Consider the following 115343-nt stretch of genomic DNA (forward strand, 5'->3'; position numbering starts at 1 on the left):
GATTGCTGGCCTCATCCCCGAGCTTTTTACGCGCCTGATAGAACTGCTCCTGCACCTGTGACGGCGGCGTTTTGTCCTGCAACGACAGCATGGTGTAGGCCATACCAGGACGGGTATAGGTTTCACTGCGGTCATACCATTTCAGCTCCTGCAGCCGCTTCTCCAGCGGTTCCGCCACCTGATCCTGCATCTCCTGCGCAGTGGCGCCCGGCCAGGCGGTGATAATCGTCATCTGTTTCACGGTAAACGGCGGATCTTCCGCCCGACCGAGTTCAAAAAACGACAGCACCCCAGCAACGGTAATCAGGATGATCAGAAACAGCGTGATGGCGCGCTCACGTACCGCCAGCGCCGAGAGGTTAAACCGTCCGTGACTCATGGCTGGCTCCCGGCGGCGTCAGCCTGGCTGAGACGGACACGTTCGCCTTCATGCAGCAGGTGCGCGCCCAGCGCTACAATCGGCTCTCCCGGCTGGAGTTCACCGCTGACGGTAGCCGACTCATCACCGAGACTGATGACTTTTACCGGCCGCCAGGCGACGGTGGCGGGCGGCCCGGCAATCTGCCAGACGCCGGGGCCTTTGCCCGCATCGTAGAGCGCGGCCAGCGGCACCTGCAGCAAAGGCTGCGTGGCCTTGTTGGGGATCGCGAGGTTGACGGTAGCGCCAAGGGGCGCAGCGGCCAGCGCCCCTTCCAGCACATATCGGGCTTCAAAGGTGCGGGTCAGCGGGTCCGCTGCATCCGCCAGCTGCCGCAACCGGGCCGGCACCGCCGCACTATTGCGGCCATAGAGGGTTGCCATCGCTACGCTACCCAGCGCCGGACGCAGCGTTTCCGGCAGCTCGACCCGCGCCTCACGCTGACCGGCGCGGGCCAGCCGGATCACCGGTTCGCCCGCGCTCACGACCTGGCCCGGTTCGGCGAGCGTGGCCATCACCACCCCATCGGCGTCCGCCAGCAGCAGCGCATAACCACTGGCGTTTCGCGCCACATCCGCCTGCGCTTCTGCCGCCCGCAGTTCAGCTTTCGCCGTCTCTGCTGCGGCGCGGATTTGATCGTAAGCCGATGCGGAAACCGCCCCGCTGCTCAGCAGGCTGCGGTAACGCGCCTGATCGGCCGCGGTCTGTCTGAGGCGGGCCTGTGCCGCGGCAACGGCCTGCTGCCGGGCCTGGACCTGCAACTGCAGATCGACCGGGTCGAGACGCATCAGCGGCTGACCGCGTCTGACGCTCTGGCCGTTATCCACCAGACGTTCAAGAATTTTGCCCGATACCCGAAAGCCAAGATCGCTCTGGACCCGGGCAACCACCACTCCACTGAAGGCGCGTGCGGCGTCAGTGGCGCTGACCACCTTTGCGACCCGGACCTGAGGCGGCTGGTTGCGCGGATCGTCATCACGGGCAGTGTCATGGCAGGCAGCCAGTGCCAGCGGCAGCAGGCATAGAGCAACGGTGGCAGGATTAAACCTGAACATAAGTGACCTTTATCAGTGAATGGGGAGTTAGCGCCATTCTCTTATCAAGTGACTAATTTTGTCAATGGTCACAAAATAGCGATTGAGGATCACTTTTGGTTCTGCACCTGCGGATTGTCATGCCCGCAAAGTTATCGGCGCAGTGCGCGGTCACAGGCGGGCGGATAAGCAAAAGAAGAGGTAACGAATAAAACAGTGACTACTGATAATTTACGTCACAGGATGCGGACAGCGAAACGAGCCGGCGCGGGCCGTCCGTCAGGTGGCGACGCTGAGGAGTGTGTTATTGCGTTAAGCGACTGACGCGGGAAGGGTTGCTGAAGAGGAAATCAGCGCCTTATTACTAAGGCGCTGTGTTGGGGAAGGGATTAACGCCAGCCGAGTTCCGGCGCGACATATTTCAGTATCGCCTCAATCACATGCGCGTTATACGCCACGCCCAGCTGATTCGGCACGGTCAGCAGCAGCGTATCGGCTTCAGCAATCGCTTCATCCTGAGCCAGTTGCTTAATTAACTGCTCCGGCTCAGCGGCATAGCTGCGGCCAAAGATGGCGCGGGTTTTTTCGTCGAGGAAACCCACCGAATCCTGGTCACTGCCGCTGCGGCCAAAGTAGGCGCGGTCCATGTCATTCACCAGCGCAAAGATGCTGCGGCTGACTGAAACCCGTGGCTCGCGCTGATGACCAGCGGCCTTCCACGCTTCACGGTAGGCGCGGATCTGCTTCGCCTGCTGAATATGGAAGGGCTCGCCAGTTTCATCATCTTTCAGGGTCGAACTTTGCAGGTTCATACCCATTTTTGCCGCCCACTCTGCGGTGGCATTGGAGCCAGAGCCCCACCAGATGCGATCACGCAGCCCTTCTGACAGCGGTTCGAGGCGCAGCAGACCCGGCGGATTCGGGAACATCGGCTGCGGATTAGGTTTAGCAAAACCTTCACCGCGTAGCACCTCCAGGAACTCTTCGGTATGACGACGTCCCATATCCGCGTCGGTCTCCCCCGCTTTTGGCTCAAAGCCAAAATAGCGCCAGCCATCCACCACCTGCTCCGGCGAACCACGGCTCAGGCCGAGCTGCAAACGACCGTTGGAAATCAGGTCGGCTGAACCGGCATCTTCCACCATATAGAGCGGATTTTCATAGCGCATGTCGATCACGCCGGTGCCGATCTCAATTTTTTTGGTGCGGGCACCCACCGCCGCCAGCAGCGGGAACGGGGAACTCAGCTGGCGGGCAAAATGGTGCACGCGGAAGTAGGCACCATCTGCGCCCAGCTCTTCGGCCGCCACCGCCAGGTCGATCGATTGCAGTAACACATCCTGCGCCGATCGGGTGGCTGACTGTGAAGAGGGTGTCCAGTGACCGAAGGATAAAAAGCCAATCTTTTTCATCTGTTACTTCTCCTGGCGGGCAACGCTGACCCGCACATGCTGAGGCGATTTTCGATAAGCAAAGGTTACGCCGTCGTCGTCGCCACTGATAGTCAATATCTTTCAGCGCCATATTCAGGATTTTCGACATAGCTAAGAAAAATAACGTCTTTGTCTTTGCGCCGTGTTTATTTCACTGTGGCTGCCTGTTCCTCTTCTGCCAGGTTGATCATGCAAAAAAGCCGTGCCGGTTACCTTCATCCGCAGCAGCGCGCCCTGCTGCAACAGCTGTCGCGCAGTGCGTTGTGGCGCACCGAACTGCCGACCTGGCTGCTGATCATCGCTATCTATGGCGGCTGGTTCGGTACGCTGCTCAACGGGCAGATGCTCGGACGGCTGCCCGCTACGCTGCTGCTGACTGGCTTTACCGCCTGGTACATGTCGCTGCAGCATGAGCTGATCCACGGGCATCCGACGCGCTGGCCGCGGGTCAATCAGCTGTTTGGTACCCTGCCGCTGGCGGTGTGGTTTCCGTTTGGCCTCTACCGCGATTCCCATCTGGCCCATCACCGTAATCACACCCTGACCGAACCGGATGACGATCCGGAAAGTTACTACCTCTCCGCCGCACGCTGGGCGCAGCTGTCGCCGTGGCAGCAGCAGCTGATCCATCTGCGGAACACTTTTTTTGGCCGGTTGCTGCTGGGTCCGCTGCTGGATATCGTCGGTACCTTCAGAGCGATGTGGCGGGCGATACGCGGCGGCGACCGGGCCGCGATTGGGATGTGGCTGCTGCACGGCACCCTGCTGGCGGTGCTGTTGTGGTGGATGGCCCAGCGCGGTTTTTCCCCGCTGTGGTATCTGCTGGCGGTCAGCTACCCGGCGCTGGCGCTGACCAAAGTACGCTCCTTCTACGAGCATCGCGCGGCTGACGATCCGCTGGCGCGTTCGGTCAACAATGAAGCGGCGCTGCCCTGGCGCATCCTGTTTCTGAATCTGAACTACCATTCAGTGCATCACGATCTGCCCGGCGTGCCCTGGTATGGCCTGCGCCGCCTCTATCTGCATGACCGCGAGCGCTACTATCAGCGTAATCACGGTTTTCGCGTGGCGGGCTACCGGGTCTGGCTGCGTCAGTTCTGGGCGCGACCGGTCGGAGTCAATGCCCATCCGGGGCGTTCAGAAGAGGCACGCCATGACTGACCTGCTGGCATTACCGATGTATGACATTGATCGCCTAACCACCGTGGCGCTCAGCCAGGCCATCGTGACCCTGCTGGCGCAGCACGGCACAGCGGCACAGCCGATCTGGCCCGACGATCTGCTGGCCCACTGGCAGGACGATCGGCTGCTGCTGAGCCAGACCTGTGGCTATCCGCTGGTGACGCGGCTACCCGCGGTGCAGCTGGTCGGCACGTTTCACTACAGCGCGCCAGGCTGCAGCGGTCCCGATTATCGTAGCTGGCTGGTGGCACGAGATCAGGGCGCGACGCTGAGCGACTTTCATGCGCGTCGGGCGGTGGCTAACAGCGTGGATTCGCACTCTGGCTATAACGCGCTGCGCCTGGTGGCGGCACAGCAGGGCGTGATGTTTTCACGACTGGTGCTGAGCGGCGGGCATCGTCAGTCACTGGCGGCGGTGCGTCAGCATCAGGCCGATATCGCGGCGATTGATTGTGTCAGCTGGGCACTGATCGCCCGATATGCGCCGGAGGAGCTACAGGGACTGCACATTATTGGCGAAACCCCGCCTGCGCCCGGGCTGCCGCTGATCACCTCTGCCGCGACCTGCGCGCAACAGCGCGAGACGCTGCAGGCGGTGCTGGGCGAACTGGTGACCGATCCGGCGTGGCGGGAAGTCTGTGCAGCCAGCCTGATTAGCGGCTTCAGCCCGCTGCAGCGCGAGGATTATCAGACGATTATCCGCATTGAACAGCAGGCAGCCGCGCTTGGGGTGACCCGACTTTGAGCAGCAGAGGCGCTCAGGCCTCCACTTTTGTGCCCTTTAACAGCACGCACTGAAGCCACAGAGCAGGCTGTGGCCGATCAGGGGCAGGCAATCCGCAGCGCTGAACATTAGCCAGGAGAGCCCGCAGGACGCGGGCGAAAGGCGGGGCGGCACAGGATGTGCCATCCCCGGCGGTCCGTCAGGCAGAGGAATGAAGTGAAGGTACCGCGCAGCGGCGCGAGGACCGCCAGCCCCTGAGCGGCACCAGACCGCGTTAACACCTGTCGCTTTACTGACGGGCACCAGGCTTCCCGGCCGCACTGTTCTATTTACGGGCGGCGATGATCGCATCAGCCACGTTGCGCGGCGCCTGCGCGTAGTGGCTGAACTCCATGCTGTAGGTGGCGCGCCCCTGGGTCAGCGAGCGCAGGCTGGTGGAGTAGCCGAACATCTCCGACAGCGGCACTTCAGCGCGAATAATCCGGCCGCCAAAATGCTCATCCATGCCCTGCACCGCCCCGCGACGTGACGACAGATCGCCCATGATGCCGCCGGCGTACTCTTCCGGCGTCTCCACTTCCACCTTCATCACCGGCTCCAGAATCGCCGGATCGGCCTGTTTGGCCGCGGCGCGAAAGCCGAGAATGGCCGCCATGCGGAAGGCCATCTCCGAGGAGTCGACCTCATGATAAGAGCCAAACGTCAGGGTCGCTTTGATATCAACAATCGGATAGCCCGCCAGCACGCCACTGTTCAGCGCCTCGCGCACGCCTTTCTCTACTGACGGGATATATTCACGCGGCACCACGCCGCCTTTGGTGGCATCTTCAAAGACAAAGCCGCTGCCCGCCTCACCCGGTTGCAGGCTCAGTACCACATGGCCGTACTGCCCTTTGCCGCCCGACTGGCGCACAAACTTACCTTCCACATCCTGTACCGCTTTGCGCAGCGTTTCGCGGTAGGTCACCTGCGGTCGCCCGATATTCGCCTCGACGCCAAATTCACGCTTCAGGCGGTCGACGATAATCTCCAGATGCAGTTCGCCCATGCCCGAGATGATCGACTGGCCCGACTCCTCATCGGTGTGCAGCCGGAACGAGGGATCTTCTGCCGCCAGCCGCTGTAACGCCAGCCCCATCTTCTCCTGGTCCGCTTTGGTTTTCGGCTCAATCGACAGCGAAATCACCGGTTCAGGAAACTCCATCCGCTCCAGGGTAATGATGGCGTGCGGATCGCACAGGGTTTCGCCGGTGGTGACCTCTTTCAGCCCGACGCAGGCGGCGATATCTCCGGCGCGTATTTCGTCGATCTCATGACGGGCGTTGGCGTGCATCTGCACGATACGGCCAATGCGCTCTTTTTTGCCTTTAACCGCGTTATAGACGCTGTCACCCTTGCGTAACACGCCCGAGTAAACCCGCACAAAGGTCAGCTGGCCGACAAAGGGATCGCTCATCAGCTTAAACGCCAGCGCCGAGAACGGTTCGTCATCATCCGGATGGCGTTCAGCGGGATTGCCAGCCTCATCAATGCCGCTAATCGCCGGCACATCAGCCGGTGACGGCATCAGTTCGATCACCGCATCCAGCATCCGCTGCACTCCTTTGTTCTTAAACGCGCTGCCGCACAGCATCGGCTGAATCTGGTTTTGCAGCGTGCGCTGGCGTAAACCGGCAATCACCTGCTGCTCACTGAGATCGCCCTGCTCCAGCCAGGCTTCGGTCAGGGTTTCATTGGCTTCCGCCGCCGCCGCGACCATTTTTTCACGCCAGCGCTGCGCTTCGGCCAGCTGGTCAGCCGGGATCTCGCCATAGCTGAAGGTCATTCCCTGGCTCTCTTCATCCCAGTAGATCGCCTGCATACGGATCAGATCGATCACCCCGACGAACTGCTCTTCACGCCCGATCGGGATCACAATCGGTACCGGATTGGCTTTCAGCCGTGACTGCATCATGGTGACGACGCGGAAAAAATCGGCGCCCTGGCGGTCCATTTTGTTGACGAACGCCAGCCGCGGTACATGATATTTATTCGCCTGACGCCATACCGTCTCCGACTGCGGCTGTACACCGCCCACGGCGTCATACACCATCACCGCCCCATCCAGCACCCGCATTGAGCGCTCGACCTCGATGGTGAAATCGACGTGGCCTGGGGTGTCGATAATATTGATGCGGTGCGGCTCAAAGCGCTTATCCATGCCCGGCCAGAAGCAACTGACGGCGGCAGAGGTGATGGTAATGCCGCGCTCCTGCTCCTGCGCCATCCAGTCGGTTGTTGCCGCGCCATCGTGCACTTCCCCCAGCTTGTGACTCATTCCGGTGTAAAACAGAATGCGCTCGGTGGTGGTGGTTTTACCGGCATCGATATGCGCGGAGATGCCGATATTACGGTAACGTTCGATCGGTAGGGGTCGGGGCATGATGTATCCTTAGTCAGATTGACGGGAACGTGATGCGCAATTTTTGCGCAGCTGTGTCAGCAAGCGTAGCCCAATGGTACGACTCTATACGAACAGTTTGAGCTATTATTAACCAGCTCACTCTAAACAACAGGAAGGTTATGCTGAGTCATCATCCGGAAACCGGAAAGTTACGGCTGGAAAATGTGTTGTTCGCGCTGGGCAATCCGCTGCGGCTGGCGATCGTGGATACCCTGGCGCGTGAAGGTGAACAGCCCTGCGGCCTGTTGCGCGGTGAAGTGGCGAAATCGACCATGACGCATCACTGGCGGGTGCTGCGTGACAGTGGCGTGATCTGGCAACGACCGCTGGGGCGGGAAAATCTGATTTCGCTGCGGCGTGAGGATCTCGAACAACGCTTCCCCGGCTTACTGACCAGCGTGCTGACCGCCATCCACCAGGATGCCGCACCGCACGCACGGGCTGGCAAGCCCGGCGACGACGTTTTAAGGTAACGGTATTTAATTAAAGGGAAACTCTATGCGGATTCTGATAGCAGGTGCCGGCGCGACCGGCGGCTATTTTGGCGCGCGACTGGCTCAGGCGGGCCAGGACGTCACGTTTCTGGTGCGCGAACGGCGCTACCGTCAGTTGCAGGAAAAGGGGCTGGTGTTGCAGACGCCCGGCGGCAGCGAAACGCTGCGGCCGCAACTGGTGCAGGCGGCGTCACTGCACGGCCACTACGACCTGATTATTCTGACGGTAAAAAGTTTTGCCCTTGAACAGGTGATGGAAGACATTGCGCCTGCCGTCGGTCCGCAGACGCTGATCATGCCGATTCTGAACGGTATGCGGCACATTGAAACGCTGCAGCAGCGCTTTGGCCGCGAGGCGGTGATCGGCGGAATGTGTAAAATCAACGCCACGCTGGGCGACAACGGTGAAGTGATCCAGATGACCGCGCTGCATCAGCTCTATTACGGCGCGCTCGACGGTAATAACGATGCGCGCCTGCAGCGGGTTGACGCAGCGCTGCGCGACGCTCAGGTCGATACCCGCTTCAGCGACAACATGATGGATGAACTGTGGGAGAAGTGGCTGCTGCTCAGCACGCTCGGCGCGGTCTGCTGTCTGGCGCGCGGTGATACCCAGCAGGTGCTGCGCTCAAAAGGCGGCGAAGCGCTGCTTCAGGGAATTTTCACCGAGATCCTGACGGTGATCGGTGCTGCGGGTTATCAGCCACGCCCGGCGGTAACCGCCAGAATCTTCGAGCTGCTGAACGATCCTGCCACACCGATGACCTCCTCAATGTACCGCGATTTATGCCAGGGATTCGATATTGAAGCCGACCAGATCATCGGCGATCTGTTGCTGCGTGCCGGTCAGTACGGTCTGAACACGCCCCTGCTGAATGCGGTATTTGTCAATCTGCAGGTCTATCTGCAAAATCGCTAAACGCCAGCGGGCCGCATCGCGCCGGCCCGCCGCCTTTCAGCTCCCCTGAATCCGCTGCTGTACGCCAGCGAGACGCATCAGCCGCTGCCACGCCGCCTCAACCTCATCAGGCAACGTCACTTCGGCAAAGAACCCTTTGCCGCGCGGCCCATAGCCCTGTTCGTCGTTACGCAGCCGCTGGACCTCGCCCATCAGCAGCGACATAAAGCGCTCCAGCGACCACAGACCCTGCGGCGCGGCGCCGGTAATCCGCAACTGGCCCGCCTCAGCGGTTAACTGCGGCACAAAAACCGGCCAGCTGATAAAGCGGGGAGCCGCCGCCCGATCGCGCCACTGCCAGCGGAAGGTGGCGTCGGTGCGCCGCTGCAGCAACGGGTCCTGAATCAGAATCACCTGCTGCGGCCGGATGCCACGGCTCTCCAGCAGCCGCTGACTCAAGGCCGCATTTTCGCCGCAGTTGCGCGATTCGCCCTCCAGCAGCAGCCGATCGTCCGGCAGATCGGCAAAGGTCCGCGCAATAGCGGCCAGCATCTGCGCCTCGCTTTTTCCCTGCGTATCAATCTGGCGATACAACGGATGGGCGGCCATCGCCCCGGCGAGCAGCGGCGTGGCATGGCCGATGCCACCGCTGATCAACAGCGGTAAGCCAGAACTTTTTGCCAGCGCCACCGCGCCTTCAATGTTAGGCAGCACAGCATGGCCCGCCAGTATCAGCAAATCGGCGTGGATCTCATCCTGTCCGGAGAGCTGATCCAGCGCCAGCCAGTCGGCAATCAGGTTGACGTCATTCCTGTCACGTTCAGTAAGCTGCATCTTTTTCTCCTTGTCGCTGCGCAGTGTAACGCGCCACAGCAGCGCTGCAGTGGGAAAATTTGCTACAATCGCCACTTCATCTACTGGAGAGATCAATGACTTCCCGCTCTGTGACCCTTGATGATGTCGCTCAACTGGCTGGCGTCTCTTATCAAACCGTTTCACGCGTGCTTAATCGTTCTGAACAGGTTTCTGTCCGCACCCGGGAGCGGGTAGAAGCGGCGATGCAGCAGCTCAATTATGTGCCGAATCGGGTGGCGCAACAGCTGGCCGGTAAAGCGACCCGTACCCTGGGACTTGCCACCAGCGATCTGGCGCTGATGGCACCGGCTCAGATTGCCTCGGCAATTCAGCGACGCGCGGCGGCGGCGGGCTACCATCTGGTGATCGCGATGGAGAGCGGCAATGACGCCGCGGCGACGGTCAACGAGCTGCTGGCTCAGCGGGTGGATGGCTTACTGATTAACCTGCCGCTGCAGGCGGAGGAGGCGCAGCAGATCCAGGCGTTGTGCGGCGCAAAACCGGCGCTGTTTCTGGATGTCGAGCCGCAGGCGGCCGTGGCGCAGTGTCAGTATCCTAATCATCCCGGGGCGCGAGCGGCGGTCGAACATCTGGTGGCGCTGGGACACCGGCAGATCGGCTTGCTGAACGGCCCGGAGCGATCGGTGTCGGCACGTCAGCGGGAAGCTGCCTGGCGTCAGGCGCTGGCAGATCATCAGCTGACACCGCATTGCTCGCTGCGCGGCGACTGGAGTGCGCAGTCAGGCTATCAGGTGTTACTGGCGCAGTTGCCCGATGCCTTACCTCAGGCCCTGCTGGTGGCCAATGACCAGATGGCGCTGGGTGCGATGCGCGCCCTCCATCAGCACGGCGTGGCGATTCCGGGACAGATTTCGGTCATTGGCTATGACGATACCGCCGAGAGTGCGTGGTATCAGCCGCCGCTCACCACGGTGCGTCAGGATTTACAGCAGCTTGGCGTGCTCAGCGTCGAGCGATTGCTGGCGCAGCTACAGGGCGAAACCCTCAGTGATGCAGCGCTGGAAACCACGCTGGTGATCCGGGAAACCACCGCCCCACCCGCCGACTCCGGCGTCGATTTAACCGCGCTGGCGCAGCAGCTACAGGCCATTGCCCGCCAGCTGACAGCAAAGTAGTGCAGCCACTCCGCCAGGCAGAGGCTGACCGCCACGTCGCAATCCATCGCCCATAAAAAAACCCGCCCCCGGAAACGGGAGCGGGTCTCAGTTAACAGAGCGCAGCGGACCGGCTCCGTTATCGGCCTCAGGCTTTCGGGTGTTCGCCGACGCCCATGGCTTTGATCTTTTTCGACAGCTCACGACGCTCTTTCGACAGATCGGCGTTTTTGATGATGTACTCATCGACGCGATCTTCATAATCCACACGCATGCTGGCGATAATTTCCTGAATCGCCTCCACGCTCATGCCGGGTTTAATGTACTCGCTCAGGTTGTCTAACAGCAGGACGCGCTTCTGGTTGTCGCGAATTTTCTTCTCGTTATCGACAATTTCACGCTGCAGTTTGTTTTTGCGGCGGAACATACGCACGAACTCCAGGACGTCCTGAAATGATTGCTTGGCATTTTCCATGATGGCACCTTTCTTTGAGCCTGCTGACGCAGGGAGAGAGACAAAACGATCAGCTTAGCGGCTAGCCAGCCTTATACGCAATTTTCACAGCTAATTTCGGACTGGCCCTTATCTTAGCGCAAAGAAACCCGGTTTCACATTAAGTCATTGTCTGAGGTGATTATTTGCGCAGCGCCATCCGCATCAGATCGGTCATCCGCTCCAGCTGTTTTGCCAGCTCAAGGCTTAACCAGACGTAACCGTAGATCGGCGTTTCCTCCAGCCTTTCACTGCCGGCTTCCGCTATCAGCCGCCGCAGTTCGTCGCTGATTTCGGTCAGTTCGTGGCTGTTGGCCAGCACTTCGTCGGTCTCGCCTTCAATCGCCATCACCGACAGCGCACGCAGGGTGCTTTCGGTCATCTGCTGGGTACGACGTAATGCCGGAGCATTGAGCAGAATCAGATGGCTCTCGCGCGAAGCCCACCAGGCATTAATCTGCATCTCAATGGTGTACACCATATTACGGTTTATGGTCTGAATCGCTTCAAGCACCGATTTCGGAATGCGCGTCTCTTTGCTCGACGGCTCCAGCAGCGCCCGCATCCTGATTACGCTGGTCAGCAACTTACCCAGCGGCTTGTTCAGGCGCGGCTTATCCACCAGGTTGGGCGAGAAGCCGGCGTGATAGATTTTCGCCATCTCCGCCAGCGTGTCCGAGAGCTGAATACGCCAGTGAATGTAGGCGCGCTGCGCCCAGATGGCGGTAAACAGCAGCGCCATCAGCGAACCGAGGATCACATCGCCGCCGCGCCACAGCGCCATGGTGAAATCGCCGGTCGGTGCGCCAACCACCACGCTGAGGGTAATGCCGATCAGCAGCGCCATATAGGGATGCTTGCCCAGCGTCAGGTAGCCGCTGATAAACATCGCCACGCCACACCATGCCAGCATCATCGGCATGGAGATCAGCTCCAGCTTCAGGGCAATCAATCCCGAGATCGATCCCGCCACCGTGCCGCTGATGCGCTGCAGGGCGCGCGGAAAGACATTTCCCCAGGTTGAGATCGGCCCCATCACCACCACCAGGGTAATCAGCGGCCAGGTGCCTTCCGGAATACCGGTAGCCCGGACAAAAATAAAGCAGAGTAAAAAAGCGATAGCGATGCGCACGCCATGAACACTGCGGTAGTGACGATAGAACCAAAACTCAAGTTTTGATATGGGCTTATCAGATCGCAAAGTGGTTTTCCGGTTGGTGGATCAATTCGTGCGCTATCTTAACCCCTGATGTTGCTAAGGCTTAGTGCGCCATCTACATTTCAAAACAGTTTTGACGTTCCCTTACAATTATCAACATCGCCTTTACATACGGCCCCGAACTCAAAAAACAAATTGCCAACAGTTTTTAACCTTTCGCTTTTGTTAGTAACACTTGAGAAGGAAGCACGATGAGAAAGAGAGCAAAAACCCTGCCGGGCGTCACGCGGCGGCAGGTTCTGACATGGTCGACGCTGGGCGTTGCGGCGACGGTCAGCCAGGTCGCCGATGCCGTTTCTCTGAAAGGCAGTCCAGGCTGGACGCCATTCTCCGATAATCCTCCAGAAACCTATCCCCAGCAAGGCTGGCTGTTTTTTACTGATGCTGAAGCAAAGACCATCGAAGCGATGGTTGACCGGCTGATCCCGGCCGATGACCTCAGCGTGGGCGGCAAAGAGGCGGGCTGCGCGGTCTTTATCGATCGTCAGCTGCACGGCTCCTACGGCACTTTTGAGCGCCTCTATATGCAGGGCCCGTTTCAGCAAGGCACCACTGAACAGGGCGATCAATCCCCGCTGGTGCCGCGCCAGCGCTACCGCAAGGGCATCGCCGCGCTTAACCGCTACGTTCAGCAGACCTCGAACAAAAACTTCACTGACCTGACGCCGCCACAGCAGGACGAACTGCTGCACGCGATGGAAGCCGGTAAGGTTCACTTCAGCGATTTCGATGCACAATCTTTCTTTCTCGAAGTGCTCAATAACACCATGGAAGGCTTCTTTGCCGATCCGGTGTATGGCGGCAACCGGGAGATGGTGTCATGGAAAATGCTCGGTTTTCCGGGCGCGCGCTATGACTACCGCGATTACATCGAGCGGCATAACGAAGATCTGCACTTCGAACCGATCAGTATTGCGCAATGGAAAGCAAAGGACGAATCATGAAAAAACTTCCCAAAACCGATGTCGTGGTGATTGGCCTCGGCTGGGCCGGATCGATTATCGCCAATGAACTGGCCGATGAAGGCCTGGAAGTGGTCGGTATTGAACGGGGTCCGTGGCGCGATACCGCTCGCGACTTCAATATCGGTACCGTCACCGATGAGCTGCGTTATGTGATGCGTGAAGAACTGATGCTGCGCACTCGCCAGAACACCTGCACCATGCGCAACAACCCGTCGCAGACCGCGTTACCGATGCGCACCTGGGGATCGTTTCACCCCGGCAACGGCACCGGCGGCGCAGGCAACCACTGGGCTGGCATCACCTTTCGCTTCCAGCCCGAAGAGTTCCGCCTGAAGAGCCATCTGACCGAGCGTTACGGTGCCAGCGCCATACCTGATGAGCTGGTGCTGCAGGACTGGGGCACAACCTGGGAGGAGATGGAGCCGCACTATATGCAGTTTGAGCGGGTGGCGGGCACCTCGGGCCGCGCCGGTAACCTTAACGGTGAAAAACGGCCGGGCGGCAATCCGTTTGAGGGCGCGCGCTCCGGCGACTATCCGACGCCGCCGCTGCGTCAGCCTTATGCGCCAACGCTGTTTGCCGATGCGGCAAAAAATCTCGGCTATCAGCCGTTCCCGGTGCCCTCCTCGCTGGTCTCGGAGGCCTATACCAATCCGTACGGCGTGACGATGGGGCCCTGCACCTTCTGCGGCTTTTGCACTAACTACGGCTGTGCCAACTACTCCAAAGCCAGCGCCATCACCACCGTGCTGCCGGCGCTGATGCGTAAGCCTAACTTCACCGCCTATACCAACAGTGAAGTATTGCAGGTGCTGACGGACTCAACCGGCAAAAAAGCCACCGGCGTCACCTACATCGACTCGTCAGGCGACGAGTGGGAACAGCCCGCCGATCTGGTGATCGTCGCCGCCTTCACCTTTGAAAATGTGCGCCTGATGCTGCTCTCCGGGATTGGCGAGGCCTACGATCCGGTGACCAACAGCGGTACCACCGGGCGCAACTACGCCTACCAGACCGCCAACAACGTCACGCTGTTTTTCGATAACAAAAACTTCAATCCGTTTATCGGCGCAGGCGCGGTCGGGATGGGGATCGACGAATTTAATAACGATAACTTTGACCACAGTGGCCTCGGCTTTTTCGGCGGCGGCAGCATCCGCGTAACGCCGATTGGCGCAGCGCCGATTGGTTATCGACCGTTGCCACCCAACACGCCGAAGTGGGGGGCGAAATGGAAACAGACGCTGAAAGATAACTATCTCAGCACCATGTCGATTGGCTGTGAAGCCAGCAGCTATACCACCCGCACCAACTACCTGTCGCTTGACCCCAACTACAAAGATCCGCACGGCCGCCCGCTGTTACGTATCACCTTCGACTTCGCGCAGAACGACCTGAAGATGGCGCAGTACTGCACCAACAAGGTGGCTGAGATTGCTAAGGTGATGAACCCGCGCGAGATGATCGTTAAGCCGATGACCGGCCACTGGAGCAGCGTGCCCTATCAGTCTTCTCACGTCGTCGGCGGCTTTATCATGGGAGCCGATCCGCGCACCAGCTCGGTGAATAAGCATCTGCAGGTGTGGGATGTGCCGAATCTGTTTGTGGTCGGCGCTTCCGCCTTCCCGCAGAATCCCGGCTATAACCCGACCGGTACGGTGGGCGCGCTGGCCTTTAAAGCGGCGCATGATATCCGTCGCTACTACCTGAAACGTCCGGGGGAGATGATCAGCGCATGAAAACTTTACCGCTTCTCTCTGCCACCGCGTTGCTGCTGGCCACATCATTCAGCAGTCAGGCGCAGCCGGAATATGATCAGATCGCCCGCGGCAGCTATATCGCCACGCTGGGCGACTGTACCGCCTGTCACACCACCGATGAGAAACAGCCGTTCGCCGGTGGCGTTAAGCTGCAAACGCCGTTTGGTACCCTGGTTGGGGCGAATATCACCCCTGATCGTGAAACCGGGATTGGTGACTGGAGTTACGATGATTTCCGCCGCGCCATGAATACCGGCGTCGGTCATAACGGCAAACGGTTATATGGCGCGATGCCGTTTACCGCCTACACCAAAATGTCGGAAAAAGATCTGCAGGACCTGTGGGCCTGGATGCAGACGCTGCAACCGATCCATCATCCGGTTGAAACCAACCAGCTCCCCTTCCCGTTCAACATCCGTACCAGCCTGATAGTGTGGAACTGGATCAACTTTGATAAAGGCGAATTTAAACCGAATCCGGACAAGTCGGCGGAATGGAACCGTGGCGCCTATCTGGTTGAAGGACTCGGCCACTGCGGCACCTGCCACTCCCCGAAAAATCTGCTGGGCGGCGACAAAAATGGCCGCTTCCTCGGCGGCAGCGAGGTTGAGGATTGGTATGCGCCGAACCTGGACGCCAGCGACCATACCGGGCTGGGTAAATGGACGCAGCAGGATATCGTCACCTACCTGCGGACCGGCGTGAACCGCTATGCCATCGCGTCCGGCCCGATGGCCGATGCGGTGCGCCATTCAACCCAGCACTGGCGCGAGGACGATCTTAATGCGGTGGCGGTTTATCTCAAGGAGGGCGATAAAAAAGCCGATGAGAAGCCCAAACCGCTGGATGCCGGTGATGACAGAATGAAGCTCGGGGCGACGATCTATGAAGCCAAATGCTCGGCCTGCCACAGTCCGGGTGGCCGCGGTGAAAAGAACATCTTCCCGCAGCTGGCGGATAATCCGCTGATCAATCAGCCGAATGCGACATCACTGATGCATGTGGTGCTGGCGGGCAGTCGCGGCGTGGATACCGACGCACGGCCAACGGCACCGGCGATGCCAGCCTTTGCCGGTACGCTGAGTGATGACCATATTGCGGCAGTGCTCACCTACATTCGCAACAGCTGGGGCAATGCCGCCGCGCCGGTTGAGGCCAGTGAGGTGAAGAAGATGAAGGAAGAGTTACGCTAAACCTCCGTGGGGCAGCCAGAAGGCTGCCCCCGTTTACGGTGCCAGCGATGCCGATCAGAATTTCTGCCTGAGATAATCGGTGATGCGGGTAATCACGCCAGCAGGCTCTACGGCGCTCAGCGCCACCAGCGGATAGTGGGCAATCTGCTGATCTTTATCCATCACCTGAATTTCACCAATGACTTCATTGGCTTTCAGCGGCGCTTCCAGATCGCTGCGGTTAATGATGTATTTCGCTTTGACGTTCTGCACTTCACTGCGCGGCAGCGACAGATAGACATCATTCGCGGTACCCACTTCAACCTGATGCGGATTGCCATACCAGACATTCTCGCTGCCTATTTTCTTACCGGCATGGAACAGCTGCACGGTATCAAAGGTATTCTGACCCCATACCAGCAGTTTGCGCGCCTGCTCTTCCCGCCCTTTGGGACTCTTACCACCCATCACCACCGCGATCAGACGATGTTTGCCCACCACGTTAGAGGCGATGATGTTAAAGCCCGCGGTTTCGGTGTGGCCGGTTTTCAGCCCATCGACATGCAGGTTGTTATCCCACAGTAAGCCGTTACGGTTGTTCTGAGTGATGCCGTTCCAGGTCAGGGTTTTCTCACTGTACATGGCATAGAAGTCAGGCTCACCGTCGATAATCGCCCGCGACAGTTTCGCCATATCCAGCGCACTGGAGAACTGGCCTGGTGCGTCCAGACCATGCACCGTTTCGAAGTGGGTATTTTGCAGGCCGAGTTTATCAACATAGTGATTCATCATTTTGACGAAGTTATCTTCGCTGCCCGCCACATAATCTGCCAGCGCCACGCAGGCGTCATTACCGGAATCGATGATTACTCCCCGGCTTAAATCACGCACGCTCAGCTTATCGCCGGGCTTGAGGAACATCAGCGATGACCCTTTGAACACCGGATTACCGGCAGCCCAGGCATCTTTGCCGACGGTGACCATATCGTCGCGGCTGATTTTCTTTTGATCGATAGCGCGATCGACCACATAACCGGTCATCAGCTTGGTCAGGCTGGCAGGATTGCGGCGCGCATCCGGATTACCAGCGGTCAGCACCTGGCCGGTAGTGGCATCCATCAATACCCAGGAGGCCGCATCAATCGCCGGTGGCGTCACGGGAAACGGCATGTCGTCAGCCTGTGCCAGCGAAGCCCAAAAAACAGTAGCGGTAACGGTAATCAACAGACGCCTTTTCAACACTTCATCCTTACCTGCACGGGAGAAAAAATTTATTTATGAAACGAAACGGAAACAGCCGCACCTTTTACGGCAAAAGCGTTGTGAAGGTTTGAATAAATTGAAAAAAAGTATGAACTGCGGCGGCTGAGACGCTGGCTGACTGTTCGATGGATCACGGCGTGCGGTGAAAGCTGTTTACTTAATGAACATTTGCCCGTACCTTTTGTGAGGTTATAAAAGGAACATCGGCCTGAGGGATAAGGTTATCTATTACGGTGAGGAGATTATCGATTTTCTGCAAACCAACAGGATAGTGGCGCTGAAACTTGGTCGCGCCTTAACAGGTTTGAATAACGTGGTCTCTGCTCAGAGGGTACTTATTGGAAAAGGTGCAAAATGCGCTTTGTACTACACATTACTAAATGATTATTTCCATTAAGTTTAAAGGGTGGCAGGACACAGACTAACCATAAGGAAACGGTTATGTACTATAATAAAAACGTTATCAGTTACTTGAAGTCAAATAATATCCTCGCGTTAAAACTTGACCGCACATTTACCGGCATTGGAAAAGCGGTATCTGATCAAATTGATATAATAGGCGCAGGCGCAAAGCGTGCACTGTTTTACACATCGTGCTTTACTGAGGAATATCAGGATGTTTGTCAGAAACAAAAAAATGAAGACCTAAGATTCATCGGAGGCATTTATAAGCTAGTGGAGCATAGCGATATTATACTTGATATGCTCAAAATATATTTTGAAGAAATATTCAGGCATAGAACCAGTAGTCAATTAGGAAAGATAAAAGAATCTCTGATGGCAGTAAATATTCACATTGCAGCAAGTCAATTTACAAAATACGGATTTATTTTGGCCGTGTCTGCTGCAGTAGCTACTGGCATGAAGCTCAGCCTCGATATGAGTGTACTGGCTGGCCGAAGAGCTGGCGTTGCCATTGCCATAGCTGGGATGTATGGAGTTGTTCAGAAAGCAGCTGATAGCGCAAACCGCCTGCGTTATGCCTTACCTGAATATTATTCAGCATTGTATGCCAATGAACTGGAAATGATGTTTTTCTTGATTGAACCTCTATTCGAAAGATCTGACGCGCTTCTTAGTGCGTGGGCATCTGATGACGGAGTTTCCCGAATTATTACTAATATGATTCGGTAATAAAATTATGAAAAATTTAATGACGAGGTTTTTTAAAAGAATATTTAAATCTTTATTTTTTGTCTATGCACCGGTCATTCTCGTTCTTGCATTTGCATTATTTTATCTAACATTATTTCCTGATGGACCTTTGTGGCCTATACCAGCCTTTGTAGTACTGGTAATAATTTACTTCCCCCTGATTGTTAAATGGTAATATTCCATTTAACGAAAGCCTAATTACCTTTAAGGATAAAATAACATGTCTGCTCCCGCACATTTATGGCTTAACGATGAAAATGGATCTCCAATCGTCGGTAGTTGTCAGATGCCACTGCGTTCAGGCTCTATTGAACTCAAATCATTCTCCCACGGCGTTACTATTCCGGTCGATCCTAACTGGGGAAAACTTACAGGCACACGCATTCACCAGCCTATAACGATAGTGAAGGAGTTTGATCAAACAACTCCACTTCTGTACAGAGCTGTCTGCGAAGGCCGAATCATGAAGAAGGCGACAATCAGGATGTACCGGATAATTGATGCAGGAATTGAGACTGAATATTTTAATATCATCCTGGAAAACGTGAAGGTCACCACGGTATCGCCCTATCTTGCACCCAACGGCATCAGCAGCACGCATCTGGAAACGCTGGAATTACGCTATGAAGCGATAACCTGGAAATATACCGAAGGGAATATTATCTATCGAGACACCTGGAATGAGCGAGCTACAGCCTGAGAGATAAAAAGTCCGGTTTAATCCTGCCGCCTTACCTCTCAGCCAGATGCAACCCCTGCCCCCGCTACCATCCGAAACTTCAGGCCGGTCGGATTATGGTTTACCATGTAGGTTGTGAAGCCTGATGCTGCCTGCGTGACCGTGCTCTGCACAGGCACAGCTCTCGCACCAGCAGCCAGGTGCCGATGAAGTAAGGCATCAAGCGAGCGGGAAGCCTGATGACTTTCTGTTCATCAGTTTAGTGAACGACATTGAGCGGATATGAAATTTGAATAACGATCGCGTACAGCCCACCTTCCTCTTCCACGATTACGAGACCTTCGGGACCAGTCCTTCACGCGATCGGCCGGCGCAGTTTGCCGGGCTGCGCACCGACAGCGATTTTAATCCGATCGGCGAGCCGCAGGTCTTTTACTGCCGTCCGCCGGATGACTATCTGCCGCAGCCGGAAGCGGTAATGATTACCGGGATTACGCCGCAGGTGGCGATGGCGCGCGGCGTCACTGAAGCAGACTTTGCTGAACGCATTCACGCCCTGTTTACCGTCGAACAGACCTGTGTGGTGGGCTACAACAACGTCCGGTTTGATGATGAAGTGACGCGCAATATTTTCTACCGCAACTTTTACGATCCCTATGGCTGGAGCTGGCAGAACGGTAACTCGCGCTGGGACCTGCTCGACGTGATGCGGGCCTGCTATGCGTTACGCCCGGAAGGCATTCACTGGCCGGAGAACGAAGAGGGTTTTCCCAGCTTCCGGCTGGAACATCTGACCAAAGCCAACGGCGTGGCGCATGAAAATGCGCATGATGCGATGTCAGATGTCTATGCCACGCTGGCGATGGCAAAGCTGGTAAAAGAGAAGCAGCCAAAACTGTTTGAGTTTTTGTTTACCCACCGTAACAAAAACAAGCTGATGAACCTGATTGATATCCCGCAGATGAAACCGCTGGTGCATGTCTCCGGCATGTTCGGCGCGGCGCGCGGCAATACCAGCTGGGTGGTTCCACTGGCCTGGCATCCCGATAACCGCAATGCGCTGATTGTGGTCGATCTGGCCGGTGATATCTCACCGCTGCTGCAACTCGATGCCGATACCCTGCGCGAGCGACTTTATACGCCGAAAAACGATCTCGGCGATCGGCCAGCGGTGCCGGTAAAGCTGGTTCACATCAACAAGTGTCCGGTGCTGGCCCCGGCCAATACTTTGCGTCCGGAAGATGCCGCCCGGCTGGGTATCGATCGACAGCACTGTCTGGCGAATCTGGCGTTGCTGCGTCAGCAGCCTGAGGTGCGGGAGAAGCTGGTCACGCTGTTTGCTGAAGCGGAGCCGTTTACCCCGTCGGACGATGTCGATACTCAGCTGTACGATGGCTTTTTCAGCGATGCCGATCGCGCGGGCATGAATATTATTCGTCAGACCGCCCCCGCCAATCTGCCGGCGCTGGATTTAACCTTCGACAGCGCGCGCGTGGCGAAACTGCTGTTTCGTTATCGGGCGCGTAATTTCCCCGGTACGCTGGATGATGCTGAGCAGCAGCGCTGGTTACAGCATCGGCGTGAAGTGCTGAATGCTGATCGGGTGCAGGCGTTTATGCAGGAACTGGAAGGTCTGGCGAATCTTCATGAAGCCGATCCAGAGAAGCTGGGACAGTTAAAAGCGCTCTATCTCTACGCGCAGGAACTGGTTTCTTAACGCGCGCTCTGCCCGGCCTTCCCTGCTACCTTAATGCCGGGTCCCGCTGCCGTCAGCGGTCCCGGCATCTGCGATTTTAGATCATCACCCAGACCAGCCAGGTCAGCGCAAAACCGCATAATCCCATCAGAGTCGTCAGTACCGTCCAGCTGCGTAACCCATCGGCGACCGACAGGCCGAGATAACGGGTGACCACCCAGAAGCCCGAATCATTAACGTGTGACAAGCCCAGCGCGCCGAAACAGGCGGACAGCGCCACCAGCACCAGCTGCATCTCGCCAAGACCCGCAACGGCGGTACTCAGCAATCCACAGGTTGTGACGATCGCCACCGTTGCTGAGCCCTGTGAGGCGCGCAGCGCCAGTGAAAGAATAAACGCAGCCGGGATTAACGGCAGATGGATCGTCTGCAGCGAAGTGGCCAGCGCTTTGCCTACGCCAGACTCCACCAGCACTTTACCAAACGCGCCTCCGGCACCTGAAACCAGAATCACGCCAGCAGCGGTGGATATCGCGTTGTTTGACAGCGTTTCCAGCTTCTCTGCGGTCCAGCCACGACGCAGCCCCAGTAACCATCCGGCAAGCGCCAGCGTAATCAGTAACGCCACCGCCGGTGATGCGACCAGCGTCAGGATCTTCAGCGGCAGGCTGCCAGGCGTAAGATGCGGCGGCAGCAACGTGCCCAGCATAATCAGCAGGATCGGCAGCACGATTAAGCCTGAAATCAGCAACGCGCCCGGTGCATCGTGGTGACGGGCGGATTGCCCCCCGGCGTTCGGCTCCGTCAGCTGTAGCTGCTCCAGTACCTGAACTGAGAGATGATATTTTCGAAGATTAAGCGCTTTGGCGACGAAATAGCCAGCGATGCCGGTCGGTATCGACAGGGCAATTCCGGTCATCATTAACCAGCCAGGATCGACATTCAGCAATCCGGCGGCAGCGGCAGGTCCCGGATGGGTGGGCACCGTAACATGCACCATCAGCATCATGCCCGCCATGGGCAGACCAAACTTCAGCGGCGAGACGCGCATCACTTTGGTAAAGCCATAGATCAGCGGGACCACGATAATAAACCCGACGTCAAAAAATACCGGTAACCCCAGAATAAAGGCCACGGTGGTAAGTGCCGCTACCATGCGCTGCGGTCCGCATAGCTGCGCGAAGCGGTTTGCCAGCCGATCGGCCCCGCCGGACGTTTCAATAATCGCGCCGAGAATCGCACCCAGCACAATGATGGCGGCAATGCTGCCGAGCAGGCTCCCCATGCCGCCGAGGATCACTTTCATGATGTTTTCGGCCGGGATACCGGTGGTGATAGCGACAAACAGGCTGGCAACCAGCAGCGCAATAAACGGATGGACTTTGGCTTTGATTACCAGCAGCAACAGCAGAATCACGCTGACCAGCGCGATGGATAACAGCAGCGTAGTGGACATCGGCAGACCTCTGATTAATTATAATTTTCAGTAAGTTATATTTTTATTGATTCAACACTGGTGTGATTAAGCTGCAGCAGGACTCACACCGTTTGTCTGGCAAGCGGTGTGATTCAGCATGCAGGTGATTAGCGGCGCGTACGCCAGGGCGCAAACCAGCCGAGGCCGGCCGTGGTGCTGCCTCGCGGGAAATATTCGCAGCCGACCCAGCCGCGATAACCGACCTCATCCAGCAGGTCAAACAGCCACGGGTAGTTGATCTCCCCTCCATCCGGTTCATGGCGATCCGGTGCCGAGGCAATCTGTACGTGGCGATAGCGCCCGGCATAGTGGCGAATCAGATGGCTGAGGTTGCCATCCACTAACTGCGCATGGAACAGATCGAGCTGGGTAAACACATTGGGCCGATCGATCTGATCCACCATCTCCAGCGTCTGATACTGGCTGGAGTAGAGATAGCCTGGCTTGGTGGTCGGATTGAGCGCCTCAATCAGCAGGGTGATACCGTGCGGGGCAAAGCGCTCAGCGGCATAGCGCATGTTGCCGATGAAGGTCTCAACATAGCGCTGGCGATCACCACCCGGCGGCACGGTTGCCGCCATGATGTGCACCTGCGGGCAGTTGAGCGCCCGCGCATAGTCCAGCGCACGATCGATATCCGCTTTCGCTTCCGCTTCACGTCCGGGAATGGCGGAAACGCCCCACTCACCCGCCGCGACGTTGCCGGGCGCAGTATTGAACAGCACCAGCTGCAGCTGATTCTCATCCAGCCACTGCTTCAGCTGTTCCGCCGGATAGTCATAAGGAAACAGAAACTCCACCGCCTCAAAACCGGCGGCCGCGGCGGCGGCGAAGCGTTCCGCAAACGGCAGTTCGGTAAACTGGGTCGACAGGTTGGCAGCAAACTTTGGCATTATCGGCTCCTTAACTCGGCCACTTCGGCATCGTTGAGATAACGGATGGCGCGGTCGCCGAGAGTGAAGATCAGCCGGGCCGTCTCCTCCAGCTCCTCGGTGTTATCTGCCGCCTCACGTAATGATTTCCCCACCACCACCGGCCCGTGATTGGCCAGCAAAAAGGCGCGATAGCGCGGTGCCAGCTGCGCCAGGTCTTCCGCCAGCCGCTGATCGCCGGGCTTGTAGTACGGCACCACCGGCACATCGCCAACCCGCATCACCACATAGGGCGTAAACGGGCGGATGCAGTTTTCCGGGTCCAGTCCCTGTAAACAGGAGAGCGCCGTCAGGTAGTGGCTGTGCAGATGTACCACCGCTTTGCAGTCGGGATTGTTCAGGTAGAGCGCACGGTGAAACGCGATCTCCTTGGAGGGTTTATCGCCAGAGAGCCACTCACCATCAGGGGTGACTTTCGCCAGCCGATCACCCTGTAATTCACCGAGGCAGGAACCGGTTGGCGTCGCCAGCAGATTGCCATCTTCCAGCCGTACGGAGAGGTTACCGGCCGAGCCGGTGGCGTAGCCGCGCTGGAAAAAGGAGGCACCGAGCCGGACCATTTCGTCACGCGCCTGCTGCTCGGCTAAAGAGAACGATTCAGACATGGGAAAACTCCGTTTGCGCGCGGCGGAAAAAGTGTTCATCGCCAAAGTTACCGGACTTCAGCGCCAGCGACAGCGGCTGGTGGATGTCGCGCACCCACGGCACGCCAGGCGAGATGGTCGGGCCGATATGAAACGCGGTGACGCCCAGGCTCTGGGCCACCACGCCGGAAGTTTCGCCGCCCGCCACGATAAAGCGTTGCCAGCCGCGCCGCTTCAGCTCCCGGGTCACTGCGGCAAACAGCTGCTCCACCGCCTCGCTGCTGCGCCGGGCGCCGTGTTGCTGCTGAATCGCCTGCAGCTGTTGCGCGTCAGCGGTGGCAAACAGCAGCGGTGCCAGCGCCTGATGGCTGTTGGCTTCCACCCAGTCACACAGCTGTTGGGCATAACCGTCTGCATCCTGCAGACAGCGTTCGATCTGCACTTCCTGTGCCGGTGCCAGCTGGCGATACGCGGCAACCTGAAGGTTGGTCATCTGCGAGCAGGAGCCGGAGATCACCACCGCACGATCGCCCTGCGGCCGTCCCGCCTGCTCCGCCGCTGCCGCATCCGCCCCGGCCGTTGCCCACTGACGCGCCAGCCCGATCGCCAGCCCGGAACCGCCGGTGACCAGCCGCCGATCGCACAGCGCCTCGCCCTGGGTCAGCAGATGTTGTTCATTCAGGGTATCGATGACCACATAGTTCACGCCCTGCTCCGCCAGCTGGTCCAGCGCCTGACGCACGGACTCCGCACCCTGATCGACCTGCGCGGCGCTAATCAGCCCGGCTTTGCCTGTGGCCTGCGCCGTCATCAGACGCAGCAGGTTGCTGTCGCGCATCGGCGTCACCGGATGATGGCGCATACCGGAGTCCGACAGCAGCTGATCGCCGACAAACAGATGGCCCTGATAGACCGTGCGGCCATTCACCGGCAGCGCCGGACAGATCACCGTCTGAGTTTCACCCAGCGCAGCCAGCAACGCATCGGTCACCGGGCCGATATTGCCCTGCGCGGTGCTGTCGAAGGTGGAGCAGTATTTGAAGTAGAAGCGCTCACAGCCCTGTTGCTGTAACCACCCCAGCGCCGCCAGCGACTGTGCAACCGCCTGATCGGCCGGACAGGATCGGCTCTTCAGGCTAATCACAATCGCCTGCGCCTCTGCGGCCTGCTCGCTATCGGGGATGCCGTTGAACTGAATCGTGCTCAGGCCGTTCTGTGTCAGAAAACTGGCAATGTCGGTAGCGCCGGTAAAATCGTCGGCTATCACTCCAAGACGCATCAGCTCTTCTCCTTGCCCTGTGGCAGGGTAATGCCGCTGAAGATTTTAATCACCGCGCTGTCATCTTCCCGGCCATAACCGGCATTGCTGGCTTCGGTAAACATATTGAGCGCGGTCGAGGCCAGCGGCAGCGGGAAGTGCAGCGATTTGGCGGTATCCGTCACCAGATTGAGATCTTTGACGAAGATATCGACCGCCGATTTCGGGCTGTAGTCACCGTCGACCACGTGGCGCATACGGTTTTCGAACATCCACGAGTTACCGGCGGCGTTAGTGACAACTTCATACATGGTTTCCAGTGGGATACCGGCGCGCGCGGCCAGCGCCATCGCTTCTGCACCAACGGCGATATGCACGCCAGCCAGCAGCTGATGAATAATTTTGACCGTGGAGCCGAGGCCAATCTCACTGCCCACCCGATAGACTTTCGCTGCGACAGCATCCAGAACCGGTTGCAGCTGGGTGAAAACCGCTTCACTGCCCGATGCCATCACCGTCATCTCACCGCTGGCGGCTTTAGCGGCACCACCGGAGACCGGCGCATCCAGCATCAGCAGCTGATGCTGCGCCAGCCGCTGTTCAATTTGCTGCGCATCCTGCGCCGAGAGCGTCGATGAAACCATCACCGCCGTGCCGGGCCGCAGCTTCGCCGCCAGACCGTCATCCCCGAACAGGATGGCGTTGACCTGTTGCGCATTCACCACCAGCAGCAGCACCGCGTCGAGCTGGTCAGCAAAGTGGGCGGCGGAGGGTTGCGCGTCACGCGCGCCCGCCTGGCGCAGGGTCTCCAGCGCGGCGGGATTGAGATCGACACCCCAGGTGTTAAGACCGGCGCGGATACAGGATTGCGCGGCACCCATACCCATAGAACCTAACCCGATAACACAGATATTTTCGACTGGCACTGTCGGCCTCCACTGTTAAATTAAGTGATTATTTGTTTGTTACTGTTAATCCTGCCAGCTTTAAGCCGGTAAAAATGTGCCATGTCTCACAAAAAAACATCTGTGATGTGAGCGGGAACAATTATTAACATTGCGCACCGACACCGGCTCATCGGGCCTGACGGCGATGATGACGGCAGAGCGAACCCTTATGGGCTGTTAATTCCTGTTCTGGTTAACAGGCGGATGCTTTACAATGTGAAAAAATGATAAATCTCAGGGAGGGAATATGATTCCGGTTGAACGTCATCAACAGATTCTGGCGCTGGTCGCGGATCGGGGAGTGGTGAGCATTGCTGAACTGACCGAGCGGCTGGGCGTATCACACATGACTATCCGTCGTGATGTGCAAAAGCTGGAGGAGCAAGGTGCGGTGCTGTCGGTATCGGGCGGCGTGCGATCGGCGGATCGGCTGGCGGCGGAACCGTCACACCTGACCAAAAGTGGCCTGTATAACGATGAGAAGCGCGCCATTGGCCGCTATGCCGCTCAGCACATTCCGCGCAATAGCTGCATCTATCTCGATGCCGGTACCACCACGCTGGCGCTGGCGCGGGAAGTGGTGGATCGGGATGATTTGCTGGTGGTGACCAACGATTTCATGGTGGCAAATCTGCTGATGGAAGCCAGCCACTGTCGGGTGATCCACACTGGCGGCACGGTATGCCGTGAGAACCGCTCCTGCGTCGGCGAGTCGGCGGCGCGCAGCCTGCGTCATCTGGCGATCGATATCGCCTTTATTTCCGCCTCCTGCTGGGGGCCGCGCGGCTTATTTACCCCGGATGAAGACAAGGTGACGGTAAAGCAGGCGGTCAGCGAGGTGAGCAGTAAACGGGTGCTAGTGAGCGACAGCTCAAAATATAACAAGATTGCGACCTTTCTGGCCTTGCCGCTGGAGAAGTTTGATCTGGTGGTGACCGACAGTCAGTTGAGTGAGGCGGGACGAGTTGCGTTAAGCGCGGGCAGTTGCGAACTGGTGCTGGCTGACTAAGGCTTTCGCCGCCTTCCCGAATAACAGCGGAAGGCGGCGAAGTGTCGCGGGATTAAACCTCTTCGCTGAACTGCGGCACCGGATTACGGAAGCTGCGGGTCACGAACGCCAGGTAGATAATGCCGATGGCAGCCCAGATCAGGCCCAGCACCATCGAACTCTCTTCCAGGTTCACCCACAGCGCACCGACCGTCAGCGCACCCAGCAGCGGCAGCAGCAGATACTGGACGTGATCTTTCAGCGTGCGGTTACGCTTCTCACGGATCCAGAACTGGGCAATCACCGACAGGTTAACGAAGGTGAAGGCCACCAGCGCACCGAAGTTGATCAGCGCCGTCGCGGTCACCAGATCAAAGTTAATCGCCATCAGCGCAATCGCACCGACCAGCAGCACGTTGAGCGACGGGGTCCGCCACTTAGGATGGACGTAACCGAAGAAACGCTCCGGGAATACGCCATCACGGCCCATCACATACATCAGACGCGATACGCCAGCGTGCGCCGCCATACCGGATGCCAGCACCGTGACCACCGAGAAGATCAGGATGCCGACCTGCAGCGCTTTACCGGCAACAAACAGCATGATTTCAGGCTGTGAGGAGTCCGGGTCCTGGAAGCGCGTGATGTCCGGGAAGTAGAGCTGCAGGAAGTAAGAGGCGATGATAAAGATCACGCCGCCAATCAGCGCCGTCAGGAAAATCGCACGCGGAATGGTACGTTCTGCATCTTTGGTCTCTTCCGACAGTGAGCTGATGCCATCAAAGCCGAGGAACGAGAAGCAGAGTATCGTCGCCCCGGTGATCATCGGCACGACGTGCGCATTCTCAGACCAGAACGGCTTGCTGCTCGCCAGCGTACCTGCACCGACGCCGTTCGCCACGCCGTAGATCACCATTGCCGTAATGCCGACCATGACAATCACCTGCAGCACCACAATCACGCTGTTAAAATTGGCGACGGTTTTGATGCCCTTGAGGTTAGAGAGCGTCATAAAACCAACCAGCAGCACCACGAAAATCCACGACGGGATACCGGGCACCAGCGATTCGAAATAGTTTTTTGCCAGCAGGATGTTGATCATCGGCATGAACAGGTAGTCCAGCAGGGATGACCAGCCGACCATAAAGCCGACGTGCGGACTGATCGCCTTCTGAGCGTAGGTATAAGCGGAGCCCGCAGAGGGGAAGCGGCGTACCAGCTTACCGTAACTCACGGCGGTAAACAGAATCGCAATCAGCGCGAAAGCGTAAGCGGTGGCGACGTGACCGTCGGTCAGCCCGGAAACGATGCCAAAGGTATCGAACAGGGTCATAGGCTGCATGTAGGCTAAGCCCATCATGACGACCGGAAGTAACGTAAGCGTTTTTTTCAGCTGTGTACGCTGTGGTGCAGCGGAGGTATTAAGCGACATGCTTCAGTCCCCCATGCGCAACAACCTGACTGGGTTGGGTCACAGGGCAACTGCGCATTAAGCGACAGGGAGTAAGGTTGGTGATCAACGCGGCGCCGTAGTCATCACGAAAGCGCGCGCCAGCCTGAGCTGGCAGTGTGGAAAACATCCCCATCTTTGTATCCTCAATCTCACGCTTACGCGTGTTTTCAGTGTTTATCTATCCGGGTGCGTGCCCGGCCTCGGTTAAGTCAGCGAAAAACTATTTGTTAAAACAGGATGCAAAAAAAATAACCGGCGCGGTGAGCGTCGGTTATGGTCTGATTTTGCAGGCCGCGTATTCTGCCCCATAGCAGGGCAGGAATACAAGCCACCGGGGCACCGGATGCAAAAAAAAAAGATGATCAGGCGTTCTTCAGCATCCAGTCTATCTCCGTGGCGGTGATCAGCCGCTCAAACTGCATCAGTTCATAATTCTTGCAGCTATACCAGACCCGGGCAAAGCGTTCGCCGAGCAACTTTTGCAGCGGATAGCTGTTGTCGAACTCATACAGGGCGTCGCTCTGCCGGATCGGCAGCGCCAGTCCTTCAGCATGATGGCCGTTGCCGGTCACCGGTTGGGGTAACGGCAGCGGAGTATCCAGCCCGTGCAGCATCCCGGCCAGCATCGCCGACACCACCAGATAAGGATTAGCATCCGCGCCCGCGACCCGGTACTCAATGCGATGATTATCGATATCGCCGCACGGCACCCGCAGCGCTACGGTGCGATTGTTATGGCCCCACGACGCCTGCAGCGGCACGTAAGCCTCCGGCACAAAGCGGCGATAGGCGTTAACGTTAGGGGCCAGCAGCGCCATTGAGGCGGGCATCAGATCGATCATGCCGGCCAGCGCCCGTTTCATCAGTGGCGAGTCGCTGCCGTCATCACAGGCAAATGCGTTGTGATCGGCCGCATCCAGCATACTGATATGCACATGCATACCGCTGCCCGCGTACTCTTCATACGGTTTCGCCATAAAAGTAGCGGTCATGCCGTGATTTTCCGCGACCTGACGGATCAGTCGTTTCAGCTGCACCGCATGATCGCAGGCGCGCAGCACATCGCCGGTGTGATGCAGATTGATTTCAAACTGGCCAGGCGACGCCTCGGCCAGCGCGCCATCGGCCGGAATGCCCTGCTGACGCGCCAGATCGTCAATGTCGCGCAAGACATCGGCGAAGTGATCGAGATTATCGACCGAATAGACCTGGCTCTGCATATTGCGTTCATCACTGCCCGGCGCGCACGGCGGCTGGATGAAGCCTTCGGCATCGCGCTTCTTGTCGACCAGATAGAACTCCAGCTCTACCGCTACCACCGGAAACAGACCTCGGTTACGCAGCTGTTGCCATAGCCGGTTAAGGACATTTCGGGGTTCAACGTCAAAGGGAGTGCCATCTTGGTTGCACATGGTGAGCAGCAGTTGCGCAATGTGCTGAGGATCGGAAGCGGAGGGAACTAAGGTGCCCAACACGGGCAGACAGAGGTTGTCAGGTTCGCCGAGGGACTGTCCGAGCCCGGCTTCTTCCACCGTGTTGCCGAGGATATCCATGGCAAATACCGAGGCGGGGAAATAACAGCCCTTTTCCAGCTTTGGCAGCGCCGAGATGGGAATACGCTTACCGCGAAAAACACCGTTTAAATCATTTAACAGGATGTCGACATACTGCGTTTCAGGATGGCGCTCCAGCCAGGCTTTCACCTCAAGCTGGAACGCGCTGGTTCGTTTCTCTTCACTGTGAAGCGTGAAGTCTTCCACTTCTACCAGGTTAGTCATGATCTCACCCGCCCCTATTCGGTTTGCGCAATGCTCAAAATAACAGCCACTCCTCTAACATAGCGCCAACATAAAAAGTGTGCAAATGTAACAAATCTGTTTGAAGAACAAACAGCAGATTGCTAGATTGACAAAATATTGCACACTTAACCGCCAGACGTGCCCTTTCGGTAGATATTTCGAACAGCGATGCGAGGATGTGAGATGGGCATTATTTTTGACAAACCTTTGATTGGCGTAGTGATGTGTCAAAGCCATATCGGTGGTCATCCGACGCAGACCGTGCACAACAAATACCTTGATGCGGTGATCCTCGCGGGCGGAGTGCCGCTTGCCCTGCCCCACAGCCTGCTCAATGCACCTCATCTATCAGAAAACGCTATGACGGTGCTGGATGGCCTGCTGCTGACCGGCAGCCCGAGCAATATCGAACCCTGGCATTATGGTGAAGCCGGTGACGAACCGCACGCCGATCCGGGCCGCGATCGTCTTGCCTTTCAGTTGATTACGTACGCCACCAGCCGAAAAATGCCGATGTTCGGTATCTGCCGCGGGATGCAGGAACTGGTGGTGGCAAATGGCGGCGCGCTGTGGCGCGACCTCAGTCAGCTGTCGCCGTTTCAGCGTCATCATGAAGATGAGACCCAGCCGCTGGATCAACAGTATGCCCCGGCGCATCCGGTGACGATTGAAGCGGATGGGCTGCTCGCGACGCTGCTCGACAGCACCCAGCCGCTGCAGGTTAACTCTCTGCATCATCAGGGCATCCGTGAACCCGGCCCGCAGTTACGCGTAGAGGCCCGCGCGCCGGATGGACTGATTGAAGCGGTCAGCCTGCGCCACCATCCTTTCGCGCTGGCGGTACAGTGGCACCCGGAATGGCAGGCGGATCGCGCTAGCGGATCGCGCCAGCTGTTTGAGGGTTTTATTCAGGCTGCGCTGCGTTTTCACAAGGAAAAAGACCATGAATGACGTCACGCTGGCACCCGGACGCCGGCTGTCTGAGATCCGTCAGGCGCTGGGTTTGTCACAGCGCCGCGTCGCCGAGCTGGCGGGCCTGACTCACAGCGCTATCAGCACTATTGAGCAGGATAAGGTCAGCCCGGCGGTCAGTACCCTGCAGAAGCTATTAAAAGTGTACGGGCTCTCTCTGTCGGAGTTTTTTTCGGAACCGAAAGCCGACGCCACGCCTAAAACCATTGTCCGTCCCGAGGATTTGCTGGAGATGGGCAGCCAGGGCGTCTCGCTGAAGCTGGTTGAAAACGGCAATCCGCAGCGCTCGCTGGGGATGCTGCTGGAGACCTATCAACCCGGAGCCAGCACTGGCGAAAAACTGCGACATCCCGGTGAAGAGACCGGCACGCTGCTGGAGGGTGAGATTACCCTGGTGATTAATGGTCAGAGTTTTCATCTGTACGCCGGTGAAAGTTACGTGATTGATACCGGTCTGCCGCACAGTTTTACCAATACGTCTGACGTACCCTGCCGCATTGTCAGTGCCCATACGCCTGCCAATTTCTGAGCGCTTCAAGGAGGTAGTGATGAATTACGTGGAGAGTTATTACGCAGCGACCGCCAATCCGCATGAACCCTGGCCGATGCTGCAGGAGAGCATTCAGTGTGACGTCTGTATCATTGGCGGCGGTTTTACCGGCCTGTCAGCGGCGCTGCATCTGACTGAAGCGGGTTACGAGGTGGTAGTACTGGAAGCGGCGCGTATCGGCTTTGGTGCCAGCGGACGCAACGGCGGCCAGGTGGTCAACTCCTACAGCCGCGATGTCGACGTTATTGAACAGCGTTACGGTAAAGAGAGCGCTCGTATGCTGGGCAGCATGATGTTCGAGGGCGCAGCGATCATCCGCGATCGTATAGATCGTTACGCTATTGCCTGCGACTACCGGCCTGGCGGTATCTTTGCGGCACTGAATGCCCGCCAGATGGCGCACCTGCGTAAACAGAAAGCGTTATGGCAACAGTATGGCAATCATGATCTGGAGTTGCTGGATGAGCGCGGCATTCGCCGTGAGGTGGCGACCGAACGCTACGTCGGTGGGCTGCTGGATCGCCGTGGCGGTCATCTGCATCCGCTCAATCTGGCGCTGGGTGAAGCGGAAGCGATCCGGCGACACGGCGGGCGCATCTATGAACAGTCTGCTGCGCTGAAGGTGGCCTATGGTTCACCGAATCGGGTAAAAACCGCGCACGGCGAGGTGAGCGCAAAATTTGTGATTTTCGCCGGTAACGCCTATCTGGCCAGTGAGGTTGAACCCCGTCTGAGCGGTAAAAGTATGCCGTGCGGCTCGCAGATTGTGGCCACCGAACCGCTGTCCCCCGATCAGGCGCTGTCGCTGTTGCCGAATAATTATTGCGTGGAAGATTGTAATTATCTGCTCGACTATTTCCGTCTGACCGCCGATAACCGGCTGCTTTATGGCGGCGGCGTGGTCTATGGCGCGCGCGAGCCTGCCGATATCGAGGCGCTGATTCGGCCAAAACTGCGCCGCACCTTTCCTCAGTTGCAGAATGTGAAGCTGGATTTCAGCTGGAGCGGTAATTTTCTGCTGACCCTGTCGCGTATGCCACAGTTTGGCCGGCTGGAGAACAATGTCTATTTCATGCAGGGCGACAGCGGCCACGGCGTGACCAGCACTCATCTGTCCGGCAAGCTGATCAGCGAAGTGTTGCGCGGCGATGCTGAGCGTTTTGACGCCTTCGCCCGGCTGCCTCACCTGCCGTTCCCAGGCGGACGTCGCTTTAAGGTGCCGCTGACGGCGATGGGCGCGGTGTGGTACGCGATTCGCGATCGGTTAGGGGTGTGATGAGGTAGCAGCATCCCCTGCCTGTCGTACTTCGCTGAAACGTGTTGCCGGGACAGGCTCTGGCCGTTTCTTCAAGCTCTTAGTATGTTGTAACTATGTGCGCCCGATTTCTGTCTGCTTTGATTCCTGTTCCGGTGGCGCGCCACCGGAACAGCAGCACCCGCTTTACTCCAGCGGCATCTTCACCGGATCGTCGTAGCGATACTCAAAGCCCAGCTCGGTGCAGATGCGTGAGCCGTCAATCAGCTTGCCACTTTCGTTGCCGGTATCCGGCGCGAAGTGTGGCGGCTGCAGACCCAGCTGTCGCGAGACCGCCGGATAAAAGGTGTCGCGCGACGGATGTTTTGCGGCGCACAGGTTATAGACCCGTCCTCCTTTTGGCGTCTGCAGCAGCAGCGTTATCGCTTCTACTACATCATCCAGGTGTACCAGGTTAACACCCTGCGAGCCGTTCGCTACATCCTGCTTACCGGCCAGAAACCGACCCGGATGGCGCTTCGGCCCCACCAGCCCGGCGAGACGAACAATGTCGACGCTGGTGCCCGGCAGATCGTGCAGCCAGTTTTCCAGTTTTACCAGCGTTTTGCCGGCGACGGTTTCGGGTATCAGCGGGCTGGTTTCGCGTTTGATGCCGGAGTCGCTGCCATAGACCGAAGTCGAGCTGGTAAAGATGATGCGCGGCACGTTATAGACCAGCGCGCTATCCACCACGTTCTGCACCGCCTGCAGATAGGCTTCGCCCCCTTCTGCGGTACGGCTGGCGGGTAAGGTGACCACCAGCGCATCGACGTTGAACAGCGGCTCGACGTCGGCGGCATCACACACCAGATCCGGCGTCAGCGCCAGTTGAAAGGCTTCGATGCCGCAGCGGCGCGCCGCATCCACCCCATCCGGTGTGGTTTTGCTGCCGGTGACCTGCCAGCCTCGTGCGGTTAACGCTGTAGCCAGCGGCATACCTAACCAACCCAGTCCCACAATTGCGACCTTCTTCATTTTGACTCCTGGCGTGAAACATCAACCCTGACTTCAACCTAGTTTGCTCCCGGAATGCAAACCAGAACAACCGGTTTCAGCGCTTTCCGAACCGACTGGTTAAAAAAGGGTTGCCAATCGCAGCCATCTTCGCTAGGTTAAACCTCACAAATGAATACTCATTCATCGACGAGATTATTATGACACGCGTTCAGTTCAACCATCACCACCACCATCATCCTGACTAGTCTTTCAGGCGATGTGTGCTGGAAGACTTTCAAGATCTTCCAGTGGTGCGAACGCAAGAGAACCCCCGGAAGATCGTCTTCCGGGGGTTTTTTTATGGGCTGACGCAAACCCAGCAATCAGGACAGGAACAGTAGCCTATCCCATCAGGCTATTTTATTTGCCACTCTGGCCCTGGGCAGTGCTCACAATCCTTACGTACTGCGGGTACGTTCCGGTTGTTGCGCGCTGTCCGTGACCAGACTGACTGCAACAATATACGCCTACTGGAATAGGCTTAAAGAGGACAGGAACCATGTTAGATAACACCCGTTTACGCATAGCTATGCAGAAATCCGGCCGTTTAAGCGATGATTCACGCGAACTGCTGGCGCGCTGTGGCGTTAAAATCAATCTTCAGCAACAGCGCCTGATTGCGTTTGCGGAGAACATGCCGATCGACATCCTGCGGGTGCGTGATGACGATATTCCTGGCCTGGTAATGGATGGTGTGGTCGATTTAGGCATCATCGGTGAGAACGTTCTGGAAGAAGAGCTGCTCTCACGCCGTGCCCAGGGTGAAGACCCGCGTTATTTCACGCTGCGCCGCCTGGATTTCGGCGGTTGCCGCCTGTCGCTGGCGATGGCGACAGATGCCGAGTACACCGGCCCGGAATGCCTCGATAAATCCCGTATTGCCACCTCCTATCCGCACCTGCTCAAACAATACCTCGACAAAAAAGGCGTCAGCTTCAAAACCTGTTTACTGAACGGGTCCGTTGAAGTCGCCACCCGTGCCGGCCTGGCAGATGCCATCTGCGATCTGGTGTCGACCGGTGCCACGCTGGAAGCCAATGGCCTGCGCGAAGTTGAAGTGATTTATCGTTCAAAAGCGGTGCTGATCCAGCGTGACGGCGAGATGCCTGCCGCGAAGCAGGAGCTGATCGACAAGATGATGACCCGTATTCAGGGCGTGATTAAAGCGCGTGAATCGAAGTACATCATGCTGCACGCACCGAGTGAACGCCTGGAAGAAGTGATCAGCCTGCTTCCTGGCGCAGAGCGCCCGACGGTGCTGCCGCTGGCCGGTGATGTCAGCCGCGTGGCGATGCACATGGTGAGCAGTGAAACCCTGTTCTGGGAAACGATGGAAAAACTGAAAGCGCTGGGTGCCAGTTCGATTCTGGTGCTGCCGATTGAGAAGATGATGGAGTAAGCCATGGCCTTTTCTACCCCGATTGACTGGCAGCAATGCAGCGCAGAACAGCAGCAGGCGCTGTTGTTACGTCCGGCTATTGCCGCCTCAGAGAATGTGACCCAGACGGTACGTGAAGTGCTGGAGCAGGTGAAGGCCCGTGGTGACGCGGCGCTACGCGACTTTAGCGCCCGCTTCGATAAGGCGCAGGTTGAGAATCTGCGCGTGACGCCGCAGCAGATCAGCGACGCCAGTGACCGGCTCAGCGATACGCTGAAACAGGCGATGGCGGTAGCGGTGGCCAATATCGAAACCTTCCACAATGCGCAGATCCTGCCGCCGGTGGATGTTGAAACCCAGCCCGGCGTACGCTGCCAGCAGATCACCCGCCCGGTGAAATCGGTCGGACTCTATATTCCTGGCGGTTCTGCGCCGCTGTTCTCTACCGTGCTGATGCTGGCAACCCCGGCGCGCATCGCCGGTTGTGGTCGCGTGGTGCTCTGCTCACCGCCGCCGATTGCTGATGAGATTCTTTATGCCGCTCAACTGTGTGGCGTCGAAGAGGTGTTTCAGGTTGGCGGTGCGCAGGCGATTGCCGCCCTCGCCTTCGGCACCGAAACCGTGCCGCGCGTCGATAAAATTTTTGGTCCGGGCAACGCCTGGGTGACCGAAGCGAAACGTCAGGTCAGTCAGCGCCTGGATGGGGCGGCGATTGATATGCCTGCTGGTCCGTCAGAAGTGCTGGTGATTGCCGATGAGGGCGCGACGCCCGCTTTCGTGGCGTCGGATCTTTTGTCGCAGGCCGAGCACGGTCCCGATTCCCAGGTGATTCTGCTGACGCCATCACGCACGCTGGCCGACGCGGTGGCTGAGGCGGTTGAGCAGCAGCTGGCGCAGTTGCCGCGAGCCGCCACGGCCCGTCAGGCGCTGGAGAGCAGCCGTCTGATTGTGGCGCGCGATCAGCAACAGTGTGTGGAAATTTCGAATCTGTACGGTCCGGAGCACCTGATCCTGCAGACCCGTCAGCCGCGCGAACTGGTGGAGTCGATCACCAGCGCCGGTTCAGTATTCCTCGGTGACTGGTCACCGGAGTCCGCGGGCGACTATGCGTCTGGCACCAATCACGTATTGCCGACCTACGGTTATACCTCGACCTGCTCCAGCCTCGGCCTGGCGGATTTCCAGAAGCGTATGACGGTACAGGAGCTGACGCCGCAGGGCTTCCTCAACCTGGCCGCGACGATTGAAACGCTGGCAGCCGCCGAGCAGCTGGATGCCCACAAAAATGCCGTCACCCTGCGCGTTGCCGCACTGAAGGAGCAAGCATGAGCCAGAATATTGAACAACTGGCGCGCGCCAACGTTCGCGCCCTGACGCCTTACCAGTCGGCGCGCCGGCTGGGTGGCAACGGTGATGTCTGGCTCAATGCCAACGAGTTCCCGCTGCCGGTGTCGTTTGAGCTGTCACAGCAGACGCTGAACCGTTATCCGGAGTGTCAGCCTAAACTGGTGATTGAGCGCTACGCTGCTTACGCGGGCTTAACGCCGGAGCAGGTGCTGGTGAGCCGTGGCGCAGATGAAGCCATCGAACTGATCATGCGCGCCTTCTGTGAGCCGGGTCAGGATGCGATTCTGTTCTGCCCGCCGACCTATGGCATGTACAGCGTCAGCGCCGAAACCATCGGCATTGAATACCGCACCGTCCCGGCGCTGACCGACTGGCAGCTTAATCTGCCCGCCATTGCTGAGCAGCTGGAAGGCGTCAAGGTGGTGTACCTTTGCAGCCCGAACAATCCCACCGGTAACCTGATCAATCAGGATGATATCCGTCAGCTGCTGGCGATGACCGCCGGCAAAGCGCTGGTGGTGGCGGATGAAGCCTATATTGAATTCTGTCCGCAGGCGACGCTGACCGGCTGGCTGAAAGATTATCCCAACCTGGTGATCCTGCGCACCCTGTCGAAAGCCTTTGCGCTGGCTGGCCTGCGCTGTGGTTTCGCGCTGGCGAATCAGCCGGTCATCGACCTGCTGATGAAGGTAATTGCGCCCTATCCGCTGGCGACACCGGTGGCGGATGTCGCCGGTCAGGCGTTGAGCGAGCAAGGCATCTCGCTGATGCGTGAGCATGTGGCGCAGCTCAACGACAACCGCAGCTGGTTACTGGCGGAGCTGGCAAAGCTGGGCTGCGTAGAACAGGTTTTCGCCAGTGAAACCAACTATGTGCTGGCGCGGTTTACCGACTCACCAAAAGTCTTCAAAACCTTGTGGGATCAGGGCATTATCCTGCGTGACCAGAACAAAAATCCGGGCCTGTCGGGATGTCTGCGCATCTCCATCGGCACGCGTGAAGAGTGCGGACGTGTGATCGCCGCGCTGCAAGCCCTCTCTGTGGAGCAAGCATGAGCCAGAAGACCCTTTTTATTGACCGCGACGGTACCCTTATCTCTGAGCCGCCTGAAGATTTTCAGGTGGATCGTATGGACAAACTGGCGTTTGAGCCTGACGTCATCCCGGCACTGCTGGCGCTGCAGGCCGCCGGTTACCGTCTGGTGATGATCACCAATCAGGATGGACTCGGCACCCAGAGCTTCCCGCAGGCGGACTTTGATGGCCCGCATAATCTGATGATGCAGGTGCTGAACTCACAGGGCATCACCTTTGACGACGTGCTGATTTGCCCGCACCTGCCCGAAGATCACTGTGACTGCCGTAAGCCAAAAACCAAAATGGTGGAAGCCTGGCTGGCTGAAGGCGCGCTGGATACCGCTAACAGCTATGTGATTGGCGATCGCCTGACTGACGTGCAGCTGGCGGAGAACATGGGCATTCAGCCAATCCGTTATGGCGCGGACGGCGAGAACTGGCAGACCATTCAGCAGCGTCTGACCCAGCGCGACCGCTATGCGCTGGTGCAGCGTAATACCAAAGAGACTCAGGTGCGGGTCGAGCTGTGGCTGGATCGCGAAGGCGGCAGCAAAATTAACACCGGCGTCGGTTTTTTTGACCACATGCTGGACCAGATTGCGGTGCACGGCGGTTTCCGCATGAACATCGAAGTGAAAGGCGATCTCTACATCGACGATCACCACACGGTGGAAGATACCGGCCTGGCGCTGGGTGAAGCGTTACTTAAAGCGCTGGGTGATAAGCGTGGCATTGGCCGTTTTGGCTTTGTGCTGCCGATGGATGAGTGTCTGGCACGCTGTGCGCTGGATATCTCCGGCCGTCCGCACATCGAATTTAAAGCGGAATTTAACTATCAGCGCGTCGGTGACCTGAGCACCGAGATGGTTGAGCACTTCTTCAGTTCGCTCTCCTACGCCATGATGAGCACCCTGCATCTGAAAACCAAAGGTAAGAACGATCATCATCGCGTCGAAAGCCTGTTTAAAGCCTTTGGCCGTACCTTGCGCCAGGCGATCCGCGTTGAAGGTAATACGCTGCCGAGCTCGAAAGGAGTGCTGTGATGAACGTGGTAATCATGGATACCGGCTGCGCCAACCTCTCGTCGGTGAAATGGGCGATTGAACGTCTGGGTTACACCCCGGAAGTCAGCCGCGATCCCGATGTGGTGCTGCGCGCCGACAAACTGTTTCTGCCGGGCGTGGGCACCGCGCAAGCGGCGATGAATCAGCTGGAAGAGCGTGACCTGATCGATCTGGTCAAAGCCTGTACCCAGCCGGTGCTGGGCATCTGTCTCGGGATGCAGCTGCTGGGACGCGGCAGTGATGAAAACGGCGGCGTGCCGACGCTGGGGATTATCGACCAGCCGGTCTCGCTGATGGACACCCACGGTCTGCCGTTGCCGCACATGGGCTGGAACCAGATTACCGCCCAGGCGGGCAACCACCTGTTCCGTGGCATTGAGGAAGGCTGCTACTTCTACTTTGTTCACAGCTACGCCATGCCGGTGAATGCCAGCACTATCGCCCAGTGTCACTACGGTGAAGCCTTCACCGCGGCGGTGCAGAAAGATAACTTCTTCGGCGTCCAGTTCCATCCGGAACGCTCGGGCAAAGCGGGCGCGCAGTTGCTGAAAAACTTCCTGGAGATGTGATGATTATCCCCGCGTTAGATTTAATCGACGGCAAAGTCGTCCGTCTGCATCAGGGCGATTATGGCCAGCAGCGCGACTACGGCAGCGATCCGCTGCCTCGTCTGCAGCAGTATGCGCAGGAAGGCGCCACGGTGCTGCATCTGGTGGACCTGACCGGCGCGAAAGATCCGGCAAAGCGGCAGATTACGCTGCTGAAAACCCTGCTCGACGGCGTCGACGTGATTGTGCAGGTCGGTGGCGGCATTCGTCATCGTGACGATGTGAAAGCACTGCTGGACGCCGGTGCCAGCCGCGTGGTGGTGGGTTCAACCGCGGTGAAGCAGCCTGACGAGGTAAAACGCTGGTTTGCCGAGTTTGGCGCAGAGGCGATTGTGCTGGCGCTGGATGTGCGCATTGATGCTGATAACCGCAAAGAAGTGGCGATCAGCGGCTGGCAGGAAGCGGCGGGCGTTACGCTGGAACAGGTGATTGCCGATTTCCAGCCGGCTGGCCTGAAGCATGTACTCTGCACCGATATTTCACGCGACGGCACCCTGAGCGGCTCCAACGTCGCGCTTTACCAGGAAGTGACCGCTCGCTTCCCGGACATCGCCTTCCAGTCTTCGGGTGGCATTGGTGAACTTAATGATATCGCCGCCCTGCGCGGCAGCGGCGTTCAGGGCGTGATTGTCGGACGTGCGCTGCTGGAAGATAAATTCACAGTTTCGGAGGCTATCTCATGCTGGCAAAACGGATAATTCCCTGTCTTGATGTACGTGATGGCCAGGTGGTGAAAGGCGTGCAGTTCCGTAATCACGAGATCATTGGCGATATCGTCCCGCTGGCGCAGCGCTATGCGGCTGAAGGCGCTGATGAGCTGGTGTTTTATGACATCACCGCGTCATCTGATGGCCGGGTCGTCGATAAGAGCTGGGTTTCGCGGGTCGCGGAAGTAATCGATATCCCGTTCTGTGTGGCAGGCGGGATCAAAACGCCGGAAGACGCGGCGCGCATTCTGGAATTTGGTGCGGACAAGATTTCGATTAACTCTCCTGCGCTGGCCGACCCCACGCTGATTACCCGCCTCGCGGACCGCTTTGGCGTACAGTGCATTGTGGTCGGCATTGATACCTGGTTCGATGAAGCCAGCGGTAAGTATCAGGTCAATCAGTACACTGGCGACGAAGCGCGGACCCGGGTGACGCAGTGGGAAACGCTGGAGTGGGTGCAGGAGGTCCAGAAACTGGGCGCTGGCGAAATCGTGCTGAACATGATGAATCAGGATGGCGTGCGTAACGGTTATGACCTGGTGCAGCTGAAGAAAGTGCGTGAAGTCTGCAAAGTGCCCCTGATCGCTTCTGGCGGCGCAGGCACTATGCAGCACTTCCTCGACGCCTTTACCGAGGCCAACGTCGATGGTGCGTTAGCCGCCTCGGTGTTCCATAAGCAGATTATCAATATTGGCGAGCTGAAAAGCTTCCTGATCGACAACGGAGTGGAGATTCGCGCGTGTTAACCGAACAACAACTGACCCAGCTTGACTGGGACAAAACCCAGGGCATGATGCCGGTGATCGTGCAGCATAACGTCTCTGGCGAAGTGCTGATGCACGGTTACATGACTCAGCCGGCGCTGGAAAAAACCCTGGCCGAAGGCAACGTGACCTTTTTCTCCCGCACCAAAAACCGGTTGTGGACCAAAGGCGAGACCTCCGGCCACTTTCTGCAGGTGGTGAGCATCACGCCAGACTGCGATAACGATACGCTGCTGATACTGGCGAACCCGATCGGTCCGACCTGCCATCTGGGCACCACCAGCTGCTTCTCGCCGGCCGTGCCAGAGTGGACCTTCCTCTATCAGTTGGAAGAGCTGCTGGCGTCCCGCAAAACAGCCGACCCTGAAAGCTCTTACACCGCACGACTCTACGCCAGCGGCACCAAGCGCATCGCGCAGAAAGTGGGTGAAGAAGGCGTTGAAACTGCGCTGGCCGCTACGGTCAACGATCGGGATGAACTGACTAATGAAGCGTCAGATCTGGTCTATCACCTGATGGTGCTGTTACAGGATCAGGATCTCGACTTCAGCGCGGTGATCAACAACCTGCGCGCCCGCCATAAGTAAAATGTGCAATAAGCTGCTCAAAATCAGGCTGAGGCGATGATTTTGAGCAGTGTCCTTCTCAAAAATAACCCTTAGCGCTATTTTTGAGCAAAATATTGCTCAACAGGCACGATGATGTTAACTCTCCAGTGGTGTATTAACGGTGTCCGGCGGGATGCTGCTTTAATCAAAATCCAGCAGTCCAGACATTGAGACCACACCACCTTAACTACGCTGAATCGTGCCTTTAAACCGTTCGGTCTCAGGGCAGGTCTATTACCGCGTCAGCCGCTTATGCTGCAAACCCTGATCCAGCAACTCACTGCGTCTGGAGAGAACCATGACCACCCATGAAAAATTGATCGCCCTGCTCGACCAGCACCAGGCACGCTATCGACTGATGGAACATCAGGCGACCGGTAAGTGCGAAGCGGTGGCGGCGATCCGCGGCACTGCCGTCGGTCAGGGCGCCAAAGCGCTGGTCTGCCATGTTAAAGGGAATGGCATTAAGCAGCATGTACTGGCGGTGTTGCCCGCCGATCAGCAGGCTGACCTGAGCAAAGTGGCCGCCGCAGTCGGCGGACGCCGTGCCTCACTCGCCAGTCCGGCAGAAACCGACGCCCTGACCGGTTGCGTGTTTGGTGCGATTCCACCATTTAGCTTTCATCCCGATTTAAGCCTGGTTGTTGATCCGCTGTTGTTTGACCGCTACCCGGAGATCGCTTTTAACGCCGGTCTGCTGGATCGCTCAGTTATCCTCAACACGGAAGATTATCGGGCGCTGTGCCGGGCTAACGTGGTGAATATCATCCAGTAATTGCCATCACTAGCGGTCAACGTTACTCTGCGTGAACCCTCATCACGACTAAAGAAGACCATTACATGGCAATGAACCGCTTTACTACCCGTCTGCGTCAGACGTTGATCATGGCTGTCGTCGCCGGCAGTGCCTTTGGTGCGCAGGCAAAAATCGACCAGGTCCGCTTCGCTGTTGATCCCACCTACCCACCGTTTGAATCGAAAACGCCGCAGGGCAAACTGGTTGGTTTCGATATCGATCTGGGCAATGCGCTGTGTACCCAGATGCAGGCGAAATGCGTCTGGGTTGAAAGCCAGTTTGACGGCATGATCCCGGCACTGAAAGCACGCAAGTTCGATGCCATCCTCTCTGATATGGGCATTACGGAAGAGCGGCTGAAGCAGATCGATTTCACCGTGCCGCTCTACGACACTCACACCCAGCTGATTGCCCGCAAAGGCGCTGGCGTGCTGCCGACCGCGGAATCACTGAAAGGCAAAACGGTAGGCGTTCAGCAGGGCACGGTTCAGGAGCGTTATGCACTGGCAAAATGGCAACCGCATGGCGTGAACGTGGTGCCGTATAGTGACCAGGCGCAGGTCGAAAGTGATTTAGTTGCCGGTCGTCTCGATGTGGTGTTCACCGATGCCGCACAGGCGGCGATTGGCTTCCTGAAGCAGCCGCAGGGAAAAGATTTTGAGCTGGCAGGCCCGATCGTTCAGGACCCGATTATCGGTCCTGGCACCGCCATCGGCCTGCGTAAAGGTGACACGGAACTGAAGACGGCACTGGATAATGCCTTTGCTGAGATCAAAAAGAATGGCACCTTTGATCAGATTCAGAAGCGTTATTTCGCCACCGATATCTCTGTTCAGCAGTAGCATCGCAGGCAGGCTTTTCCGTCATTTAATGCGATCCGGCACTATACTCTAACCTTTTCAGGACGGCGCGCTGCCGTCCTTCGCCGACCACAGGACATTAACACGGTATGCATCAACAACATCATCCTCTGTTAAGCGCCTCTTTAGGCACCCAACGTGAAATTATCAGTTTCCATTTTGCTGAAAACCACTCGCGTCAGGTTTATATCCAGGCTGCGCTACATGGCGACGAGTTGCCGGGCATGGCGGTGGCATGGTTTTTAAAGCAACGGCTACAGACGCTGGAGTCAGCTGGCCAGTTAAGAGCCGCTTTCACCCTGGTGCCGGTCGCCAATCCGCTGGCGCTGGGCCAGCACTGGCACGGAACGCATCTGGGTCGTTTTCATACCTTATCGGGACAGGATTTTAATCGCCGCTTCCCCTCGCTGGGCGAGACGCTGGCAGCCGGACTGGCTGACAGTCTTACCCAGAGCGAAGCGCAGAATAAAACCCTGATCCGTGAGGCGATCGATCGTCACTACCGCGATACGGTGCCCAGAACCGAACTGGATGCGCAGCGTTATACCCTGATGCGCATGGCCAGTCAGGCCGATCTGATGATTGATCTGCATTGTGACTGGGAAGCCGTGCCGCATCTCTATACTACGCCGCACGCCTGGCCGGATATCGAGCCGCTGGCGCGCTGGTTAGGCAGTGAGGTACAGCTGCTGGCGCAGATTTCAGGCGGCGAACCGTTTGATGAAGCCTGCTGTGAACCCTGGCTGACGCTGGCAGAACGTTTTGGCAAAGACTTCCCGATGCCGCGCGGCTTGCTGCCGGTTACCCTTGAACTGCGTGGCGTACGCGACGTCTCTCCTGAGCAGGCTGAAAAGGATGCGGATGCGATTATTTCCGCGTTACAGGAAAGCGGCTACATCGGTTACAGCGAGCCGGCGGTTTCGGTTGAAGTGGCGGCACCGGTGATTGGTGGCGATGAGCTGGTGTCGGTGACCACCGGAGGCGAAGACGTGGTGGCGATTGGCGAAAGCGGTACCGGACTGAGCGCGCCCGACGTGGTCGAAGCGGCGGATGAACAGAGTATGATTAAAGAGCGCTACAGCGAAGGTTCTGCCGCGACCTCCCCTGCCCTGAAGCATCCACCGACGCCATTGGCCGCCTGCGAATATATTCACTCTCCGGTCTCCGGTCTGATTCTGCATCGCAAACCACTGGGTGCCAGGATTCGTGCTGGCGAAGTGGTAGCGGAGATTGTTGATCCGGTCACCGATCAGATCACGCCATTAATGGCTGAACACGGCGGTATTCTCTATGCGAGACACTGGGTACGGTTTGCAACGGCGGGTATGCTGGTCGTGCGGCTGGCGGGCGAGAGTGAGATTCGGAGCGGGGATTTGCTGGTGGGATAAAAAAAGGCTGCCAGCTAAGTGAGCTGGCAGCCTTTTTTATTAAGCGATGACTCAATTTTTATACAATGCACTGTATAAAATAGGAAAAATGCAGGTACTATTAAGATAAATTATTAATGCTGGTTAAAAATAGCCCGAGAACCCGTTCATCACGACTGCCAAAAATAGATGGCGAAACAGCATCAATAACTTCTAATGTAACAAATGCATCTTCTATATTATCGACAGTTAAATCAACATGATCGTTTCCACCCACCGAAACAATGCTTTTCTCATAAGATTTATTAGATAACTTCACTCTGAAAATAACTTTCCTGGGGTGAGATTCCGAAGCATCAAAGACATTAAAATTCAATCTTAAAGTCGCACTCTTAACTTTTCCTTTTACAGACGGCAAAAAAAGATCTGCACGAGCCGATGACCATATACCGTTTTCTTCTGGATCATACCATCCCTTACCGAGCACTCTATATTTAGCTAATGAATCAGCAGAGAATAACAGTGGATAATTAATAGCATTTTTCTTCAAACGGATGACTGTGAATAATTCATTTTGAATAACATCTAAATATCCCTCTTGCTTTAATACGTTCACTAGCGGCAAAAATTGCATCCTTTTGGCGTCAGGACAGGTAAAGTCAGGATAAATCATTTGCGCTTCAACTGGTGTGTCTGGCATCTTACAAGGCCAGACATGGGCTGACCAGAGCATGTCAAAGTTAGGTATAATAACTGCATTTACATTTTCGAAGCTTAACAGCCTTATAATATATTTCAGGCTGGAGCCTGTTAACTCACCCCGCAGCTTAAGGAAATCCTGAGGCCAATACACCATAGATTGCTGGACATTTTTATCCCCACCTAAGTTGAAGCTCTTAACATTCAGGGCGGAAGACAGGTAATTAGCCAAAAAATCATTACCCCAAGGGACATAAGCAACCAAATCACCAGAATTGATTAACGGCTTAAGATTTCTCACCACTTCATTATCAACACGTTCAAATGCTTCATTATAATACCTGCCTGCTGATAAATGATTCTCAAGAGGCGGAATATAAAATAAAATAGCAAAGCTCACTAAAAGCGCTGAGAAAAAATTATTTTTACGGGACGATAACAGCAGAACAACTAAGCACCATATAGCGAAAAAGGATAATGCTATCCAACGATACGATGCTCTCATAACGTCAAAACCGGGTATGTGTTCTGAAATCCAACCGGTGCCAGTGGGTAATAAAGGATAATTATCAGGTATTATGGGTGAGAGATCAGGCTGGCCTGTAGGTTTCAATAGCATAAACTTGAAGGAAGGTCCCAACGAGAAATACAATGAAAATATAAAGACAGATAAGAATAAAATTACAATACTTTTATTATTTCTAATTTTTGACTTAGAGAAATGGCAAAGAGATAAGATCAACATGGGCAATAAAAATGTCGTTCGCCATACGGAACTATCTCCATAATACTGCCCCTCGGTGCGAAACACGGACCAATGCAGATTATCCAGAAGCCATGAAATACCTGACGATGGGGCAGCAAGAAAAGAAATATCAACACCCCAGGAACGGAAAAAAGAGAGTTGCTGGGGTTCATAGCCTGACCTACCTATAAACGCAGCATAAAGAATATAAGAAAATATACAAGCGAAAGCGTGCACCGAAACTACTTTAACAATTACCTTCAGCGTTCGATTATTATCTTTGGAGAGAAAGTACATTAAATAAAATGAATTCAAAACCGCCTGCATAATGAATGTGTATCCATCCATAAAAATGGAAATGACGGATGAAACAGTACAAATAAACAACGAAAAAGTATAAAATTTAAGGCGCTGATTGCCATCACAAAAAGTCATTGCCTTCATAAAACTAAAAAAATAAAAAGGAAGCAATGCTATACCCAGGGTTAACATGGAATAATTAGCATGCTGAACGACTACAGGCGTAATGACCCATAACAGTGACAATAAAACTGATGTATACTGGTTAACCTTAAAATGCCTACTTATTTTGTAAGCAGACACAAAAGAAATTAATATGAATAAAGTGAAAATAATAATATAACTATTAGCAGGAGAAAACCCTAATCGTAAAAGAATACTCATAGGATATACAGCAGACAAGCCGAATGAAATATTGCCGCCGTAAGGGAATCCAAAATTTGAAGCGTGAGCAGTAAACACAGAGCTATTTGCTATAGACTGTGCGAAGCCCACAGCCCAAAAAGCCTGCCCAAGCGTAGGAAGCGAAAAATATGGTATAAGATTATTAGTGATAAGTGAAAATAAACCAGCAATAAATGCAAAAAACAGGAACGGGATTCTTTTAAATTCTTTTTGTTTGTCGCTCACTATCAATAAACCTTTGAACCGTTGAAGAGAAAATGAAAAAAATCAAGTCACCAATAACTGTCACTAAACGTGTTAGAATGGCGGCATTAAAAACCAATGACTGATCTCTAAAAACCGGAAAAAGAAGAAGAATTAGTATACTTTCCCTTACTCCTAATCCAGCTGGAGAGCCAGGCATAATAAACCCGATCAGCCATGCCGCAACAAAGCTACATAAAACAAATGCATCTAAAGATAAAGTAGAATTTACTTTTATTGTCGAAGTAACTATCAAGAAGAACATCAGTCCCGAGACAAACATAAATATCATATAGCTTGAAAAGGTTCTGAAAAAATTAGTGCTAATTCTGTTGATAATAAATGATGCGCCCAAAAAAAACAAAAAAGAAGTAAAAATAGAGAGCGCAACTCCCATTTCGAGAAAGTAATACACCCCTACGTAAACACTGAAGGGTAAAGAGGATAACAACAAGAGTATGATTTCTAAAAATTGCGACTTAGCCACTTTAGCAGAATTGAGGTTATGTCTGACTGCAAGCACTTGCTTCCCTGCGAACTGAAATATATTACCGGGAATATACTTAGCAATTTGAGAAACCCCAAAAATCGCCACTGATAACTTTATAGTTATCTTTTCGTCAAGTCCGGCTAATATTAAACGCCAACCAGCCGCAAGGAGATAATTATTAAGAGCATACACCAGACACGCAACAGTAAAAACCAGAGCATGATCTTTAAAAAAACCTGTAAGATTAACCAGACCTTGTAAGGTATAAAATTTATAGCCAATAAAAATTACGCTGAGGAAAACCAATAAATAAGAAACGTAATTCACTGTTTTTTTTAAAAGCATCAATCTTTTTTGACTTGACACAGTAACATTGTCCAGGGAGTTGGTGAACTTACTGATAGAACATCGAAATATTCAGAAATCAGGGCTACAAACTTATTTCGAGACCAATGATTCAAATGACCAGGCGTATTACCCAATTGAGAAATATATTTTAACCTTACAAGGTTTAAAACTCTCCATAATGGTTCTGATGGAACGCTCAAAATCACATAATTACGAGCAACTTCTTTTATTTTTTCGAGACCCGCTTGAGGATTTTCAAGATGCTCCAAAACCTCACAACATACGATCAGTTGAGAGGAGTCTGCGGCAGCGTTTAAATCATAAATGCTTTTAACGGTAAATAGATCCTCTGACACATCTCGTTCTGTAGCATTACTCTTCGCTATCGAGATAACTTCCGAGGAGAAATCACTTCCACGAGTATTAAATCCTTTTTCTAAATATTTTAAAACCCAGTAACCTTCACCACAGCCTATTTCATGAAACTCATTGACGCCAGTTTGGCTTATGTAGCGCTCAAGAGATTGGTCAAAACCACGCATCATATGTTTGACAATAGGATTATTTGAACCATATTTATCATAAGCATTGCCAAATACGATACCGTTTTCTTTTTTGCCTGATGAAAAAGCCATCTTATTTACTACCTTTCTCTATTGTTAATTTTGCGACTTTTTCCCGGACATCTTCAATTAGCTTTCTGTTAGCAGAAAGAAGATCTGCCAAAAAAGCCACCAGGATAGTTTGAAATCCCATCATCATTAATACGGCTGAGAGAATCAGAGACTGTATGTGCCCATCACCGTCGCCGTTCAAAAATAGAAACAAAAATCTGCCGGCAATAATTAATCCTATCAACATAATCAGAGACCCGATACTCATGAAAAATCTGAACGGGCGATATATCACATAAATTCGTATTATAGTAAAAATGCTTCTCTGAATATAGGATGGGATACTTTTCACTAAACGAGAAGGACGGAGATCATCATTAACCCTGACAGGGACAGATGTAATTGAAATATTTTTTTGTCCAGCCTGGATAATAGTCTCAAGAGTATAGGTATATTCACTGAAAACCATTAACTTTTGAGCTGCATTGCGGCTGATTGCACGAAAACCACTTGGTGCATCGGGTATTGTTGTTTTGCTGGCGCTTCTTACTACGTAACTTCCGATTTTCTGAAGTATTTTTTTGGCTAATGAGAAATGTTCAATAGCCTGTATGGGTCTGGCACCAATAACTATCTCAGCCTGATTGCTCAAGACAGGCGCTACAAGCGCAGGAATGTCATCTGCGTTATACTGGTTATCTGCATCAGTATTTACTATTACATCAGCCCCGAGCAAAATGCATGCCTCAATGCCAGTAATAAAAGCTTTTGCAAGTCCTTTATTACCCGTATGTTTTATTATATGGTCAACACCACAGGCCTGCGCTACTTCACATGTCGCGTCAGTACTCCCATCATCAATGATCAACCACTCAACTTTACTGAAACCTTCAAGATGCCTTGGCAAAGCTGTCAGTGCAATCGATAAAGTTTCAGCCTCGTTATAACAGGGTATTTGAATAATTAGCTTCACACTTAAAACGCCTTATGACATTTATGACAAACAATAAATGTATAAGCCCTGTTCACATGGCAGATAATTATCGGAAACCAGCTACAGGGCTAAAACATCACATCGTTTATCAAAAAGTTAATCTACTAAAAATCAACATTATTTAATCACTGAATTTAATAGATCCTGTGCAGACTCACCCCATGTTTTCCATTTAAGATTAGCAGACACAGGTTGAGTATTACTTTGCTTTAGTGAAAGCCATTGTAAAACGGTCTCACTAAGCGACGCAGCATCGTCACTTTTAAAATATAGTGCATGTTCCTGTGCGACTTCTTTGAACACCTTGATATCACTCGCTATAATATCAAGATTATTTTGTGAAGCTTCAATAAGGGGTAAACCGAAGCCCTCTGCAGTACTGGCAGCGATAAGGCACTGGGATTCCTGGTACAGCCGTTGCAAAAATTCATCTGAGACATTATTTAGCCAGAAAAGTTTTTTATTATTTTCAGGGTGAGCTTTAATGCGTTGCATCAATTCATCAACACCCCAACCTTCTTTTCCGACAATAACTAAAACAGCATCACTACCTTCTCGCCATAGCTTATCAAAAGCTTCTAATGCTAAGGAGTGATTTTTACGGGGTTCCAATGTACCGACCATCAGAAATGCTGGCGCATCATTGACAATGCTAAGGATCCGTTCATCTTCGCCTGTGATACCAGCACTGGGTTTCGAATTAGTAATGTCAGCACCCAGATGAAACCATTTAACTTCTGGTTTAGCTTTACCCTGGAAATCCGTTCTTAACCACTCTTCTACTTCATCAGCGACGGCTTTTGAAATGCAAATAAGTGATTCACTGTTTGCTGCCACGGAGAGCCAGCGCGCATGGTCTTTTGCTGCATCTTCGGGACTGACAAAAAAGTGAGAATGAAGAAGAGGAATTAAATCATAAACAACGAAATTAATCTTGACACCTAAAGCGCGCATTTTGCTTAGTGTTTTTTCTTGTCTTACCGTAATGTGTGGTTGCAGGTCAAGGCCAACAAAAACATCACCATTTACATAATCAACAGGTTCATCCTGAAGATGTACATTTTCAATACCGAGGAACCTGGCCGTAAATGAACGAGCAAAATGGTAACCGTCCCTATCATTAGTGGCATAAACAGGTTCAACACGAAAACCTTCTGGTGGGTTTTCCAGCCATTGCATCAGAATGCTTCTGACAACACGCTGAATACCAGACTTTGCGTCACGCTGAACCAGTTCAGAAATATCAACGAGCAATTTAGGATAGGTAATAGCCGCGCCTTTATTGTAAGCAGTTGCCGTAGCCAATGCATCTAAATCTTGCTCAGAATAAGATCCTTCAACCTGAAAAAGTGAATCAAGCGTCTCACTAACAAAATTATTTTTTGGGTGGTAAAAATTTTCAATAGCTTTTGAATACTGCTCTGCACATCGCCACAGAGAATGCTTAGTTGAAATTTCTTCTATCGCTTTACCCGAAAGTTTTTTTCGCAAACTCTCTGATTTAAAAAGCGACTCAAGGGCTTCAACCAGCGACTCATCATCAAATTTATCTTCAAGCATAATGACACTTTCAGGATTAATGTCAGCCATAGTGCCATTAGCATTGATGATAGTTGGTAAACCATAACTCATGCAATCGAGCACAGCCCCTGAGGTTTCTCCTCTGGAAAGTGATCTAAGTTGCACGGCGATATCAGCTGCCTGTAAATAATCTTTAAACGTATCGAGATCGGTCCAGCCTGTAACTTGTATTCTGTTTGTTATTTTTAAACTTGTAATGCGACGGGTTATCTTTTTAGAGAAATCACCTTCATGCATCTCACCAACAAAGAAGATATAACATTCTTTAGAATCGTATAAACTGCTTTCAGCAAATGCTTCAATCAGCCTATCATTCAATTTAGATTCACCCAGGAATCCAAAGCTACAGATGACAAATGCATCATCGCTAATTGATAACTTTTTCCTGGCAGCACTTTTATCATTGATTAATGGCAGCTCACGAAGGTGGGGTATCACGCTCCATAAATTTGGGTTAACTGTACCATACCACTGCTTAGCCAAGCGAACTGAGTTTTCGGAATGTACAATGACGCCCTGAGACAGAGACAAGGCTGAATAGCTACAAGGGTAACGCCATACTACTTCTGCGCTATTATTTTCTAAATATCGTTCTCTTAAAGCTTTGTACCCATGACCAATAAGTAATTCACGTGTCCAGACACCAGGATGGGTATTGAATACATCCATATGCTGCACGACGCCAGAAATATAGAAATCATGTAATACTACTACGCCGGGTATTTTTTCCAGCAGTGGAAACATATAGTCGTGGTGTTCGGAATTGCCAAATTGGTAAACAACCCGATCATATTTATCAGAGTTTTCCAATAGATATTGCGTGTTTCTTATTTTACTGTAAGACTCGGCAACCTTATCGACTGGGACATTATCTTTAATAATAATGTCAATATCGTAATATCTTGCAAGTTCAGGCAGTAAAATAGCTGAATAATTCGCTATGCCTGATTTCGCGGGCTGAACGGGTGTAACATAGGCTATTTTTTTACGCTGAAGTAAATGAGAGATGACAGGCATGTGACTTTTATGTGCATTAAGTTTATTAAGTGCATCATACGTTTTACGAGCCGTCGTTTCCCATGAGAATTTTGATTGCTGCGTCTCAGCATGTGAAATTAACAGATCTCTAAAATTCAAATCTGTTAATCCCTTTTCGAGCAAGTCAATAAATTGCTGTTCATCTTTTGGATCGAACATAGCATCTTCAAGTCCAACAACCTCAGGAAGACTTGTTAGCCCTGAACAGATGACAGGGGCACCGCAACGCATTGCTTCCAGTACGGGAAGGCCAAAACCTTCATGGAAGCTTGGGAAGACGAACAATGCACATTGGTTATACAACTCAACCAATTCCTCATCAGTGATGTAACCCGTAATTACAACTTCGGTTTCACTCAACTGTGCTTCATGGATAAGTTTCTTTAGTATTTGACGACTCTCATTATTGACCGAACAAACAATCACTAACTGATGGTCACTTCTTACGTTTTCATCAAGTTCTGAATATGCAGTTATCAGGCCTTCAATATTTTTTCGTTTATCGATCCCACCTGTGTACATTACATAGGGCTTAGTAATGTTAAACTTAGTCAGTACCTGGGGATTAACAATTTCTAATTTCTTGAAATTACTGTCAGCATCAGTGGATATGTTTATAATTTTATCTTCTGGGAAAGGAAGATACTTTATACCTTCCTGGCGCGAAGATTCAGATATAGCTAATAACATATCAGCACGTCTTAAATGGTCTATTTTCTTATAATACCACTTAGACATCCCGGGATTTTCAAGATAATCCTTTGCAGCTATAAAAGGAATCAAATCATATAATACAACAGCTGTCAGATAATTTTTATTTTTATTTATGATACTTGTCACTGTGTCATCTACAACCCCTTCAAAAAGGCTTGTAATGAGTACTACATCGGGAGAAATCTTTTCAAGATAAGCCTCCCTGGATAACTCAGCAACGCCCTGACGCCATTGATTTTCACTATGTAATCCAGCGGTATGTTCCAGGGAAGAAAATGTTAAAATATTTTCCGAATTAACCTTTTCATTAAAAGCTTCCCGAATAGTGTTTACTGATTCAGGAAGGCTTCCATTCAGTAGTAGGTATACTTCATCATTTCGACATAACTCCAGTAGCGTTGAAGTTAGTGACAGAGCATAACGCCCAATGCCACGATTACTGTTTGTTCCTTGTAATGACTGCAAGTCGATAACTAGACGCATTTGAATTACCTATTTTTTTAATTTGGCTTTGATAACGTTTTTTATTTGATTTATTTTAACGCTATCTTTTGGCATTGTACTTTCCTGTACAGAACTTTGAATTACACTTCTGATGTATTTTCTTTTGAGATAGCTTTTAAGTCCAGGAAACCTGTTTACTGCTTTTAGAAGAGGACCTCTAATCGCCGGCTTCTGCAATGCGCTCAATGCTACATTTCTTGCCAGTCTGTATGTGAGATTTGTAATTCTAGATAGTAAGTGCCTGGTTTGCTGTTTGAGTGAATGAACTTTGATTTTAATCCGGGAGAGAATACGTTTTGGTAAAGTACCATATCTCCACGTTCTGCTTGCATAAACCAGGTTCAGCTCAGTTTCAAATCGTTGAGCCGTCTCCCACCAGTGATGAGCATGCCGATTCAATTCTGCAATTTTACTATTTAGATCAGTAATTGCAGCTTTTGACTGTTCAAGCTCTTCTTCAGTGCTGACAATTTTCTGTAAAAGCTTGTTCTTCTGTTTCAGAAAACTTTTTTCTTTTTTGCTGTTATCATTTTTGATTTCATTTTCTTGCTCTTTTAAGGCGTCAGCTCCGGTAGCAAGTGCTGATAGCTTTAAATTTTCCTCCAGAAGGATCTGATAGTTTGCATCTGTTTCTTCTTTTTGAAGCGTGAGTCTCTCCAGTTCATGCATGAGAGCCTGCTCTTTTTCATAAAGCGTGTTAGCTTCGTTCACTGCCTTAACCATTCTGATATAGTTTTCATCAAGTTCTGATTGTAGTTGAGATTCTCTATAAGAAATGAACTCATCAAAAACATTAGGTGGATATTTGAACGCATCATCGAGTTCAGGATGTTCATTCGCTACATAATAGCGATTAAGCCCATCAGAGAAAACGTGGTGATAATTATTGTTTAACAGTAGTTTTTCACATTCATCGTAATCTGAAATCTGGGTATTGGGCACAGTAGCTTCAATTAATACTATCCATGGCCGATATTTATTCCAGTCATTGCCTTTAAGCACTGCATATTCAGCACCTTCAACATCAATCTTGAGGAAATGAATATCAGCTATGTTTTGTTCTTCAAGGATCGCGGCCAGGGTATTGATGCTTACTTCAGACCAATAGCCTTCATATCCCTCCGATTCATGTTTAGCGGCAACGTCCTTGTCTAGTGTAGACCAGCCAGGTACATCACATTGCCACAGTTGCATTACACCTTTTTCATCCGATACCGCTTTTGCGATGCTAATATCCCTTTCACGCAAAAGGTGGTATTTCTCGATGAACTTCTCAACAGGATCAATGTTGATACCACTCCAGCCTGCATCGTAAAATAATTTCGTAACGGAATCTATTATCGGATCGTTAGCTCCAACGTCTACGTAGAAACCATTTTCTATATGCTTTAACGCTCTCCAAAGCATGATATCTTCGTAATTCTGAGCGTATGAAACCTTAGTCATGTTTGTTTATCTCGATTTCTGGGTCTAACCAGTTCACACCCTCAAAGTGTGGGTGACTCGCATTGACGACATTAAACACAAAGGCAAGGTCACGCCATTCATAATTGTTCACCAGATGCGTGTCCGAACTAACTATCGCAGTCTGTATGGAGTAACTTCCTGGCCCCATATTCATATCGAACTGAAACTCAAATTTGTATTTCTCTCCCGCCTTTGTATTAAAGATAGGTTTTTTCTTAAGCTGTGTGTTGGTGCCGTACATAACCTGACCCAGACGATCTTTTATGCCATAACCAACTACAAGTTTTTCAATATCTGATTTAACGAGCACATCAATAGAAAGTTTAACGGTCTCCCCTACTTCGATGTATTCAACCTGCTCGCCAGCCTCATTATAAATTGTGATATTATCTACAACGGCTTCACCGGTACCAGAAATAGTTTGCACTTTCCCTTGCTGGTTCATTACTTGCTCTATTTTCTGTTTTTGCTTATCAGCTAATAGTGCGTTGTAATAGTCCATGACCATTTCTGGATCGCCTTGCTTCTCGATTCTCCCTTTATTAAGTAAAATCGCATGATCACAGATACTTTGAATAGCTTGTTTATCATGAGAAACAATTAGTAGCGTTGTGCCATGTTTTTTAAATTCTCTGATTTTTTCGAAGCTTTTGTGTTGAAAATATGTATCCCCCACAGATAATGCTTCATCGACAATCAGAACATCCGGTCTGACGCAGGTAGCAACACTGAAAGCAAGGCGCATTTGCATCCCACTTGAATAGACCCTGACTTGCTGATCGATGTATTCACCGATTTCTGCAAATTCTTCAATTTCCGGCATCAGCTTATTTATGGTTTCAACTGTCAGCCCCATTAACTGGCCAGCCATATAAACGTTTTGCCGTCCTGTGAAATCGGGATGGAAACCCATGCCTAATTCGAGCAGCGCAGCAATCTTACCCTTAGTCGTGATAACACCTTTGGTTGGTTTAGTCGTACCAGTAAGTATTTTTAGCAGAGTACTTTTGCCCGCGCCATTCATACCAATGATACCGACAGCTTGTCCACTCTCTATTTCAAAGCTGATATCGTTAAGTACCCATCTTAGCTCATGGTGATCTTTCTTTATGGGTGAAATCCATTCCAGGAAGCGGCTCCAGCGGTTTGGATAGACTTTATAAGCTTTGCCGATTTTATTTACTTTTATTACCTGACTCATTAAAGTTCATCCACCATTTCGCCAACATGACGTCTGTACAAATACAGCCCTATAAGATTGAAAAAAATTGCGACAAAAACAGCAGGGAGTAAATCACTCCAGACCGGAGCAATATGTTTAACCAGAATATTTTGACAACTGAACATTATGCCACTCATCGGATTGATATTAATCAACGCTTTGTAGCGCTCTGGTATAATTGTTACAGGATAAACGATAGGCGTGAGCCAAAACCAGAATTGCATGAATATCCCAAAGAAATGCCCTACATCCCTGAAAAACACATTTAATACACCTAATGTTACTCCAATACCTACAGCCAACAAAATAGTGATAATGTAAACCGGGATTAATGCCAGATAAACGACACCAGGAAAATTACCACTTACTATTAAGAACAGAGTAAACAATCCAAACACAATCACAAAATTAACGAAGGCATTACACACAATTGTTATTGGTAAGCAAACCCTGGGGAAATTAATTTTTTTAAGTATGTTTGCATTTTCGATAAAAACGTTTTGTGAGCGTGATGTTATTTCTGAAAAGAATCCCCACGTAAGTACGCCCGCACATAAATAGATGCTGTAAGCATAGGTGCTATCAACACCGGGAAGTTTGGCTCTCATTATCTCAGCAAAGATAACTGTATAAACAACTATCATTGCTAATGGATTGATAACATTCCATAGTGCGCCTAATAATGAATTTTGATACTTTGACTGGAACTCTCGCTTCATATTTCCCAATATAAAGCTACGGTACGTCCATAGCGTTTTGCTAATGTTGAATATCATTATAAATCCTGAAGATTCGAGAATTCGTTTTTTCGAAGGGATTGTTAAAATAAACCCGGCAAAGCCGGGTTTTACAATTACATACTACCTGATTTAATCTAACCACTCGGTGTGGAACACACCGTCTTTATCAATGCGCTTATAGGTATGCGCACCAAAGTAGTCACGCTGCGCCTGAATCAGGTTGGCAGGCAGTACTTCTGAACGGTAGCTGTCGTAGTAAGCAATCGCCGCAGAGAAGGTTGGTGTTGGGATACCGTTCTGAATCGCATAAGAAACCACATCACGCAGCGCCTGCTGATACTGGTCAGCGATATCTTTGAAGTATGGTGCCAGTAGGAGGTTAGCGATGCTCGCATCCTGAGCATAGGCGTCGGTGATTTTCTGCAGGAACTGTGCACGGATAATGCAGCCAGCGCGGAAAATCTTCGCGATTTCACCGTAATGCAGATCCCAGTTGTTCTCTTCTGAGGCCGCACGCAGCTGAGAGAAGCCCTGCGCATAAGAGACGATTTTGCCCAGATAAAGTGCACGACGCACTTTCTCGATAAACTCCGCTTTATCGCCAGTGAAAGCCTGCGCCTGTGGGCCACTCAGCACTTTGGAAGCCGCTACGCGCTGCGTTTTCAGCGAGGAGAGGTAACGAGCAAATACCGACTCAGTAATCAGCGACAGCGGCTCGCCGAGGTCCAGTGAACTCTGGCTGGTCCATTTACCGGTACCTTTATTGGCTGCTTCATCCAGAATCACATCAACCAGATAGTTACCTTCTTCATCTTTCTTGGTGAAGATATCTTTGGTGATGTCGATCAGGTAGCTGCTCAGTTCGCCGTTGTTCCACTCGGTGAAGGTTTCAGCCAGCTCTTCGTTGTTCAGGCCCAGCGCACCTTTCAGTAGCGCGTAAGCTTCAGCGATCAGCTGCATATCGCCGTATTCGATACCGTTGTGCACCATCTTCACGTAATGACCCGCGCCGTCCGGACCGATGTAAGCCACACAGGCTTCGCCATCTTCAGCACGTGCCGCAATCTTATCCAGAATCGGTGCAACCAACTCATACGCTTCTTTCTGGCCGCCAGGCATAATGGATGGACCTTTCAGTGCGCCCTCTTCGCCGCCGGAGACACCGGTACCGATGAAGTTGAAGCCCTGGTCTGACAGCTCTTTGTTACGACGGATGGTGTCTTTATAGAAGGTGTTACCGCCATCAATCAGAATGTCGCCTTTATCCAGATGTGGCGTCAGCGAGGCGATAGTCTTATCAGTCGCTTCACCCGCCTGTACCATCAGCAGGATACGGCGTGGTTTCTCCAGCGATTCAACAAACTCTTCAACTGTGTAAAAAGGAGCAAGCTTCTTGCCCTGGTTCTCTGCGATGACTTCATCCGTCTTTTCGCGCGAACGGTTAAAGATAGAAACAGTGTAACCGCGGCTCTCAATGTTAAGAGCCAAGTTGCGGCCCATCACTGCCATACCTACAACGCCGATCTGTTGCTTGGACATTACATACTCCTGTCTGTGGTCTCGCATGGTGTTACCAGTAACACCACTTTATAAGTGATCAGTATGTTAACTCAGGATAGCTGATAAAAGGTAATGAATGGTGCGATAGTCAGATGAAATAATCTGAAAAAAAATCACACATTTAACAAGGATTTATAGAGTCGTGTATAACTCTGGATCATCTTTTCGGCAGTAAAAAGCGCCTCAAAGCGCGCAAGCGCTGCTGCGCCATAAGTGCTGGCCAGGTTCGGGTTGTGCCATATCTCATCCATCGCCTTACGCAAAGAGACCGGATCTGAAGGTGGCACCACCAAACCGGTTACCCGGTCGATGTTAATGAAGGTCGTACCCGTACCAATCTCACTGGAAATCAGGGGCTTTGAATAAAGCGCCCCTTCAAGCAATGAAATACCAAAGGCTTCTGAACGCAGGTGCGAAGGAAATACCAGACAGGTACACAGTTGCAGTAACGCAGATTTATCGCTGTCGTCTAACGCACCCAGAAAATGAATATTATCTACCTCTAGCCGCTGCGCCTGAGATTTTAGCTCGGCTTCAATTGGACCTGCTCCAACTACGACAATCGGATAACGGCTGTTTTTAGCCGCTTCGATTAAAATATGCAGGCCTTTATAATAGCGAAATGTGCCTATGAACAGAAAGAAGCCATCCGGAAATCTTGCCTGCCACTTAAGTAGAACAGCAGGATCATTATTTTGATAGAATTTTTTATCAAGTCCGTAAGGAATGACTTCCACTTTGTTTTTGAACTGCTGTAGAACGGGGCTACTTTCTACATAATTCGGTGAGGCAGCGACAATACGATCCACGCTATTAAGAAACCGGTTCATCAGAGGCGTGTATAACCTCAGTAGCATCTTCTGTTTAACAATATCAGAATGATAGCTTACGACGGATGGTTTTTTGATGCCTGCAGCAAAATGCATAAAATCCATGAATGGATAGGGGAAATGATAATGAATGACATCAGCATTTTTCGCCAGTTCTTTAAATTCACGGATCGCTGAATATGAAAAAGGTGTAGAAGCCAGCTCAAGAAATGTTTTGACCCGGTAGACGGAGTGATGAGCTAATTTACTCTCCTGAATATCGAAAGAGGGACTGTGAGTAAACACCTTAGACTGGATGTTCTCTTTTACTCCGCCTTCGGCCAGTTGATAAATAACCTGCTCAATGCCGCCAAATGTGTCTGGATAATATGTTTTATAACAGTGCAGAACCTTAATCATATAAATTTAGCAACCTGCTCGTAAGCTTCAATGGTTTTATCCGCGCATCTGGACCATGAAAATTGCTGTGCACGAGCAAGCCCTAAAGCTGTCATGCGGCTTTTTTCGTCAGCATCTTCTATCATTAGCTTGAGGTGGGCAGTCAAAGTATCAACATCTTCTGGGGAGTGCATCAGTGGAGCGCCCCCTCCTACTTCAGGAAGTGAGGTTGCATCAGAACAAATCACTGGTGTACCTGAAGCCATGGCTTCTAATACCGGTAAACCGAAACCTTCATATATAGACGGAAAGACAAAACAGTTAGCTGCACTATAAAGATGTGGCAGCTCTTTACCAGGCACGAAGCCCAGATATTTTAACCAGCCTTCACTCTCACCCTTCCTGAAAAGTCTGAACAGTTCTTCGTTTTCCCAGCCTTTGTATCCACTTATCACTAAAGGAAGCGCCCGTTTATCATTAGTAGGTAGTGAGTCAAAAGCCTTCAGCAACGTCAGAATGTTTTTTCTGGGTTCAATGGTACCTGTGTAAAGAAAAAAGTTGCGCCATTTGAGCTGATATTTATTCAGAACATCTCGTGTTTCTGTTTCTTGTCGGGGACGAAATTGCTCGTTATAACCCAATGGTGCAACACTGACTTTATCGTTTTCGACTCCAAAAAAATCAATTAATTCTTTTTTAGTATAATGTGAGTCAGTAATAAGCATTGCCGCTCTTGAGACCGTATTTCTTAACTCTTTTTGCATAAGATGAACACGGCCTGCAGGATGGAACTGCGGCCAGTGAAAAACAGACAAATCATGAAAAGTTGCGACACAATGCTTTACGCGAGGAGGAAGATAATAGTTTGGGCTGTGAAAAATATGATCTTTGAAATTCCTGAGCGCGATAGTTTTCATGACCGGATAAGTGAGTCGATATATCTCACTGGCAGCTTTGCTTTTTTGCAACCTTCGCTTAACAGATTGAATGGACTGCGCTGATTCACTGGCTACCGCCAGCGAATCACGAACTTTAGTACCATGAAAAAATGTAAGTAAAAGCTGTTCTCTCTCCTGAAGTTGCTTAGCAAGTTCAAACGCGTAACGGCCAATTCCAGTCAGGGGGTATTTGATACAATCCGTTGAAAAAACAACGTTTAACCTTTTGCCTGTAGCATCCATTTGAGCGTTTCTCTGAGCGTTATTTTGGCGGTATTGTTACCGGTTAACCTACCCAATAAACTAATATCGCCACAAAGCTCTTTTATTTCATTTGGACGGACGAATTGAGGATTAATCTCGATTCGTATTTGATGACTCGTCAACTCCTCACAGAGGTTAATAACCTCACGTAACGAATGCATTTTACCTGAAGCGACATTGACGATTTCACCAAAAGCCGAAGATTTTAATAATCCCCGATAGCTGCCTACTACATCGCGAACATCAGAAAAATCGCGCCATACGTCTATGTTTCCCAGTTCTATAACCGGCTGGCGTTCCCTGAAGTGCTTAACAATTTTAGGAATAAGAAAATTTCCTGCTTGTCCAACACCAGTATAATTAAATGGGCGAGCGACGATAATAGGTAGTTTGCTGTAAAACAGGCTAGCCATGTACTCCATTGCAAGCTTACTCACAGCATAGTCATTTGCCGGCCTGGCCGCTGTTGATTCCGCTAATTTACCTGGGGTGTTATTACCGTAAACATTTGCGCTGCTGGCAAGCAGAACCGCTTCAGGACACTTTGCGGATTCAGATAAAGCTTGCAGCAAATTACGAGACCCGCAAATATTTACGTCGTAGAATGCATTTGAATCGGCATGTCCAACAAAAGCAATTGCCGCAAGATGAACGACCACGTCAGGTGAAACAGCATCAACGGCCTGCTTTACTGCTACTGAGTCTGTGAGATCGACCTGAACATAGTTTGGCGAATTTTGGGCTGGGGATGAACCGAAACCAAATACTTCATACCCGGCAGCGGATAATTCCGCTGCCATATATTGGCCGGTAAAGCCCTTGATCCCTGTGATCAGTGCTTTTTTGCCATTAATCATGTCAGAAGGAGAATCCTTGTTTATTACGACGCAGATCTTCTTCAACCATCATTGCACACAGCTCTTCCAGAGTTGTTTTAGGTTCCCAGCCCAGAATATCTTTAGCACGTTGAGGATTGCCGATCAGTAATTCTACTTCAGCCGGGCGATAAAACTTAGGATTGACCTTGACCACAACTTTGTTTGTCGCGACATCGATAGCCACTTCCTGCTCATCTTTGCCTTCAAAGCGCAATTCGATGCCCGCGGCTTTAAACGCTATGGAGACGAAGTCACGAACGGTTTCAGTACGATTGGTAGCAAGTACGAAAGTATCTGGCTCGTCAGCTTGTAGCATCAGCCACATACCCTCGACGTATTCTTTCGCGAAGCCCCAGTCACGCTTAGCATCCATGTTGCCTAACTCAAGCACTTCCAGCTTACCGAGCTTAATTTTAGCAACTGAGTCGGTAATCTTACGTGTTACAAACTCCTGCCCACGCAGAGGTGATTCATGGTTGAAGAGGATGCCGCTGGACGCAAAAATGTCATAGCTTTCACGATAGTTTATGGTCATCCAGTGTGCATAAAGCTTAGCTACACCGTAGGGGCTACGCGGGTAGAAAGGGGTATCTTCTTTTTGAGGGATGGCCTGCACTTTGCCAAACATCTCTGAGGTAGATGCCTGATAAAACCGGATTTTTGGATTAACGATACGAATCGCTTCCAGCAAATTCACTGGGCCAATACCGGTAATTTCAGCAGTAGTTAGTGGCTGATCAAACGAGACACCGACAAAGCTCTGAGCAGCAAGGTTATAGACTTCCGTAGCTTTGCTTTCCTGAAGCAAACGGATGCTTGATGACAAATCAGTCAGATCATACTCAACCAGGTGCAGAGCTGGATTAGACCGGATGCCAAGCTCATCAATGCGCCAGAAATTCACTGAACTGGTACGACGATAGGTACCATAAACGGTATATCCTTTGTTCAGTAGCAGCTCTGCGAGATAAGCACCATCCTGACCTGTGATTCCGGTAATTACTGCAGTTTTATTCGTCATTCGTAAACCCATGATTAAGAAAATTAAAATTAGTAGCTAAGTGTTAAACTAAATCGATGATGCTTTAATAAGCGAATCAATTTCTTTCAGTAATTTGCTCAACGCCTCGGTATCACCTCTGGTTTCGACGTTAAGTCGAAGCAAAGGTTCAGTATTAGAAGTTCTGACGTTGAATCTCCAGCTTTCACAATCCAGACTGACACCATCTGTATTATCCTGAGCTATTGAGGAAGAAGCGTATTTTTCGTCAAGAGCAGCGATAATGGCCTTCGGGTTGGAAACTTTATAGTTAATCTCCCCACTGCAAGGAAACGCTTTCATTCTCTCTGCAACCAGCCCGGATAACGTTTCGCCTTTCACCGCCAGCAATTCAGCCACCAGCAGCCACGGAATCATGCCGCTATCACAATAGGCAAAGTCACGGAAGTAGTGGTGCGCGCTCATCTCACCGCCATAGACCGCATCTTCTTCACGCATGCGTTCTTTGATGAAAGCGTGTCCGGTCTTAGACATCACCGGAATGCCGCCCGCTTTGGTAACCACATTAATGGTGTTCCAGGTCAGACGCGGGTCATGGATGATTTTTGCACCAGGCTCTTTTTTCAGGAATGCTTCTGCTAACAGGCCAACGATGTAATAGCCTTCAATGAACTCAGCATTCTCATCAAACAGGAAGCAGCGGTCGAAGTCACCGTCAAAAGCAATGCCCATATCAGCCTGATGCTCACGTACCGCGTCAGAAGTATCTTTACGACATTCCGGCAGGAGTGGATTAGGGATGCCATTAGGGAAAGTCGCATCTGCCTGATGATGTACTTTGATAAAGGTGACAGGCGTATTCGCCTGCTGGAAGCGCTTTTCAATCTCATCGATGACATGGCCGGCCGCACCGTTACCTGAGTTAATCACCAGCTTCATTGGCTTAGTGAAGTTCTTCAGGTCGATATAGCCCATCAGATGATCGACATAGGCATCCAGGACTGAGATCTGCTTGTAGCTACCGCGTTTGCTCTCGTCAACCGGAGCAAAATCGTTGGCTTCAGCCAGACGCTGGACGTCACGCAATCCGGTATCTCCACTGATTGGACGCGCACCTTCCCGCACTAACTTCATGCCGTTGTAGTTCATTGGATTATGACTGGCAGTCACTTCAATCCCGCCATCAATTCCTAAGTGAAAAGTGGCGAAGTAGATCTCTTCGGTTCCGCTCATACCGATGTCCAGTACATCGGTGCCCGCATCCCGCAATCCATTTGCCAGCGCCAGTTTCAGCGATTCGCTGGTCTGACGAACATCCCCGCCGACCACAATGGTCTTAGGCCGGATAAATTCGCCGTAGGCGCGACCTATGCGGTAAGCAATATCGTCATTGAGTTCGGTGCCCAGCTCACCACGGATGTCATAAGCTTTAAAACAGGTCAGTGCTGCCATGATCTTGTCTGTCCTTACTTACTTGCAAACTGTTGTTTAATCAAAATGAGATCGTCATCGCCAAGATAGGAACCCGACTGGATTTCCAACAGCTCTAATGGAATTTTGCCTGGGTTTTCTAAGGTATGTGGATGACCAATAGGGATAAAGGTTGACTGGTTCTCTGTCAGCAACAAGGTTTTATCCTGAATAGTCACTTTCGCGGTACCCGACAGGATGACCCAGTGCTCAGTCCGGTGGTAATGCATCTGCAATTCAAAGGCCTCACCCGGCTTCACCGTAATGCGGTTGACGTTGAATCGTCCGGTATTAACCACCAGATCGCAGCGTCCCCATGGCCAGTAGGTTTCACGGTGACGGCGATATTCGCTGCGGCATTCACTTTTCAGGAACTCAACCACACGCTTCACATCCTGAACCTGATCTTTACGCGCAACCAGCACCGCATCTTTGGTGTTCACAATCACCAGGTTTTCTACCCCGATGGCGGCAACCAACTGATCTTCACTGTTGATGTAACAGTTTTTTGTGTTGTGCAGGAAAGTATCGCCTTTAAGGGAGTTGCCGTGGGCATCTTTATCGTTCACTTCCCACAGCGCTGACCAGGAACCGACGTCACTCCACCCTGCTGCCAGCGGAACGACGACTGCGGCATCAGTTTGTTCCATAACCGCATAATCTACTGACTCATCCGGGCAGGCGATGAAATCGTCTTTATCGATACTGATAAAATCATTGCCTTCTTTCACGTTAGCCATCGCGCGGCGACAGGCTTCGAGGATATCCGGGCGGAATTTTTCCAGTTCCTGCAGATAGCGTTTTGCGCGGAACATAAACATCCCGCTGTTCCAGTAGTATTCACCGGATTCCAGGTACTGCTCAGCGGTACTCTGATTAGGTTTCTCAACAAAGCGCTGCACCTGATAAAGCCCGCTCTCTGCGCCAGCGAGCGCTTCGCCACGCTGGATATAGCCGTATCCGGTTTCCGGGCCGGTTGGCACGATGCCAAAAGTAACCAGCTTGCCCTGTTTAGCGTGTGCGGTCGCTACCTTAATGGCCTGATGGAAAGCGGTACGATCTTCAATCACGTGATCCGCTGCCAGTACCAGCAGTACCGGGTCATCACCCTGCTCCACAGCATTAAGGGCGGCAAGTGCGATAGCCGGGGCCGTGTTGCGCCCAACTGGCTCAAGAATAATGTTATGGGATAGCTTGTTAATTTGTCGCAATTGCTCGGCGACCAGAAAACGATGCTCTTCGTTGCAAATCACCATCGGTGCACGGGCCTCAATGCCCGTCAGGCGGTTAACTGTCTCCTGTAGCATCGAGTGTTCGCCGTGTAGACAGATGAACTGTTTAGGATAAAGTTCGCGGGAAAGGGGCCATAAGCGGCTGCCGGTTCCTCCGGCCATGATTACGGGAAGTAACATTCCACATCCTCTAACAAATTTAAGCATGCTATTGCATATAAAGCGGGTCAATTTTTATTCATTATGAATAAACAGCCACGCTACCGCCCTTGGCTTGCAGCAACCAATATGCTGTGTGATAGGATTCATGCCATCACAGGTTAGCTTGTCGATGCGTTGATGATATTTTATTCAATCGCATACGGGTTCTGAGACCACCGCAAATAGTACAATTTGTGCGGCAAAAATAATATGCCTATTCTTTCATTGTGCCAGGCAAAACTTAAGTTTGGTTAACCATTGATAAAGATGCACTTCAGCTAAAGTAATCTTTGGCAAAACAGCATAGTAGCGACGTGCTTATCGCGCCAGGCCTCTGCTCAAGCCGTAGCTCAACGCTCTATAGTGTTTCAATTGAGCAGATGGCACGCCAGGATAAATCCGCATTAATCGCGTTGATTGTCAGGAATGTATTGGCTACGGGCTAATGTTTAGTCTATATATGCAATTCTGCTTAACGCAGACATAAAAAAACCCGGCCTTAGCCGGGTTTTTTGCATTTCATTGCAGTTTACTTAAACCCATCCGGGTTCTTGCTCTGCCAGTTCCACGTATCGCGCATCATCTCATCGATGCCGCGCGTTACGCGCCAGTCAAGGTCACGATTCGCCAGTGAGGCGTCAGCCCAGAAGGCTGGCAGGTCGCCGTCACGGCGTGGTTTGATCTCAAACGGAATGGCTTTACCTGAGGCTTTCTCAAACGCTTTAATCATCTCCAGCACCGAGAAGCCTTTGCCGCCGCCGAGGTTGTAAGCGGTGTAGCCTTCCACTTTGTTGAGATGATCCAGTGCCTTGAGGTGCCCTTCCGCCAGGTCAACCACGTGGATGTAGTCACGCAGGCAGGTGCCATCTGGCGTGTCGTAGTCGCCGCCAAACACACCCAGCTTCTCCAGACGGCCAATAGCTACCTGAGCAATGTACGGCAGCAGGTTGTTGGGGATGCCGGTTGGATCTTCACCGATTTCACCGGACTCATGCGCGCCGACCGGGTTGAAGTAACGCAGAGCGATCGCCTTAAACTTCGGTTCCGCTTTGGCGAAGTCGCGCATTACCAGCTCAATCATCAGCTTGGAGGTGCCATAAGGACTGGTGGTCCCGCCAATCGGCGTGGTCTCAACGTACGGCACCGGCGCATCCGCACCGTAAACGGTGGCGGAAGAGCTGAAAATAAAGTTAAACACGCCCGCTTCACGCATCTCTTCCAGCAGTACCACGGTACCCGCGACGTTGTTCTCGTAATACTCCAGCGGCATACGGGTTGATTCACCCACCGCTTTCAGCGCGGCGAAGTGGATCACGGCAGAAATGCTGTTCGAGGCGAACAGGTCGCGCAGCGAGGCACGGTCGCGGATATCGCCTTCAACGAAGGTCGCTTTCTTACCCGCCAGCTTCTCAACGCGGTTAATCGCTTCGCGTGAGGCATTGCACAGGTTATCCAGTACCACAACGTCATCACCGCGCTGCAGCAGCGCCAGCACCGTGTGGGAGCCGATGTAGCCTGCGCCACCCGTTACTAAAATAGCCATGTGTACTCCTTTCTTTCTGCCGCGGGATGCGCGGCGAAGGTATTAGTGTTGTTTGGCAAGAATCTTCTGGATCGCTTCGCGGAAATCGCGGCCCTGAGCGTTGCTGCGCAGACCATAAGAGACAAACGCCTGCATGTAACCCAGTTTACGACCGCAGTCGAAGCTGTGACCGGTCAGCAGCGAGACATCCACTGTTTTATGCTGGCTCAGGCTGGCGATTGCATCGGTCAGCTGGATACGGCCCCACGCGCCTGGCTCGGTGCGCTCCAGTTCTGCCCAGATATCAGCAGACAGGACATAGCGACCCACGGCCGCCAGGTCAGAGTTCAGCTCAGCAGGATGCTCTGGTTTCTCAACAAAGTTAGTGATGCTGCTGACGTCGCCTGGGTGATCAATCGGCTCTTCGGTGGTGATCACCGAGTACTCAGAGAGATCGGAAGCAGGCATATGCTGCGCCAGTACCTGGCTGTGGCCGGTCTCTTCAAAACGGGCAACCATTGCCGCAAGGTTATAACGCATGTGGTCAGCGGTGGAATCATCCAGCAGAACGTCTGGCAGCACCACCACGAAAGGATTGTCGCCAATCATCGGACGGGCACACAGAATAGAGTGACCCAGACCCAGCGGCTGCGCCTGACGCACGTTCATGATGGTCACGCCTGGCGGGCAGATAGACTGCACTTCGCTCAACAGCTGACGCTTCACGCGCGCTTCCAGCAGCGCTTCCAGCTCATAGGTGGTATCGAAGTGGTTTTCCACCGCATTTTTAGAGGCATGGGTGACCAGCACAATCTCTTTAATGCCCGCAGCCACACATTCGTCAATGATGTACTGAATCATCGGTTTGTCGACGACAGGCAGCATCTCTTTCGGAATGGCTTTAGTCGCAGGGAGCATATGCATACCGAGACCCGCAACCGGGATTACTGCTTTAAGCTTGGTCATATTTATTCCGTTTAATAAAATGAAGATGTGGGTCGATTATGCAGGATCGGCCAGAACAGCAAGTATAATCTTTATCTGAAAATCGGACACTAACTCTCTGTCACAACATGGAAATTCGGCATTTTGCCCATTGCCAGCGACAGCAGAAACTGAATAAAGACAAGCAGTAAACTTATTTCGCCCCTGCCATTGCCGACACGATTCGGCCAGCGGCTAAGACCAGCGATAAATGAAAACGGGCGACCCTGAGGCCGCCCGTTAATAAGAGTGCTGTGTTGTTATAACCAGCCTTCAAACCATTCCGGCATCACAAACAGATTGAAGTGATTAACCAGCATCATGACGCCGACAAACACCACTGAAACCGCGACCCACTGGCGGGCATAGGGCATAAACCGAATGCCAATCACCGGCTTAATAAAGAACGGATGCGCCAGGGCGGAGATCAGAATCTGCGAGATAGAGAGCGTCAGCGCGACGTAGAGCACGTTCGGCCAGATAAAGGTGGTGGCCAGCACCGCCAGTACCACAATACTTGCCACGATGTTCCAGTAGAACTCGACGTTGGTGCGTCCGTTAGCCTGCGAGATCGCTCCGGTCAGGCCACCCATCGGGCGCAGCATACCAAACAGCAGCATCAGCGGAATCAGGTGATAGACCTGCTCATGAGATGCGCCATACAGTACGCGGACGATCACCGGCGAGAAGATGCCAATCACCAGGTACATCGCGCTGCTGAACAGCATGATGCCCAGCGTACCCTTGAGGAACAGTTTTTTCAGCTGTTCGGCATCGTGCTGCTTCTCGGCGAAACGCGGCAGCGCCAGGCGGTTAATCACCGGCGTGACCAGTTTCAGCGGTTGCAGCACCAGCTCTTTCGCCAGCGAGTAGACACCGAGCATCTCAGCACCCATCACCTTACCCACCACTAACGCATCGGCCTGGGTACGCAACTGATTGATGGTCTGCGAACCGAGCTGATAGCTGCCGTAACGAATGGCACCAAAGAAGGTCGCTTTATCGAACTCCCAGGTCGGACGCCACGACTTCTCACCCAGCGCGATCATGCAGAGGATGCGGGTAAAGGCGTTGATAAACAGACCGAGAATCGCCGCGGCCACCGTCAGTGAGGTGAACTCCAGCATCGCCACTACGCAGAGAAAGGCAAACAGCTTGGTGCCCATCTCAATCTTCGCCAGCGATACCATCCGCTTGGTTTTGATGTAGTGCGCCTGATACTGCGACAGATGCCCCAGCACCAGGAAGTTGAGGCTGGTCAGCATGATCAGCCCCACAAGCTCAGGCAGATGATAGAACCACGCCACCGGGAAGGCGATCAGCAGCATGATCACACCGGTACACAGACTGAGAGAAACGTTGACCCAGTAAATGGTGCTCTGCTCGCGGCGGCTGATGTTCTGGCGATGCACCAGATAGCTGCTCATCCCCATATCCTGCAGCACGCCAGCCACCGCCAGAATGGCGTTGATAATGGCTAACAGCCCCAGCTCATGGGTTTCCAGTTTGCGGGCAAGAAAGCTGAGCTGCGCCACCTGCAGCACCGCAGAAAAACAGGTGCTGCCGAACAGCCAGATTGCCTGTGACTTAAATCCACTCACGCCAGACGCTCCAGGATCTGTGCCAGTTCGCCGTAGGCGATGTGCTGATTAAATTCCGTTTCAACCTTATGGCGCGCCGCAGCCACCACCGGTGCCACGTCGACTTCGCCCTGCGACAGCTTCAGCAGCGTCTCGGCCAGCGCCTCAGGATCGTCCTCTTCCACCAGCCAGCCGGAAACGTTGTTCTCAATCAGCTCCGGGATGCCGCTGTGGAACGTAGAAACCACCGGCAGCCCGACCGCCATCGCTTCCATCAGCGCCACCGGGATGCCTTCCATATCACCATCGGCCGCGGTTTTCGATGGCAGCAGGAAGATATCCGCTTCACTTAACGCGCGGCGGATTTCATCCTGCGGTTTGAAGCCCGGCATACTGACGCAATCTTCCATCCCCTCGCGGGCGATGAAATCACGCATCATCTCATCCTGATCGCCATTGCCAATGATGGTGTACTGGAACTGACCGCCACGCTGTTTCAGAATCGCGCTGGCTTTCACCGCCACATCCAGCCCTTTCTTCTCGGTCAGACGCGCCACCGAAACGATGCGCAGCGGTGTCTGAAACGCCTGACGCGGCTGGAAGTTAAACTTCTCCGGCTCAATTCCCATGCGCGTAACGTGAATCTTTTCCGGCGGACAGCCCATCTCGATCAGCTTGTTCTGCCACAGATGGCTGATCGGTAACATCAGCTCACTCTGTCGGAACAGGTTAACGTAATCGAGTTTGTGCTCTTCCAGAATGTGACGACGGGAAATGTCCGCCCCATGAAACACGGTCGCCTGCTTGCCTTTCAGCACGCCCAGCTCACGCAGCTTATTCGCCAGCGCGCCGGCGTAGCCGAAATGCACCAGAAACACGTCGGCGGTAAAGGTTTGCGTGGCATTAGCGACGATCGACGGCAGCAGCAGTTTGCTCGACTGTGCGCCATAGCGGCGCACATTGAGCGAACGCAGCAGCGACGGCTTCGTCACCTTCGGCAGCACCAGCCGCAGACGCTGGTTCAGCTTATCGACAATCGAGACCTTCTCTTCCGGCAGCAGATAGTGTGTCTTTGCCGCCAGACCATACTCATCAAAGGCGGCGTGCCGGTTGACTAAATCACCGGGAAAGACCGAAATAATCTCCACCTCGTAACCGGCATCGATAAAATGGGTCACCTGATTTAGTACGAATGTCTCAGAGGCAACCGGGAAACGCATGGTGAAAAAAGTCAGTTTCATCACATTACCCTAATACTTTGAGAATCTCTTCAGTGATCCGATTGCCAATTTCCCTTTCATTCGCAACGGCCGTGTCGACCTTCTGCTTGATGTTGTCGTAGTCGGCGAGGACCGTCTGGACCTTGTCGATCAGCGAGCCATCCATCAGGCTTTTCACATCGGTTGCCATCTGCGGCAGACCCAACTGGTTCATCACACCCATCGACTTGTGCTCGTAGTTGATCGCCACGGCCGGGGTGCCAAAGTTCATCGAAATAATCGCCGAGTGCAGGCGGGTACCAATGGTCAGGTGACAATGACTCAGCAGGATACCCAGCTCCAGGTCGTTAAACTCATCCATGATGACATGGTAATGCTCTGGCTGTGCCACGTGGTCACGCAGCGTCAGCGCCACCATACGGTCATCCTTGGCGTAGCTGTCGATACCGGTACAGGTCGAGAATGCCACCACCTGGTAGCCTTCGGCGATCATGGCGTTAATCACCCGGCCAAAGGCGGCTTCGTACTCTTTCTGGGTCACGCCCAGACGTTTATCAAACGGCGCCAGTTCACGCACGGTGATGGCGATAGTTTTACGACCGCTGATAATGCCCTGCCAGTGCAGCAGGTTGTGGCTTGGGTTTTCCACTTCACGCGCCCGCACTAGGAAGGCGGTATCCACGCCGGCGGCCACTTTCGAACTGGTGACACCATCACGCTTCATCAGATCCAGGCTGACCGACTCACGCAGCACCAGGCTGTCGACGCGATCGAACACGAAGTTAGCCAGCGCATTAACGCGCGGGTTCTGGAACGGACCCACGGAGTGACCAATCAGGTAGATCGGTTTTTTCGCCATCAGCGCACACAACGCGTGATCAAACTGGGTCACGCCGTAGAGATCGACGAAGAACGATCCGCCGACCTGAATAATCGCATCATACTTTGCCAGGCTTTCGGTAAACGCTTTCAGGTGCGGCGGCACGGCGAACGACTTGTACAGACCGCCCTTGCCCAGATGCGCCATCATAATATCGGGCATCAAACGGTTCGCGACTTTACGCTTAAACGAACCGACCAGACCTTTTGCTGACTTGCTATTGTGCAGAAACAGCGAATCCTGCTGAATATCCTGCTGGAGCAAATAACCGGAGCTGGTTGGATAACGGCTAATCACATCAATGTCTAAATCACTGCGAGCAGACTTCATTGAATCAATCAGTCCACGAAGAATCGCGCCATCCCCACGATTCCCACACGTATGGTTACCCACCAATAAAATTTTCATAACAACTCCGAATGAATTTTTTTAATTCTGCAAGCCGCCCAGATCCGCAACGGGCAAAATGAACTCTGTTTAAATAACTGCAATACGGGATAACGCACCCAAAGGGTCCTGCTCCTGTTAAGACCGGCCGCCTCCATTATGGCGGCCGTCATGCATCCCTTACGGTTGAATCAGTGACGCCTGAATCGGTTACGACTTAATCGCGAAGTAAGGCAGCGCCACCTGTTTGCCGTTGATCACCACCGAGACAAAACCTTCCGGCTTGCTGGTATCCACCTGGTCAGCCGACAGCGGCCGCGAGGCCATCAGCAAATCGCCCTGTTCGTTGGCACCGACGCCCGCTTTGCCGTTGTGCAGGCTGAAACGCTGCGGTGCCCGTTTGGTGGCATCACCGGCCGGCGGATTACCGGGCTGCATCCGGGCATTCACCCGCGCGCAGCGTCCGGTGACAAAACGGTCTTTACCGGTGGTTTTCACCAGCACCGCCGCCGCCGGGGTCCAGCCCGCCAGCTTGATAAAGATCCGCACATCGGTGTCATGTTCCGCCACATAGCGCACGTCGACCACTGGCGAACTGCCTTCGGCAGACCAGCTGGCTTCCGAGCGCCCTTTCTTGCGCTGAACGTGGATCACCGCACGGCCACCGGTGGTTTTGTCGCTGATCAGGTTCATCAGCGGCTGATCGCCACTGCCGTTGCTGAACTGCGCCTGACCAAAAATTTCAATCTCCCACGAATCCCCCACCGTCGGTGAGTAGAGGCTGCCGAGATCGAACCAGGTCTCCTGATTGGTGTTGTTCTCTAACCGCCAGCGCGAGGTGATGTAGTTGTACTTGAGGCTGCCATCCAGCGCGACACCGTACGACTCAACGCGGGTTGAGCCCATCTCCCAGATGCTGAGCAGACGATCGCCCTGGCTGGAGTTGTCGATCCAGCTGCCTGACTGCAGGCTGGTCTGACGCATATTGAGTCGGGAGTTGTGCGCGATCAGCGGATTCTTACAATCCTCCAGGCTCAGCGCATCGACGATCCACTGACCGTTCGAGATGTCGCCAGGATTGTCGCAATGCTCAATCCAGCCGTTGTGAATAATCGACTGACCGCAGCGCGGCAGGTTGAGTACATTGCCGCCACGGCAGTGCTGCGCATTAAAGTTAGATAACTCAATCGCGGTACTGTGATCCCATTTGCCCTGCTTCTGGCCTGACCAGCCCGATTTGATCACGTCGCCGCTGCAGCGTGAGGCGTACCACTGGTCGATTTTGCAATCCAGCGTGTCCTGCAGGCTGATGGCGGTACCGCCGACAAAATTGAAACGCAGGCAGGCACCCCGGAAAAACTGACCGCCGGGACAGATATTATGGAAGAAGCCCTGTTTGTTGGGGTTCTTGTCATTGTTACCGTTGAAAATCAGGTTAGAGAGCTCAACCCGGCGCGCATTCATCGAGAAGATGAACTCTGATTTGCCATCCGAGACCACGGTGGTGGCCGGGAAGTAACCGAAGTTGACCATCGCTCCGGAGACGCGGAAGAAGTTGAGATACTTATCGCCGAAGTCACAGACCGAGACAAAAAAGGTGCCGGCCGGGAACTGGATGCAGATCTGCTGGTTAGCCTGCTGCGACCAGGTGAACATCGCCATGATCGCCGGAGCGGTATCGGTTTTGCCATCCGCAATCGCGCCGAAATCAAACAGGGTTAAGCGGTTAAAATCTTCTACCACGCGACGCCAGTGGAAACCCTGACCGGCGAAGTTAACACCGCCATCATCCTGGGCGGGCTGGAAGCTGCCGACAAACTCGCCGCCACCCACTTCGAAGCCTTCATGCCAGCTTTTCAGCTTCACTTTGGCCCCTTCGAACAGCGGACGGGTTTTACGTAACTCTTCCACGGACGGGATTTCACCAATCAGCTGGTAACCGGCAGGCTGCGCCAGACGCTGACTGAAATCAGCCGCGCCAGGACGGCTGACGTCAGTGATGTTAAACAACATCTGACCGTTGTTGTCTTCCACCGCCATCGAGTGCGACGGATCGGCGATCAGCGCCGCGTTATCCTGAATGAACTGGGAAAAATTGCCTTTGTTCAGGGCGACCGGCTGAGCAATCTGCGACACTTTGCCATTGGCATCACGCAGGAACACCGGAATCTGGTTGCCTGGCTTGCTGGCGTCAGTGCCGGCTTTACCGATCCACAGCTTGCCTTCAAAACTCTGCCAGAACTGCGGCGGCATGGCATAAACGTTTTCTGGCGTCAGGATCGGCACGTCGCCCTTCGGCACATCAGTGGCATCAACCGGCTTCAGGGCGATACCGTTACTTTTAGCAGCGTAGCTGGAAAAGGTGCTCACGGAGAGAGCGCCAACCAGAGCGGAGGCGGCGGTCTGTAAAACTTCTCTTCTTTTCATGCATCATTTCCCGTAGTCAATAAGGCCAGTGGCCATGGCGGTGTCCCTGAGGCACGTCGCAAGGGCGCTTTTCCAGCACCAATTACACCAACGCCAGCCAGCTTTGCTTGATTTGATTACCGTCGAATTTCAGCGCGGTTTGTTTTGTTTTTTCGCTCATGGCATAGAACAGGGCGTCATCGCTGGCGAGTTGATCCATCCTCGCCAGGAAGGTGGTTTTGTCATTCATCGGCACCAGGAAGCCATCTTCACCGTGATTGATGATCTCCTGCGGTCCGGTCGGACAGTCATAGGCCACTACCGGCAGTGACCAAGATTTGGCTTCCAGCAGCACCAGCGGCAATCCTTCATAGCGTGAGGTCATCAGCGCCATGTCGCTGTCGCGGTAGTAATCGTTAATGTTGCTGACCTTGCCGACAAACTTCACGCTGTCAGTAATCCCCAACACCGCGGCCTGATCGTGTAACTGCTGACGCAGTTCGCCGTCACCGGCAATCACCAGCGTCCAGTCAGGATGGGAACGGGCAAAATCGCGCCAGATATCCAGCATCAAATCGAAGCCCTTCTGGTTATCCAGACGACCCACGGCCAGCGCCTGACGATGGCGCGTCTGACGCTGAAAGCCTTTGTACACCACCGGATTTGGGATTTGCTTGCTGGGAATGCGCCAGCGGCTGAACACCTGATGATCTTTGTCGGTCAGAACAATCACGCGGTCGTAGTAGCGCAGCAGCAGAAACTTGAGGAACTTGATCGGTTTGCTGAAGGAGTTAATGGCGATATGTTCGCAGGCATAGGCTTTGCCGCGCTTTTTCTTCATCGCCAGCAGGTTCCAGAAAGCGAACATCACGCTGAGGCGTCCCATACTGATCAGGAAAACGGTATCGAAACCCTCTTCGTGAATACGGGCCACCGCGCTTTTAATCGGGTTGCTCTGCCCTTCAAAGCTGACGATCTGTTTGACGTGCTCAAACGGATAGAAGGTTTTTCCGCTGCCTTCCAGCGAGTAGATGGTGACGTCGTGTGTTTCGCCAAGACATTCTGACATAAAGTTACAGATGTTCTCGGTGCCCGCATACGAATAGGCATCTTTGATCACCAGGACGATTTTTTTCATGAAACGCTATCCACCTCAAATAATAAAGACAATCCTGCCGATTGGCTTAACGATGCTTCAGGGTAAACAGCACGCCATTCACCATATACCAGCCGTAATAGTAATAGATTTTTAAAGGATTGTTTTTATAGATAATTCTTAATAATTCAAGGTGCCATTTCGCCGCTTTGTTCTTATTACGGGAAAGGGAATCACCTAATTCGTAATAATTGACCAGAATGGTCTGAATCACGCGTGCCTGCTTATAGCGGGTGAAGAGTTCATACAGAAAAAGAAAGTCTTCGTGACCCTTACGCTGGAAGAAGATGCCTTCTGGCGGACGGCGGAAACAGACCGAGGAGAAGCAGACGCGATACTGCTTCTTCACAAAGTTTTCCTGCTGCAGATAAGGTTTGCTGTAGGTAATGTCGTGATCGGCGTTGCGGGTTTTGTAGTGATATTCGGTGATGACAAAGTTATCACCGGCCGCCATCGCCGCCACCTGCTGCGCCAGTTTGTCAGCATGCCATTCGTCGTCACTGTCGAGAAACGCGATGATCTCTTCACTGGCGGCGCGCAGCCCGACGTTACGGGTTTCGGCAGCACCCATGTTAACGGCGTTATCCAGAATGGTGATGCGCGGGTCCTGACACTGTTCCTGCACCCAGGCGAGGGAGTCATCGGTCGATTTGTCGTTAATCAGGTAAAGGTGCCAGTCGGCATAACTTTGATTGATAACCGATTGCACGGCGCGTAATACCGTCTGACGTGCGTTATACATAGGCATAACAATGCCGACGGTTCCAACGTGATTATTCATCTTTAACCCAGAATAATAAGCAAAATAAGGAGAAAGCTGCTCCTGCTAACAGGAGCAAACAAAGCATTAGCGTGAATCAGGAGAGCGCTTTTTCACCGCCAAACCGCGATCTGACCTTGTCTTTGACCCGGTTCATAAAGTAAGCGCGATTATCCTGGTTCGTCAGGAAGAAGTAGCGGGCAAAAGTCAGGCTCGCCATCACGCCCTTGCCGTCCATCTTGTAGCGCAGCGGCAGCTTAAAGGCTTTGTAGGTGTGAATGTCACGCGGGGTCAGGTGCGGCTTCATGGCGTCGAGCCAGAACATCGAGTAGTTCACCGACTCCCCTTTGTGCTTCGAGCCGAACTTCGTCACCAGATGGTAATTAGCCAGCGGCGCGGCGATCATCTCGAACGCATAGCCCATGCGGTCGGCACGAATGCAGAAATCGTAATCCTGATGGCGGATATAGCGGGTATCGAACTGAATTTTCGCTGCATCTTCGCGCTTCAGCACGATGGTACTGGTCTGAATAAAGCCGTAGCAGCCGAACAGATATTCGGCGACGGTTTCATTTTTGCCCGGTGGCTGCATCGGCATCACTTTCAGAAAAGCGCCATCCTGATAGATGTTCACCTGGCTGAAAATCACGACCTTCTGTTTACCCTGCGCGTCCAGCTGAGCAATTTTTTCGCTCACCTGACGCAGCTTATCGGCATGCCACTCGTCATCGGCGTCGAGGAAACTGACGTAATCGCCGGTTGCCAGCTCAATGCCTTTATTACGCGCACCGGCGCCATTGAGCTTAACCTCAGAGAGCACCAGATTAATGTTCAGGTCCTGATAGCGCTCGCTGCGCACCACTTCCGCCAGCGCGGCCGCATCGGCGGATTTATCATCAACGATGATTACTTCAAAATTGCGATACGTCTGCGCTTTAACGCAATCCAGCGTCGTCACGATCGATTCTGACGCATTGTAAGCAGGAATTACGATGGAGAAGCGAATGTCCTTCATTGCCAGCACCTCATTAAAAACATTTCCAATTTCAAAGATATAACGTTTGGGCCTGGTAGGGTAACCGGTGATGTCCTAATTTGTCGGCGAGGGTTCAATCGCCACTTTTTTCTTATTGCTGCTGCCGATAAACGGTTTTTCCACGTAGAGGTAGGTCAGTTTTGCCACGTAAAACGACACCACAAAAAACAGGGTCGAGAGCGCGGTATAGAGCACAAAGTTGTGCTGCAATGCGGGCAGCGGCAGTTGCTTAATGAAATAGAGCACCACGCCATGAATCAGATAGAGGCTGTAGCTCACTTCACCCACCGACATCAGGGTCTTGTTCTCCAGCAAGCCAAAAATGGCGTTGCCGCTGCTGACAATGAAAAACACTATCGCCAGGCAGGCGAGGAAAATCAGGTAGAAGAACGCGTTACTGGTAAAGAACAGCGCGACGACGGCGAGCGCAATCGCCAGCACGGCCGCCTTGCCAGAGTTGCGGCCCTGCACCCAGCGGTCACGGTAGAGCCAGGCCAGATACCCCATTGCGAATCCCAGCACCGGACGCGGATCGGTATAGGCGGTTCCCCACACACGGAGCGCCACCGCAATCATGAAAATCACCCCAATCGAGCCGAGGATCAGCAGCGTTTTGTAACGGCCACCGGTGACACGATTAAGCAGATAAATCAGCGGAATCGACAGATAGAGCAGCCATTCCAGTCGCAGCGTCCACTCAACGCCGGCGTTAATATCGGCGGTCTTGATTGAACCGATGTGATAATTGCCGACAAACAGCAACCAGAGCAGCCCCTGCTTCAGCGACGTCAGGTCCGGTACCAGATCACCCTGTAACCAGCCAATCGACACGATCACCAGCCCCGAAAACCAGAACATCGGCACAATCCGGCGCACCCGCGACTTGAGTAATTTTTGGGTCAGCTCGCGGGGAGAGAGACGGTCATTGTCCAGCCAGCGATAAAACAGGAAGGCGGAGATCATAAAAAACAGCGCCACGCCAAACTTGCCGCTGTTCACAAAAAAGTTGCCCTGCGAAATCAGCGAAAAATAGTCTTTATCAAAAATCCATTCGTTATCGCGTGCATAGAGATAATGGGCTAAGTGGGAAAACGCCACGATGCTGGCCAGCAGCGCACGCAATCCGGAGATACTTTTAATCCCGCTATCGTTATAAATGCCGCGATGGAATGAGAACAACCGCAACACCATCAGCGCCAGTCCCAGCGACAACGCCATTATCAGTACATACATACTGTCCTGCTCCTGAAATTTATTAAGTCAAATGGTTAGCTGTTGGTTTTAAACACGCTGTCAAAATGCTGACTTAGCAGCTCAAAAGTTTGCTCAGCTTTCTTTTTATAGAGTGTGCTGGTCGGGTGAATGCAATCCGGTGACATCTCACTGCGCCAGTCGCCCTGCTGCTTGATCAGCTGATACTGTCGGACAATGGGCACCTGCTGCTGCTGCGCCACCTGATTCAGCTGATAAACATATGGCCAGAGGTTCCAGCGCTCCGCCCGGCCACAGAGTGGATTAGGCTGTTGCAGCACTACCTGTTTATGGTGCGCTTTGGCGGTTTTAATCAGTCCGGTGAGGATGCGGTTAAAATCCTCCGGGCTCTCTGCGCCAGCCGGCCGGTTTTTTGCTGAGTAGATGCGCGCATCGTTAATGGCGTAATTGATCAGAATGATGCTGGCATCAGACTGTGCCATCCGCTGCTCCCAGCTGAGCGACGATTGGGTCAGTTCGGTCAGCAGGGCTCCGGGCGAACCGTGATTCTCGATGCGTACCGCAGGCCCATACTTCTGCTGCAACATCTGCTGCAGATAGCTGATTTCATTATCTTTAATAATGATGTTACGCCCGCCCGACGAGGTCACGCCTGCGGTCGTCGAGTCACCATAGGCCGCGATAACGATCGCGGCCGGAGTGGGCGTCGCCTGCGCCAGCAGCGGCGCGGCGACCAGCAACAACGGAAGATATCGGTTCATCGCCTTCACCCTGTTCATCAGTGGATCAGTTTAAATTCACGCGCTACTTCATACCCCACCACCGCCTGCTTGAGTGAGATGGTGTTGTAGTAGAGGTAGTACATCTGGAAGAAGACGAACATCGCAAACATCGCCGGTTTCCAGACCCGCTTCGACTGGTAGATCAACAGCGTCAGAATGATCGGCTCCACCTGCAGCAGGTAGTTCGACAGACGTGCGCCGGATGAGTAGTTGTAGAAGAAGATCCTGATGCCACCGCCAATCGCAAAGGTAATGATCAACAGGTAGTTGAGTCGCCAGGCGTTGTAATTGTCGCGTTTAAGCTGGTTGCTCAGCATGAAGTAGACAAAGATAAACACCAGCGCGACGTTCTTCAGGTTGGAAACCGAGAAGACGCTACCGGTGGTTGCCGCGGCTGAATTGTCGTTGTTGTAGTTGGCTGCCCTTTCGCCTAACGCTCCGAGGTGGCCGGCAATGACCGATACAAAGCCCATTCCCCCGACTTTTGATGCCGGGATACTCAGCACAATAATAAGAATCGGCCACAAGCGGCGTTCACTTATAAACAGGAACGGGATCAGCGTCACCACCATGACGGCGGTGTTGTGACTGAGAAAGGAGAGGACAAAGAAGCCGGTCGCCATCCAGTAACGCCGCAGATAGAGCGCCCAGATCACGCCCAGGAACAGCGCTGAACTCAGGCCGAAACGAATCTGGTTCATATCTTTGTTGATAAAGATGTGCGCCGAATAGAGCGCCAGCGCCATCACCGGATAGGGTGACATCTTTTTGAAAAAGATCGCGTTGGTGCCCACCGCCAGAATCGAAAAGACAAACAGGAAAGTACTGGCGTTATGAGATATCAGGCTGGTCAGGGTAGCAATCGCAAAGATCAGCGGCTCGTAGCGGAAGAATGCCACGGTATTAAAGAAGCCGTTAACCTGAATACGCCGGATAAAATCTTCGAAGAAGTTGCGGTATTGGTAGTCATCCATTCCGGTGCCGAGGCCGCGAATACCGCCGAACACAATCAGCGTCACGGTCGCGATACAGAGCAACCAGGTCAGAAGATGGTTGGTTCGTTCGTCTTTTTTCAGCAGGAGTTCAACCAGCGAAATCACCAGTAAAAACCCTGATACATACCAATATGGAGCCATGGTGTGATTCCTTAATTCCACAAGTTCTCATGCCAACAGTCGGCGACGCTGATTGCCTTCCCGGCTGACCTCTCAGCGTGCCTGACGCGACTGCCGTTGCGGGCGTGCGACAGGCTGATGCCATGCTGGTGATGAATTCTGTTGAGTGACGCTCGCCATGCGATTTATACCTTCATCGCTTATGTGGGTTTTGACAGAATTACCTGTGTAAATTGATGCGTGTCGTCATTCAAAGGGGCGATAAAAAGGGGCGGTCAGACCGCCCCTATCCACTCAGTGATTAGCTTTTGGTTGGCTTACCGTATTCGTAATCGTAATAGTCGTAGCCATAGCCATACGCATTGGCAGCTTTACGCACCACGGCGTTGAGGATCACACCTTTAATCTCGATACCGTTCTGGGCAAAGCGTTTGAAGCTGACGTCCACTTCTTTGGTGGTGTTGGCTTCGAAACGCGCCACCATCAGCGAGGTGCCGGCCAGCTTACCGATAATTGACGCATCGGTAACCGCCAGAATCGGTGGTGTATCGATTAACACCAGGTCGTAGTTCTTGCTCGCCCACTCCAGCAGCTCACCCATGCGACGATGCATCAGCAGTTCAGACGGGTTCGGCGGCACCTGACCACGTGGCAGGAAGTCGAAACCGTAAACGCCCTGCTGAATCAGCGCCGGACTGAACTCCGTTTTACCGGACAGCACGTTGGACAGACCCGATTTGTTATCCGCGCCCAGCAGTTCGTGGGTGTAACCACGACGCATGTCGCCATCGATAAACAGTACGCGCTGACCCGCTTTCGCCACCAGCGTCGCCAGGTTGGCACAGATAAAGGTTTTACCAATACCCGGGCTGGCACCGGTGATCATCAGGATGTTGTTTTTGGCTTCCATCATTGCGAAGTGCAGGCTGGTACGCAGGCTACGGATCGCTTCGATAGAGAGGTCAGTCGGATTACCCAATGCCAGCAGCGTTTCGTGCGGATCGGTTTTCACCTTGCTGCCGCGACGTGCCAGCGCTTCGGTATCCTTCTTACGCTGCCATTCCGACAGGGGAACGCTGGCGTAGACGTTCATGCCCAGCTCTTCCAGCTGATCCGGGTTTTCGATGCCGTGATGCAGCAGCGCTTTCAGCAGCACCAGACCCACCGACACGAACAGACCAAAAATCAGGCTGGCGGCGATGATCAGCAGCTTCTTCGGTGCCACTGGCGAGTTAGCCGTTTCCGCGCCATCGATGATGCGAACATCACCCACGGTGCTGGCTTTACTGATGCCCAGCTCCTGCTGACGGTTCAGCAGCTGCATGTAGATCTCCTGACCGGACTGCACGTCACGGGTCAGACGCAGAATTTCCTGCTGAGTCTGTGGCATACCAGAAATTTTCTTGTTCAGCTGAGCCTGCTCACCTTCCAGCGTTTTGCGTTTTTCCAGCAGTGCGCGGTAAGTCGGGTGATCTTTGGTAAACAGCTGAGAGACTTCGGCTTCACGGAAAGTCAGTTCGTTCAACTGGCTCTGCACGCTGACCGAGGAGTCGAGGGCAGATTTCGCTTCCAGCGACAGGTCAACTGATTCGTTCTCACGACGGAAGGTGTTCAGCTTGTCTTCCGCTTCATCCAGTTTGGCGCGAACCTGCGGCAGCTGGGTACGTAAGAACTCCAGGCTCTTCTCTGCCTGCTCTGACTTACGCTCAACGTTCTGCAACAGATAGTTATTCACGATCTGGTTCAGGACTTTGCTGATCTGCTCAGGATCTTCACCCAGATATTCCAGACCCAGTACGCCGGTATCTTTACCTTTGTCTGCAACGGTCAGGTTAGAGAGCACCGAGCGGATAGCCTGCAGATTGTTGAGCTTGGTCACGGTGAAGCTGGTGCCTTCGTCGGCATGAATCTCGCTCACCAGCATGGTGATGTCGCCGTGCGACTCCAGCTGACCCACTTTACCTTTGAACAGCTCATCGCCATCTTTCGACACGGTGTAGCTGTCCGGACCGGTCACTTCCAGCTCAACGTTACGTTTGTCGATAGTGCGTGGAATTTCCAGGCGCGAAATCGCGATGTTAGCCGGTTTGTTGCCCATCAGACGTGACAGACCTTTACCGATAACCGGGAAATAGTTCTGCTCGACAACGGTATCCAGACCCAGATCGTCAACGGTTTTGCCGATCACCATGCGCGATTCCAGAATCTCAATCTCAGTATCTGAGGCTGGCGTCGGTGGCAGAATGCTGTCCAGTTCGTTCAGTACGGTGCTGGCATTTTTCTGCTCAACCTGTACTAACGCATCGGCGCTGTAAATCGGTGTCGCAAACAGTGTGTAGAGCGTGCCCGCCAGCATAAAGAAAGCGGTAACGGCAACAATGATCCAGCGATGATCAATAAGCTGTCCCACAAGATGCGCCAGATCCCATCCATTTGAATCCTCTCCCGGCGCGGTTCTGACCTTGTTTTTTATATTCATGGATAATCCCAACTATCGGCTTAATACGTTGACCCATTTCTGGGTAGCGTTTTCCAGTAACCCGTAAACCTCTTCAAAGGCCTCACGGCTTTTTCTGTACGGATCCGCAATTTCTCTCTGATTGAGCCAGTGCCCAAGCAGCATGGTTTTGCCACGCGCGGCCGGGTCAATGCGGTTCACCTGTTCAATCTGACGCTTCTCCATCACCAGGATCAGGTCGACGTTGCGGCACATTTCGGCCGTCAGCTGTTGAGCCTGATGCCCTTCCAGCGACAGACCATGTGCGGCCGCTACGTCGCTGGCAGTCTGATCGGCAGGACGCCCCACCAGGGCGCCCAGACCAGCAGAACTGACACGGGTGTTGGGTAATGCGCGTTTAAACAGGCGCTCTCCGGTCGGAGAGCGGCAGATATTGCCGACGCAAACGACTAACACGGACGTAATCATGGTGAAACCTTAGTTTGACCAGTTGCGGATACGCAGTGCGCTCTCGCTCACATCGTTGATACCCGCAATGGTTGGCAGTAATTGCGAGATCACACGGTTCCAGCGCGTCAGCGGCGTGGAGGTGACATAGACGATGTCGTACGGTTCCAGTTGGAATTCAGTACCCATGACCATTGATGCCGCATCTTTGGTGTTCAACTGATAGATGTTGGCAATCTTGTTGCGATCGGTGCCGCGCAGTGGACGGATAACGAACACACCGGTTGCGTCAGAGGTGGTTTGATCCATCCCGGCCGCATTGCCCAGTGCTTCCGCCAGCGTCATGCCGCTGCGATCCATTTTCAGGGTCGCCTGCTGCTTCACTTCACCCATCACGAACACTTTCAGATCGTCATTACGCGGAACGTACAGAATGTCGCCCGGATAGAGCAGATGGTTCTGACTCAGGTCGCCATTTTGCATCAGCGCCTGCAGTGACACGCGCTGTTCGCGACCGTTGTGCGTCAGCACCACGTTGCGCCAGTCCGCATCCGCTGCCAGGCCGCCTGCGGCGTTGATGGCATCCAGAATCGTCAGCGGCACGTTGGTAATCGGCTGCTGACCTGAGGTGGTCACTGAACCGGTCACGTAGGTCTTCTGCGATTTAAACGAGGCGATGCTGACATCAACCTGTGGGCTTTCGATGTACTGTGCCAGGCGACGGGCGATTTCGTTACGCACTTCACCCACGGTCCGGCCCGCTACGCGGACTTTACCAATGTAAGGGTAGAAAATCGTGCCATCGGAATGTACCCAGTTACCGGTGTCGCTGGCGCTACGGTACTGACCGGCTGGCGTGGTCAACTCCGGGTGATCCCAGACGGTGACAGTCAGGACGTCGCCAATGCCGATACGGTATTCATAGTTCTGAATTTCGTTCTGCAGAGAAGGATTCGCCTGAGCCACCAGCGGCTTAGGACGCATTTTCTCAACCAGCGTTGGGGTTAACGGAAAGACGTTGACGTACTTGTCGATGTCAAAGTTGCTGTCCTGCTGCTCGATGACATCTTTTCCCGATGTGGAAAGGCGCTGACCTGGTTCGATCGTACACCCGCTAAGAAAAGTGGCGGATACCAGCAAGGGTATCAATTTCATTTTGATTGTAATCATTTAGATCTTCGCTATCAGTTATTGATTGATAGAGGCGAATACGCCGCTGTGTAAGCGTCCAACAAAAAGTAAAACTAACTTAATTAAGCACTGAACCTGTCGTTCATTATCCTTTGCTCCAATTGTTATAAGTAGTAACCATCTATCAGGGCGGAATAACAGTAGCAGAGCATTACGCTTCGGTAATGACAATCTGCGTTCTCCCTGACGATGGCCGCTAACAACGACACGCCTGACAACGGCACCGAACCACGAGAGCATGCGGTTAACACGCTCTTATCGCCTCACAATCAATACGCACCGTCTCGCTTCAACACCACACCCACTGTCTTAAACAGGATGGCGATGTCATTCCACAGTGACCAGTTTTTCACGTACCACGAGTCGAAATAGACGCGGGTTTCGTAGTCAACATCATTACGACCGCTGACCTGCCACAATCCCGTCATGCCTGGCTTTGCCATCAGGTAATAATCAACATCACCGGCATAACGACAGAGTTCATCTTCAATTACGGGACGGGGACCGACCAGGCTCATGTCGCCGCGCACCACGTTCCACAGTTGCGGCAGCTCATCAAGGCTGGTTTTACGGATAAAATGGCCCACTTTGGTGATACGCGGATCATTTTTCAGTTTGAAATCTTTATCCCACTCGGCGCGTGCAATCGGGTCAGTGCGCAGCACTTCTTCCAGCACCTCTTTGGAATTGATCACCATTGAGCGGAACTTCAGGCATTTGAACTTACGGCCATTCATGCCGACACGCTCATGGCCATAAATCGGTGGTCCGCCATCACGGCCAACCAGGAAGCCCAGCACCAGCAGCGCCGGCATCAGCATCAGGATAATCGACAGCGCACCGACGATATCAAATGCCCGCTTCAGGAAACGCGAAGTGCGTTTTGCCAGATTGTTCTGTACCCGCAGGATCATCACTTCATGGCTGAAGATATAGGCCATATCAGTGCCATAAAGCGGCACGCCACGCAATGTAGGAATCACTGAAACGGAGCGGCAATTATGCATCGCCAGTGATTTCAGCCACTTATCACGATACTGACTCTGTTCGAACTCCACCGCCACGATAAACTGCGTTTCGCTGCTGGTCAGGCTCCACAGCTCCTGCTCATCGCGCAGTACCGGCACGCCATCGAGGATGCTCTGCGGACAGGTGCCATCGACGTCGTAGAAGGCGATCACGTCAAAACCCATCACCTCTTCGCTCTGCAGTGCCTGCCAGGCTTCGTGGGCATTTTTGCTGCTGCCGATAATGATGGTCTGCTTTTTCCACAAACCGTAATGGTTCAGCACACGTTTAGAGAGCGCGCGACAGGTCGGAATGAAAATAAGCGCCAGCACCCAGGTCAGTAACCAGACGAACCGCGACATCTGCCATTGTGACAATGCGGTAATCGACAGATCAATCACTGAGAAAATAAGAATGGTACGAAAAATTTCTTTTAATTCGAACCAGAAAGGTTTGCGGTAGGTATAGTGACGCAGCCTTACCCAGAACCAGCCAATACAAATTACCGACAGGCAAATGTGAGTGGCAATTTTTAAATTCATTTCTTTTTCAGAAATATCTGCCAGCGGCGATTCTGACTGCATATTAATTAGCATCATCGCCACAAAAAACGCTGCGTTGAAACAAATTAAGTCTGAGCAAGCCAGCATTAATTTGGTGATAAGACTTTTAAACGTAAATTCAGTATCGCGCATATTTAACTCTTTATTTTATTTCCTTAAACCCGCCACGTCTCTCGCCTGTATATTTATTGAGCGGTATAAATTCTCAGGACTGAGCCGTTTCTGAGGGGAGCTCCTGCGGCCTTTACGCCAACGATCTTAACCATAAATCCAGCATTATTGTGATTAATTCCAACAGATTACTCTGACTTTAATCGACCGTAACAGCGGTCATTTAATAAACGATAAACGCGATTCAGGCACGCTACCGCCCTTGGCTGTCGCTGCCAATACCGCTGTCATCATTCATATTGCTCTGCACGGGGCGTCGTATTGGCGCTTAATGCAGCAGTTATCGGACGAGATCACAATTCATAACATTTGACGTCGATTGGTCACGCGAATTACGACTTTGGCGCAGACTTTTGCAAACTCGTTGCTATACTAGTTATTACTGGCTTGTTTACAAGTAGGCCCCGCCATCCCTGTACTATTTTAGGAAAAAGACTACCAGCCATTAGTAATGGCGCCCTCCTCGTCATGCAATCGAAGTGCAATCCTTTTTTCATAATTCAGATTAATGCCATGTCACCATTAGGATAAATCGCATAAGCAGCGCAGCAAGATATCGCGCATTCAGCAATGCTTCTGTGCCACTTCTTATGCAAAACTCTCTGCCGATTTAATCAAATGGTCATGAATGTAGAGAGAGATTAATTACTGTTAATTTCTCTGGTAAGACGATTTTCCACCTGCACCGGCATTTGTAGCCAGCGAGACACTCCACTATCATCAGACAAAACTCAATTAAGGACATTCAGGTGAACCCCTCATGCTGGAGGTAATTGCAGACCCGTCGCTTTGGGCAGGATTAGTGACGCTAATCGTTCTGGAACTGGTGCTGGGTATCGATAATCTGGTGTTCATCGCCATTCTGGTTGAGAAGCTGCCTGCGGCACTGCGCGACCGGGCCAGGGTGATTGGCCTGCTGCTGGCGTTGCTGTGCCGCTTATTACTGCTGGCCTCGCTTTCCTGGCTGGTTACCCTGACCCAACCGTGGGTCACACTGGCGGGTCACGCCTTTAGTGCGCGCGATCTGTTGCTGCTGTCAGGCGGGATTTTCCTGCTTTTTAAGGCCACAACCGAGCTGAATAGCCGCCTTGAAGGGCACGATGATGAGGCCGGTCAACAAAAAGGCGGCGCTAAATTCTGGCCAGTGGTCGCACAAATCGTGGTGCTGGACGCGATTTTCTCGCTGGATGCGGTGATTACTGCGGTCGGAATGGTCAATGATCTGCCGGTAATGATGATTGCAGTCACCATTGCCATTCTGCTGATGCTGCTGGCCAGCAAGCCCCTGACCCGCTTTGTGAACAGCCATCCGACCATCGTGATCCTCTGCCTGAGTTTTTTATTGATGATTGGCTTCAGCCTGGTGGCGGAAGGCTTTGGCTTCGCGATTCCTAAAGGCTACCTCTATGCGGCGATCGGCTTCTCGGTGCTGATTGAGGCGCTGAACCAGCTGGCGCAGTATAATCGCCGGCGGGTGTTGTCGGCTGGCCGGCCGTTACGTCAGCGTACCGCCGAGGCGGTGCTGCGCCTGCTGCGCGGAGAAGCGGAACCGGCAGAACTGGATGCGAAAACCTCCTCGCTGATTGCCGACAGTAACGCCAATATGCTGTTTAACCGCCAGGAACGGGTGATGATTGCCCGCGTGCTGGGACTGGGCCAGCGCCACGTTAACAGCATTATGACCTCGCGGCATGACGTCGAGCATATCGATCTCAGTGAGGACCCGGCGGAGATCATGGCGCGGCTCGACCGCAACCAGCATACCCGTATTCTGATCACCGAGCATTCCAGCGAGCCGCTCGGCGTGGTGCACGTTATCGACCTGCTGCACCAGTCGCTGCATCGTCATTCGCTGGATTTGCGGGCGCTGATTCGCCAGCCGCTGGTATTCCCTGAACGTTTAACGCTGTTGCAGGCGCTGGAACAGTTTCGCCAGGCCCATACCCATTTTGCCTTTGTAGTCGATGAGTTTGGGTCGGTTGAGGGCGTAGTGACTCTCAGCGATGTGATGGAAACCATCGCCGGTAACCTGCCGAATGAAGCGGGCGAGATTGATGCCCGTTACGATATTCAGATCAAGGGCGAGCGGCACTGGATCGCTAACGGCCATATGCCGCTGGATGACCTGGCGCTGTATGTGAAATTGCCGCTGGAAGAGCAGCGTGATTATCATACGCTGGCGGGATTACTGATGGATCGGTTGCAGCATATTCCGCAGGAGGGTGAAGAGGTGCAGATGGGTGATTATCTGTTGCGGACGCTGCAGGTAGAAAATCACCGGGTGCAGAAAGTTGAGATCCTGCAACAACCGGCGATCGATTACGAGGTGTAACCCGCTGCGCCCGTTACGGGCGCAGCAGTTTCTGCATATTCTGTTTATTGTCGCTATCCTGCTGACGATCGATCCACTTATCTAACCGTGATTTCGCCTCATTCTGCAGCCGTTCCCGCAACACCGCATCCACCGGTAATGAATATTGCAGATCGTTCCAGCTGCCATACATCCGTAGCGGGATCGCCTGATCGGCAAGCGCCGCCACCAGCTCCTCGTCGCCTTGCCAGCCGCTGATTTTCAGTCCCAGCGTCACGTCGAGCTGCTGCTCGACCATATTCACTTTACCGTCACCCTGCAGCGCCAGCTGCTGACCGTTACCGCTGAGCTGGCTGAAGCTGAGCACGCCGCGGTTCAGTGCCACCTGACCGCTGATCTGATCGATGCCCTGATCCGGCTGGTCGTCGCTGGTGACACGATTGCTCACCCGCGCCACTGCCCGACGCACCATCTGTTGCAGATTGATCTGCGCCAGCTGCAGTTGCGTGGCGCTGATTACCGCCCTGCCCTGCCAGCTGCGCTTCGCCTCATCCACGCTCAGCGTGTCACCGGCCAGATTACCGCTCAGACTCACTGCGCCCTGCAGACTTTCCGGCAGTTCAAAGGCTTTCAGCAATGGCTGAATAGCAATCGCATTGAGCTGAGGTTGCAGGCTGACGTGGGTCAGCGGCTGGCGGATATCGATGCTGCCCGGAATCGAAAAACTCCCCTGACCCAGATTGCCTTTCAGGGTGTTAATCGTCATTAATCCGCCCTGGTTAGTGGCGTCGATCGTCAGGCCGGTCAGCGGCAGTCCGCGCCAGACCGCATTCTCAGCCTGCACCTTTAATGCCAGATCAAGAGTATTGAGCGGGGAATCGGCGTTACTTTTCTCACGCGGCTGGGCAATCACCGGCGAGCGAGCCACCGTTGCCCGCTGCGCGCCTGGCGCAGCCGCAACCGGAGAGTCGGCCAGTAAATTATCCAGATTCAGGGTGCTGGCATTGAGCGTAAGCGCCAGCCGCTGCGGCAGTGCCAGCCGGCCCTCGGCCTGACCGGTCATCGCGCTGTCATTGGCGGTTAACTGCAGATGGTTCAGGGCGAACTGCTGGCTGTCGGCGTTCCAGTCCGCCTGCAGGCTCAGCGTGCCTTTTATTCCCTGCGCCGGCAGATCAGCGCCGGATACGTTGTAATCGAGCTGCGCGATCTGGCCCGAGAGGCGATGCGGATATTGCGCGGCATCCAGCTGAGCATTGAGGCTGACCACGGCGGTGCGCTGATTGCGCGTCAGGCTGGTGCTGAGCGTCAGCTGCGCCTGCTTACGCGCATCCTGCTCCAGATTAAGATTGAAGTTGCGGAAGTTATATTCGTCGCCACCCGGCTGTTGCCAGATCAGCAGACTGTCGGCCACCCGCAGCTGGCCGATATCAAATGACCAGCCGGTTGCAGGCGAAGAAGGCTCCGCATCACGCGGTCCCTGAGGGGCGTTTTTTGCCGGTTGCGCCGCGCTGTCGGGCGTGACCCGCACTACAGCATTTTTCAGCATCACCTGGCTGACGCTAAGCTGATGCGACAGCAACGGCCAGAGATCGACATCCAGCCGCATATTGTCAGCCGTCACCATCGGCTGGCTGGCTCCGGGCGCGGTCAGGCTCATGCGGCCCGCGAGAATGCTCAGCTGCGGCCAGACGTGCCAGCGCAGATCGCCGCTGACCTGAAGCTGATAACCACTGCGTTGTTCAACCTGTTGCACCATATAGGCACGAAAGTCGTTGGGATTTACCAGCAGCACCAGTGCGGTCATTCCCGCTACGACCACCACTAACAGGATGGCCAGCGTGGTTATCACTCTCTTCATTACATCCTCAGTAAATCAGTCTTTATCAATACGGCTGGCGTCAGCACCCTGCTGACCACGATATTTTGCATCTTCACGCCGATTATAAGGACGGGCAGCCGGGCCGGAAAGCGGCTCGAAGCTCAGCGCGCCGATTAACATGCCAGGGCGCAGAGCCAGCGGCAGTTTACCGGAGTTATAGAACTCCAGCACGATGCGTCCCTGCCAGCCAGGATCGATGCGGTGCGCCGTTACGTGCACCATCAGCCCGAGTCGCGCCAGGGAGGAGCGGCCATCCAGCCAGCCGACCAGATCGTCCGGCAGCGTCACTGACTCCAGCGTCACCGCCAGCGCCAGTTCACCGGGATGCAGGAAAAAGGCTTCACCATCCGGCAGCACGATTTCATCGCTCATCACCCGATCCAGCGCCGCGCTGACTTCATGTTTCGGTCCACTCAGATCGATATAAGCTGCGGTATGGCCGCTAAAGGTGCGGAACTGGTTGCCCAGCCGCACATCGACCGTGGCGCCATTAATCCGCTCAACCGGCGGACGCGGCTCAATGGCCAGCTTGCCATTATCCAGCCAGGCTTCAATATCGCGGTCGCATAATCTCATTGCGCTAACTCCATGACGTAAGTGTAGCGAACAGGCGCCAGACTGCGTGCCGCCGGTTCGCGTCCTATCCGGACAGATGTGAATTATTCAAAGAACTGATTAATTTTGGCTTTCAGGATATCGATGGCAATACGGTTTTTCCCGCCGCGCGGCACAATGATATCGGCGTACTGTTTTGACGGCTCAATGAACTGCAGGAACATCGGGCGAACCGTTTTCTGATACTGGCTCATCACCGAGTCCATCGAACGGCCACGCTCATTGACGTCACGCTTCATGCGGCGCATCAGGCAGATATCGAGCGGCGTATCGACGAAAATCGAAAAATTCAGTTCCTGGCGCAGGCGCGCGTCGGTCAGCAGCAGAATGCCTTCAAGGATAATCACCTTTTTTGGCTTCAGGTGCAGCGTTTCTGCGGTGCGGGTGTGTTCTACATAACTGTAGACCGGCAGCTCAATGTCCTGACCGGCTTTGACCGCCTGTAAATGCTGTAACAGCAAATCATGATCCATCGCACTCGGATGGTCATAATTGGTTTTAACCCTCTCTTCCATGGTGAGGTGACTTTGATCTTTGTAATAAGCATCTTCCGGGATAACCCCGATATGCTCGTCACCTACCTGATCACGGATTTCACGATAGAGCGTGCTGGCAATTAAACTTTTACCGGATGCGGAAGCGCCGGCAATGCCTACAATCACGCACTGATGAGACTTGTCAGTCATACTTTTTTAAGACCTGATAACTGGAGCCTGCCACTGGTCACGCATTACGCATCCAGATGACGGGCCGAAATGGAGAGGGTGTGTTCGCGCTAAGTATAGGGATTTCGGCGTTTTGATGCCAGAGAAATGGCGTCCGTGACTTTTCAGACTTTCTCCTTTGGACGCCACTCATTTCACCGATAAACTAAGGTCAGACTGTAATACAGATAAATTCGCCGGTGCGGTGCGCTGAACGCGTGGCTGCCCGGCGCGAACGAACGATCCTATCAGGAGTTGTATGCTCTGGAAGACCTTGACCTATTTTGGCGACAGCATGCTGTTGATTCCAACAGCGGTAATTATTGCGCTGATTTTGCCGTGGAAAAGCGATAACCGCCGTACGGTGCTCTACTGGGTTGTCGCCTTTGGCCTTGCCGGACTGCTGGTGAGCCTGTCAAAAATTCTGTTTCTCGGCTTTGGTATTGGCAGTGCGCGCTTTAATTTTACCGGCTTCAGCGGTCACAGCGCGATGTCTGCGACGCTCTGGCCGGTGATGCTGTGGCTGATTTCAGGCCGCTGGTCCGCCTTATGGCGCGGCTTCGCCATTGGCGTCGGCTATATGATCCCGCTGATGGTGGGCTTCTCTCGTCTGGTGATCCATGCGCACTCGAAAAGTGAAGTGGCGACCGGCCTGCTGCTCGGCTTTACCCTGAGTACGGCGTTCCTGATTTCCCAGCGGCGTACCGCCCTCAAAGGGTTCAGCTGGCCTCAGGTGGGTGCCGCACTGTTAGTGCCATTTGTGCTGTTAGGTCATGGTCGGGTCGCGACAACCCAGCAGTTCCTCGAACGTTTCTCCGCCAGCCTGGCCGGCATGGAAAAGCCCTATACCCGCGCCGATCTTTTCCGCCAGTAATCAAAGGCTAACTTTCTATGCCCGTCAATTCGTCGAATAACGGGCAACTTTGATTTCGCCCCTTTTTTCTTTGCTGAATGTGCTAGCATGCTGAAAGAGAATGACTGGTGCATATTTCGCCGTTGCGAATGCGTGCGCCCTGCCGGACGTCTGCATGACCATTGAGATCCCCACCCTGCACAACCGACCGCAAAAGCACGCTTTGCCCGCACTTCTGCTCGGCTGCCTGGTGTTTTTTCTGACGCTATTCTGCCTCGAACTGATCGTGGTCAGCGGTAAAATTTCGCCGCTATGGTTTCCGACCGCCGTGATGACGGTGGTGGTTTTCCGCTGTCCGTCGCGTCAGCTTCCGCTCTATCTGACCACCTGTGTCATCGGTACCGCCTGTGCCAACGCTTTAATCATCGGACCGGCGCTGTCGAATATTAAATTCGCCCTGCTCAACCTGTTGCAGGCGGGCCTCGGCGGTATCCTGCTGCGGGCATTACTCGATCGGCGCGCACCGCTCAGTTCGCTGCATGACTGGGCGCGGCTGGTGCTGTCGGTGGGCGTGTTAACCCCGGTGCTCGGTGGGCTGATGGCGCTATGGGTACTGCAGGTCAGTGGTCACGCCTCGTTCCCCTTCTTTTATACCTGGGTGATCTCCGAAATCATCGGGATGCTGGTGCTGGGCCCGATGTTGCTGCTGCTGCCGTGGCCGCTACGCCGCAGCCAGATAGGCGATCAGCGCCTGACCGAATTTTTCCTGACGCTGGCGGTCACGCTGATTGCCAGTTATCTGGCTCTGCGCTTTCTGCCGTGGCCCTTCACCTTTATTGTGGTGATCCTGTTCTGGTGCGCCGTCCGCTTGCCTAAGCTGCAGGCTTTTGTGCTGTTCTTCATCAATGCCAGTTTTATGTCAATGCTGCTGGCGCTTAGCCTGGTCAGCGTGGTGAACAATAACAGTGCGCTGGGACCGGTCTCCAGCTGGCTGCCGTTCCTGCTGGTGCTGATCCCCAGCCATATCATGTCGCTGGTGATGGATGCGTTTCGCCGTGAGAAAAATCACATCAGCGAGAGCGAAACCCGTTTTCGTCACGCAATGGAGTACTCGGCGATCGGCATGGCCCTGGTGTCGCCGCAAGGCAGCTGGCTGCAGGTCAACCATTCGCTCTGCCAGACGCTGGGCTATCCGGAAGAGGAACTGAGACGACTCACCTTTCAGCAGATCACCCATCCTGATGATCTCAGCAACGATCTGCAGCAGCTAAGTAAACTGCTCAGCGGCGAGATCTACACCTACACGATGGAAAAACGTTACTTCCGCAAAGACGGTGAGATTGTCTGGACCCGGCTGACGGTGTCGCTGGTCCGTGATACTGACAATGTGCCGCTCTACCTGATTGCCCAGATCATCGATATCTCCGAGCTGAAACAGAGTGAACAGGTTAACCGGCGGCTGATGGAGCGGATCACGCTGGCCAATGAGGCGGGCGGAATCGGCGTGTGGGAATGGAACCTGCTGACCGGCGAGATGTTATGGGACAAACGGATGTATGCGCTGTTTGGCCTGGCGTCTCATGAGTCGCCCAGTTACGATTTGTGGGTGCATCTGCTGCATCCCGGCGATCGGGAACATGCCGCCCTGACGGTACAGCAGGCGATCGAACTGCGCAGCGCTTTCCATATGGAGTACCGCGTGGTTAACGCTGACGGTCAGCGCTGGATACGCACTCAGGCTAACCGCATCCTCAGTAAAGAGGGACGAATTGAGCGGATGCTCGGTATTTGCCAGGACATCACTCCGTTACGCAATCTGAACGAGGCGCTGTTTCAGGAGAAAGAGCGCATGGCGATCACGCTTGGCTCCATCGGTGAGGCCGTTATCAGCACCAATCAGGCGATGCAGGTCTCCTTTATGAATCCGGTGGCGGAAAAGATGAGCGGCTGGACGCAGGAACAGGCGGCGGGTAAACCGCTCAGCGAACTGCTGCACATTACTCAGGGCCGCAACGGGCCGGAAGTGGAAAACCTGCTGCTGTGTCAGTTGCCACGCGAAAAGATTACGCCCGATCTGGCCGAGGATCTGGTGCTGCATACCCCGGATGGCGGCCATATCGACATTCATTACAGCATCACTCCGCTGCGTTCAGAAGCCGGGCTGGAACAGGGCGCGGTAATGGTGATTCAGGATGTCAGCGAGTCGCGCAAACTGATGAAGCGGCTGAGCTACAGTGCGCTGCACGACACCCTGACCGGTTTGCCTAACCGCGCCAGCTTTGAGCACCAGCTAAAACGTCTGCTGTACGACGCGGCGGAACATCAGCATCAGCATGTGCTGGTGTTTATCGATCTTGATAAGTTTAAAGCGGTCAACGACAGCGCCGGTCACGCCGCGGGCGATGCGCTGTTACGCGAACTGTCAGACCTGATGCAGCATCATCTGCGCAGCAGTGACTTCCTGGCGCGGCTGGGTGGCGATGAGTTTGCCTTGCTGATGCCTGACTGTCAGGTTGAGCAGGCGCACGAGGTGATTCAGCGCATCGTGGCCACGGTCAACGATTACCGTTTTCAGTGGCTGGGGCGGCTCTATCATGTTGGTGCCAGCGCCGGTGTCACCCAGATTTCGCCCGACAACTGCCAGAGCAGTGATGTGCTGTCGCAGGCGGATATCGCCTGTTATAACGCCAAGCGCAGTGGACGTGGCCGTTACATGATCTATGAGCAGCACCGGATGCCGCTGGCGGGTAATCATCAGGGACTGGATGCCGCGATGATCGACTCCTTGCAGATTGAACTGCCCGCCTGGGCGGTTGCCCCGCCGAAAACGCCACAGTCCGCCTTTCTCTGGCTTCTCGACGTACAGCTGTTGACGCCCGATGGCCTGCTGGTGGATGAAACCCTGCTGCGCAATAACCTGCCCGATGAGGCGCTGCGGCAGCAGCTGGACAATAAAATTCTCAATGCTTTTTTCCAGCATGACGTGCAGGGGCTGAATGAAAAAGGCATCCCGGTGATCCTACCGCTGAATGCTCAGGCACTCAGCGATGCGGATTTTGTCCGGCAGCTTTGTCGCCGCTTTGACGCAGCGGGCCTGACCGACAGCCGCTGTGGCTTCGCCTTTCAGACCGCCAGCGTGTTAAGTCAGGGCGATCAGCTGCACAGCGCCCTGCTGCAACTGCGTCAGTGCGGCTGCCGCATCGTATTACAGCAGTTCGGGCGTAATCTTGAAGCCTTTAATCAGCTCAGCGATGAACTGGTCGATTGTCTGGTGCTGGCGCCGGAACTGGTGACCAATGTACACAATAATCTGATGGATGAGATGCTGCTGACCATCATTCAGGGTCAGGCATCGCAGCGCAATATCGCCCTGCTGGCCGGTCCGGTGTCGGTGCCGGCGGTGCTGACCGCGCTGGCCAGCCTGGACGTCGACGGCGTCTGGGGCAGTGCGGTGGCCGAACGTCAGCCGCTGAGCGTACTGGCTGAAGCGCGCTTTTTTGCCATCCGTTAAATCCGCCGCTGAGCGCTTGCTACCCTGTTAAAGCTGCGTTAAAGTCGCCCCCTTTTTTCCGGCATGGGGGCGAAAATGTTCATAGGATTCGATTACGGCACGGCTAACTGTTCGATAGCCGTCAGTGAAAATGGCGCGCCGCGTCTGTTAACGCTGGAAAACGGCCAGCGCCTGCTGCCGTCGATGATCTGTGCGCCGACCCGTGAGTCCGTCAGCGAATGGCTCTATCGCCATCATCAGGTGCCCACGCCCGACAGTGAAACCACCGCCCTGCTGCAGCGCGCGCTGCGTTTCAACCGCGAAGAAGATATCGACGTGCTGCCCAACAGCGTGCAGTTCGGCCTGACCGCCCTGCAGCACTACATGGTCGATCCGGAAGATGTCTGGTTCGTAAAATCCCCTAAATCCTTTCTCGGTGCCAGCGGCCTGAAGCCGCAGCAGATCGCCCTGTTTGAAGATCTGGTCTGCGCCATGATGCTGCACATCCGTCAGCAGGGCGAAAGCCAGCTCGATCAGCCGATCGATCAGGCGGTGATTGGCCGTCCGATTAACTTCCAGGGCTTAGGCAGTGAAGAGGCCAACCAGCAGGCGCAGGGCATTTTACTGCGTGCCGCGCAGCGGGCCGGCTTCCGCGACGTGGAGTTTCAGTTTGAGCCGGTAGCGGCCGGTCTCGATTTTGAAGCCACCCTGCAGCAGGAAACCCGGGTGCTGGTGGTCGATATCGGCGGCGGAACCACCGACTGTTCGATGTTACTGATGGGCCCGCAGTGGCGTGATAAAGCCGATCGCCGCGAAAGCCTGCTGGGCCACAGCGGTTGCCGCGTTGGCGGTAACGATCTCGATATTATGCTGGCGTTTAAAACTCTGATGCCGCTACTCGGCCTCGGCGGCAATACTCAGAAAGGCATCGCCCTGCCCGCCCTGCCGTGGTGGAATGCGGTGGCGATTAACGATGTTCCTGCGCAGAGCGAGTTTTACAGCGCCGCCTGCGGTAAGTTGCTGCGCGATCTGGTGCGCGACGCCGAGCAGAGTGACGTGGTGGCGCGCCTGCTGAAAGTGTGGCAGCAGAAACTGAGTTATCGGCTGGTTCGGGCGGCTGAAGAGAGCAAAATCGCCCTGTCGGATAGCGCGCAGCACGCGGCATCCCTCGACTTTGTCGCGGCGACGCTGCAGGCGGATATCAGCGTCAACCTGTTGCAGGAGGCCATTAATCAGCCGCTGGAGAAAATTCTTGAGCAGGTTCAGCTGGCGCGAGCCACCAGCCAGATCAAGCCAGATGTGGTCTACCTGACCGGCGGCAGTGCGCGCTCGCCGCTGCTGCGTGCAGCACTGCAGCAGGCGCTGCCTGATACCCCGATTGCCGGCGGCGATGATTTCGCCTCGGTAACCGCAGGACTGGCCCGCTGGGCGGAAGTGATGTTCCGTTAACCTTGATCTGCAATAAAAAAACGGCACCTGTGAGTGTCATGCCGATCAGTTAAGGTTAAATGTGCAAAGGCTGTCACGGTCAGACGTGGCAGCTTTTTTTGTAAGCAGGCGTGCAGGCGTGCGGGCCAGAGCACCTCTGCTGCTGCCGGGCAGTCCTCGCGCCGCTGCGCGGTTCCTTCGGCTTTGACGTCGTGCCGACGAACCGTTCGCGGATCGGCCTTCACCACCGTGCCCTTTTTAACAACACGCACTGAAGTTTCAGAGCAGGCCGGGGCCGATCAGGGGCAGGCAATCCGCAGCGCTGAACATTAGCCAGGAGAGCCCGCTGGACGCGGGCGAAAGGCGGGGCGGCACAGGATGTGCCATCCCCGGCGGTCCGTCAGGCAGAGGAATGAAGTGAAGGTACCACGCAGCGGCGCGAGGACCGCCAGCCCCTGAGCGGCACCAGACTGCGTTATCACCTGCTGCTTAACTGACGAGCTACACCCGTGAATGCCGTTTTATTTGCGGATAACGACGAGCACGCTCAGGGAGCAATTTCAACGGCACTTCCCTGTGCCGTTTTAACTCAGGATCAGAACGCGATATTGGCGCTGATGCCGCCGATAAACGCATCTTTTACTTCGCTGACCGCGCCAGGCGCCACCACATATTGCAGGTTCGGGCGCAGTGACATCCAGTTGGTCACTTTCGCGTTGTAATAGACCTCGTAGTTATATTCTGAGCCATCCTGAATCGGCAGATAGGTCGGGCTGTCAAAACGGCTTTCGCCGTTGGCCTCATTCTGCTGACGCAGCGAACGGGTGTAGTCGCTGTTGACGTGAATGCGTGCCGCACCAACGCCAATCTCATCGTCAGGACGCGCATCAAACGGCCCTTTCCAGGTAAAGGCGATCGACTGATAGTTGTCGGTTTTTGAGGTTTTGTGATCGTTCATCACCGCCTGAACCCGCACGCCAAGACCGCGATTCACATCGCCATCCTGCGCCGTCAGCTGTTGCTGTAACAGCAGGTAACCGCCGTAGGCGTGATCCTGGTCCTGATAGGCACCGTTGCGCCAGCTGCCATAGACATCGCCATTGGCTGACGAGTAGTAATACCCGATGCGGTAGTTACCCGGCAGTTTTTGCGCGCCGAGCGTCGGTTTCCAGCCCAGTTCGACCGGTACCAGATTACCTTCAGAATTGCTGGTATCGAGACGGAAGCCATCGCCGCGATCGTAGTTTGCCCGGTTCTGGTTATAGAATCCCACCTGGAAGAAAACTTCAGGGGTGATATTGAATTTGATTCGGCCGCCCCACTGAGAAACCGGCCAGTTAAACCAGCGATCGCCACGCCAGTTACCGGCCTGGCCGCTGCCCAGCGCCAGGTTCTGGAACAGGTTGCCGTCGAAGTTATCAAAGTCTTCACCAACCGTGACCCGACCCGCTTTCAGATCGACCACATCGTTAAACAGTCCTTTGCGCAACCAGAACTGAGTCAGACGCCAGGTCTGACCGCGACCATAGACCTCCTGCACCGACGAGAGCATTCCGGTGCGCTTGTCCGCCACCTGCTCCGACAGGTTCTGCCCGTCACGGTTGGTGATGGTCATCTGAAATTCCGCATCCTGCCAGTCCAGCAGTTTTTCCAGATCGAAATTGGTGCCGAAGGACCACTGATCGCTGTAACGCATGGTGGTATTGGTATCGGCACCGCCGCCCAGGTTGGCGGCGCTTTCCATGGTGTAATTGACGTCAAATTTAATGCCATCGTTCTGCAGCTGCGTTCGGTAACCGCCCCAGTCACCAAACATCCACTCTGAATCAGGACTCAGCGCGTCAGCGGCCATCGCCTGGCCGGTTAACATCGCCAGAATCAGGGTGCCGGTTGCCACACGGCGCAGCGGAAAACGCTGTTCTGCTTGTTTGTTTTTCATCATGCTTATTCTTATGTGAGTTACGGGGGAATGACCCGCAGAGAATAGTGCTGAGGAAAGTTCAATTTTTGTAAATACGTGCGCACGATTCGTCAACCGGGCAGTTTATTCGTGCAAGTGTGAGCTGGATCGCAGTGTGGTTACTCTTTCGACAGAAGAGGCGAAGCGTAAGAAGAGTAAGGCGAAACGGGGCGCAGCGGCCCCGTTCTGTCAGCGACTGGCCTGTGACAGTTGTTCAATCTGTTCCGGCGTCAGGGTCAGCCGGGTCGCCCCGACCAGATCGTCGAGCTGGGCCAGCGAGGTGGCGCTGACAATCGGTGCGGTGATGCTGGGACGGGCAATCTGCCAGGCCAGTGCCACCTGGGTCGGAGAAACCTGATGCGCTTCGCTGATCGCATCCAGCGCCGCCAGGATCTTCAGGCCACGCGGGTTGAGATATTTTTCCACTACGCCCTGGCCGCGCTGACTTTTGCTGGCATCCGCTGGCTGGCGGTATTTGCCGCTCAGGAAGCCGCTGGCGAGCGAGTAGTAGTTAATCACTCCCAGACCATGATGCGTGACCACCGGCTCCAGTTCTGACTCGTAGGGCTGACGATCGTAGAGGTTGTATTCCGGCTGCAGGGTTTCATAACGCGCCAGCCCTTCCGCCTCGCTGATCTCCAGTGCCTGCTGCAATCGCGCCGCGCTGTAGTTAGACGCCCCGATGGCCCGCACTTTGCCCTCTTTGATCAGGCTGTCAAAGGCGCTCAGGGTTTCGGCCAGCGGCGTGTCCTGATCGTCGCGGTGCGCCTGGTAGAGATCGATATAATCGGTCTGCAACCGCCGCAGTGAGTCTTCGACCGCCTGACGAATATATTGCGGTTTCAGCCCGGTTTTCTCCGGCGAAAGCTCCATCCCGACCTTGGTCGCCAGGACGATACTGTCGCGCTTGCCGCTTTTCTTCAGCCATTCGCCGATAAGGGTTTCTGATTCGCCGCCTTTATTTCCCGGCGCCCAGCGTGAGTAAACATCGGCGGTATCGATAAACCACAGCCCTTTTTCCACCAGCGCGTCCAGCAGCGAAAACGAGGTGGGCCGATCCACGGTCCAGCCAAACACGTTGCCGCCAAACGTCAGTCGCGGTACCGAAATGCCACTGTCGCCCAACTGTCGGGTCTCATTCTGACTCATTATCTGCTCCTTAGTGGTGTATCGAAACGGTCTGTTACTGAGCATAGCAAAGCGTATTAACGCCTTTATGACGATTGAGGTGAGATTAATGTCAGAACAGGCATAATGACCCCGCCCGGACAGATATCCTTATTTCCTTCAACTTTTGCCCGTCAGAGGCGACTACAATCTGTCGTTTGCAGGCTCACCGTTTGCTGCCTGCGCCTGGGACTACGTCACTGCTGGAGAGCATGAAAAATAATGAGCACCCGACATCCTGTTATGAAAAAGAGCCTGATTGTGCTGGTGGTGATTATCGCCGCCGTGGGCGGTTATTACGGCTGGCAGCAACACGCTGCTAAACCGCAAAGCGATAGCCAGACAAAAGGTCAGGCACCCCGCGGCAAAAGTGGCGCTGAGGGCGCGCGCCGTCCGCTGGCCCCGGTCCAGGCGGCCAGCGCCACTCGCCAGAGCGTGCCGCAATATCTGAGCGGATTAGGCACCGTGACCGCGGCCAATACCGCCACGGTACGTAGCCGGGTGAATGGCGATCTGGTGGCGATTCACTTTACCGAAGGTCAGCAGGTCAAAGCCGGGGAATTGCTGGCGGAAGTCGATCCGCGCCCGTATCAGGTCGCATTAACCCAGGCGCAGGGGCAGCTGGCAAAAGATCAGGCCACGCTGGCGAATGCCCGGCGCGACCTGGCGCGTTTCGAGAAACTGGCGAAAAGTTCGCTGGTGTCACAACAGGAGCTGGACACTCAGCGCTCGCTGGTGAGCGAAACCCTCGGCACCCTGAAGGCCGATGAAGGCAGCGTCGCCAGCGCCCAGCTTAATCTGACCTACAGCCGCATCACCGCGCCCATTGCTGGTCGGGTCGGCCTGAAGCAGGTTGATGTCGGCAACTACGTCACCAGCGGCGATACCACTGGCATTGTGGTGATCACCCAGACGCATCCCATCGACGTGGTCTTCACGCTGGCCGAAAATAACATCAGCCAGATTCTCAAGGCGCAGAAAAACGGCGAAACGCTGCAGGTCGAAGCCTGGGATCGCAGTAATCAGACGCTGATTGCCAGCGGTAAGCTGCTGAGCCTCGACAACCAGATTGATGTCACCACCGGCACCATCAAAATCAAAGCGCGGTTCGATAACCAGGACGACGCGCTGTTCCCGAATCAGTTCGTAAACGTCCGGCTGAAGGTCAATACGCTGCAGGATGCGATAGTGATCCCGGCCGCTGCGCTGCAGATGGGCAATGAAGGCCACTTCGTCTGGGTGGTTAACAGTGACAATAAAGTCAGTAAGAAAAGCGTAATGGCTGGCCTGCAGGATAGCCAGAAAGTGGTGATCAGCGCCGGTCTGGAAGCCGGTGAGCGGGTGGTGACTGACGGCCTCGATCGCCTGACCGAAGGGGCAACCGTGGAGATTGTCGCGCCGCAAAGTACCGCCCCGCGCAGCAGCCGTGCGACCCTGCCGTCGAAAGGAGAGCGTGAGTAATGCAGGTGATGCCTCCCGATCACAGCGGTGGACCGTCACGCCAGTTTATTCTGCGTCCGGTCGCCACCACGCTGTTGATGATTGCCATTCTGCTGGCGGGCGTGCTGGGGTACCGCTTTCTGCCGGTCTCAGCGCTGCCGGAAGTCGATTACCCGACGATTCAGGTGGTCACGCTCTATCCCGGCGCCAGCCCGGATGTCGTCACCTCGTCGATTACCGCACCGCTGGAGCGTCAGTTCGGCCAGATGTCGGGCCTGAAGCAGATGGCATCGCAGAGTTCAGGCGGTGCATCGGTGGTAACGCTGCAGTTCCAGCTCAGCCTGCCGCTCGACGTGGCGGAACAGGAAGTGCAGGCGGCGATCAACTCCGCCACCAACCTGCTGCCTAACGATCTGCCTAACCCGCCGGTCTACAGCAAAGTGAACCCGGCCGATCCGCCGATCATGACGCTGGCCGTTACCACCAGCAGTATGCCGCTGACCCAGGTACAGGACATGGTGGAAACCCGGGTGGCACAGAAAATTTCTCAGGTCAGCGGTGTGGGTCTGGTGACCTTGTCCGGCGGTCAGCGGCCCGCAGTGCGGGTCAAAATGAATGCCCAGGCGCTGGCGGCGCTGGGCCTGACCAGCGAGACGGTGCGCACCGCCATCAGTAACGCTAACGTCAATTCGGCCAAAGGCAGTCTGGATGGGCCAACGCGCTCGATTACCCTGTCGGCCAACGATCAGATGAAATCGGCAGAAGATTACCGTCAGCTGATCATCAGCTACAACAATGGCGCACCGGTGCGGCTGGGTGACGTCGCCACTATTGAGCAGGGTGCGGAGAATAGCTGGCTGGGTGCGTGGGCCAACCGCGACGCCGCCATTGTGCTCAACGTGCAGCGTCAGCCGGGTGCCAATATTATTGCCACCGCCGATAACATCCGCGCCATGCTGCCAGCGCTGACGGCGGCGCTGCCAAAATCGGTCTCCGTTAAACTGCTGACCGATCGCACCACTAATATTCGCGCGTCGGTGAACGATACCCAGTATGAGCTGATGCTGGCGATGGCGCTGGTGGTGATGATCATCTATCTGTTTCTGCGCAATGTGCCTGCCACGCTGATCCCGGCGGTGGCGGTACCGCTGTCGCTGATCGGCACCTTTGCGGCGATGTATTTTCTCGGCTTCTCGATCAACAACCTGACGCTGATGGCACTGACCATCGCCACCGGCTTTGTGGTCGATGACGCGATTGTGGTGATCGAGAACATCTCCCGCTATATCGAAAAAGGGGAAAAACCGCTGACCGCGGCGCTGAAAGGCGCAGGCGAAATCGGTTTTACCATCATCTCTCTGACCTTCTCGCTGATTGCGGTATTAATCCCGCTGCTGTTTATGGGCGATGTAATCGGACGTCTGTTCCGCGAATTTGCCGTGACGCTGGCGGTGGCGATTCTGATTTCAGCGGTGGTTTCACTGACCCTGACGCCAATGATGTGTGCCCGGATGCTGAGCGCCGAGTCGCTGCGTAAACAGAACCGTTTCTCGCGCGCCAGTGAAGCGATGTTTGATCGCATTATCGCCGTCTATGGCCGTGGTTTACGCCGGGTGCTCAGCCATCCGTGGCTGACGCTATCGGTAGCGCTCGGCACGCTGGTGCTGACGCTGCTGCTGTGGATGATGATCCCGAAAGGCTTCTTCCCGCAGCAGGACAACAGCATTATTCAGGGCACGCTGCAGGCGCCGCAGTCGGTCTCCTACGCCAGCATGGCCGAGCGTACCCGCGACGTCGCCTCGATGATCATGAAAGATCCGGCGGTCCAGAGCATGACCTCGTTTGTCGGCGTCGACGGCACCAACGCCGCGCTGAACAGCGCTCGCCTGCAAATTAACCTCAAGCCGCTCGACCAGCGTGAAGATCGTATTCCGGTGATTCAGCAACGGCTGCAGCAGCAGGTAAGCCAGATTCCGGGCGTGCAGTTATGGCTGCAGGCGGTGCAGGATCTCACCATCGATACCCAGGCGAGCCGCACGCCCTATCAGTTTACGCTGCAGTCGGGCTCGCTGGCGTCGCTCTCTACCTGGGTGCCGGCGCTGCTGGCCGAGCTCAACACCCTGCCGCAGCTGCGGGACGTCAGCAGCGACTGGCAGGATCAGGGGCTGGAAGCCTATATCAATGTTGATCGCGCCAGCGCCAGCCGGCTCGGCATCAGTATGGCTGACGTGGATAACGCGCTGTATAACGCCTTTGGTCAGCGACTGATCTCCACCATTTATACCCAGGCCAACCAGTATCGCGTGGTGCTGGAGCAGGACAACCGCGCCACGCCCGGCCTGCAAAGTCTGGACGGCATTCGTCTGGCCAGCAGCGACGGCGGCAGCGTGCCGCTGAGCACCATCGCCCGGATTGAGCAGCGCCATACCCCACTCAGCATTAACCATCTCGACCAGTTCCCGTCGGCCACCTTCTCGTTCAACGTGGCTGACGGCTATTCGCTGGAGGATGCGGTTAAAGCGGTGTCGCAGGCGGAAGCGCAGCTCGGTATGCCGGCCGATATGATGACCCAGTTCCAGGGCAGCACGCTGGCGTTTGAAGCCGCGCTGAGCAGCACCGTCTGGCTGATTGTGGCGGCCATCGTGGCGATGTACATCGTGCTCGGGGTGCTGTATGAGAGCTTTATCCATCCGATCACTATCCTGTCGACGCTGCCGACCGCTGGCGTCGGCGCGCTGCTGGCGCTGATGCTCAGCGGCAACGAGCTGGATATTGTGGCGATCATCGGCATCATTCTGCTGATCGGTATCGTGAAAAAGAATGCCATCATGATGATCGACTTCGCGCTGGCGGCCGAACGTGAACAGGGTATGCAGCCTTACGACGCCATCTATCAGGCCTGTCTGCTGCGTTTCCGGCCGATTCTGATGACGACTCTGGCCGCGCTGCTGGGCGCATTACCGCTGATGCTGAGTACCGGCGTCGGCGCGGAACTGCGTCACCCGCTGGGGATTGCGATGGTCGGCGGGCTGATTGTCAGTCAGGTTCTGACCCTGTTTACCACGCCGGTGATCTATCTGCTGTTTGATCGACTGGCGCTGGCAACCCGTCGTCGCTTCGGCCGCACGGAGGCCGCAGAGTGAAGTTCTTTGCGCTGTTTATCCATCGGCCGGTCGCCACCACTCTGCTGACGCTGGCGATTGCGCTGGCCGGGATCCTGGGCTTTCGCCTGCTGCCGGTCGCCCCGCTGCCGCAGGTCGATTTCCCGGTCATCGTCATCTCGGCTTCCCTGCCCGGTGCCGCGCCGGAGATCATGGCCTCGTCGGTCGCCACGCCGCTGGAGCGTTCGCTGGGCCGCATCGCCGGGGTCAGTGAAATGACCTCTACCAGCTCGCTGGGCAGTACCCGCATTATCCTGGTGTTCGATTTCGATCGCGACATCAATGGCGCAGCGCGTGATGTGCAGGCGGCGATTAATGCCGCGCAGAGCCTGCTGCCGACCGGGATGCCGTCGCGCCCGACCTATCGCAAAGTTAACCCTTCGGATGCGCCGATCATGATCATGACGCTGACCTCGGATAGTTACAATCCGGGTCAGCTGTATGACTACGCCTCGACCCAGCTGGCGCAGAAACTGTCACAGATTGAGGGCGTGGGCGACGTCACGGTGGGCGGCAGTTCGCTGCCTGCGGTGCGTGTGGCGCTGAATCCGCAGGCGCTGTTTAATCAGGGCGTGTCGCTGGATGCGGTGCGCACCGCCATCAGCAATGCCAACCAGCGGCGGCCGCAGGGCGCACTGGATGATTCGCAGCAGCGCTGGCAGCTGCGTACCAATGACGCGCTGCAGACCGCCAGTGAGTATCAGCCGCTGATCGTGCACTACAACAACGGCGCGGCGGTCAGGCTGTCGGACGTTGCCACGGTTGAGGACTCGGTTCAGGACGTGCGCAACGCCGGGATGTCGCGCGGTAAACCGGCGGTGCTGCTGCTGATTCGCAAAACCCCTGAAGCCAACGTCATCGATACCGTCGATCGCATTCGCGCCGAACTGCCGCTGCTGCATGAGGTGATCCCGGCCGCTATCGATCTGCAGATTGCGCAGGATCGCTCGCCAACCATTCGCGCTTCACTGCATGAAGTGGAGCAGTCGCTGGTGATTGCCGTCGCGCTGGTGATCCTGGTGGTGTTCGCCTTTTTGCGTTCCGGTCGCGCCACGCTGATCCCGGCGGTTGCGGTGCCGGTTTCGCTGATTGGCACCTTCGCCGCGATGTACCTGTGCGGCTTCAGCCTGAATAATCTGTCGCTGATGGCGCTGACCATCGCCACCGGCTTTGTGGTGGATGACGCGATTGTGGTGCTGGAGAACATTGCCCGCCACGTCGAGGCGGGAATGAAACCGCTGGCCGCGGCGCTGAAAGGGGTGCGGGAAGTCGGCTTCACCGTGCTGTCGATGAGTCTGTCGCTGATTGCGGTCTTCCTGCCGCTGCTGATGATTGGCGGGCTGATTGGCCGCTTCTTCGCCGAGTTTGCTATCACCCTGTCGGTCGCGATCGTGATTTCGCTGTTTATCTCGGTCACCCTGACGCCGATGATGTGTGCGTATCTGCTGAAACCCACGGTGCCGGGCAGCCAGCCACGGCGGCATGGCTCAGGCCGGCTGCTGCTGGCGATCCAGCAGGGCTATGGCCGATCGCTGCGCGTGGTGCTGAACCATGCCCGCTGGGTGTTGCTGCTGTTTTTAGCCACCATCGGCCTGACCGTCTGGCTGTTTATCAGCATCCCGAAAACCTTTATGCCCGAACAGGATACCGGCCGGCTCTCCGGCTTTATCTCGGCAGATCAGAGCATTTCGTTCCAGGCGATGCGCAGCAAGCTGCAGGATTTCATGGAGATCGTCGGTGCCGATCCGGCGGTCGAAAGCGTGGTCGGCTTTACCGGCGGGATGCGTACCAACAGCGGCTCGATGTTTATCTCGCTGAAACCGCTCTCCGAGCGTAAAGAGAGCGCACAGGAGGTGATCGCCCGCCTGCGGATCAAACTGGCGAAGGAGCCCGGCGCTAACCTCTACCTGAATGCCGTGCAGGATCTGCGCGTCGGCGGACGCGAGTCGAATGCCAGCTATCAGTATTCGCTGCTGTCGGACGATCTCAATGATCTGCGAACCTGGGAGCCCAAAATCCGTCAGGCGTTCGCCGCCCTGCCGCAGCTGGCTGACGTCAACTCCGATCAGCAGGATAAAGGCAGTGAGATGGACCTGAGCTACGATCGTGAAAGCATGGCACGGCTTGGCATCAGCGTCTCTGACGCTAACGCCCTGCTGAACAACGCTTTTGGTCAGCGTCAGATCTCCACCATCTATCAGCCGCTGAATCAGTACAAAGTGGTAATGGAAGTCGATCCGCGCTACACCCAGGACATCAGCGCTCTGTCGCAGATGTTTGTTATCAACAGCGAAGGCAAGGCGATTCCGCTGTCGTGGTTTGCAAAGTGGCAGCCAGCCAACGCCCCGCTGTCGGTTAACCATGAAGGGCTTTCGGCGGCGTCGACCATCTCGTTTAACCTGCCGGAAGGGGTGTCGCTGTCGCAGGCGTCTGAAGCGATCGATCGCACCATGACCGCACTCGGCGTCCCCTCCAGCGTGCGCGGCAGCTTTGCCGGTACCGCTCAGGTGTTTCAGCAGTCGCAGAGCAGCCAGCTCTGGCTGATGCTGGCGGCGATTGGCGCGGTCTATATCGTGCTGGGGATTCTCTATGAGAGCTATGTTCATCCGCTGACCATCCTGTCGACGCTGCCATCGGCTGGTGTCGGCGCGCTGCTGGCGCTGGAACTGTTCGATACCCCGTTCAGCCTGATTGCGCTAATCGGGATTTTGCTGCTGATCGGCATCGTGAAAAAGAACGCTATCATGATGGTAGATTTCGCTCTTGAGGCACAGCGCAACGGCCAGCTCAGCGCGCACGAAGCGATTTTTCAGGCCTGTCTGCTGCGCTTCCGGCCGATTCTGATGACCACGCTGGCGGCGCTGTTTGGCGCGCTGCCGCTGGTGCTGACCAGCGGTGACGGCGCGGAATTGCGCCAGCCGCTCGGCATTACCATTGCCGGTGGCCTGGTGATGAGCCAGTTGCTGACGCTCTACACCACGCCGGTGGTCTATTTGATGATGGATAAATTGCGGCGTAAAAAACATCCGCAGGTCACAGCGCAGCAGCAATAACAGGGTGTGCGACGCAGCAGCGTCGCGCGGGGTGAAGAGAGCGAAGTGACGTGATTTTCGGGGCTGAACGATGAACACACAGAGCGCAAATGTCCGCTGGCAATTATGGATAGTGGCGATCGGCTTCTTTATGCAGACGCTGGATACCACCATTGTGAACACCGCCATTCCGGCGATGGCGCACGATCTGGGCGTCAGTCCGCTGCATATGCACTCGGTGATTGTCTGTTACGTGCTGACGGTGGCGGTGATGCTGCCGGTCAGCGGCTGGCTGGCCGACCGCTTCGGGGTGCGCAATATTTTCTTCAGCGCCATTGTGTTGTTCAGCCTCGGCTCACTGCTGTGTGCCCTCTCCACCACGCTTGATCAGCTGGTGATGTCGCGGGTGGTTCAGGGCATTGGCGGCGCGATGATGGTGCCGGTCGGGCGCCTGACGGTGATGAAAATCGTGCCGCGCGAACAGTATATGTCGGCAATGACCTTTGTGACGCTGCCGGGTCAGATCGGCCCGCTGCTGGGGCCGGCGCTGGGCGGCGTGCTGGTGGAGTACGCCAGCTGGCACTGGATCTTCCTGATCAACATTCCGGTCGGCATTGCCGGTGCCGTCGCGACCCTGATGCTGATGCCGAACTATGCGATGCAAACCCGCCGGTTTGACTTCAGCGGCTTTATCCTGCTGGCGGTGGGTATGGCGACCTTAACTCTGGCGCTGGATGGTCAGCGCAGCAGCGGCGGCTCGCCGTTACTGCTCGGCGCGATGATCCTGGTCGGGATGTTCTCACTGCTGTTCTATCTGATGCACGCGCGCAGCAATGACAATGCGCTGTTCAGCCTGAAGCTGTTTGATAACCGCATCTACTCGATTGGCCTGCTCGGCAGTTTTACCGGCCGCATCGGCAGCGGCATGCTGCCCTTTATGACGCCGATTTTTCTGCAGGTCGGCATGGGCTACAGCCCGTTTCACGCCGGGCTGATGATGATCCCGATGGTGCTGGGCAATATGGGAATGAAGCGCATCGTGGTGCGCATCGTGAACCTGTTTGGCTATCGCAACGTGCTGGTGGTATCGACGATTGCGCTGGCTCTGGTGGTGCTGCTGTTCCCGCTGGTGGCGATTCTGGGCTGGGTCTGGCTGCTGCCGCTGGTGCTATTTCTGCAGGGCATGGTCAACGCTATCCGCTTCTCTTCAATGAATACTTTGACGCTGAAAGAGCTGCCCGATGAACTCGCCTCCAGCGGCAATAGCCTGCTGTCGATGATTATGCAGCTGTCGATGAGTATCGGCGTGACGCTGGCTGGCCTGCTGCTGGGTGCCTTTGCTCAGGATGCTGCCAGCGACAGCAGTGCGGAACATCAGATGTTTATTTATGCCTATTTGTGCATGTCCCTGATTATTATCCTGCCGGCGCTGGTGTTCTGGCGCGTGCCGCAGCAGGTGAGTAAAAACGTCGACTTACGACGCCGGAGAAAGTCATGAAGGTTAACCTGCGCATCGGCATTGGCGCCAAGCTGTTTATGGCGATTTTCTCGACCTGCATGCTGGTCTTGATCACCATGCACTGGGGCGTCCGCCTCAGCTTTGAACATGGCTTTGTCGATTACATCAAGCGCGGCAACGAACAACGGTTAAGCCTGCTGAGTGACGCGCTGGCCGATCAGTATGAGCAGCACGGTAACTGGGATTTTCTGCGCCATAACGATCGGCTGGTGTTTAATATTCTGCGGTCGCTGGAGCAGAATCCCGACAGCAATAATCAGCTGCCGCCCCACGGCTGGCGCACCCAGTTCTGGATCCTCGACCAGCAATATAAAGTGATGGTCGGCCCGCGCTCGCCGGTGCCGCCCGAAGGATCGCGACGTAATATCACCACCAGCAACGGTAAAGTGGTTGGCTGGGTGATCGGCTCGCCGCCGGAGCGGCTGACGCGCAGCACCGACATTAATTTTGATCAACAGCAGCGGCGCACCAGCTGGTATATCGTCGCGCTCTCCACGCTGCTGGCGGCGCTGGTGACCTGGCTGATGGCGCGCGGCCTGTTGGCACCGGTCAAACGGCTGGTTGACGGCACCCATCATCTGGCGGCCGGTAATTTTGCAACCCGGGTAGAGGTTGGCAGTCAGGATGAACTGGGTCAGCTGGCCGGTGACTTCAACCTGCTGGCCAGCTCGCTGGAAAAAAACGAAAGCATGCGCCGCGCCTTTATGGCGGACATCTCCCACGAGTTGCGTACCCCGCTGGCCATTCTGCGCGGCGAGCTGGAGGCGATGCAGGATGGCGTGCGTAAAATCACGCCGGAGGCAATCGCCTCGCTGCAGAGTGAAGTGGTGGTGCTGACCAAGCTGGTGGACGATCTGCATCAGCTTTCCCTGTCGGATGAGGGCGCCCTCGCCTACCGCAAGCAGGCGACCGATCTGGTGCAGTTGCTGGAGGTGACCGCCGGCAGCTTTGCTGAACGCTACCGCGCCTATGGTTTAACCCTGAAACTCAACCTGCCGGATGAAGCGCCATTCTTTGGCGATCCCGATCGCCTGATGCAGCTGTTCACCAACCTGCTGGAAAACAGCCTGCGCTATACCGACAGCGGAGGCCGGGTCGAGGTGAAATTGTGGTATGAAGCGCCTTACTGGCGCATCGATCTGGAAGACAGTGCGCCCGGCGTCGACGGCGAACATCAGGCGCAGATTTTCGAACGCTTCTTCCGTACCGAAGGCTCGCGTAACCGGGCCAGCGGCGGGTCGGGACTCGGCCTCGCGATCTGTAAAAACATCGTTGATGCGCACGGTGGTGACATCTCTGCAGAGCACTCTGATTTAGGTGGACTGAAAATCGCGCTACACTTGCGCTACGTTCCCTCTGTGTAACTGCTTATGAGCCAGCCAAACCACGACCCGTTAATTCTGGTGGTCGAAGATGAACCAAAACTGGCGCAGCTGATGATCGACTATCTGCACGCCTCCAATTACCGCACCCACCATATTGCCGATGGCAATGCGGTGCTGGACTACGTACGCCAGTCGCCGCCCGACCTGATGCTGCTGGATTTGATGCTGCCCGGCACCGACGGGCTGACGCTGTGTCGCGAGATCCGTCGCCACTCGGAACTGCCGATTATTATGGTCACCGCCCGCACCGAAGAGATCGATCGGCTGCTGGGGCTGGAGATCGGCGCAGATGACTATATCTGCAAGCCGTTCAGCCCGCGTGAAGTGGTGGCGCGGGTGAAAACCATTCTGCGCCGGGTGAAACGCAGTGCCGAAGAGGTGCCGAACAGCTCGCTGCTGACGATAGATGAAGGCCGCTTTGTGGCCAGCTGGCGCGATCGGCCGCTGGATCTGACCCCGGCAGAGTTTCGCCTGCTGAAAACGCTGTCGCTGGAGCCAGGCAAAGTGTTCTCGCGTGAGCAACTGCTCAACCATCTGTATGACGACTACCGTGTCGTCACCGATCGGACCATCGACAGCCACATTAAAAATCTGCGCCGCAAGCTGGAAAGCCTTGATAGCGAACAACCTTTTATCCGCGCCGTCTACGGTATGGGCTATCGCTGGGAAGCTGACGTTTGTCATTTGATCTAGTTTGATCCCGATCAATTTACTTCCGTTTTCCCACTGCATACAATTCCGCACCTTTAGCAGGGCCTCTGACCGGCCCTGCCGCTGTCGCCTGAGGCGGCATACTGACCTGACATCAGTGAGAACCCGATGAAACCCGAACTGCTTTCCCCTGCCGGCACGCTGAAAAACATGCGCTACGCCTTCGCCTATGGTGCCGATGCGGTCTATGCCGGCCAGCCGCGCTACAGCCTGCGGGTGCGCAACAATGAATTTACCCACGAAAACCTCGCCAAAGGGATCGATGAAGCGCACGCGCTGGGCAAAAAGTTCTATGTGGTGGTTAACATTGCGCCGCATAACGCCAAGCTGAAAACCTTTATCCGTGATTTAACCCCGGTGGTGGCGATGCAGCCTGATGCGCTGATTATGTCCGATCCGGGCCTGATCATGCTGGTGCGGGAGGCCTTTCCGCAGATGCCGATTCATCTGTCGGTACAGGCCAATGCGGTTAACTGGGCGACGGTTAAGTTCTGGCAGCAGATGGGGCTGAGCCGGGTGATTCTGTCTCGCGAACTGTCGCTGGAAGAGATTGCCGAAATCCGTCAGCAGGTGCCGGAGATGGAACTGGAGGTGTTTGTTCACGGCGCACTCTGCATGGCCTACTCCGGCCGCTGCCTGCTCTCCGGTTACATGAATAAACGCGATCCCAATCAGGGGACCTGCACCAACGCCTGCCGCTGGGAGTATAAGGTAGCCGAAGGCCAGCAGGATGAGGTCGGCAATATCGTCGGTATCCATCAGCCGATCCCGATGCAGGATGTCACGCCGACGCTCGGCGTCGGGCAGCCGACCGACAAAGTGTTTCTGCTGGAAGAGAAGATGAAGCCGGGCGAGGTAATGAGCGCCTTTGAAGATGAACACGGCACCTACATCATGAACTCCAAAGATCTGCGCGCGGTGGCGCACGTTGAGCGCCTCAGTCAGATGGGCGTCCACTCGCTGAAGATTGAAGGCCGCACTAAATCTTACTATTACTGCGCCCGCACCGCGCAGGTCTATCGCCGGGCGATTGACGATGCTGCCGCCGGAAAACCTTTTGATCCGTCGCTGCTGGAAACGCTGGAAGGACTGGCCCATCGCGGCTATACCGAAGGTTTCCTGCGTCGTCACACCCACGACAGCTACCAGAACTATCAGCAGGGCTTTTCAGTCTCCGATCGTCAGCAGTTCGTGGGCGAATTTACCGGTGAGCGACGGGATGACTGGGCGGAAGTGGCGGTGAAAAACAAATTCATGCTGCACGATCAGCTGGAGATCATGACGCCCGCCGGGAATCTGCTGTGTCAGCTGGATGCGTTGCAGAATGCACGTGGCGAGGCGATCGATGTTGCGCCCGGCGACGGACACCGCGTCTGGCTGCGGGTACCCGAAGAGGTTGATCTGCGCTTCGGCCTGCTGCTGCGCAATTTTGCTGACGGCCAGGACACGCGCGATCCTCATGCAAATCGTTTACCAACTGAAACATTTTGATGAAGTTAGAACAGGATCACAGACCCCTGAGCGGCGCTGCCTTATAGTCCCGCCTGCTGCCAACGAGTAACAACAATCAGCAGGTTATTACTGGAACCACCTCATTCACCCGCCCGGCTCCCCCGTGCGGGTTTTCTTTTTTCTCACTATCGCCAATAATTTTCGGCGGTCAGCTATGTTATAACCCTCCTCTCACTCTGTAGATCTTCAAGGAACAGATAATGGATAAAAAATCGCTTACGCTGCTGATTCTGAATGGAAAAGGCGCAGGCAATGATGATCTGCGAGACGCAATCAGCTCGCTGCGTGAAGAAGGTTTTGATATCGCGGTACGTGTGACCTTTGAAAAAGGTGACGGTGACCGCTATGTCAAAGAGGCGATTGCACTACAGGCAGAAACCGTGGTCGCTGGCGGCGGTGACGGCACCATCAATGAGATCGCCACCGCGCTGGCAGCCTCTGAAGCGGCCCATCGTCCGGTGCTCGGCATTCTGCCGCTGGGTACCGCCAACGATTTTGCCACCAGCGTCGGCATCCCCGAAGAGATGGAACCCGCGTTGCGGCTGGCCATTCAGGGTAAAGCCAGCAGCATCGATCTGGCGCGGGTCAATCAGACCCACTATTTCATTAATATGGCGACCGGCGGATTTGGCACCCGGATCACCACCGAAACGCCGGAAAAACTGAAATCGGCTCTGGGCGGCGTCTCCTACTTTATTCACGGCCTGATGCGGATGGATACCCTCAAGCCCGATACCTGTGAAATCAGCGGACCCGACTTTCACTGGCAGGGCGATGCGCTGGTGATCGGGATTGGTAATGGCCGTCAGGCGGGCGGCGGACAGCGTCTCTGTCCGTCGGCGCTGATCAACGATGGCCGGCTGGATGTCAGCATCGTCACCGCTCAGGAGCTGCTGCCTACGCTGCTGCACTCGCTGACCGGCGATGATGACAATCCCGGCATCGTCACCACGCAGCTGCAGTCGCTGACGATCCGTTCACCGCATGAAATGACCTTTAACCTTGACGGTGAGCCGCTTTCCGGACGTGAGTTCGTGATTGAGGTGCTGGCCGGTGCGCTGAGTTGCCGTCTGCCGCCGCAGTGTCCGCTGCTGGCCTGATTGATCAAACAAGGGGCGAAAGCCCCTTTCTTTTTGCCAGCGTTAACGCTTTGTGATTGCCTTCACAACTCTGCCGCATCAACTTGTATGGTAGTATTAAAGCGCGTATTTTTTCATCATTGAATGCTGACTAAAGGCTATCGGGATGAAAATTGTTAACGCTGAAGTATTTGTAACCTGTGCAGGCAGAAACTTTGTCACTGTCAAAATCACTACCGATCAGGGCCTGACCGGCATTGGCGATGCCACGCTGAATGGCCGCGAATTACCGGTAGCGTCCTATCTGAAAGATCACGTCTGCCCGCAGCTGATTGGCCGCGATGCGCATCAAATCGAAGATATCTGGCAGTTCTTCTATAAAGGCGCTTACTGGCGTCGCGGCCCGGTGACCATGTCCGCCATCTCTGCGGTGGATATGGCGCTGTGGGATATCAAAGGCAAAGCCGCCAATATGCCGGTTTATCAGCTGCTGGGCGGCGCGTCACGCACCGGTGTGATGGTCTATTGCCACACTACC

The 115343-nt window shown here is 54.3% G+C and carries 93 protein-coding genes and 1 other annotated feature (2 of these 94 cut by a window edge); of the genes, 40 read left to right on the forward strand and 53 right to left on the reverse strand.

The window, feature by feature from the left end:
* The 3 genes from WFK59_RS08335 to WFK59_RS08345 form a co-directional block, all read right to left on the reverse strand.
* A protein-coding gene (locus WFK59_RS08335; protein WP_336755575.1) for an efflux RND transporter permease subunit crosses the window boundary here: on the reverse strand, positions 1 to 379 show its 5' portion. The gene continues 2684 nt to the left of window position 1, outside the view; the window shows 379 of its 3063 coding nt (coding positions 1–379); its start codon is at positions 377 to 379; the stop codon falls past the left edge of the window.
* Positions 376 to 1473, reverse strand: a complete 1098-nt coding sequence (locus tag WFK59_RS08340; RefSeq protein WP_336755576.1) for an efflux RND transporter periplasmic adaptor subunit — start codon at positions 1471 to 1473, stop codon at positions 376 to 378. The genes WFK59_RS08335 and WFK59_RS08340 overlap by 4 nt, the downstream gene beginning before the upstream one ends.
* A 368-nt stretch (positions 1474 to 1841) precedes the next feature.
* A complete protein-coding gene (locus tag WFK59_RS08345) occupies positions 1842 to 2864 on the reverse strand; it encodes an LLM class flavin-dependent oxidoreductase (RefSeq protein WP_233987691.1) in 1023 nt (340 codons plus the stop codon).
* A 210-nt stretch (positions 2865 to 3074) separates the two neighbouring features.
* Here WFK59_RS08345 and WFK59_RS08350 point away from each other — a divergent pair, with 210 nt between their 5' ends.
* Positions 3075 to 4046 carry a fatty acid desaturase gene (locus WFK59_RS08350; protein ID WP_336755577.1) on the forward strand — a complete coding sequence of 324 codons (972 nt, stop codon included), beginning with the start codon at positions 3075 to 3077 and terminating at the stop codon, positions 4044 to 4046.
* On the forward strand, positions 4039 to 4812 hold the full coding sequence (locus WFK59_RS08355; RefSeq protein WP_336755578.1) for a phosphate/phosphite/phosphonate ABC transporter substrate-binding protein: 774 nt from the start codon (positions 4039 to 4041) through the stop codon (positions 4810 to 4812). The genes WFK59_RS08350 and WFK59_RS08355 overlap by 8 nt, the downstream gene beginning before the upstream one ends.
* A 304-nt stretch (positions 4813 to 5116) precedes the next feature.
* Here the strand turns inward: WFK59_RS08355 and fusA are convergent, their stop codons facing one another.
* Positions 5117 to 7213: an elongation factor G gene (gene fusA / locus WFK59_RS08360; RefSeq protein WP_336755579.1), complete on the reverse strand. Its 2097-nt coding sequence runs from the start codon at positions 7211 to 7213 to the stop codon at positions 5117 to 5119.
* Between the two features lie 140 nt (positions 7214 to 7353).
* Here fusA and WFK59_RS08365 point away from each other — a divergent pair, with 140 nt between their 5' ends.
* Positions 7354 to 7707 carry an ArsR/SmtB family transcription factor gene (locus WFK59_RS08365; RefSeq protein WP_336755580.1) on the forward strand — a complete coding sequence of 118 codons (354 nt, stop codon included), beginning with the start codon at positions 7354 to 7356 and terminating at the stop codon, positions 7705 to 7707.
* Positions 7708 to 7732: 25 nt separating this feature from the next.
* A complete protein-coding gene (locus WFK59_RS08370; RefSeq protein WP_336755581.1) occupies positions 7733 to 8647 on the forward strand; it encodes a ketopantoate reductase family protein in 915 nt (304 codons plus the stop codon).
* A 36-nt stretch (positions 8648 to 8683) separates the two neighbouring features.
* Here WFK59_RS08370 and WFK59_RS08375 read toward each other — a convergent pair whose 3' ends face one another.
* Positions 8684 to 9556 (reverse strand): YdcF family protein, encoded by an 873-nt coding sequence (locus tag WFK59_RS08375; RefSeq protein ID WP_336755582.1) that lies wholly within the window; start codon positions 9554 to 9556, stop codon positions 8684 to 8686.
* Between WFK59_RS08375 and WFK59_RS08380 the strand changes: the two genes are divergently transcribed.
* Positions 9556 to 10617, forward strand: coding sequence for a LacI family DNA-binding transcriptional regulator (locus WFK59_RS08380; protein ID WP_233987684.1), 1062 nt, complete (start codon positions 9556 to 9558; stop codon positions 10615 to 10617). The two genes, WFK59_RS08375 and WFK59_RS08380, sit on opposite strands and share 1 nt — an antisense overlap.
* A 127-nt stretch (positions 10618 to 10744) precedes the next feature.
* Here WFK59_RS08380 and tmaR read toward each other — a convergent pair whose 3' ends face one another.
* Entirely contained in the window at positions 10745 to 11071 is a 327-nt protein-coding gene (gene tmaR / locus WFK59_RS08385) for a PTS system regulator TmaR (protein ID WP_004571340.1), read from the reverse strand.
* A 160-nt stretch (positions 11072 to 11231) separates the two neighbouring features.
* The gene (locus tag WFK59_RS08390; RefSeq protein WP_233987683.1) at positions 11232 to 12290 is read right to left on the reverse strand and encodes an FUSC family protein; all 1059 of its coding nucleotides are present in this window, start codon (positions 12288 to 12290) and stop codon (positions 11232 to 11234) included.
* Between the two features lie 209 nt (positions 12291 to 12499).
* Here WFK59_RS08390 and WFK59_RS08395 point away from each other — a divergent pair, with 209 nt between their 5' ends.
* Genes WFK59_RS08395 through WFK59_RS08405 form a run of 3 tightly spaced genes read left to right on the forward strand, consistent with a single transcriptional unit; the run spans position 12500 to position 16226 of the window.
* Positions 12500 to 13252, forward strand: coding sequence for a gluconate 2-dehydrogenase subunit 3 family protein (locus WFK59_RS08395; protein WP_293002157.1), 753 nt, complete (start codon positions 12500 to 12502; stop codon positions 13250 to 13252).
* Positions 13246 to 15012, forward strand: a complete 1767-nt coding sequence (locus WFK59_RS08400; protein ID WP_336755793.1) for a GMC family oxidoreductase — start codon at positions 13246 to 13248, stop codon at positions 15010 to 15012. Before WFK59_RS08395 ends, WFK59_RS08400 begins: the two co-directional genes overlap by 7 nt.
* Complete coding sequence (locus WFK59_RS08405) at positions 15009 to 16226, forward strand: cytochrome c (protein ID WP_336755583.1); 1218 nt, start codon at positions 15009 to 15011, stop codon at positions 16224 to 16226. Before WFK59_RS08400 ends, WFK59_RS08405 begins: the two co-directional genes overlap by 4 nt.
* Before the next feature lie 54 nt (positions 16227 to 16280).
* Here the strand turns inward: WFK59_RS08405 and dacD are convergent, their stop codons facing one another.
* Positions 16281 to 17444, reverse strand: coding sequence for a serine-type D-Ala-D-Ala carboxypeptidase DacD (gene dacD, locus WFK59_RS08410; RefSeq protein ID WP_262287619.1), 1164 nt, complete (start codon positions 17442 to 17444; stop codon positions 16281 to 16283).
* A 465-nt stretch (positions 17445 to 17909) separates the two neighbouring features.
* Here dacD and WFK59_RS08415 point away from each other — a divergent pair, with 465 nt between their 5' ends.
* The 3 genes from WFK59_RS08415 (at position 17910) to sbcB (ending at position 21019) form a co-directional block, all read left to right on the forward strand.
* Entirely contained in the window at positions 17910 to 18602 is a 693-nt protein-coding gene (locus tag WFK59_RS08415; RefSeq protein WP_336755584.1) for a hypothetical protein, read from the forward strand.
* 241 nt (positions 18603 to 18843) lie between these two features.
* Complete coding sequence (locus WFK59_RS08420; RefSeq protein ID WP_233987676.1) at positions 18844 to 19323, forward strand: Hcp family type VI secretion system effector; 480 nt, start codon at positions 18844 to 18846, stop codon at positions 19321 to 19323.
* 268 nt (positions 19324 to 19591) lie between these two features.
* A complete protein-coding gene (sbcB, locus tag WFK59_RS08425) occupies positions 19592 to 21019 on the forward strand; it encodes an exodeoxyribonuclease I (protein WP_233987675.1) in 1428 nt (475 codons plus the stop codon).
* Positions 21020 to 21095: 76 nt separating this feature from the next.
* Here the strand turns inward: sbcB and WFK59_RS08430 are convergent, their stop codons facing one another.
* From WFK59_RS08430 to ltnD, 5 genes are all read right to left on the reverse strand, one after another.
* A complete protein-coding gene (locus WFK59_RS08430; protein ID WP_262287618.1) occupies positions 21096 to 22454 on the reverse strand; it encodes a GntP family transporter in 1359 nt (452 codons plus the stop codon).
* A gap of 128 nt (positions 22455 to 22582) precedes the next feature.
* Positions 22583 to 23368, reverse strand: a complete 786-nt coding sequence (locus WFK59_RS08435; protein WP_336755585.1) for an HPr family phosphocarrier protein — start codon at positions 23366 to 23368, stop codon at positions 22583 to 22585.
* Positions 23368 to 24012, reverse strand: a complete 645-nt coding sequence (gene otnC / locus WFK59_RS08440; RefSeq protein ID WP_069729547.1) for a 3-oxo-tetronate 4-phosphate decarboxylase — start codon at positions 24010 to 24012, stop codon at positions 23368 to 23370. Before otnC ends, WFK59_RS08435 begins: the two co-directional genes overlap by 1 nt.
* A complete protein-coding gene (otnK, locus tag WFK59_RS08445) occupies positions 24005 to 25270 on the reverse strand; it encodes a 3-oxo-tetronate kinase (RefSeq protein ID WP_336755586.1) in 1266 nt (421 codons plus the stop codon). The genes otnC and otnK overlap by 8 nt, the downstream gene beginning before the upstream one ends.
* On the reverse strand, positions 25270 to 26175 hold the full coding sequence (gene ltnD, locus WFK59_RS08450; protein WP_336755587.1) for an L-threonate dehydrogenase: 906 nt from the start codon (positions 26173 to 26175) through the stop codon (positions 25270 to 25272). Before ltnD ends, otnK begins: the two co-directional genes overlap by 1 nt.
* A 268-nt stretch (positions 26176 to 26443) precedes the next feature.
* Between ltnD and ygbI the strand changes: the two genes are divergently transcribed.
* A complete protein-coding gene (gene ygbI / locus WFK59_RS08455) occupies positions 26444 to 27205 on the forward strand; it encodes a DNA-binding transcriptional repressor YgbI (RefSeq protein ID WP_233987670.1) in 762 nt (253 codons plus the stop codon).
* Between the two features lie 52 nt (positions 27206 to 27257).
* Here the strand turns inward: ygbI and WFK59_RS08460 are convergent, their stop codons facing one another.
* Both WFK59_RS08460 and WFK59_RS08465 read right to left on the reverse strand, forming a co-directional pair.
* Entirely contained in the window at positions 27258 to 28616 is a 1359-nt protein-coding gene (locus WFK59_RS08460) for an APC family permease (RefSeq protein WP_233987669.1), read from the reverse strand.
* Positions 28617 to 28999: 383 nt separating this feature from the next.
* Entirely contained in the window at positions 29000 to 30415 is a 1416-nt protein-coding gene (locus tag WFK59_RS08465) for a glutamine synthetase family protein (protein WP_293002171.1), read from the reverse strand.
* Between the two features lie 204 nt (positions 30416 to 30619).
* On the opposite strand from WFK59_RS08465, the gene puuD reads away from it, so the two are divergent.
* The 3 genes from puuD to WFK59_RS08480 are packed head-to-tail and all read left to right on the forward strand — an operon-like array spanning position 30620 to position 33234.
* Positions 30620 to 31387, forward strand: coding sequence for a gamma-glutamyl-gamma-aminobutyrate hydrolase (gene puuD / locus WFK59_RS08470; RefSeq protein ID WP_336755588.1), 768 nt, complete (start codon positions 30620 to 30622; stop codon positions 31385 to 31387).
* Positions 31380 to 31937 carry an HTH-type transcriptional regulator PuuR gene (gene puuR, locus WFK59_RS08475; protein ID WP_233987667.1) on the forward strand — a complete coding sequence of 186 codons (558 nt, stop codon included), beginning with the start codon at positions 31380 to 31382 and terminating at the stop codon, positions 31935 to 31937. Before puuD ends, puuR begins: the two co-directional genes overlap by 8 nt.
* 19 nt (positions 31938 to 31956) lie before the next feature.
* Positions 31957 to 33234 (forward strand): NAD(P)/FAD-dependent oxidoreductase, encoded by a 1278-nt coding sequence (locus WFK59_RS08480; RefSeq protein WP_233987666.1) that lies wholly within the window; start codon positions 31957 to 31959, stop codon positions 33232 to 33234.
* A gap of 165 nt (positions 33235 to 33399) precedes the next feature.
* Here the strand turns inward: WFK59_RS08480 and WFK59_RS08485 are convergent, their stop codons facing one another.
* Positions 33400 to 34227: an SDR family oxidoreductase gene (locus WFK59_RS08485; protein ID WP_336755589.1), complete on the reverse strand. Its 828-nt coding sequence runs from the start codon at positions 34225 to 34227 to the stop codon at positions 33400 to 33402.
* Between the two features lie 179 nt (positions 34228 to 34406).
* Here WFK59_RS08485 and hisL point away from each other — a divergent pair, with 179 nt between their 5' ends.
* The 12 genes from hisL to WFK59_RS08545 all read left to right on the forward strand — a co-directional run bounded on the left by hisL (position 34407) and on the right by WFK59_RS08545 (position 44847).
* Complete coding sequence (gene hisL / locus WFK59_RS08490; RefSeq protein WP_100396937.1) at positions 34407 to 34454, forward strand: his operon leader peptide; 48 nt, start codon at positions 34407 to 34409, stop codon at positions 34452 to 34454.
* Positions 34430 to 34550, forward strand: a sequence feature (His leader region). Its footprint overlaps the gene before it by 25 nt.
* A gap of 197 nt (positions 34551 to 34747) precedes the next feature.
* The gene (hisG, locus tag WFK59_RS08495) at positions 34748 to 35647 is read left to right on the forward strand and encodes an ATP phosphoribosyltransferase (protein WP_004571317.1); all 900 of its coding nucleotides are present in this window, start codon (positions 34748 to 34750) and stop codon (positions 35645 to 35647) included.
* 3 nt (positions 35648 to 35650) lie between these two features.
* Entirely contained in the window at positions 35651 to 36955 is a 1305-nt protein-coding gene (gene hisD / locus WFK59_RS08500; protein ID WP_336755590.1) for a histidinol dehydrogenase, read from the forward strand.
* A complete protein-coding gene (gene hisC / locus WFK59_RS08505) occupies positions 36952 to 38028 on the forward strand; it encodes a histidinol-phosphate transaminase (RefSeq protein ID WP_336755591.1) in 1077 nt (358 codons plus the stop codon). The genes hisD and hisC overlap by 4 nt, the downstream gene beginning before the upstream one ends.
* Positions 38025 to 39092 carry a bifunctional histidinol-phosphatase/imidazoleglycerol-phosphate dehydratase HisB gene (gene hisB / locus WFK59_RS08510; RefSeq protein ID WP_233987662.1) on the forward strand — a complete coding sequence of 356 codons (1068 nt, stop codon included), beginning with the start codon at positions 38025 to 38027 and terminating at the stop codon, positions 39090 to 39092. Before hisC ends, hisB begins: the two co-directional genes overlap by 4 nt.
* Positions 39092 to 39682, forward strand: coding sequence for an imidazole glycerol phosphate synthase subunit HisH (hisH, locus tag WFK59_RS08515; protein ID WP_233987661.1), 591 nt, complete (start codon positions 39092 to 39094; stop codon positions 39680 to 39682). Before hisB ends, hisH begins: the two co-directional genes overlap by 1 nt.
* Positions 39682 to 40419 carry a 1-(5-phosphoribosyl)-5-[(5-phosphoribosylamino)methylideneamino]imidazole-4-carboxamide isomerase gene (hisA, locus tag WFK59_RS08520; RefSeq protein WP_336755592.1) on the forward strand — a complete coding sequence of 246 codons (738 nt, stop codon included), beginning with the start codon at positions 39682 to 39684 and terminating at the stop codon, positions 40417 to 40419. Before hisH ends, hisA begins: the two co-directional genes overlap by 1 nt.
* Complete coding sequence (gene hisF, locus WFK59_RS08525; protein WP_336755593.1) at positions 40401 to 41177, forward strand: imidazole glycerol phosphate synthase subunit HisF; 777 nt, start codon at positions 40401 to 40403, stop codon at positions 41175 to 41177. Before hisA ends, hisF begins: the two co-directional genes overlap by 19 nt.
* Positions 41171 to 41782 (forward strand): bifunctional phosphoribosyl-AMP cyclohydrolase/phosphoribosyl-ATP diphosphatase HisIE, encoded by a 612-nt coding sequence (gene hisIE, locus WFK59_RS08530; protein WP_233987658.1) that lies wholly within the window; start codon positions 41171 to 41173, stop codon positions 41780 to 41782. The genes hisF and hisIE overlap by 7 nt, the downstream gene beginning before the upstream one ends.
* A 319-nt stretch (positions 41783 to 42101) precedes the next feature.
* Positions 42102 to 42578, forward strand: coding sequence for a YbaK/prolyl-tRNA synthetase associated domain-containing protein (locus WFK59_RS08535; RefSeq protein ID WP_336755594.1), 477 nt, complete (start codon positions 42102 to 42104; stop codon positions 42576 to 42578).
* A gap of 71 nt (positions 42579 to 42649) precedes the next feature.
* Positions 42650 to 43441 carry an ABC transporter substrate-binding protein gene (locus WFK59_RS08540; protein WP_233988152.1) on the forward strand — a complete coding sequence of 264 codons (792 nt, stop codon included), beginning with the start codon at positions 42650 to 42652 and terminating at the stop codon, positions 43439 to 43441.
* Between the two features lie 107 nt (positions 43442 to 43548).
* On the forward strand, positions 43549 to 44847 hold the full coding sequence (locus WFK59_RS08545) for a succinylglutamate desuccinylase/aspartoacylase family protein (RefSeq protein ID WP_336755595.1): 1299 nt from the start codon (positions 43549 to 43551) through the stop codon (positions 44845 to 44847).
* A gap of 100 nt (positions 44848 to 44947) precedes the next feature.
* Here the strand turns inward: WFK59_RS08545 and WFK59_RS08550 are convergent, their stop codons facing one another.
* The 31 genes from WFK59_RS08550 to wbaP form a co-directional block, all read right to left on the reverse strand.
* On the reverse strand, positions 44948 to 47200 hold the full coding sequence (locus tag WFK59_RS08550; protein ID WP_336755596.1) for a hypothetical protein: 2253 nt from the start codon (positions 47198 to 47200) through the stop codon (positions 44948 to 44950).
* On the reverse strand, positions 47175 to 48074 hold the full coding sequence (locus WFK59_RS08555) for a hypothetical protein (RefSeq protein WP_336755597.1): 900 nt from the start codon (positions 48072 to 48074) through the stop codon (positions 47175 to 47177). Before WFK59_RS08555 ends, WFK59_RS08550 begins: the two co-directional genes overlap by 26 nt.
* Positions 48053 to 48691 carry a class I SAM-dependent methyltransferase gene (locus WFK59_RS08560; RefSeq protein WP_336755598.1) on the reverse strand — a complete coding sequence of 213 codons (639 nt, stop codon included), beginning with the start codon at positions 48689 to 48691 and terminating at the stop codon, positions 48053 to 48055. Before WFK59_RS08560 ends, WFK59_RS08555 begins: the two co-directional genes overlap by 22 nt.
* 1 nt (position 48692) lies before the next feature.
* Positions 48693 to 49643, reverse strand: coding sequence for a glycosyltransferase family 2 protein (locus WFK59_RS08565; RefSeq protein WP_262287616.1), 951 nt, complete (start codon positions 49641 to 49643; stop codon positions 48693 to 48695).
* 138 nt (positions 49644 to 49781) lie between these two features.
* Positions 49782 to 53480, reverse strand: coding sequence for a glycosyltransferase (locus tag WFK59_RS08570; protein WP_336755599.1), 3699 nt, complete (start codon positions 53478 to 53480; stop codon positions 49782 to 49784).
* A gap of 9 nt (positions 53481 to 53489) precedes the next feature.
* A complete protein-coding gene (locus WFK59_RS08575; protein ID WP_336755600.1) occupies positions 53490 to 54947 on the reverse strand; it encodes an FkbM family methyltransferase in 1458 nt (485 codons plus the stop codon).
* Complete coding sequence (locus WFK59_RS08580; RefSeq protein WP_233987648.1) at positions 54940 to 56169, reverse strand: ABC transporter ATP-binding protein; 1230 nt, start codon at positions 56167 to 56169, stop codon at positions 54940 to 54942. The genes WFK59_RS08575 and WFK59_RS08580 overlap by 8 nt, the downstream gene beginning before the upstream one ends.
* A complete protein-coding gene (locus WFK59_RS08585; protein WP_233987647.1) occupies positions 56169 to 56966 on the reverse strand; it encodes an ABC transporter permease in 798 nt (265 codons plus the stop codon). Before WFK59_RS08585 ends, WFK59_RS08580 begins: the two co-directional genes overlap by 1 nt.
* A 93-nt stretch (positions 56967 to 57059) precedes the next feature.
* Positions 57060 to 58469 (reverse strand): NADP-dependent phosphogluconate dehydrogenase, encoded by a 1410-nt coding sequence (gene gndA, locus WFK59_RS08590; protein ID WP_094120353.1) that lies wholly within the window; start codon positions 58467 to 58469, stop codon positions 57060 to 57062.
* 134 nt (positions 58470 to 58603) lie between these two features.
* The gene (locus WFK59_RS08595; RefSeq protein ID WP_336755601.1) at positions 58604 to 59719 is read right to left on the reverse strand and encodes a glycosyltransferase family 4 protein; all 1116 of its coding nucleotides are present in this window, start codon (positions 59717 to 59719) and stop codon (positions 58604 to 58606) included.
* Positions 59716 to 60879 carry a glycosyltransferase family 4 protein gene (locus WFK59_RS08600; RefSeq protein ID WP_336755602.1) on the reverse strand — a complete coding sequence of 388 codons (1164 nt, stop codon included), beginning with the start codon at positions 60877 to 60879 and terminating at the stop codon, positions 59716 to 59718. The genes WFK59_RS08595 and WFK59_RS08600 overlap by 4 nt, the downstream gene beginning before the upstream one ends.
* The gene (locus WFK59_RS08605) at positions 60855 to 61757 is read right to left on the reverse strand and encodes a GDP-mannose 4,6-dehydratase (RefSeq protein WP_233987645.1); all 903 of its coding nucleotides are present in this window, start codon (positions 61755 to 61757) and stop codon (positions 60855 to 60857) included. The genes WFK59_RS08600 and WFK59_RS08605 overlap by 25 nt, the downstream gene beginning before the upstream one ends.
* Position 61758: 1 nt before the next feature.
* Positions 61759 to 62799: a GDP-mannose 4,6-dehydratase gene (gene gmd, locus WFK59_RS08610; RefSeq protein ID WP_336755603.1), complete on the reverse strand. Its 1041-nt coding sequence runs from the start codon at positions 62797 to 62799 to the stop codon at positions 61759 to 61761.
* 48 nt (positions 62800 to 62847) lie between these two features.
* Complete coding sequence (gene cpsG, locus WFK59_RS08615) at positions 62848 to 64230, reverse strand: phosphomannomutase CpsG (protein WP_336755604.1); 1383 nt, start codon at positions 64228 to 64230, stop codon at positions 62848 to 62850.
* Positions 64231 to 64244: 14 nt separating this feature from the next.
* On the reverse strand, positions 64245 to 65660 hold the full coding sequence (locus WFK59_RS08620; RefSeq protein ID WP_233987642.1) for a mannose-1-phosphate guanylyltransferase/mannose-6-phosphate isomerase: 1416 nt from the start codon (positions 65658 to 65660) through the stop codon (positions 64245 to 64247).
* Positions 65661 to 66210: 550 nt separating this feature from the next.
* Positions 66211 to 67224, reverse strand: a complete 1014-nt coding sequence (gene galE / locus WFK59_RS08625) for a UDP-glucose 4-epimerase GalE (RefSeq protein WP_094120342.1) — start codon at positions 67222 to 67224, stop codon at positions 66211 to 66213.
* Positions 67225 to 67266: 42 nt separating this feature from the next.
* Positions 67267 to 68169 carry a UTP--glucose-1-phosphate uridylyltransferase GalF gene (gene galF, locus WFK59_RS08630; protein ID WP_233987641.1) on the reverse strand — a complete coding sequence of 301 codons (903 nt, stop codon included), beginning with the start codon at positions 68167 to 68169 and terminating at the stop codon, positions 67267 to 67269.
* Positions 68170 to 68447: 278 nt separating this feature from the next.
* The gene (locus WFK59_RS08635) at positions 68448 to 69788 is read right to left on the reverse strand and encodes a lipopolysaccharide biosynthesis protein (protein WP_233987640.1); all 1341 of its coding nucleotides are present in this window, start codon (positions 69786 to 69788) and stop codon (positions 68448 to 68450) included.
* Positions 69785 to 71008 carry a glycosyltransferase gene (locus WFK59_RS08640; protein ID WP_233987639.1) on the reverse strand — a complete coding sequence of 408 codons (1224 nt, stop codon included), beginning with the start codon at positions 71006 to 71008 and terminating at the stop codon, positions 69785 to 69787. The genes WFK59_RS08635 and WFK59_RS08640 overlap by 4 nt, the downstream gene beginning before the upstream one ends.
* 4 nt (positions 71009 to 71012) lie before the next feature.
* Positions 71013 to 72275 (reverse strand): colanic acid biosynthesis pyruvyl transferase WcaK, encoded by a 1263-nt coding sequence (gene wcaK, locus WFK59_RS08645; RefSeq protein ID WP_233987638.1) that lies wholly within the window; start codon positions 72273 to 72275, stop codon positions 71013 to 71015.
* A gap of 189 nt (positions 72276 to 72464) precedes the next feature.
* Positions 72465 to 74681, reverse strand: coding sequence for a phage tailspike protein (locus WFK59_RS08650; RefSeq protein ID WP_336755605.1), 2217 nt, complete (start codon positions 74679 to 74681; stop codon positions 72465 to 72467).
* Between the two features lie 82 nt (positions 74682 to 74763).
* Entirely contained in the window at positions 74764 to 75798 is a 1035-nt protein-coding gene (locus tag WFK59_RS08655) for a glycosyltransferase (RefSeq protein WP_233987636.1), read from the reverse strand.
* 46 nt (positions 75799 to 75844) lie between these two features.
* Entirely contained in the window at positions 75845 to 76597 is a 753-nt protein-coding gene (locus tag WFK59_RS08660; protein ID WP_262287615.1) for a glycosyltransferase family 2 protein, read from the reverse strand.
* A 76-nt stretch (positions 76598 to 76673) separates the two neighbouring features.
* Entirely contained in the window at positions 76674 to 77591 is a 918-nt protein-coding gene (locus tag WFK59_RS08665; RefSeq protein WP_336755606.1) for a glycosyltransferase family 2 protein, read from the reverse strand.
* 75 nt (positions 77592 to 77666) lie between these two features.
* A complete protein-coding gene (locus tag WFK59_RS08670) occupies positions 77667 to 78845 on the reverse strand; it encodes an acyltransferase family protein (RefSeq protein ID WP_336755607.1) in 1179 nt (392 codons plus the stop codon).
* 35 nt (positions 78846 to 78880) lie between these two features.
* Positions 78881 to 79585 carry an SGNH/GDSL hydrolase family protein gene (locus tag WFK59_RS08675; RefSeq protein ID WP_336755608.1) on the reverse strand — a complete coding sequence of 235 codons (705 nt, stop codon included), beginning with the start codon at positions 79583 to 79585 and terminating at the stop codon, positions 78881 to 78883.
* Positions 79586 to 79602: 17 nt separating this feature from the next.
* The gene (locus WFK59_RS08680; RefSeq protein ID WP_233987631.1) at positions 79603 to 80742 is read right to left on the reverse strand and encodes an EpsG family protein; all 1140 of its coding nucleotides are present in this window, start codon (positions 80740 to 80742) and stop codon (positions 79603 to 79605) included.
* A gap of 280 nt (positions 80743 to 81022) precedes the next feature.
* Positions 81023 to 83200, reverse strand: coding sequence for a tyrosine-protein kinase Wzc (gene wzc / locus WFK59_RS08685; RefSeq protein WP_233987630.1), 2178 nt, complete (start codon positions 83198 to 83200; stop codon positions 81023 to 81025).
* A 12-nt stretch (positions 83201 to 83212) separates the two neighbouring features.
* Positions 83213 to 83647: an arsenate reductase/protein-tyrosine-phosphatase family protein gene (locus WFK59_RS08690; RefSeq protein WP_233987629.1), complete on the reverse strand. Its 435-nt coding sequence runs from the start codon at positions 83645 to 83647 to the stop codon at positions 83213 to 83215.
* A 9-nt stretch (positions 83648 to 83656) separates the two neighbouring features.
* A complete protein-coding gene (locus WFK59_RS08695; RefSeq protein WP_031375327.1) occupies positions 83657 to 84796 on the reverse strand; it encodes a polysaccharide export protein in 1140 nt (379 codons plus the stop codon).
* Between the two features lie 290 nt (positions 84797 to 85086).
* Entirely contained in the window at positions 85087 to 86520 is a 1434-nt protein-coding gene (gene wbaP, locus WFK59_RS08700) for an undecaprenyl-phosphate galactose phosphotransferase WbaP (RefSeq protein ID WP_233987628.1), read from the reverse strand.
* A gap of 799 nt (positions 86521 to 87319) precedes the next feature.
* Between wbaP and WFK59_RS08705 the strand changes: the two genes are divergently transcribed.
* The gene (locus tag WFK59_RS08705) at positions 87320 to 88891 is read left to right on the forward strand and encodes a TerC family protein (RefSeq protein ID WP_336755609.1); all 1572 of its coding nucleotides are present in this window, start codon (positions 87320 to 87322) and stop codon (positions 88889 to 88891) included.
* Between the two features lie 13 nt (positions 88892 to 88904).
* Here the strand turns inward: WFK59_RS08705 and asmA are convergent, their stop codons facing one another.
* The 3 genes from asmA to udk form a co-directional block, all read right to left on the reverse strand.
* Complete coding sequence (gene asmA / locus WFK59_RS08710; protein ID WP_336755610.1) at positions 88905 to 90728, reverse strand: outer membrane assembly protein AsmA; 1824 nt, start codon at positions 90726 to 90728, stop codon at positions 88905 to 88907.
* A 15-nt stretch (positions 90729 to 90743) separates the two neighbouring features.
* Positions 90744 to 91325 carry a dCTP deaminase gene (dcd, locus tag WFK59_RS08715; protein ID WP_031375323.1) on the reverse strand — a complete coding sequence of 194 codons (582 nt, stop codon included), beginning with the start codon at positions 91323 to 91325 and terminating at the stop codon, positions 90744 to 90746.
* A gap of 83 nt (positions 91326 to 91408) precedes the next feature.
* Positions 91409 to 92050 (reverse strand): uridine kinase, encoded by a 642-nt coding sequence (gene udk, locus WFK59_RS08720; RefSeq protein WP_031375322.1) that lies wholly within the window; start codon positions 92048 to 92050, stop codon positions 91409 to 91411.
* Positions 92051 to 92327: 277 nt separating this feature from the next.
* Here udk and WFK59_RS08725 point away from each other — a divergent pair, with 277 nt between their 5' ends.
* From WFK59_RS08725 to yegD, 3 genes are all read left to right on the forward strand, one after another.
* Positions 92328 to 92942 carry a phosphatase PAP2 family protein gene (locus WFK59_RS08725; RefSeq protein WP_233987625.1) on the forward strand — a complete coding sequence of 205 codons (615 nt, stop codon included), beginning with the start codon at positions 92328 to 92330 and terminating at the stop codon, positions 92940 to 92942.
* Between the two features lie 154 nt (positions 92943 to 93096).
* Positions 93097 to 96432, forward strand: coding sequence for a diguanylate cyclase (locus WFK59_RS08730; protein WP_336755794.1), 3336 nt, complete (start codon positions 93097 to 93099; stop codon positions 96430 to 96432).
* A gap of 75 nt (positions 96433 to 96507) precedes the next feature.
* The gene (gene yegD, locus WFK59_RS08735) at positions 96508 to 97860 is read left to right on the forward strand and encodes a molecular chaperone (RefSeq protein WP_233987624.1); all 1353 of its coding nucleotides are present in this window, start codon (positions 96508 to 96510) and stop codon (positions 97858 to 97860) included.
* Here the strand turns inward: yegD and WFK59_RS08740 are convergent.
* The 3 genes from WFK59_RS08740 to WFK59_RS08750 all read right to left on the reverse strand — a co-directional run bounded on the left by WFK59_RS08740 (position 97857) and on the right by WFK59_RS08750 (position 100948).
* Entirely contained in the window at positions 97857 to 98111 is a 255-nt protein-coding gene (locus tag WFK59_RS08740) for a hypothetical protein (RefSeq protein WP_336755611.1), read from the reverse strand. The two genes, yegD and WFK59_RS08740, sit on opposite strands and share 4 nt — an antisense overlap.
* A gap of 323 nt (positions 98112 to 98434) precedes the next feature.
* Positions 98435 to 99778: a carbohydrate porin gene (locus tag WFK59_RS08745; protein ID WP_233988149.1), complete on the reverse strand. Its 1344-nt coding sequence runs from the start codon at positions 99776 to 99778 to the stop codon at positions 98435 to 98437.
* A 210-nt stretch (positions 99779 to 99988) separates the two neighbouring features.
* Positions 99989 to 100948, reverse strand: a complete 960-nt coding sequence (locus tag WFK59_RS08750; RefSeq protein WP_233987623.1) for an aldo/keto reductase — start codon at positions 100946 to 100948, stop codon at positions 99989 to 99991.
* A 240-nt stretch (positions 100949 to 101188) separates the two neighbouring features.
* On the opposite strand from WFK59_RS08750, the gene WFK59_RS08755 reads away from it, so the two are divergent.
* The 9 genes from WFK59_RS08755 to manD form a co-directional block, all read left to right on the forward strand.
* Complete coding sequence (locus tag WFK59_RS08755; RefSeq protein ID WP_233987622.1) at positions 101189 to 102427, forward strand: MdtA/MuxA family multidrug efflux RND transporter periplasmic adaptor subunit; 1239 nt, start codon at positions 101189 to 101191, stop codon at positions 102425 to 102427.
* On the forward strand, positions 102427 to 105549 hold the full coding sequence (locus WFK59_RS08760; RefSeq protein WP_336755612.1) for an MdtB/MuxB family multidrug efflux RND transporter permease subunit: 3123 nt from the start codon (positions 102427 to 102429) through the stop codon (positions 105547 to 105549). Before WFK59_RS08755 ends, WFK59_RS08760 begins: the two co-directional genes overlap by 1 nt.
* Positions 105546 to 108620 carry a multidrug efflux RND transporter permease subunit MdtC gene (gene mdtC / locus WFK59_RS08765; protein WP_233987620.1) on the forward strand — a complete coding sequence of 1025 codons (3075 nt, stop codon included), beginning with the start codon at positions 105546 to 105548 and terminating at the stop codon, positions 108618 to 108620. The genes WFK59_RS08760 and mdtC overlap by 4 nt, the downstream gene beginning before the upstream one ends.
* Before the next feature lie 70 nt (positions 108621 to 108690).
* On the forward strand, positions 108691 to 110097 hold the full coding sequence (locus WFK59_RS08770) for an MFS transporter (RefSeq protein WP_233987619.1): 1407 nt from the start codon (positions 108691 to 108693) through the stop codon (positions 110095 to 110097).
* The gene (gene baeS / locus WFK59_RS08775; RefSeq protein ID WP_233987618.1) at positions 110094 to 111482 is read left to right on the forward strand and encodes a two-component system sensor histidine kinase BaeS; all 1389 of its coding nucleotides are present in this window, start codon (positions 110094 to 110096) and stop codon (positions 111480 to 111482) included. Before WFK59_RS08770 ends, baeS begins: the two co-directional genes overlap by 4 nt.
* A 6-nt stretch (positions 111483 to 111488) precedes the next feature.
* Positions 111489 to 112196: a two-component system response regulator BaeR gene (gene baeR, locus WFK59_RS08780; protein WP_233987617.1), complete on the forward strand. Its 708-nt coding sequence runs from the start codon at positions 111489 to 111491 to the stop codon at positions 112194 to 112196.
* Positions 112197 to 112322: 126 nt separating this feature from the next.
* Complete coding sequence (gene trhP / locus WFK59_RS08785) at positions 112323 to 113705, forward strand: prephenate-dependent tRNA uridine(34) hydroxylase TrhP (RefSeq protein ID WP_336755613.1); 1383 nt, start codon at positions 112323 to 112325, stop codon at positions 113703 to 113705.
* A gap of 221 nt (positions 113706 to 113926) precedes the next feature.
* Entirely contained in the window at positions 113927 to 114826 is a 900-nt protein-coding gene (gene yegS, locus WFK59_RS08790) for a lipid kinase YegS (protein ID WP_233987615.1), read from the forward strand.
* A 145-nt stretch (positions 114827 to 114971) separates the two neighbouring features.
* Positions 114972 to 115343, forward strand: partial view of a D-mannonate dehydratase ManD gene (manD, locus tag WFK59_RS08795; RefSeq protein WP_233987614.1) — the start only. The gene runs 843 nt beyond the window's last position; only the first 372 of its 1215 coding nucleotides appear in the window; its start codon is at positions 114972 to 114974; the stop codon falls past the right edge of the window.

Origin of the sequence: Pantoea sp. USHLN298, assembly GCF_037149395.1 — a bacterium.
Taxonomy (GTDB): Bacteria; Pseudomonadota; Gammaproteobacteria; order Enterobacterales; family Enterobacteriaceae; genus Pantoea; species Pantoea astica.

Excerpts from the sequence above, each read along its gene's own strand:
- WFK59_RS08535 (WP_336755594.1), top strand. The coding sequence starts at position 42,102 with ATGACCACCCATGAAAAATTGATCGCCCTGCTCGACCAGCACCAGGCA.
- WFK59_RS08350 (WP_336755577.1), top strand. The coding sequence starts at position 3,075 with ATGCAAAAAAGCCGTGCCGGTTACCTTCATCCGCAGCAGCGCGCCCTG.
- WFK59_RS08655 (WP_233987636.1), bottom strand. The coding sequence starts at position 75,798 with ATGAAAAAAATCGTCCTGGTGATCAAAGATGCCTATTCGTATGCGGGC.
- WFK59_RS08580 (WP_233987648.1), bottom strand. The coding sequence starts at position 56,169 with ATGAGTCAGGTAATAAAAGTAAATAAAATCGGCAAAGCTTATAAAGTC.
- cpsG (WP_336755604.1), bottom strand. The coding sequence starts at position 64,230 with ATGGCAGCACTGACCTGTTTTAAAGCTTATGACATCCGTGGTGAGCTG.
- ygbI (WP_233987670.1), top strand. The coding sequence starts at position 26,444 with ATGATTCCGGTTGAACGTCATCAACAGATTCTGGCGCTGGTCGCGGAT.
- WFK59_RS08660 (WP_262287615.1), bottom strand. The coding sequence starts at position 76,597 with ATGAATAATCACGTTGGAACCGTCGGCATTGTTATGCCTATGTATAAC.
- WFK59_RS08465 (WP_293002171.1), bottom strand. The coding sequence starts at position 30,415 with ATGACTAACCTGGTAGAAGTGGAAGACTTCACGCTTCACAGTGAAGAG.
- hisA (WP_336755592.1), top strand. The coding sequence starts at position 39,682 with ATGATTATCCCCGCGTTAGATTTAATCGACGGCAAAGTCGTCCGTCTG.
- galE (WP_094120342.1), bottom strand. The coding sequence starts at position 67,224 with ATGGCTATTTTAGTAACGGGTGGCGCAGGCTACATCGGCTCCCACACG.
- udk (WP_031375322.1), bottom strand. The coding sequence starts at position 92,050 with ATGACTGACAAGTCTCATCAGTGCGTGATTGTAGGCATTGCCGGCGCT.
- WFK59_RS08670 (WP_336755607.1), bottom strand. The coding sequence starts at position 78,845 with ATGTATGTACTGATAATGGCGTTGTCGCTGGGACTGGCGCTGATGGTG.
- WFK59_RS08595 (WP_336755601.1), bottom strand. The coding sequence starts at position 59,719 with ATGATTAAGGTTCTGCACTGTTATAAAACATATTATCCAGACACATTT.
- dcd (WP_031375323.1), bottom strand. The coding sequence starts at position 91,325 with ATGAGATTATGCGACCGCGATATTGAAGCCTGGCTGGATAATGGCAAG.
- puuR (WP_233987667.1), top strand. The coding sequence starts at position 31,380 with ATGAATGACGTCACGCTGGCACCCGGACGCCGGCTGTCTGAGATCCGT.
- WFK59_RS08435 (WP_336755585.1), bottom strand. The coding sequence starts at position 23,368 with ATGCCAAAGTTTGCTGCCAACCTGTCGACCCAGTTTACCGAACTGCCG.
- WFK59_RS08695 (WP_031375327.1), bottom strand. The coding sequence starts at position 84,796 with ATGATTACAATCAAAATGAAATTGATACCCTTGCTGGTATCCGCCACT.
- WFK59_RS08415 (WP_336755584.1), top strand. The coding sequence starts at position 17,910 with ATGTACTATAATAAAAACGTTATCAGTTACTTGAAGTCAAATAATATC.
- WFK59_RS08340 (WP_336755576.1), bottom strand. The coding sequence starts at position 1,473 with ATGTTCAGGTTTAATCCTGCCACCGTTGCTCTATGCCTGCTGCCGCTG.
- WFK59_RS08760 (WP_336755612.1), top strand. The coding sequence starts at position 102,427 with ATGCAGGTGATGCCTCCCGATCACAGCGGTGGACCGTCACGCCAGTTT.
- hisH (WP_233987661.1), top strand. The coding sequence starts at position 39,092 with ATGAACGTGGTAATCATGGATACCGGCTGCGCCAACCTCTCGTCGGTG.
- WFK59_RS08675 (WP_336755608.1), bottom strand. The coding sequence starts at position 79,585 with ATGAACCGATATCTTCCGTTGTTGCTGGTCGCCGCGCCGCTGCTGGCG.
- WFK59_RS08355 (WP_336755578.1), top strand. The coding sequence starts at position 4,039 with ATGACTGACCTGCTGGCATTACCGATGTATGACATTGATCGCCTAACC.
- WFK59_RS08395 (WP_293002157.1), top strand. The coding sequence starts at position 12,500 with ATGAGAAAGAGAGCAAAAACCCTGCCGGGCGTCACGCGGCGGCAGGTT.
- WFK59_RS08705 (WP_336755609.1), top strand. The coding sequence starts at position 87,320 with ATGCTGGAGGTAATTGCAGACCCGTCGCTTTGGGCAGGATTAGTGACG.
- WFK59_RS08540 (WP_233988152.1), top strand. The coding sequence starts at position 42,650 with ATGAACCGCTTTACTACCCGTCTGCGTCAGACGTTGATCATGGCTGTC.
- baeS (WP_233987618.1), top strand. The coding sequence starts at position 110,094 with ATGAAGGTTAACCTGCGCATCGGCATTGGCGCCAAGCTGTTTATGGCG.
- WFK59_RS08380 (WP_233987684.1), top strand. The coding sequence starts at position 9,556 with ATGACTTCCCGCTCTGTGACCCTTGATGATGTCGCTCAACTGGCTGGC.
- WFK59_RS08560 (WP_336755598.1), bottom strand. The coding sequence starts at position 48,691 with ATGGCTTTTTCATCAGGCAAAAAAGAAAACGGTATCGTATTTGGCAAT.
- hisF (WP_336755593.1), top strand. The coding sequence starts at position 40,401 with ATGCTGGCAAAACGGATAATTCCCTGTCTTGATGTACGTGATGGCCAG.
- wzc (WP_233987630.1), bottom strand. The coding sequence starts at position 83,200 with ATGAATATAAAAAACAAGGTCAGAACCGCGCCGGGAGAGGATTCAAAT.
- WFK59_RS08460 (WP_233987669.1), bottom strand. The coding sequence starts at position 28,616 with ATGTCGCTTAATACCTCCGCTGCACCACAGCGTACACAGCTGAAAAAA.
- WFK59_RS08620 (WP_233987642.1), bottom strand. The coding sequence starts at position 65,660 with ATGTTACTTCCCGTAATCATGGCCGGAGGAACCGGCAGCCGCTTATGG.
- trhP (WP_336755613.1), top strand. The coding sequence starts at position 112,323 with ATGAAACCCGAACTGCTTTCCCCTGCCGGCACGCTGAAAAACATGCGC.
- WFK59_RS08570 (WP_336755599.1), bottom strand. The coding sequence starts at position 53,480 with ATGCGTCTAGTTATCGACTTGCAGTCATTACAAGGAACAAACAGTAAT.
- WFK59_RS08430 (WP_262287618.1), bottom strand. The coding sequence starts at position 22,454 with ATGTCCACTACGCTGCTGTTATCCATCGCGCTGGTCAGCGTGATTCTG.
- WFK59_RS08600 (WP_336755602.1), bottom strand. The coding sequence starts at position 60,879 with ATGGATGCTACAGGCAAAAGGTTAAACGTTGTTTTTTCAACGGATTGT.
- wbaP (WP_233987628.1), bottom strand. The coding sequence starts at position 86,520 with ATGCGCGATACTGAATTTACGTTTAAAAGTCTTATCACCAAATTAATG.
- WFK59_RS08745 (WP_233988149.1), bottom strand. The coding sequence starts at position 99,778 with ATGAAAAACAAACAAGCAGAACAGCGTTTTCCGCTGCGCCGTGTGGCA.
- WFK59_RS08755 (WP_233987622.1), top strand. The coding sequence starts at position 101,189 with ATGAGCACCCGACATCCTGTTATGAAAAAGAGCCTGATTGTGCTGGTG.
- WFK59_RS08365 (WP_336755580.1), top strand. The coding sequence starts at position 7,354 with ATGCTGAGTCATCATCCGGAAACCGGAAAGTTACGGCTGGAAAATGTG.
- baeR (WP_233987617.1), top strand. The coding sequence starts at position 111,489 with ATGAGCCAGCCAAACCACGACCCGTTAATTCTGGTGGTCGAAGATGAA.
- gmd (WP_336755603.1), bottom strand. The coding sequence starts at position 62,799 with ATGACGAATAAAACTGCAGTAATTACCGGAATCACAGGTCAGGATGGT.
- WFK59_RS08370 (WP_336755581.1), top strand. The coding sequence starts at position 7,733 with ATGCGGATTCTGATAGCAGGTGCCGGCGCGACCGGCGGCTATTTTGGC.
- WFK59_RS08770 (WP_233987619.1), top strand. The coding sequence starts at position 108,691 with ATGAACACACAGAGCGCAAATGTCCGCTGGCAATTATGGATAGTGGCG.
- hisC (WP_336755591.1), top strand. The coding sequence starts at position 36,952 with ATGAGCCAGAATATTGAACAACTGGCGCGCGCCAACGTTCGCGCCCTG.
- puuD (WP_336755588.1), top strand. The coding sequence starts at position 30,620 with ATGGGCATTATTTTTGACAAACCTTTGATTGGCGTAGTGATGTGTCAA.
- yegD (WP_233987624.1), top strand. The coding sequence starts at position 96,508 with ATGTTCATAGGATTCGATTACGGCACGGCTAACTGTTCGATAGCCGTC.
- gndA (WP_094120353.1), bottom strand. The coding sequence starts at position 58,469 with ATGTCCAAGCAACAGATCGGCGTTGTAGGTATGGCAGTGATGGGCCGC.
- WFK59_RS08725 (WP_233987625.1), top strand. The coding sequence starts at position 92,328 with ATGCTCTGGAAGACCTTGACCTATTTTGGCGACAGCATGCTGTTGATT.
- galF (WP_233987641.1), bottom strand. The coding sequence starts at position 68,169 with ATGACCAAGCTTAAAGCAGTAATCCCGGTTGCGGGTCTCGGTATGCAT.
- WFK59_RS08420 (WP_233987676.1), top strand. The coding sequence starts at position 18,844 with ATGTCTGCTCCCGCACATTTATGGCTTAACGATGAAAATGGATCTCCA.
- WFK59_RS08690 (WP_233987629.1), bottom strand. The coding sequence starts at position 83,647 with ATGATTACGTCCGTGTTAGTCGTTTGCGTCGGCAATATCTGCCGCTCT.
- WFK59_RS08640 (WP_233987639.1), bottom strand. The coding sequence starts at position 71,008 with ATGAAACTGACTTTTTTCACCATGCGTTTCCCGGTTGCCTCTGAGACA.
- tmaR (WP_004571340.1), bottom strand. The coding sequence starts at position 11,071 with ATGGAAAATGCCAAGCAATCATTTCAGGACGTCCTGGAGTTCGTGCGT.
- WFK59_RS08680 (WP_233987631.1), bottom strand. The coding sequence starts at position 80,742 with ATGGCTCCATATTGGTATGTATCAGGGTTTTTACTGGTGATTTCGCTG.
- otnK (WP_336755586.1), bottom strand. The coding sequence starts at position 25,270 with ATGCGTCTTGGAGTGATAGCCGACGATTTTACCGGCGCTACCGACATT.
- WFK59_RS08650 (WP_336755605.1), bottom strand. The coding sequence starts at position 74,681 with ATGAAAAGAAGAGAAGTTTTACAGACCGCCGCCTCCGCTCTGGTTGGC.
- yegS (WP_233987615.1), top strand. The coding sequence starts at position 113,927 with ATGGATAAAAAATCGCTTACGCTGCTGATTCTGAATGGAAAAGGCGCA.
- WFK59_RS08405 (WP_336755583.1), top strand. The coding sequence starts at position 15,009 with ATGAAAACTTTACCGCTTCTCTCTGCCACCGCGTTGCTGCTGGCCACA.
- asmA (WP_336755610.1), bottom strand. The coding sequence starts at position 90,728 with ATGAAGAGAGTGATAACCACGCTGGCCATCCTGTTAGTGGTGGTCGTA.
- WFK59_RS08730 (WP_336755794.1), top strand. The coding sequence starts at position 93,097 with ATGACCATTGAGATCCCCACCCTGCACAACCGACCGCAAAAGCACGCT.
- fusA (WP_336755579.1), bottom strand. The coding sequence starts at position 7,213 with ATGCCCCGACCCCTACCGATCGAACGTTACCGTAATATCGGCATCTCC.
- hisB (WP_233987662.1), top strand. The coding sequence starts at position 38,025 with ATGAGCCAGAAGACCCTTTTTATTGACCGCGACGGTACCCTTATCTCT.
- hisG (WP_004571317.1), top strand. The coding sequence starts at position 34,748 with ATGTTAGATAACACCCGTTTACGCATAGCTATGCAGAAATCCGGCCGT.
- WFK59_RS08575 (WP_336755600.1), bottom strand. The coding sequence starts at position 54,947 with ATGACTAAGGTTTCATACGCTCAGAATTACGAAGATATCATGCTTTGG.
- WFK59_RS08585 (WP_233987647.1), bottom strand. The coding sequence starts at position 56,966 with ATGATATTCAACATTAGCAAAACGCTATGGACGTACCGTAGCTTTATA.
- WFK59_RS08345 (WP_233987691.1), bottom strand. The coding sequence starts at position 2,864 with ATGAAAAAGATTGGCTTTTTATCCTTCGGTCACTGGACACCCTCTTCA.
- WFK59_RS08485 (WP_336755589.1), bottom strand. The coding sequence starts at position 34,227 with ATGAAGAAGGTCGCAATTGTGGGACTGGGTTGGTTAGGTATGCCGCTG.
- hisD (WP_336755590.1), top strand. The coding sequence starts at position 35,651 with ATGGCCTTTTCTACCCCGATTGACTGGCAGCAATGCAGCGCAGAACAG.
- WFK59_RS08750 (WP_233987623.1), bottom strand. The coding sequence starts at position 100,948 with ATGAGTCAGAATGAGACCCGACAGTTGGGCGACAGTGGCATTTCGGTA.
- WFK59_RS08480 (WP_233987666.1), top strand. The coding sequence starts at position 31,957 with ATGAATTACGTGGAGAGTTATTACGCAGCGACCGCCAATCCGCATGAA.
- WFK59_RS08605 (WP_233987645.1), bottom strand. The coding sequence starts at position 61,757 with ATGATTAATGGCAAAAAAGCACTGATCACAGGGATCAAGGGCTTTACC.
- WFK59_RS08665 (WP_336755606.1), bottom strand. The coding sequence starts at position 77,591 with ATGAAGGACATTCGCTTCTCCATCGTAATTCCTGCTTACAATGCGTCA.
- otnC (WP_069729547.1), bottom strand. The coding sequence starts at position 24,012 with ATGTCTGAATCGTTCTCTTTAGCCGAGCAGCAGGCGCGTGACGAAATG.
- wcaK (WP_233987638.1), bottom strand. The coding sequence starts at position 72,275 with ATGAAAATTTTATTGGTGGGTAACCATACGTGTGGGAATCGTGGGGAT.
- WFK59_RS08545 (WP_336755595.1), top strand. The coding sequence starts at position 43,549 with ATGCATCAACAACATCATCCTCTGTTAAGCGCCTCTTTAGGCACCCAA.